The 106,813-nt window shown below is 69.8% G+C and carries 121 protein-coding genes (2 of these 121 cut by a window edge); 53 read left to right on the forward strand and 68 right to left on the reverse strand.

What is annotated here, in order from left to right; all coding sequences use genetic code 11:
* A protein-coding gene (gene purT, locus Q8Q71_RS03910; protein ID WP_305758327.1) for a formate-dependent phosphoribosylglycinamide formyltransferase crosses the window boundary here: on the forward strand, positions 1–595 show its 3' portion. It extends 602 nt beyond the left edge of the window; 595 of the gene's 1,197 nt are visible here — the last part of the coding sequence; its start codon lies off the left edge, out of view; it ends in the stop codon at positions 593–595.
* Here purT and Q8Q71_RS03915 read toward each other — a convergent pair.
* Together Q8Q71_RS03915 and Q8Q71_RS03920 are read right to left on the reverse strand one after the other, a co-directional pair.
* Positions 592–1,875 carry a S41 family peptidase gene (locus tag Q8Q71_RS03915; RefSeq protein ID WP_305758328.1) on the reverse strand — a complete coding sequence of 428 codons (1,284 nt, stop codon included), beginning with the start codon at positions 1,873–1,875 and terminating at the stop codon, positions 592–594. The two genes, purT and Q8Q71_RS03915, sit on opposite strands and share 4 nt — an antisense overlap.
* 55 nt (positions 1,876–1,930) lie before the next feature.
* On the reverse strand, positions 1,931–2,527 hold the full coding sequence (locus Q8Q71_RS03920; RefSeq protein WP_305758329.1) for an EF-hand domain-containing protein: 597 nt from the start codon (positions 2,525–2,527) through the stop codon (positions 1,931–1,933).
* 125 nt (positions 2,528–2,652) lie between these two features.
* Between Q8Q71_RS03920 and Q8Q71_RS03925 the strand changes: the two genes are divergently transcribed.
* Together Q8Q71_RS03925 and Q8Q71_RS03930 are read left to right on the forward strand one after the other, a co-directional pair.
* Positions 2,653–3,378 (forward strand): response regulator, encoded by a 726-nt coding sequence (locus tag Q8Q71_RS03925; protein ID WP_305758330.1) that lies wholly within the window; start codon positions 2,653–2,655, stop codon positions 3,376–3,378.
* Positions 3,375–4,943: an ATP-binding protein gene (locus Q8Q71_RS03930; RefSeq protein ID WP_305758331.1), complete on the forward strand. Its 1,569-nt coding sequence runs from the start codon at positions 3,375–3,377 to the stop codon at positions 4,941–4,943. The genes Q8Q71_RS03925 and Q8Q71_RS03930 overlap by 4 nt, the downstream gene beginning before the upstream one ends.
* Here Q8Q71_RS03930 and Q8Q71_RS03935 read toward each other — a convergent pair.
* Positions 4,918–5,817: a hypothetical protein gene (locus tag Q8Q71_RS03935; protein ID WP_305758332.1), complete on the reverse strand. Its 900-nt coding sequence runs from the start codon at positions 5,815–5,817 to the stop codon at positions 4,918–4,920. The two genes, Q8Q71_RS03930 and Q8Q71_RS03935, sit on opposite strands and share 26 nt — an antisense overlap.
* Before the next feature lie 142 nt (positions 5,818–5,959).
* Here Q8Q71_RS03935 and Q8Q71_RS03940 point away from each other — a divergent pair, with 142 nt between their 5' ends.
* The 5 genes from Q8Q71_RS03940 to pgk all read left to right on the forward strand — a co-directional run bounded on the left by Q8Q71_RS03940 (position 5,960) and on the right by pgk (position 9,870).
* Positions 5,960–6,523: an outer membrane protein gene (locus Q8Q71_RS03940; protein WP_305758333.1), complete on the forward strand. Its 564-nt coding sequence runs from the start codon at positions 5,960–5,962 to the stop codon at positions 6,521–6,523.
* 10 nt (positions 6,524–6,533) lie between these two features.
* Entirely contained in the window at positions 6,534–7,061 is a 528-nt protein-coding gene (locus Q8Q71_RS03945) for a hypothetical protein (protein WP_305758334.1), read from the forward strand.
* Between the two features lie 163 nt (positions 7,062–7,224).
* Positions 7,225–8,232 (forward strand): type I glyceraldehyde-3-phosphate dehydrogenase, encoded by a 1,008-nt coding sequence (gene gap / locus Q8Q71_RS03950; RefSeq protein ID WP_305758335.1) that lies wholly within the window; start codon positions 7,225–7,227, stop codon positions 8,230–8,232.
* Between the two features lie 8 nt (positions 8,233–8,240).
* Positions 8,241–8,645 carry a hypothetical protein gene (locus tag Q8Q71_RS03955; RefSeq protein ID WP_305758336.1) on the forward strand — a complete coding sequence of 135 codons (405 nt, stop codon included), beginning with the start codon at positions 8,241–8,243 and terminating at the stop codon, positions 8,643–8,645.
* A 28-nt stretch (positions 8,646–8,673) separates the two neighbouring features.
* Positions 8,674–9,870, forward strand: a complete 1,197-nt coding sequence (pgk, locus tag Q8Q71_RS03960) for a phosphoglycerate kinase (RefSeq protein WP_305758337.1) — start codon at positions 8,674–8,676, stop codon at positions 9,868–9,870.
* Between the two features lie 4 nt (positions 9,871–9,874).
* Here pgk and Q8Q71_RS03965 read toward each other — a convergent pair whose 3' ends face one another.
* A complete protein-coding gene (locus Q8Q71_RS03965) occupies positions 9,875–10,057 on the reverse strand; it encodes a hypothetical protein (RefSeq protein WP_305758338.1) in 183 nt (60 codons plus the stop codon).
* Positions 10,058–10,217: 160 nt separating this feature from the next.
* On the opposite strand from Q8Q71_RS03965, the gene Q8Q71_RS03970 reads away from it, so the two are divergent.
* The gene (locus Q8Q71_RS03970) at positions 10,218–11,243 is read left to right on the forward strand and encodes a class I fructose-bisphosphate aldolase (protein WP_305758339.1); all 1,026 of its coding nucleotides are present in this window, start codon (positions 10,218–10,220) and stop codon (positions 11,241–11,243) included.
* 15 nt (positions 11,244–11,258) lie between these two features.
* Here Q8Q71_RS03970 and Q8Q71_RS03975 read toward each other — a convergent pair whose 3' ends face one another.
* On the reverse strand, positions 11,259–11,897 hold the full coding sequence (locus Q8Q71_RS03975; protein ID WP_305758340.1) for a DUF2799 domain-containing protein: 639 nt from the start codon (positions 11,895–11,897) through the stop codon (positions 11,259–11,261).
* A gap of 182 nt (positions 11,898–12,079) precedes the next feature.
* Between Q8Q71_RS03975 and Q8Q71_RS03980 the strand changes: the two genes are divergently transcribed.
* The 4 genes from Q8Q71_RS03980 to rpoH all read left to right on the forward strand — a co-directional run bounded on the left by Q8Q71_RS03980 (position 12,080) and on the right by rpoH (position 15,895).
* On the forward strand, positions 12,080–13,039 hold the full coding sequence (locus tag Q8Q71_RS03980) for an RluA family pseudouridine synthase (RefSeq protein WP_305758480.1): 960 nt from the start codon (positions 12,080–12,082) through the stop codon (positions 13,037–13,039).
* Complete coding sequence (locus Q8Q71_RS03985) at positions 13,036–13,740, forward strand: hypothetical protein (RefSeq protein WP_305758341.1); 705 nt, start codon at positions 13,036–13,038, stop codon at positions 13,738–13,740. Before Q8Q71_RS03980 ends, Q8Q71_RS03985 begins: the two co-directional genes overlap by 4 nt.
* Before the next feature lie 69 nt (positions 13,741–13,809).
* Positions 13,810–14,802: a ThuA domain-containing protein gene (locus Q8Q71_RS03990; protein WP_305758342.1), complete on the forward strand. Its 993-nt coding sequence runs from the start codon at positions 13,810–13,812 to the stop codon at positions 14,800–14,802.
* Positions 14,803–15,007: 205 nt separating this feature from the next.
* Positions 15,008–15,895 (forward strand): RNA polymerase sigma factor RpoH, encoded by an 888-nt coding sequence (gene rpoH / locus Q8Q71_RS03995; protein ID WP_305758343.1) that lies wholly within the window; start codon positions 15,008–15,010, stop codon positions 15,893–15,895.
* A gap of 17 nt (positions 15,896–15,912) precedes the next feature.
* Here the strand turns inward: rpoH and Q8Q71_RS04000 are convergent, their stop codons facing one another.
* From Q8Q71_RS04000 to Q8Q71_RS04035, 8 genes are all read right to left on the reverse strand, one after another.
* Positions 15,913–16,719, reverse strand: a complete 807-nt coding sequence (locus Q8Q71_RS04000) for a two-component system response regulator (RefSeq protein WP_305758344.1) — start codon at positions 16,717–16,719, stop codon at positions 15,913–15,915.
* A gap of 67 nt (positions 16,720–16,786) precedes the next feature.
* Positions 16,787–18,082 carry an adenylosuccinate synthase gene (locus Q8Q71_RS04005; protein WP_305758345.1) on the reverse strand — a complete coding sequence of 432 codons (1,296 nt, stop codon included), beginning with the start codon at positions 18,080–18,082 and terminating at the stop codon, positions 16,787–16,789.
* An 84-nt stretch (positions 18,083–18,166) separates the two neighbouring features.
* Positions 18,167–19,318: a phosphoserine transaminase gene (locus tag Q8Q71_RS04010; protein WP_305758346.1), complete on the reverse strand. Its 1,152-nt coding sequence runs from the start codon at positions 19,316–19,318 to the stop codon at positions 18,167–18,169.
* Complete coding sequence (locus tag Q8Q71_RS04015; RefSeq protein WP_305758347.1) at positions 19,318–20,235, reverse strand: J domain-containing protein; 918 nt, start codon at positions 20,233–20,235, stop codon at positions 19,318–19,320. Before Q8Q71_RS04015 ends, Q8Q71_RS04010 begins: the two co-directional genes overlap by 1 nt.
* A gap of 77 nt (positions 20,236–20,312) precedes the next feature.
* Positions 20,313–24,032, reverse strand: coding sequence for a glycoside hydrolase/phage tail family protein (locus Q8Q71_RS04020; RefSeq protein WP_305758348.1), 3,720 nt, complete (start codon positions 24,030–24,032; stop codon positions 20,313–20,315).
* 2 nt (positions 24,033–24,034) lie between these two features.
* On the reverse strand, positions 24,035–24,472 hold the full coding sequence (locus Q8Q71_RS04025; RefSeq protein ID WP_305758349.1) for an NlpC/P60 family protein: 438 nt from the start codon (positions 24,470–24,472) through the stop codon (positions 24,035–24,037).
* A gap of 8 nt (positions 24,473–24,480) precedes the next feature.
* Positions 24,481–25,134 (reverse strand): DUF2163 domain-containing protein, encoded by a 654-nt coding sequence (locus tag Q8Q71_RS04030; protein ID WP_305758350.1) that lies wholly within the window; start codon positions 25,132–25,134, stop codon positions 24,481–24,483.
* A gap of 3 nt (positions 25,135–25,137) precedes the next feature.
* Positions 25,138–25,767 carry a DUF2460 domain-containing protein gene (locus tag Q8Q71_RS04035; protein WP_305758351.1) on the reverse strand — a complete coding sequence of 210 codons (630 nt, stop codon included), beginning with the start codon at positions 25,765–25,767 and terminating at the stop codon, positions 25,138–25,140.
* Between the two features lie 112 nt (positions 25,768–25,879).
* Between Q8Q71_RS04035 and Q8Q71_RS04040 the strand changes: the two genes are divergently transcribed.
* The 3 genes from Q8Q71_RS04040 (at position 25,880) to Q8Q71_RS04050 (ending at position 27,878) form a co-directional block, all read left to right on the forward strand.
* Positions 25,880–26,365: a DUF805 domain-containing protein gene (locus tag Q8Q71_RS04040; RefSeq protein WP_305758352.1), complete on the forward strand. Its 486-nt coding sequence runs from the start codon at positions 25,880–25,882 to the stop codon at positions 26,363–26,365.
* A gap of 84 nt (positions 26,366–26,449) precedes the next feature.
* The gene (locus tag Q8Q71_RS04045; protein WP_305758353.1) at positions 26,450–27,106 is read left to right on the forward strand and encodes a DUF805 domain-containing protein; all 657 of its coding nucleotides are present in this window, start codon (positions 26,450–26,452) and stop codon (positions 27,104–27,106) included.
* 61 nt (positions 27,107–27,167) lie between these two features.
* Complete coding sequence (locus tag Q8Q71_RS04050; RefSeq protein ID WP_305758354.1) at positions 27,168–27,878, forward strand: DUF805 domain-containing protein; 711 nt, start codon at positions 27,168–27,170, stop codon at positions 27,876–27,878.
* A 3-nt stretch (positions 27,879–27,881) separates the two neighbouring features.
* Here the strand turns inward: Q8Q71_RS04050 and Q8Q71_RS04055 are convergent, their stop codons facing one another.
* The 8 genes from Q8Q71_RS04055 to Q8Q71_RS04090 form a co-directional block, all read right to left on the reverse strand.
* The gene (locus Q8Q71_RS04055) at positions 27,882–28,409 is read right to left on the reverse strand and encodes a phage tail tape measure protein (RefSeq protein ID WP_305758355.1); all 528 of its coding nucleotides are present in this window, start codon (positions 28,407–28,409) and stop codon (positions 27,882–27,884) included.
* Positions 28,402–28,575 (reverse strand): phage tail assembly chaperone, encoded by a 174-nt coding sequence (locus Q8Q71_RS04060; protein WP_305758356.1) that lies wholly within the window; start codon positions 28,573–28,575, stop codon positions 28,402–28,404. The genes Q8Q71_RS04055 and Q8Q71_RS04060 overlap by 8 nt, the downstream gene beginning before the upstream one ends.
* Positions 28,572–28,868, reverse strand: coding sequence for a GTA-gp10 family protein (locus tag Q8Q71_RS04065; protein ID WP_305758357.1), 297 nt, complete (start codon positions 28,866–28,868; stop codon positions 28,572–28,574). The genes Q8Q71_RS04060 and Q8Q71_RS04065 overlap by 4 nt, the downstream gene beginning before the upstream one ends.
* Positions 28,868–29,278, reverse strand: coding sequence for a phage major tail protein, TP901-1 family (locus Q8Q71_RS04070; protein ID WP_305758358.1), 411 nt, complete (start codon positions 29,276–29,278; stop codon positions 28,868–28,870). The genes Q8Q71_RS04065 and Q8Q71_RS04070 overlap by 1 nt, the downstream gene beginning before the upstream one ends.
* The gene (locus Q8Q71_RS04075) at positions 29,275–29,688 is read right to left on the reverse strand and encodes a DUF3168 domain-containing protein (protein ID WP_305758359.1); all 414 of its coding nucleotides are present in this window, start codon (positions 29,686–29,688) and stop codon (positions 29,275–29,277) included. The genes Q8Q71_RS04070 and Q8Q71_RS04075 overlap by 4 nt, the downstream gene beginning before the upstream one ends.
* Positions 29,685–29,978 carry a head-tail adaptor protein gene (locus Q8Q71_RS04080; protein ID WP_305758360.1) on the reverse strand — a complete coding sequence of 98 codons (294 nt, stop codon included), beginning with the start codon at positions 29,976–29,978 and terminating at the stop codon, positions 29,685–29,687. Before Q8Q71_RS04080 ends, Q8Q71_RS04075 begins: the two co-directional genes overlap by 4 nt.
* Positions 29,975–30,241 carry a head-tail connector protein gene (locus tag Q8Q71_RS04085; RefSeq protein ID WP_305758361.1) on the reverse strand — a complete coding sequence of 89 codons (267 nt, stop codon included), beginning with the start codon at positions 30,239–30,241 and terminating at the stop codon, positions 29,975–29,977. The genes Q8Q71_RS04080 and Q8Q71_RS04085 overlap by 4 nt, the downstream gene beginning before the upstream one ends.
* A gap of 106 nt (positions 30,242–30,347) precedes the next feature.
* Positions 30,348–31,583 carry a phage major capsid protein gene (locus Q8Q71_RS04090; RefSeq protein WP_305758362.1) on the reverse strand — a complete coding sequence of 412 codons (1,236 nt, stop codon included), beginning with the start codon at positions 31,581–31,583 and terminating at the stop codon, positions 30,348–30,350.
* An 86-nt stretch (positions 31,584–31,669) separates the two neighbouring features.
* Here Q8Q71_RS04090 and Q8Q71_RS04095 point away from each other — a divergent pair, with 86 nt between their 5' ends.
* On the forward strand, positions 31,670–32,479 hold the full coding sequence (locus Q8Q71_RS04095) for a hypothetical protein (RefSeq protein WP_305758363.1): 810 nt from the start codon (positions 31,670–31,672) through the stop codon (positions 32,477–32,479).
* A 10-nt stretch (positions 32,480–32,489) separates the two neighbouring features.
* On the opposite strand, the gene Q8Q71_RS04100 is transcribed toward Q8Q71_RS04095, so the two are convergent.
* From Q8Q71_RS04100 to Q8Q71_RS04120, 5 genes are all read right to left on the reverse strand, one after another.
* Entirely contained in the window at positions 32,490–32,927 is a 438-nt protein-coding gene (locus Q8Q71_RS04100) for an HK97 family phage prohead protease (protein WP_305758364.1), read from the reverse strand.
* Positions 32,924–33,151, reverse strand: coding sequence for a hypothetical protein (locus Q8Q71_RS04105; RefSeq protein ID WP_305758365.1), 228 nt, complete (start codon positions 33,149–33,151; stop codon positions 32,924–32,926). Before Q8Q71_RS04105 ends, Q8Q71_RS04100 begins: the two co-directional genes overlap by 4 nt.
* A complete protein-coding gene (locus tag Q8Q71_RS04110) occupies positions 33,151–34,311 on the reverse strand; it encodes a phage portal protein (RefSeq protein ID WP_305758366.1) in 1,161 nt (386 codons plus the stop codon). The genes Q8Q71_RS04105 and Q8Q71_RS04110 overlap by 1 nt, the downstream gene beginning before the upstream one ends.
* 249 nt (positions 34,312–34,560) lie before the next feature.
* Positions 34,561–36,981, reverse strand: coding sequence for a PAS domain-containing protein (locus tag Q8Q71_RS04115; RefSeq protein WP_305758367.1), 2,421 nt, complete (start codon positions 36,979–36,981; stop codon positions 34,561–34,563).
* A gap of 88 nt (positions 36,982–37,069) precedes the next feature.
* Positions 37,070–37,552 (reverse strand): YcgN family cysteine cluster protein, encoded by a 483-nt coding sequence (locus Q8Q71_RS04120; RefSeq protein ID WP_305758368.1) that lies wholly within the window; start codon positions 37,550–37,552, stop codon positions 37,070–37,072.
* A 36-nt stretch (positions 37,553–37,588) separates the two neighbouring features.
* Between Q8Q71_RS04120 and Q8Q71_RS04125 the strand changes: the two genes are divergently transcribed.
* The 6 genes from Q8Q71_RS04125 to Q8Q71_RS04150 all read left to right on the forward strand — a co-directional run bounded on the left by Q8Q71_RS04125 (position 37,589) and on the right by Q8Q71_RS04150 (position 44,710).
* Entirely contained in the window at positions 37,589–39,418 is a 1,830-nt protein-coding gene (locus Q8Q71_RS04125; protein WP_305758369.1) for an ABC-F family ATP-binding cassette domain-containing protein, read from the forward strand.
* A 645-nt stretch (positions 39,419–40,063) separates the two neighbouring features.
* Entirely contained in the window at positions 40,064–41,104 is a 1,041-nt protein-coding gene (locus tag Q8Q71_RS04130; RefSeq protein ID WP_305758370.1) for an ABC transporter substrate-binding protein, read from the forward strand.
* Positions 41,097–41,867: an ABC transporter ATP-binding protein gene (locus Q8Q71_RS04135; protein WP_305758371.1), complete on the forward strand. Its 771-nt coding sequence runs from the start codon at positions 41,097–41,099 to the stop codon at positions 41,865–41,867. Before Q8Q71_RS04130 ends, Q8Q71_RS04135 begins: the two co-directional genes overlap by 8 nt.
* The gene (locus tag Q8Q71_RS04140; RefSeq protein WP_305758372.1) at positions 41,864–42,616 is read left to right on the forward strand and encodes an ABC transporter permease; all 753 of its coding nucleotides are present in this window, start codon (positions 41,864–41,866) and stop codon (positions 42,614–42,616) included. Before Q8Q71_RS04135 ends, Q8Q71_RS04140 begins: the two co-directional genes overlap by 4 nt.
* A gap of 106 nt (positions 42,617–42,722) precedes the next feature.
* On the forward strand, positions 42,723–43,619 hold the full coding sequence (locus Q8Q71_RS04145; RefSeq protein WP_305758373.1) for a hypothetical protein: 897 nt from the start codon (positions 42,723–42,725) through the stop codon (positions 43,617–43,619).
* Positions 43,616–44,710: a DUF2336 domain-containing protein gene (locus tag Q8Q71_RS04150; protein WP_305758374.1), complete on the forward strand. Its 1,095-nt coding sequence runs from the start codon at positions 43,616–43,618 to the stop codon at positions 44,708–44,710. The genes Q8Q71_RS04145 and Q8Q71_RS04150 overlap by 4 nt, the downstream gene beginning before the upstream one ends.
* 66 nt (positions 44,711–44,776) lie before the next feature.
* Here Q8Q71_RS04150 and Q8Q71_RS04155 read toward each other — a convergent pair whose 3' ends face one another.
* From Q8Q71_RS04155 to cysK, 3 genes are all read right to left on the reverse strand, one after another.
* Positions 44,777–45,208 carry a MucR family transcriptional regulator gene (locus tag Q8Q71_RS04155; protein ID WP_305758375.1) on the reverse strand — a complete coding sequence of 144 codons (432 nt, stop codon included), beginning with the start codon at positions 45,206–45,208 and terminating at the stop codon, positions 44,777–44,779.
* Positions 45,209–45,374: 166 nt separating this feature from the next.
* Positions 45,375–46,592 (reverse strand): DUF2336 domain-containing protein, encoded by a 1,218-nt coding sequence (locus Q8Q71_RS04160; protein ID WP_305758376.1) that lies wholly within the window; start codon positions 46,590–46,592, stop codon positions 45,375–45,377.
* A 44-nt stretch (positions 46,593–46,636) separates the two neighbouring features.
* Positions 46,637–47,617, reverse strand: a complete 981-nt coding sequence (gene cysK / locus Q8Q71_RS04165) for a cysteine synthase A (RefSeq protein WP_305758377.1) — start codon at positions 47,615–47,617, stop codon at positions 46,637–46,639.
* A 164-nt stretch (positions 47,618–47,781) separates the two neighbouring features.
* Between cysK and fliI the strand changes: the two genes are divergently transcribed.
* Genes fliI through Q8Q71_RS04180 form a run of 3 tightly spaced genes read left to right on the forward strand, consistent with a single transcriptional unit; the run spans position 47,782 to position 50,639 of the window.
* Entirely contained in the window at positions 47,782–49,122 is a 1,341-nt protein-coding gene (gene fliI, locus Q8Q71_RS04170; RefSeq protein WP_305758378.1) for a flagellar protein export ATPase FliI, read from the forward strand.
* A 25-nt stretch (positions 49,123–49,147) separates the two neighbouring features.
* The gene (locus Q8Q71_RS04175) at positions 49,148–49,558 is read left to right on the forward strand and encodes a flagellar export protein FliJ (RefSeq protein WP_305758379.1); all 411 of its coding nucleotides are present in this window, start codon (positions 49,148–49,150) and stop codon (positions 49,556–49,558) included.
* On the forward strand, positions 49,548–50,639 hold the full coding sequence (locus Q8Q71_RS04180; protein ID WP_305758380.1) for an endo-1,4-beta-xylanase: 1,092 nt from the start codon (positions 49,548–49,550) through the stop codon (positions 50,637–50,639). The genes Q8Q71_RS04175 and Q8Q71_RS04180 overlap by 11 nt, the downstream gene beginning before the upstream one ends.
* On the opposite strand, the gene Q8Q71_RS04185 is transcribed toward Q8Q71_RS04180, so the two are convergent.
* On the reverse strand, positions 50,636–51,388 hold the full coding sequence (locus Q8Q71_RS04185) for a competence/damage-inducible protein A (RefSeq protein ID WP_305758381.1): 753 nt from the start codon (positions 51,386–51,388) through the stop codon (positions 50,636–50,638). The two genes, Q8Q71_RS04180 and Q8Q71_RS04185, sit on opposite strands and share 4 nt — an antisense overlap.
* Before the next feature lie 128 nt (positions 51,389–51,516).
* Between Q8Q71_RS04185 and map the strand changes: the two genes are divergently transcribed.
* From map to Q8Q71_RS04220, 7 genes are all read left to right on the forward strand, one after another.
* The gene (gene map, locus Q8Q71_RS04190; protein ID WP_305758382.1) at positions 51,517–52,341 is read left to right on the forward strand and encodes a type I methionyl aminopeptidase; all 825 of its coding nucleotides are present in this window, start codon (positions 51,517–51,519) and stop codon (positions 52,339–52,341) included.
* Between the two features lie 70 nt (positions 52,342–52,411).
* Positions 52,412–53,185: a DNA repair protein RadC gene (gene radC, locus Q8Q71_RS04195; protein ID WP_305758383.1), complete on the forward strand. Its 774-nt coding sequence runs from the start codon at positions 52,412–52,414 to the stop codon at positions 53,183–53,185.
* Positions 53,182–53,697 (forward strand): GNAT family N-acetyltransferase, encoded by a 516-nt coding sequence (locus Q8Q71_RS04200; RefSeq protein WP_305758384.1) that lies wholly within the window; start codon positions 53,182–53,184, stop codon positions 53,695–53,697. Before radC ends, Q8Q71_RS04200 begins: the two co-directional genes overlap by 4 nt.
* Positions 53,698–53,768: 71 nt before the next feature.
* Positions 53,769–54,023: a BolA family transcriptional regulator gene (locus Q8Q71_RS04205; RefSeq protein WP_305758385.1), complete on the forward strand. Its 255-nt coding sequence runs from the start codon at positions 53,769–53,771 to the stop codon at positions 54,021–54,023.
* 4 nt (positions 54,024–54,027) lie between these two features.
* On the forward strand, positions 54,028–54,951 hold the full coding sequence (locus tag Q8Q71_RS04210; protein ID WP_305758386.1) for an aldo/keto reductase: 924 nt from the start codon (positions 54,028–54,030) through the stop codon (positions 54,949–54,951).
* Between the two features lie 83 nt (positions 54,952–55,034).
* Positions 55,035–55,403, forward strand: a complete 369-nt coding sequence (gene grxD / locus Q8Q71_RS04215) for a Grx4 family monothiol glutaredoxin (protein WP_305758481.1) — start codon at positions 55,035–55,037, stop codon at positions 55,401–55,403.
* Complete coding sequence (locus Q8Q71_RS04220; protein ID WP_305758387.1) at positions 55,403–55,831, forward strand: thioesterase family protein; 429 nt, start codon at positions 55,403–55,405, stop codon at positions 55,829–55,831. Before grxD ends, Q8Q71_RS04220 begins: the two co-directional genes overlap by 1 nt.
* Positions 55,832–55,835: 4 nt before the next feature.
* Here Q8Q71_RS04220 and Q8Q71_RS04225 read toward each other — a convergent pair whose 3' ends face one another.
* Positions 55,836–56,222, reverse strand: a complete 387-nt coding sequence (locus Q8Q71_RS04225; RefSeq protein ID WP_305758388.1) for a hypothetical protein — start codon at positions 56,220–56,222, stop codon at positions 55,836–55,838.
* Positions 56,223–56,373: 151 nt separating this feature from the next.
* Here Q8Q71_RS04225 and Q8Q71_RS04230 point away from each other — a divergent pair, with 151 nt between their 5' ends.
* Positions 56,374–57,543, forward strand: a complete 1,170-nt coding sequence (locus Q8Q71_RS04230; RefSeq protein WP_305758389.1) for a serine hydrolase — start codon at positions 56,374–56,376, stop codon at positions 57,541–57,543.
* 89 nt (positions 57,544–57,632) lie between these two features.
* Here Q8Q71_RS04230 and rpsD read toward each other — a convergent pair whose 3' ends face one another.
* The 5 genes from rpsD to Q8Q71_RS04255 form a co-directional block, all read right to left on the reverse strand.
* Complete coding sequence (gene rpsD / locus Q8Q71_RS04235; protein WP_055828175.1) at positions 57,633–58,250, reverse strand: 30S ribosomal protein S4; 618 nt, start codon at positions 58,248–58,250, stop codon at positions 57,633–57,635.
* Between the two features lie 149 nt (positions 58,251–58,399).
* Positions 58,400–58,867, reverse strand: a complete 468-nt coding sequence (locus Q8Q71_RS04240; protein ID WP_305758390.1) for a hypothetical protein — start codon at positions 58,865–58,867, stop codon at positions 58,400–58,402.
* A gap of 53 nt (positions 58,868–58,920) precedes the next feature.
* Positions 58,921–59,853: an MBL fold metallo-hydrolase gene (locus Q8Q71_RS04245; RefSeq protein ID WP_305758391.1), complete on the reverse strand. Its 933-nt coding sequence runs from the start codon at positions 59,851–59,853 to the stop codon at positions 58,921–58,923.
* A gap of 76 nt (positions 59,854–59,929) precedes the next feature.
* Positions 59,930–60,478: a hypothetical protein gene (locus Q8Q71_RS04250; protein ID WP_305758392.1), complete on the reverse strand. Its 549-nt coding sequence runs from the start codon at positions 60,476–60,478 to the stop codon at positions 59,930–59,932.
* A 58-nt stretch (positions 60,479–60,536) separates the two neighbouring features.
* Positions 60,537–61,151, reverse strand: coding sequence for a superoxide dismutase (locus Q8Q71_RS04255; protein WP_305758393.1), 615 nt, complete (start codon positions 61,149–61,151; stop codon positions 60,537–60,539).
* Positions 61,152–61,304: 153 nt separating this feature from the next.
* Between Q8Q71_RS04255 and Q8Q71_RS04260 the strand changes: the two genes are divergently transcribed.
* Complete coding sequence (locus Q8Q71_RS04260) at positions 61,305–61,667, forward strand: hypothetical protein (RefSeq protein ID WP_305758394.1); 363 nt, start codon at positions 61,305–61,307, stop codon at positions 61,665–61,667.
* Positions 61,668–61,671: 4 nt separating this feature from the next.
* Here the strand turns inward: Q8Q71_RS04260 and Q8Q71_RS04265 are convergent, their stop codons facing one another.
* From Q8Q71_RS04265 to Q8Q71_RS04290, 6 genes are all read right to left on the reverse strand, one after another.
* The gene (locus Q8Q71_RS04265) at positions 61,672–61,905 is read right to left on the reverse strand and encodes a hypothetical protein (RefSeq protein ID WP_305758395.1); all 234 of its coding nucleotides are present in this window, start codon (positions 61,903–61,905) and stop codon (positions 61,672–61,674) included.
* A 20-nt stretch (positions 61,906–61,925) separates the two neighbouring features.
* Complete coding sequence (locus tag Q8Q71_RS04270) at positions 61,926–62,864, reverse strand: DUF4350 domain-containing protein (protein WP_305758396.1); 939 nt, start codon at positions 62,862–62,864, stop codon at positions 61,926–61,928.
* A 42-nt stretch (positions 62,865–62,906) separates the two neighbouring features.
* A complete protein-coding gene (gene fghA / locus Q8Q71_RS04275) occupies positions 62,907–63,740 on the reverse strand; it encodes an S-formylglutathione hydrolase (protein ID WP_305758397.1) in 834 nt (277 codons plus the stop codon).
* Between the two features lie 48 nt (positions 63,741–63,788).
* Positions 63,789–64,172: a VOC family protein gene (locus tag Q8Q71_RS04280; RefSeq protein WP_305758398.1), complete on the reverse strand. Its 384-nt coding sequence runs from the start codon at positions 64,170–64,172 to the stop codon at positions 63,789–63,791.
* Positions 64,173–64,237: 65 nt separating this feature from the next.
* Positions 64,238–64,606 (reverse strand): glyoxalase/bleomycin resistance/extradiol dioxygenase family protein, encoded by a 369-nt coding sequence (locus Q8Q71_RS04285; RefSeq protein WP_305758399.1) that lies wholly within the window; start codon positions 64,604–64,606, stop codon positions 64,238–64,240.
* Between the two features lie 16 nt (positions 64,607–64,622).
* Entirely contained in the window at positions 64,623–65,729 is a 1,107-nt protein-coding gene (locus tag Q8Q71_RS04290) for an S-(hydroxymethyl)glutathione dehydrogenase/class III alcohol dehydrogenase (protein WP_305758400.1), read from the reverse strand.
* 104 nt (positions 65,730–65,833) lie between these two features.
* Between Q8Q71_RS04290 and Q8Q71_RS04295 the strand changes: the two genes are divergently transcribed.
* Both Q8Q71_RS04295 and Q8Q71_RS04300 read left to right on the forward strand, forming a co-directional pair.
* Positions 65,834–66,205 (forward strand): hypothetical protein, encoded by a 372-nt coding sequence (locus Q8Q71_RS04295; protein WP_305758401.1) that lies wholly within the window; start codon positions 65,834–65,836, stop codon positions 66,203–66,205.
* Positions 66,205–66,918, forward strand: a complete 714-nt coding sequence (locus Q8Q71_RS04300) for an NAD-dependent deacylase (protein ID WP_305758402.1) — start codon at positions 66,205–66,207, stop codon at positions 66,916–66,918. The genes Q8Q71_RS04295 and Q8Q71_RS04300 overlap by 1 nt, the downstream gene beginning before the upstream one ends.
* Before the next feature lie 56 nt (positions 66,919–66,974).
* Here Q8Q71_RS04300 and Q8Q71_RS04305 read toward each other — a convergent pair whose 3' ends face one another.
* Genes Q8Q71_RS04305 through Q8Q71_RS04320 form a run of 4 tightly spaced genes read right to left on the reverse strand, consistent with a single transcriptional unit; the run spans position 66,975 to position 70,839 of the window.
* A complete protein-coding gene (locus Q8Q71_RS04305; RefSeq protein WP_305758403.1) occupies positions 66,975–67,748 on the reverse strand; it encodes an RNA methyltransferase in 774 nt (257 codons plus the stop codon).
* Positions 67,748–69,202 carry a sulfotransferase gene (locus Q8Q71_RS04310; RefSeq protein ID WP_305758404.1) on the reverse strand — a complete coding sequence of 485 codons (1,455 nt, stop codon included), beginning with the start codon at positions 69,200–69,202 and terminating at the stop codon, positions 67,748–67,750. The genes Q8Q71_RS04305 and Q8Q71_RS04310 overlap by 1 nt, the downstream gene beginning before the upstream one ends.
* Positions 69,203–70,225, reverse strand: a complete 1,023-nt coding sequence (locus tag Q8Q71_RS04315; protein WP_305758405.1) for a S1/P1 Nuclease — start codon at positions 70,223–70,225, stop codon at positions 69,203–69,205.
* A 29-nt stretch (positions 70,226–70,254) separates the two neighbouring features.
* Positions 70,255–70,839 (reverse strand): glutathione S-transferase family protein, encoded by a 585-nt coding sequence (locus Q8Q71_RS04320; protein ID WP_305758406.1) that lies wholly within the window; start codon positions 70,837–70,839, stop codon positions 70,255–70,257.
* 219 nt (positions 70,840–71,058) lie between these two features.
* Here Q8Q71_RS04320 and Q8Q71_RS04325 point away from each other — a divergent pair, with 219 nt between their 5' ends.
* Positions 71,059–71,682 carry a 3D domain-containing protein gene (locus Q8Q71_RS04325; protein WP_305758407.1) on the forward strand — a complete coding sequence of 208 codons (624 nt, stop codon included), beginning with the start codon at positions 71,059–71,061 and terminating at the stop codon, positions 71,680–71,682.
* 98 nt (positions 71,683–71,780) lie between these two features.
* Complete coding sequence (locus Q8Q71_RS04330) at positions 71,781–72,476, forward strand: hypothetical protein (protein ID WP_305758408.1); 696 nt, start codon at positions 71,781–71,783, stop codon at positions 72,474–72,476.
* Between the two features lie 6 nt (positions 72,477–72,482).
* Here the strand turns inward: Q8Q71_RS04330 and Q8Q71_RS04335 are convergent, their stop codons facing one another.
* Entirely contained in the window at positions 72,483–72,806 is a 324-nt protein-coding gene (locus Q8Q71_RS04335) for an Mpo1-like protein (protein WP_305758409.1), read from the reverse strand.
* Between the two features lie 88 nt (positions 72,807–72,894).
* Between Q8Q71_RS04335 and Q8Q71_RS04340 the strand changes: the two genes are divergently transcribed.
* Positions 72,895–73,596 carry a YbhB/YbcL family Raf kinase inhibitor-like protein gene (locus tag Q8Q71_RS04340; protein ID WP_305758410.1) on the forward strand — a complete coding sequence of 234 codons (702 nt, stop codon included), beginning with the start codon at positions 72,895–72,897 and terminating at the stop codon, positions 73,594–73,596.
* A 15-nt stretch (positions 73,597–73,611) separates the two neighbouring features.
* On the opposite strand, the gene Q8Q71_RS04345 is transcribed toward Q8Q71_RS04340, so the two are convergent.
* A complete protein-coding gene (locus Q8Q71_RS04345; RefSeq protein WP_305758411.1) occupies positions 73,612–74,274 on the reverse strand; it encodes a winged helix-turn-helix transcriptional regulator in 663 nt (220 codons plus the stop codon).
* A 169-nt stretch (positions 74,275–74,443) separates the two neighbouring features.
* Between Q8Q71_RS04345 and Q8Q71_RS04350 the strand changes: the two genes are divergently transcribed.
* Entirely contained in the window at positions 74,444–74,794 is a 351-nt protein-coding gene (locus Q8Q71_RS04350) for a DUF1428 domain-containing protein (protein WP_305758412.1), read from the forward strand.
* A gap of 63 nt (positions 74,795–74,857) precedes the next feature.
* Here the strand turns inward: Q8Q71_RS04350 and Q8Q71_RS04355 are convergent, their stop codons facing one another.
* The 3 genes from Q8Q71_RS04355 to Q8Q71_RS04365 form a co-directional block, all read right to left on the reverse strand.
* Positions 74,858–75,388 carry a hypothetical protein gene (locus Q8Q71_RS04355; protein ID WP_305758413.1) on the reverse strand — a complete coding sequence of 177 codons (531 nt, stop codon included), beginning with the start codon at positions 75,386–75,388 and terminating at the stop codon, positions 74,858–74,860.
* Positions 75,389–75,537: 149 nt separating this feature from the next.
* Positions 75,538–76,173 carry a hypothetical protein gene (locus Q8Q71_RS04360; RefSeq protein WP_305758414.1) on the reverse strand — a complete coding sequence of 212 codons (636 nt, stop codon included), beginning with the start codon at positions 76,171–76,173 and terminating at the stop codon, positions 75,538–75,540.
* A 92-nt stretch (positions 76,174–76,265) separates the two neighbouring features.
* Positions 76,266–77,627, reverse strand: coding sequence for a S8 family serine peptidase (locus tag Q8Q71_RS04365; protein ID WP_305758415.1), 1,362 nt, complete (start codon positions 77,625–77,627; stop codon positions 76,266–76,268).
* A gap of 123 nt (positions 77,628–77,750) precedes the next feature.
* On the opposite strand from Q8Q71_RS04365, the gene Q8Q71_RS04370 reads away from it, so the two are divergent.
* From Q8Q71_RS04370 to Q8Q71_RS04385, 4 genes are all read left to right on the forward strand, one after another.
* Positions 77,751–78,230 carry an RNA polymerase sigma factor gene (locus Q8Q71_RS04370; RefSeq protein ID WP_305758416.1) on the forward strand — a complete coding sequence of 160 codons (480 nt, stop codon included), beginning with the start codon at positions 77,751–77,753 and terminating at the stop codon, positions 78,228–78,230.
* Positions 78,227–78,955 carry a hypothetical protein gene (locus Q8Q71_RS04375; protein ID WP_305758417.1) on the forward strand — a complete coding sequence of 243 codons (729 nt, stop codon included), beginning with the start codon at positions 78,227–78,229 and terminating at the stop codon, positions 78,953–78,955. Before Q8Q71_RS04370 ends, Q8Q71_RS04375 begins: the two co-directional genes overlap by 4 nt.
* Before the next feature lie 49 nt (positions 78,956–79,004).
* On the forward strand, positions 79,005–79,178 hold the full coding sequence (locus Q8Q71_RS04380) for a hypothetical protein (RefSeq protein WP_305758418.1): 174 nt from the start codon (positions 79,005–79,007) through the stop codon (positions 79,176–79,178).
* Between the two features lie 61 nt (positions 79,179–79,239).
* Positions 79,240–80,082 (forward strand): glycoside hydrolase family 16 protein, encoded by an 843-nt coding sequence (locus Q8Q71_RS04385; RefSeq protein ID WP_305758419.1) that lies wholly within the window; start codon positions 79,240–79,242, stop codon positions 80,080–80,082.
* Positions 80,083–80,106: 24 nt separating this feature from the next.
* Here Q8Q71_RS04385 and Q8Q71_RS04390 read toward each other — a convergent pair whose 3' ends face one another.
* The 3 genes from Q8Q71_RS04390 to Q8Q71_RS04400 form a co-directional block, all read right to left on the reverse strand.
* Positions 80,107–80,520: a response regulator transcription factor gene (locus Q8Q71_RS04390; protein WP_305758420.1), complete on the reverse strand. Its 414-nt coding sequence runs from the start codon at positions 80,518–80,520 to the stop codon at positions 80,107–80,109.
* Positions 80,510–83,215, reverse strand: coding sequence for an ATP-binding protein (locus tag Q8Q71_RS04395; RefSeq protein ID WP_305758421.1), 2,706 nt, complete (start codon positions 83,213–83,215; stop codon positions 80,510–80,512). Before Q8Q71_RS04395 ends, Q8Q71_RS04390 begins: the two co-directional genes overlap by 11 nt.
* Positions 83,216–83,408: 193 nt before the next feature.
* Positions 83,409–84,278 carry a helix-turn-helix domain-containing protein gene (locus tag Q8Q71_RS04400; RefSeq protein WP_305758422.1) on the reverse strand — a complete coding sequence of 290 codons (870 nt, stop codon included), beginning with the start codon at positions 84,276–84,278 and terminating at the stop codon, positions 83,409–83,411.
* Positions 84,279–84,341: 63 nt separating this feature from the next.
* Between Q8Q71_RS04400 and Q8Q71_RS04405 the strand changes: the two genes are divergently transcribed.
* The gene (locus tag Q8Q71_RS04405; protein WP_305758423.1) at positions 84,342–85,463 is read left to right on the forward strand and encodes a S41 family peptidase; all 1,122 of its coding nucleotides are present in this window, start codon (positions 84,342–84,344) and stop codon (positions 85,461–85,463) included.
* Between the two features lie 332 nt (positions 85,464–85,795).
* On the opposite strand, the gene Q8Q71_RS04410 is transcribed toward Q8Q71_RS04405, so the two are convergent.
* The 9 genes from Q8Q71_RS04410 to dnaG all read right to left on the reverse strand — a co-directional run bounded on the left by Q8Q71_RS04410 (position 85,796) and on the right by dnaG (position 93,997).
* Entirely contained in the window at positions 85,796–86,071 is a 276-nt protein-coding gene (locus Q8Q71_RS04410; RefSeq protein WP_305758424.1) for a hypothetical protein, read from the reverse strand.
* A gap of 27 nt (positions 86,072–86,098) precedes the next feature.
* A complete protein-coding gene (locus Q8Q71_RS04415; RefSeq protein WP_305758425.1) occupies positions 86,099–86,416 on the reverse strand; it encodes a hypothetical protein in 318 nt (105 codons plus the stop codon).
* 87 nt (positions 86,417–86,503) lie between these two features.
* A complete protein-coding gene (locus Q8Q71_RS04420; protein ID WP_305758426.1) occupies positions 86,504–87,010 on the reverse strand; it encodes an Hsp20/alpha crystallin family protein in 507 nt (168 codons plus the stop codon).
* Positions 87,011–87,093: 83 nt separating this feature from the next.
* A complete protein-coding gene (locus tag Q8Q71_RS04425) occupies positions 87,094–87,582 on the reverse strand; it encodes an Hsp20 family protein (protein ID WP_305758427.1) in 489 nt (162 codons plus the stop codon).
* Between the two features lie 271 nt (positions 87,583–87,853).
* Positions 87,854–88,621, reverse strand: a complete 768-nt coding sequence (locus tag Q8Q71_RS04430) for a hypothetical protein (RefSeq protein ID WP_305758428.1) — start codon at positions 88,619–88,621, stop codon at positions 87,854–87,856.
* 141 nt (positions 88,622–88,762) lie between these two features.
* Positions 88,763–88,918, reverse strand: a complete 156-nt coding sequence (locus Q8Q71_RS04435; RefSeq protein ID WP_305758429.1) for a hypothetical protein — start codon at positions 88,916–88,918, stop codon at positions 88,763–88,765.
* 116 nt (positions 88,919–89,034) lie between these two features.
* A complete protein-coding gene (locus tag Q8Q71_RS04440; protein ID WP_305758430.1) occupies positions 89,035–89,670 on the reverse strand; it encodes a hypothetical protein in 636 nt (211 codons plus the stop codon).
* A gap of 433 nt (positions 89,671–90,103) precedes the next feature.
* Complete coding sequence (gene rpoD / locus Q8Q71_RS04445) at positions 90,104–92,062, reverse strand: RNA polymerase sigma factor RpoD (protein ID WP_305758431.1); 1,959 nt, start codon at positions 92,060–92,062, stop codon at positions 90,104–90,106.
* 69 nt (positions 92,063–92,131) lie between these two features.
* On the reverse strand, positions 92,132–93,997 hold the full coding sequence (gene dnaG, locus Q8Q71_RS04450) for a DNA primase (RefSeq protein WP_305758432.1): 1,866 nt from the start codon (positions 93,995–93,997) through the stop codon (positions 92,132–92,134).
* A 223-nt stretch (positions 93,998–94,220) separates the two neighbouring features.
* Between dnaG and Q8Q71_RS04455 the strand changes: the two genes are divergently transcribed.
* Positions 94,221–94,487 carry a hypothetical protein gene (locus Q8Q71_RS04455; protein ID WP_305758433.1) on the forward strand — a complete coding sequence of 89 codons (267 nt, stop codon included), beginning with the start codon at positions 94,221–94,223 and terminating at the stop codon, positions 94,485–94,487.
* Here the strand turns inward: Q8Q71_RS04455 and Q8Q71_RS04460 are convergent.
* Positions 94,484–95,722 carry a DUF1624 domain-containing protein gene (locus tag Q8Q71_RS04460; RefSeq protein ID WP_305758434.1) on the reverse strand — a complete coding sequence of 413 codons (1,239 nt, stop codon included), beginning with the start codon at positions 95,720–95,722 and terminating at the stop codon, positions 94,484–94,486. The two genes, Q8Q71_RS04455 and Q8Q71_RS04460, sit on opposite strands and share 4 nt — an antisense overlap.
* A 128-nt stretch (positions 95,723–95,850) precedes the next feature.
* Here Q8Q71_RS04460 and Q8Q71_RS04465 point away from each other — a divergent pair, with 128 nt between their 5' ends.
* Complete coding sequence (locus tag Q8Q71_RS04465; protein WP_305758435.1) at positions 95,851–96,675, forward strand: SIMPL domain-containing protein; 825 nt, start codon at positions 95,851–95,853, stop codon at positions 96,673–96,675.
* 4 nt (positions 96,676–96,679) lie between these two features.
* On the opposite strand, the gene carA is transcribed toward Q8Q71_RS04465, so the two are convergent.
* From carA to Q8Q71_RS04485, 4 genes are read right to left on the reverse strand one after another with little or no spacing between them, the layout of a single operon-like run.
* Positions 96,680–97,840 carry a glutamine-hydrolyzing carbamoyl-phosphate synthase small subunit gene (gene carA, locus Q8Q71_RS04470; RefSeq protein WP_305758436.1) on the reverse strand — a complete coding sequence of 387 codons (1,161 nt, stop codon included), beginning with the start codon at positions 97,838–97,840 and terminating at the stop codon, positions 96,680–96,682.
* 46 nt (positions 97,841–97,886) lie between these two features.
* Entirely contained in the window at positions 97,887–99,197 is a 1,311-nt protein-coding gene (locus Q8Q71_RS04475; RefSeq protein WP_305758437.1) for an amino acid permease, read from the reverse strand.
* Positions 99,194–100,192, reverse strand: coding sequence for an aromatic ring-hydroxylating dioxygenase subunit alpha (locus Q8Q71_RS04480; RefSeq protein WP_305758438.1), 999 nt, complete (start codon positions 100,190–100,192; stop codon positions 99,194–99,196). Before Q8Q71_RS04480 ends, Q8Q71_RS04475 begins: the two co-directional genes overlap by 4 nt.
* 54 nt (positions 100,193–100,246) lie before the next feature.
* Positions 100,247–101,056 (reverse strand): hypothetical protein, encoded by an 810-nt coding sequence (locus Q8Q71_RS04485; protein ID WP_305758439.1) that lies wholly within the window; start codon positions 101,054–101,056, stop codon positions 100,247–100,249.
* A gap of 174 nt (positions 101,057–101,230) precedes the next feature.
* Between Q8Q71_RS04485 and Q8Q71_RS04490 the strand changes: the two genes are divergently transcribed.
* The 5 genes from Q8Q71_RS04490 to Q8Q71_RS04510 form a co-directional block, all read left to right on the forward strand.
* Positions 101,231–101,929, forward strand: a complete 699-nt coding sequence (locus tag Q8Q71_RS04490; protein WP_305758440.1) for an HAD family hydrolase — start codon at positions 101,231–101,233, stop codon at positions 101,927–101,929.
* A 112-nt stretch (positions 101,930–102,041) separates the two neighbouring features.
* On the forward strand, positions 102,042–102,356 hold the full coding sequence (locus Q8Q71_RS04495) for a ribonuclease E inhibitor RraB (protein ID WP_305758441.1): 315 nt from the start codon (positions 102,042–102,044) through the stop codon (positions 102,354–102,356).
* Between the two features lie 16 nt (positions 102,357–102,372).
* Entirely contained in the window at positions 102,373–105,678 is a 3,306-nt protein-coding gene (carB, locus tag Q8Q71_RS04500; RefSeq protein WP_305758442.1) for a carbamoyl-phosphate synthase large subunit, read from the forward strand.
* A gap of 286 nt (positions 105,679–105,964) precedes the next feature.
* Positions 105,965–106,369, forward strand: coding sequence for a hypothetical protein (locus Q8Q71_RS04505; RefSeq protein WP_305758443.1), 405 nt, complete (start codon positions 105,965–105,967; stop codon positions 106,367–106,369).
* A 92-nt stretch (positions 106,370–106,461) separates the two neighbouring features.
* Positions 106,462–106,813, forward strand: partial view of a hypothetical protein gene (locus Q8Q71_RS04510; RefSeq protein WP_305758444.1) — the 5' portion only. 77 nt of this gene lie beyond the right edge of the window; only the first 352 of its 429 coding nucleotides appear in the window; its start codon is at positions 106,462–106,464; its stop codon lies off the right edge, out of view.

The raw sequence follows: 106,813 nt of genomic DNA on the forward strand, positions 1-106,813 counted from the left end.
CGACTTCGAGATCACCCTGCTGACGGTGCGCTCGATGCGCGACGGAGCGGTGCGGACGGACTTCTGCGCCCCCATCGGCCACCGCCAGGTCAAGGGCGACTATGTCGAGAGCTGGCAGCCGCAGGCGATGACGCCGGCCGCCCTGGCCGCCGCCCGTGACATCGCCGGCAAGGTCACGGATGCGCTGGGCGGCCTCGGGGTGTTCGGGGTCGAGCTGTTCGTCAAGGGCGACCAGATCTGGTTCTCGGAGGTGTCGCCGCGTCCGCACGACACCGGCCTGGTGACCCTGGCCACCCAGACGATGAGCGAATTCGCCCTGCACGCCCGCGCCATCCTGGGCCTGCCTGTCGACGTCAGCCAGCGCGACATCGGGGCCAGCGCGGTCATCTACGGCGGCATGGATGCGATCGGGGTCGCTTTCGAAGGGATGGCCGAGGCCCTGTCCGTCCCGACGGCCGACCTGCGGCTGTTCGGCAAGCCCGAGAGCTATGTCAGCCGCCGCATGGGCGTGGCGACGGCGCGCGGCGCGACCGTGGAACAGGCCCGCGAGCGGGCCCGCGAGGCGGCATCGAGGGTGCGGGTGGTCGCGGGCTAGAGCGCCGGGGCGGTCTGGAGCGCCAGCGCCCGCTCCGCGTCCGGTCCGGCCAGCGCCGCCACGGCCGCGTCCAGCCCGGGATCGCGGCCCGCCTGCCGGTCGTCCAGGGTCAGGGGCGCCAGGACGTCAGGCGTCACGCCGCGCTTCTCCAGCCGCACCCCGCCGGACGTGACGAAGTCGGCGCGGCTGAGACTCAGGCGGCCTCCGTCCGGCAGGCGGGTTTCCTGCGAGATCAGCACCGCGCCGGCCGTGGGGACGCCCACCACCACGGCGCGCCGCGCCTCCTGCAGGGCGGCGGGAGTCAGTTCGGCGGCGCTGCGGCTGTTGGCGTCGACCAGCACGGCCACGTCGTTTCCGACCGGCTTGTCCAGGTCGCCGCAGCCGCCGGCGGTCCGGAGCTCCACCCCCCGGCCCGAACGGCCGGTCCGCGTCGCCCAGACCCGATCCCGCGGCAGGAAACAGCTCAGCACCGCATCGGCCTCCATCAGCCGACCGCCGGCATTGCCCCTGAGGTCGATGACGACGTCGGTTTCCGGCGGCAGGCCGGCCAGCTGTTCGCCCATCCATCGGCCGAGGCCGGCCTCGAATCCGTCGAGCGCCAGCACCAGCACGCCCGGTCGTGAACGGTCGGCGACGAAGGCCGGCTGGGGCTCCATGAGCCGCGGATTCAGGGTCAGCAACCGGAGAACGCCGGCTCCGTCGATCAGGGACAGGGTCACCGGTCGGCCTTCGACGATGTCCTGTTCCGGCGTCCAGCCCGTTTCGTCGATCCGCAACCGCCAGCCCACGGCCACGCCGGCCTCGGCGGCCGGAGAGCCTGCCCGGACCTGTTCGACCACATAGTCGCCCCCGGTCTCGCCGTCGGGCCGGAGCGAGACGCCGATCGCGGCGCGGCGCTCGCGCAGCCGCTCCTGACGGCGGGCCACGGCCGGCGGAGCGGCGCCGGCGTGATCGTCATCCAGCAGATCGAGCATGTCGCCGAGCGCGCGATACAGGGCCCGGTCGTCCGGCGCGGCCAGGGCGGCCGGCCGGAACGTCCGCCGCGCGGCGTTCCAGTCCACGCCATGCAGGCGCGGGTCGTAATACTGTGTCCGGACCTCGTTCCAGACCCGGTCGAAGACGCGCTGGTTCATGCGCACCCGCTCGCGATCCGGGGGAACGGACGCGGCGGCCGGCGGGGCGGCCGCCGCCCCGGGATCGCCCGCGACGGCCTGGCCGGCGACGAGCGCGAGGCTCATCGCCGCGGCGGCCAGGGTCGAGAGAAGGCGACGCAGGATCATCGCGCCATTAGAGGCCGCCCCGGCCGCCGTTCAAGTCACGAAGTCGCTGGCGCGGTCAGTCCTCGTCGCCCGACCGGGTCTCCATGCGGTGAACGAACACCTCGGCGTGGCCGGAACCACGCTCGCCCGCCTCGATGAAGCCCGAGCGGTCGGCGTCCAAGCGCATGAAGGCCTCGCGCAGGGGCGCGCTGAATTCGGCTTCGCTGATCCGGCCGTCGTCGTCGGCGTCCAGATCGTGCTCGCCGCCGGGACCGCCCATGCGGCGGATCTCGATCCGCTCGCCGGAGCCGCCCTCCCCGTGCGGGGGCATCATGTGTGCGCCGGGACCGCCATGATGGCCGGGACCGCCCGGACCGCGCCGGATCATGACGTCATGCCCGCCGTGCGCTCCGGCCATCGCGGCGTGGCCGGCCGTCAGTTCATCGGTCGACAGGCGGCCGTCGCCGTCCTTGTCCATGCGCGCGAAATGATCGTTCATCGGCGCGGCGAACTCCTCGCGCGTGATCTGGCCGTCGCCGTCCCGGTCGAGTCCGCCTGGACCGTCCCCGCCCATGACCATGACGCGGGTGCGGACCTCCGGCGGCGCGGGTGGCGCGGTGTGCGCCGGCGGATGCTGCATCAGCACGGCGGAAAGGGCGATCAGGGTCAGCATGGCTTCGGCTCCCGTTGTTGTGACCCCTGTTCGACCACGGCGCGCTTGCCGTCGTATTTCATCCTCGCCGGCGATTGTTTCAATGCTGAAATGACGGCGAGCGCCGGCTTCGCCACAATGGCCTCATGCAAGCCGACGCCGCCCCCCGCATTCTCGTCGTCGACGACGACCCCGGCATCCGCGAGGTGCTGTGCGACTATCTGGTCCAGCATGGCTACGACGCCGTGGGCGCCGCCTCGGCCGCCGAAATGGACCGGGCCATGACGCGCCAGGCGCCCGACCTGATCGTGCTGGATCTCATGATGCCGGGCGAGGACGGACTCTCGGTGTGCCGCCGCCTGACCGGCAAGGGACCGCCCATCGTGATGCTGTCGGCCATGGGCGAGGACACCGACCGGATCATCGGGCTGGAGCTGGGGGCGGACGACTATCTGGCCAAGCCCTGCAATCCGCGCGAACTGCTGGCCCGCGTCCGCGCCGTATTGCGTCGCCCGAGGGAGGCGACGGCGGAGGGCCCGGCCCTGACCTTCGCGGGGTGGCGGCTGGACCTGTTGCGTCGCGAGCTGACCCGGCCCGACGGCCAGGCGGTGGCGCTGTCAGCCGGCGAATTCGCCCTGCTGCGCGCCTTCGTCGAGCGGCCGGGACGGGTGCTGACGCGCGACCAATTGCTGGAGCGGGCGCGCGGCGCCGACGCGGACGTCTTCGACCGGGCGATGGACGTGCAGATCAGCCGCCTTCGAAAAAAACTGAACGACGGCTCCGGCCTGGAGATGATCCAGACCCTGCGCGGCGAGGGCTATATGTTCGACGTCAAGGTCGAGCGGCGCAATGCGCCCCGGGGCGCCGCATGAGACGACCGTCGTCCTTCCCGGTCCTGGTCCAGGTGGCGGCGCTCGCGGCCCTGGCGGTCATCATGTCCCAGGCTGTGGCCTTCGGGGTCGTGGTGCTGGCGCCCGAGCCCCGACCCGCGGGCTTCAGCATCGAGGCGGCGGCCGACGCCCTCAAGGGCGAACCCGCCGAAACCGCCGACGGGCGCGCCCTGCGCCGACGCATCGTCGACAGGCCGCCCGGCCCGGAGGCCGACGTCCCCGGCGACCCCATGGCGCTGGCGATCCGGGCCGGCCTGGCCCAACGGCTGGGCGTCACGCCCGATGTCGTGCGCGTGACCGTGGACCACGGGCCCATCCGGCCGCGGATCGGTCGCGGCGAGGATGCGGCGCATCGCGACCTGATGAGGTTCGTGTTCGTAAATCCCGACGCCATCCCGGACCCGCGCGATCCGCGCGCGTCGCCTCCGCCGCCGCCTCCGGAGGCGGTGATCCTGCGTCACGGAGCCGAGGTCCGGGCCCAGCTGCGCCTGCGCCACGCCGCGCCCCGCGGGTCCGGTGAAGCCTTCGTCATCGATCGGGAGACGCGCCAGTTCACCGTCCTCGCCGACCGGCTGACCTTCGCGCCGTTCTCGGCCTCGGTGCGCCAGCCGGACGGAAGATGGGCCACGGTCGAGCCGCCTCGCGGCCTGCTGTCGCCGTGGCACCAGCGTGTGCTGCTGGCCCTGGCCATCTCGATGCTGCTGCTGGCCCCGCTGGTGTGGTGGATGGCGCGGCGGCTGACCCGGCCGATCCGCGTCTTCGCCGACGCGGCCGAGCGCCTGGGCGCCGACCCCGAGGCCGAGCCGCTGACGCCGTCCGGCCCCAGCGAAGTTCGCACCGCCATCCACGCCTTCAACGACATGCAGGCCTCCCTGCGCGATCACATGCGCCGCCGCACCCAGACGGTCGCCGCCATCGCCCACGACCTGCGCACGCCCCTGACCCGGTTGCGCTTCCGGGCCGAACAGGCGCCCGCGGCTGTGCGCGATCGCATGGCCGCCGACATCGACGAGATGGACGCCCTGATCGGCCAGGCCATGGCCTATGTGCGCGGTGAGGCGACGCCCGACCGGCGCGAGCGGTTCGATCTGGCCGCCCTGGCCAGGGACTCAGCCGCCGGCTTTTCCGAGACCGGCGCCGCCGTGACCTTCGCCCACGGCGAGGCCCTGCCGGTCGAGGCCGACCCGGCCGCCCTGCGTCGCGCCCTCGCCAACCTGATCGCCAACGCTGTCAAATACGGGGGCGGAGCCCGGGTGAAGGCCCTGTCGCTGGACGGGCGCGCGGTGATCCTGATCCAGGACGATGGCCCCGGCCTGGCCGAGGGCGAACTGGAGGCGGTGTTCGAACCGTTTCACCGCGCCGAGCGCTCGCGCAGCCGCGAGACGGGCGGGGCCGGTCTGGGCCTGACGGTCGCGCGGCAGGCGGCGCGGGCGTTCGGCGGCGACGTGAGCCTGACCAACCGGCCGGGCGGCGGTCTGACCGCCCGACTGAGCCTGCCGTTGGCTGTCGCAGGCTCAGCTACTACGCCCCGGACTCGCCCGGATTGAAATAGGCGAACAGACGCATCAGGCTGGGCGTCATCGAGGCCGTCAGCAACAGTTCGCCGCCGTCGGCGACAGCTTTCGGGCCGATATCGCGCAGAAGATGCTCTCGGACCGGGTCGGGCACCGCTCCATCCTCAATGAACTGGGGGATCTTCATCAACTCCGCCATATGGGCGTCGTCCGCCTCGGGGTTCCCGCTCAGGTCGCCTATGCGTTGCAGCAGGATGGGATAGGCGGCGGGTTTCCGAAGCGCGTTCAGGGCGGTGAGGATGATCCCGTCCATCAACTTGGTCTTCGGCATCGGGACGCCGTTGAAGATCAGGAAGCTGGGCAAACCGCCGATCGTGTCCGTCGCGATGACGAAGAGCTGCCCCTCAATCGGGAGCGCCCAGCCGGTGAACCTGAGATCGGGATTGCCCAGCTCGAATTCCAGCAGCCCGCTCGGCCCCGGCCGGAACATGCCGTGGTCGTTGCAGAACCGGCCGGGAGCGACGACGGCGGGGCGGGTCACGCGCCAGAATCCCTCATAGGAAACCGAACGCGACGCGGTCGCCGCCCGGGCGGCCGCCAGGATGTTTGGCGAGATGCCGAAGAGCTGCTGGTCGCCCTTGGGCGCAAACGCCGAAGGGTCGACACCGAACATGGCGGCCAGCTGCTCAGGTTCGCGCTCCCAGTCGACGAGGGTGAAGCCCTCACACCGGGCCGCGATCAACCGGGTGATGCGCTCCATGTTGTAGGAAGACGGGTGCACCGATCCGGAGCACCAGCGGCCAACGAGGGACTTGCTGACCCCCAGTTCAGAAGCGAAACGCCCGCGACTGGTCGACAGCGCCTTGAGTACGAATGTCAGCTTGTCGGAAAACGCGACTGAACCCACGACGGACCCTCTCCGGAACGGAGACTGTGCAACCGTTGCATTTCCGATGCAACCGGGTGTGCGCCGGCGCGCGGCGAAGCAACTGCGCAGCCGGCTGATCGGCGCCTAGTGTCCCGGCTCCTCATTCACAGGGACCGAACAGATGATCCGAACCGGACTTATTGGCGGGGCCATGGCGCTGGCCGCCGCGGCCGCGCTGACCGCCAACGCCCCGGCCCAGGCCCAGACCTATGTCGAGGTCACCGGGGGCTGGACCGACCAGCCCGACCTGATGTGGAACAATACCGACTGGGAGATGGATCGGGGCGAGCATTGGGGCGCCGCCGTCGGACATCATATCCGTCCCAACATCGCCATAGAGGTCGAGGCGCTTCGCACGCGGACCAATTACACCGGCTGGCCGAACAACGATCTGACGGCCACGAGCCTGATGGTCAACGGCGTCTACAGCTTCAGGCGCGAGGGCCCGGTGCGTCCCTATGTCGGACTCGGCGTCGGCGGCGTCCGGGTCGGCTACTCGCCCTTCGACTCCGAGGACGACGTGTTCGGTTGGCAGGCCATGGCGGGGGTCGAAATCCCCATCGCGGGGCAGGTCTCCGGCTTCGTCGAATACCGCTACCAGGACGCCGCGACGGCGGAGGACAGCGGGCTGGAGTGGGAATATCTCAGCCACAACCTCGGCCTCGGCCTGCGCTACACCTTCTGAGGGAACGACGATGCGCAGACCAGCCTTACTCGCCGTCGCCGCGCTCGCGCTGACGGCGGCCACCCCGGCCGGGGCCGCTCAGTCCGACCCGGTCACCCGCGCCGCCTCGGACCTGATCCGGGGGATGATCGCGCCGCGCGACCGCCCGCCGGAAAGCCCGGCCGACTGGCGGCCGCCCCAGGTGCCGGGCTCGACGGACGGCCTTTGCAGCCGTTGGGACTCCTCGACCCGCAGTCGCTTCCACCACACGATCGAGGCCCCGCCCGGCCGGGTGAGACTCCGGCTCGAGGCCCGCACCACCGCCTCCGGAGGTGAGACCGTCGCGGTCTATCCGTCGGATCACGGCGACCGCGGCCGGGTCCGCATCATGTTCGTCATCGCGACGACCCGGGGCCATACGGCCAACGGCTACGCCACCGTGCCTCGCCTTGGGCCCGGGGAGCAACTGGGTCGCCTGCCGATCGTGGTCGATGTCGAAAACGCGGGCGGTCGCCGTCATCAGGGCGACTATTGCATTACAGTGCATCCCGCCGACTGAGCATCGGCGCCGGACGGGAGGATTCCGATGCCCTCGCTCCGCCTCCCGCGCCGCGAAGCGTTACAGTTCATCACGCCTTGTTACGGGCGCGGGGTTGATCCTCGCGCCCGCCGGTCCCATTGAAGCGCCAATCCCGAACACCGCGCCTCAAGGAGACCGCCCCATGACCGTCCGCGTCGCCATCAATGGTTTCGGCCGCATCGGCCGCCTCGTCCTGCGCTCGATCGTCGAGCACGGCCGTCGCGACATCGAGGTGGTGGCGATCAACGATCTGGGCCCGGTCGAGACCAACGCCCACCTGTTGCGCTACGATTCGGTGCACGGCCGGTTCCCCGGCACGGTCGAGACCGGCGCGGACTGGATCGACGTCGGCCTCGGCAAGATCAAGGTCACGGCCGAACGCGATCCCTCCAAGCTCCCGCACAAGGAGCTGAACGTCGACATCGCCTTCGAATGCACCGGCCTGTTCACGACGAAGGAAAAGGCCTCGGCCCACCTGACCGCCGGCGCGAAGCGGGTGCTGGTCTCGGCCCCCTGCGACGGGGCCGACAAGACCATCGTCTACAAGGTCAACCATGACGTCCTGACCGCCGACGACATCGTCGTCTCCAACGGCTCGTGCACGACCAACGCCCTGGCCCCGGTGGCCAAGGTGCTGCATGACCTGTTCGGCATCGAGCGCGGCTATATGACCACCATCCACAGCTACACCGGCGACCAGCCGACGCTGGATACGATGCACAAGGACCTGTACCGCGGCCGCGCCGCCGCCCTGTCGATGATCCCGACCTCGACCGGCGCCGCCAAGGCCCTCGGCCTGGTTCTGCCGGCCCTGAAGGGCAAGCTGGACGGCTCGTCGATCCGCGTTCCGACCCCGAACGTCTCGGTCGTGGACCTGAAGGTCGTGGCCGGCCGCGAGGTCACGGTGGAAGAGATCAACGCCGCCCTCCAGGCCGCCGCCGACGGCCCGATGAAGGGCGTGCTGGCGACCACGACCGAGCCGCTGGTTTCCACCGACCTGAACCACATCGCCGCCTCCTCCACCGCCGCCCTGCCCCAGACCCAGGTCGTGGACGGGAAACTGGCCCGGGTGCTGACCTGGTACGACAATGAATGGGGCTTCGCGACGCGGATGGCGGATACAGCGCTGGTGATGTCGAAATTGATATAGGAGGTCGAATGCGGCGAGCGTTCCATTGGATCGGATGGATCGGGTGGGCCTTTGCTTCAATCGCCCTCCCGCTCTTCGCCGGCCGCGCCGTCGCGACGGTTTGGGCCGCGCTAAGCTGGCCGCTCACGGTCGGGCCCCGATCTCTTTACCCGGTGGGTTCCGTAAGCAACGGCGAAGCGCTCGCCGCCCACTGGATGACGTGGACAGGGATCGGCTGGACCATCGCCTTGGTCGTTGTGTTCGCCGCCGGCTTCGCTTTCGGTGTTGTCCGTCTTCTCTCGACGCCTAGCCTGCCACAGAGATCGCTCGCTGTTATCGCGCTCGCTTTCGTGGTCGGACTGACAGCCTACTGGGCACACCAGATGATCCGCACCGATCCCTATTGGGACGTGTTTATCGTCGTCCCTGCCTGACCTTCCTCGCTTCCTACTTGAGGCCTCAATGACCTTCCGCACCCTCGACGACGCTCCCTCCCTCGCCGGCAAGACCGCCCTCGTCCGCGTGGATTTCAATGTCCCGATGGGGGACGGCAAGGTCACCGAGGACACCCGGCTGCGCGTCGCCCTGCCGACGATCAACCGGCTCCGCGACGCCGGAGCGAAGGTCGCCCTGCTCGCCCACTTCGACCGGCCCAAGGGCAAGGTCGTGCCGTCTATGAGCCTGCAGCCCGTGGTCGACGATCTGGAGCATCTGCTCGGCGCCCCCGTCCGGTTCGCGACCGACTGCGTGGGCGAGGAGGCGAAGGCCATGATCGCCGACCTGCCCCTCGGCGGCGTGGTCCTGCTCGAGAACGTCCGCTTCCACGCCGGTGAGGAGGCCAACGCCCCCGCCTTCGCCAAACAACTGGCCGAGCTCGGCGACGTCTATGTCAATGACGCCTTCTCCGCCGCCCACCGCGCCCACGCCTCCACCGAAGGTCTGGCCCGCCTGCTGCCCGCCTATGCCGGCGAGTCGATGCGCCGCGAACTCGACGCGCTGGACGCCGCCCTTGGCAATCCACGGAAGCCCGTCCTGGGGATCGTCGGGGGAGCCAAGGTCTCGACCAAGCTGGACCTGCTGAAGAACCTCGTCGGCAAGCTGGATCGGCTCGCCATCGGCGGCGGCATGGCCAACACCTTCCTGTTCGCCCAGGGGATCGATATCGGCGGCTCGCTGGCCGAGCGGGACATGGCCGACACCGCCCGCGAAATTCTGGCCGAGGCAAAGGCGCAGGGCTGCGAGATCCTGCTGCCCGTCGACTTCGTCGTGGCCACAGAGGTCAAGCCTGGCGCAGCCGCCCGGCCCGTCGTCGCCGGCCAGCCGCTGTCGGCGGACGACAAGATTCTCGACGCCGGCCCGGCCAGCGTCGCGCGCCTGGTCGACGCCCTCACCGCCTCGAAAACCCTGATCTGGAACGGCCCCCTGGGCGTGTTCGAGGTCCCGCCGTTCGATGCGGCCACCGTCGCGGTCGCCCACCATGCGGCGGCTCTGGCCAAGGCGGGCGTGCTCGTCGCGGTCGGCGGCGGCGGCGACACGGTCGCGGCCCTGCATCACGCGGGCGTGGCCGACGACATGACCTTCGTCTCCACCGCCGGCGGCGCCTTCCTGGAATGGATGGAGGGCAAGCCCCTGCCCGGCGTGGAGGCGTTGCGAACCTGAGCCGTCAGCCGCGCGTGTGACCCTCGCGCTGATAGGGATCGCACTCCGGCGATCCGCCCCGGGCCACCGAGCCGCAATCCGGCGTGCAGCGCGAGGAGTCGCGGCACAGCTCGTCCGTGGTCGGCAGGCTGGCGCAGCCCGCCGACAGCAGGACGGGGGACAGGATGATGATCAGGACTCTTCGCATCGGAGGTCTCCGCCGGGCTCCGCCCGCGCCGGCACCGTGGCCGCGGGGCGACGCCTGCGCACCTGTCGGCTCCTGACGACTTCCGCCGTTGTTACAATGCGTGACTTCGCGGCGCGGCGGAGCTAGACAGCCGCGAAACAACACGGCTCAGGAGGCACTCATGGATCTGGCGGCGCTCAACGCGGTGGCCGAGGCGATGGTCACGCCCGGCAAGGGCATTCTGGCGGCCGACGAATCCACGGGCACCATCAAGAAGCGCTTCGATGCGATCGGGGTCGAGAACACCGAGGAAAACCGCCGCGACTACCGCGAGTGCCTGTTCCGCTCCGAACAGACCATGCGAGAGCACATCTCCGGGGTGATCCTGTTCGAGGAGACCCTGTACCAGGACGCCGCCGACGGCACGCCGCTGGTCGATGTGATCAAGGCCGCGGGCTCGATCCCCGGCATCAAGGTCGACAAGGGCGCCACCCGGATGGCGGGCTTCCCCGGCGAAACCGTCACCAAGGGGCTGGACGGCCTGTCCAAGCGGCTGCGCGCCCACTACGAGCGCGGCGCCCGTTTCGCCAAGTGGCGGGGGGTCATCGACATCGCGGACGGCGTGCCGACCTGGGGATGCGTCAAGTCCAACGCCCACGCCCTGGCCCGCTACGCCCGCATCTGCCAGCAGGAGCAGATCGTGCCGATCGTCGAGCCCGAGGTGCTGATGGATGGCAGCCACGACATCGCCCGCTGCGACGAGGTCACCCGCTGGGTGCTGCAGACCGTGTTCAGCGAGCTCTACGAACAGCGCGTGGCGCTGGAGGGCATGATCCTCAAGCCCAACATGGTCATCTCCGGCAAGGGCAGCGTGCGGCAGGCCAGGGTGCATGAAGTGGCCGAGCGCACCATCGCGGCCCTCAAGGCCACGGTGCCGTCGGCGGTGCCGGGCATCGCCTATCTGTCGGGCGGCCAGACCGACGAACAGGCCACCGCCCACCTCGACGCCATGAACCGCATCGGCGGCTTCCCGTGGAAGATGACCTTCTCATACGGCCGCGCGCTGCAGGCGTCGCCGCAGCGCGCCTGGTCGGGCAAGTCCGAGAACGCCGTGGCCTGCCAGGCGGCCTTCCACCATCGCGCCCGCATGAACGGCCTCGCCTCGCTGGGCCAGTGGGAGAAGAAGCTGGAGAAGAAGGCGGCCTGAAGCCCGGCGGTTCGCTCACCAGTCGCCGTACGCCTCCCGGAAGCGCCAGCGCACGTCGCGCACCTCGCGTTCGGCGTCGTCGATGGCGTCCTGGGCCCGACGCCAGTCGCGTTCGGTGTCGGCGCGCTCGCGGCGGATTTCCTGGATGCGATTGCGGATCTCGTCGCGCTGCGCGTCCGTGAGGCCCTCGGCCCGGGCCTCCGCCTGCTTCGCCGTGATCTTGTCGTCCAATTCCTCGAGTCGGTAGCCGAGGCTGTCGACGCTGCTACGGGCGTTGGCCAGCGCCTGTTCGGCCGCGTACACCATCTGCCCGTCGCGATAGGCCGGCATGAAGTCGGCCTCCAGATACGACGGGCACACCCCGCCATAGCCGGATCCCGTGCGCCCGCTCCGGAACCCGTTCGCCGGCGTGCAATAGCGAACCAGCCCCTGGTCGCGCCCGGCGACATAGGCCGTCCGGTCCGGCGTGACGCCATGCTTGGCGCAGGCCTCGGCGTGCTCGTCCAGCCGGCTCATCGTCAGGCCGGACGCCCCGTCCGAATAGCCCTGGCCGGACCAGTCCCCGGCCAGGCACTGTTCCGCGCTCATCGTCGCGCAACTGCCCAGACCCAGCGCCGCGGCCGCCGCCGCGGCGGCGATGATCAAAGTTCTCATGACCGGCTCCTCCCGACAGCCCGGCCTGATCATGACTCAAACGAGGTAAACGGCCAAGCTTGCTAATCGGGCTCGCCGGCTTGCGCGGCGGCGGCGGCGGCGTGCTAGATCGTTCGCCGCTCTCCGCGGCGGAGCGCCCGGTGTCCGACGAACCCCTGCTGACCGAAGACGACGAGCCGACGATGCTTGAGGCCCGCCTCGACGTCGGCGGCGTCCGCCTCGACAAGGCGCTGGCGAACATATTCCCCGCGCTCTCGCGCGCACGTCTCCAGGCCCTGCTGGCCGGAGGCGCCGTGACACGCGACGGACAGCCCGTCTCCAGCGGTTCGGCCAGGGCGCTGGCCGGCGTCTATGCCGTGCTCATTCCCCCCGTCGTCTCCGCCACGCCCCTCCCCGAGGCCATTGCGCTGACCGTCCTGTTCGAGGACGCCGACCTGATCGTGGTGGACAAGCCGGCCGGCATGGCCGCCCATCCGGCGCCCGGATCGGAGACGGGGACCCTGGTCAACGCCCTGCTGGCCCACTGCGGGACCTCCCTGTCCGGCATTGGCGGCGTGGCGCGGCCCGGCATCGTCCACCGGCTGGACAAGGACACCTCCGGCGTCATGGTGGCCGCCAAGTCCGACCGCGCCCATGCCGGCCTGTCGGCCCTGTTCGCGACGCACGACATCGAGCGCACCTATATCGCCCTGACCCGGGGCGCGCCTTCGCCCCCGGCCGGCCGGATCGAGACCCGCCTCGGCCGCTCTTCGTCCGACCGGAAGAAGATGGCCGTGCTCCGGACCGGAGGCCGGGAGGCGATCACCGACTACGTCGTGCAGCGGGTCTTCGGCGTTCCGGCCAGGGCCGGGGCCGCGCCGTTGGCCGCCCGCGTCGCCTGCACCCTGCACACCGGACGGACCCACCAGATCCGGGTTCACCTCGCCTCGAAGGGGGCCCCCATCCTCGGCGATGCGGCCTATGGCTCGGGCAGTCCCGCCGCCCCGGTCCGCGCCGCCATCAGCGAGGTCGGCCTGACCCGACAGGCCCTCCACGCCGCCGTGCTGGGCTTCGTTCACCCGGTGACCGGCGAGGTCCTGCGCTTCGAGACCGCGCCGCCCATGGACATGCGGGCGCTCGAACACGCCCTTGCCGCCCTGTGAGACGCGCCGCACCGATCGCCGTGGCGCTGGCGCTCGCCGCCTGCCAGCCGGGCGCCGAGGCGGTCGCCTGGCGGGGCGGCCCCGGTTCGATCGCGCCGAACGATGCGGGCCTCGTCTCCCTGCCCTGTGACGGTTCGGCCCCGTTGAAGCCGGTCGTGGACCGGTATTGTCGCGCCGGCCGCCATTTCGTCACGCCCGTCGCGCGGGATGTCCTGACGTCCGCCGCCCTTCGCATGGCGGATCGCTATCCGGACGCGGTGGTCTGGTTCATGGATGCGTCGGGACCCGAAGGGGTGAAACCCTTCCCGCCCCATCTCAGCCACGGCGACGGCCGCCAGATCGACCTCGGTCTCTACTATACCGACCGACAGGGCGCGCCCCTGAAGGGTTTTCCCGACACGTCGCGATACGGCGGTTACTGGCCCGCGGAGCCTGCGCGGCTGGGGGAGGCGCTCGCCTGTCCGGGCGGTCGCCAAGGCCGCGCCGAAAAGCCTGACCCGCCCGCCGACAGACCCTGGCGGCTCGACGAGGCCCGCACCCGGGCCCTGATCCAGATCCTGATCGCCGACGCGCGCGTCCGCCGCATCCTGATCGAACCGCACCTCGAACGCCGCCTCGGCCTCTGGGGCCATCCCAAGCTGCGTTTCGCGGGTTGCCGGGCGGCCCGACATGACGACCATATCCATGTCGACTTCCATTGAACCAGCCGGAGCATGCCGATGTGGTCCAACCAAGCTGCGGCGGCGTCACCAATCTCCAGCGGCCGGCGGATGATTCTGTTTCTGGGGAGCCTGGCGGTCGCCCTGTCCCTGGCCGGCTGCGCCCACGCGGCCGCGCCGGATGTCCGTCCCCTCCGGGTCCTCTACCTGTCGCAGTCGATGGGCTGGGTTCACGACACCGTTCGACGCCCGCCCGGCGGCCTGGCGTCGTCCGAACTGGCGCTCCAGGCCATGGCCCGCGATAGCGGCGCCTTCACCGTTGAACTCACCCGGGAGGCGCGGACGATCACCGCCGACCGGCTCGCCGATATCGATGTCCTGGTCTTCAGCACCACGGGCGCCCTGCCCATAGACCGCGAGACCTGGGGCGCGATCACCTCCTGGGTGGAAAGCGGCCGGGGCGGGTTCGTCGGCATCCATAGCGCGGCCGACACCGCCCTGGATTTCGAGGGCGGGGAGCAGGCATACACTGCCTTCCTCGGCGGTCGTTTCGACGGCCATCCCTGGACCCAGGGCACGGCCATCGGCCTGTCGAATCTTGAACCTTCCCATCCGCTCGCCGCCATGTGGCCGGATGGGACGGCGTATGCGGAAGAAATCTACCAGTACATCGGCTTCGATCCGGGCAGGGTCCGGGTTCTTCAGTCTCTCGACATGTCCGCCGGCCCGCTGCGCCGCCCCTATCCCGTGCCCGTCACCTGGGTCCGTGAGATCGGTCGAGGCCGGTTGTTCTACACAAACCTCGGCCACACCCCGTCCACATGGGACGATCCACGGTTCCGCGATCAGATCATCCACGCGATCCGCTGGACCGGCGGTCGGATCGATGCCCCGGCGGCGCCGAACCCCGAGGCCCAGGACGCCGCCGCCGTCATGGCCTTCGCCGCGGCGGAAGGCCTGGAGGCGCCGTCCGGCGAGGCCGGATCATCGACCGCGGCCGACGACATCAGAGCCCTCCAGACCCTTCATCCGGACAAGCACGGTGGCGACGCATCGGCCTGGGATGCAGCCCGGGCGCGGATTCGATCACGCCTCGGCGAGTAAGTCTTGATTGAAGACTGACTATCGGCTATACGTCTCCTCGTTCGGTGCCGTGGCGCCGGGGCAACGGTCACGCCTTGGTGTGACCATCCGCCTCTGACAAAGGCGGAAACCCGACCCTATTTCATCGGTTGAGGGGTGAGGCGACGGCGCACATCGGGTGGCCGCTTCCGAAGAACCCGCTCGTTTTGACGGTCGGAGGGACCATATGGCTGTAGCTAGATCACTCGCGGTGATGTCGCCTGAACAGGGGCTGTCGCGATACCTGACTGAAATCCGCAAATTTCCGATGCTGGCGAAGGACGAGGAGTTCATGCTCGCCAAGCGCTGGACCGAGCACCAGGACCCCGAGGCCGCCCATCGTCTCGTGACCTCTCACCTGCGCCTCGTGGCCAAGATCGCCATGGGCTATCGCGGCTACGGCCTGCCGATCGGCGAGGTGATTTCCGAGGGCAACGTCGGCCTGATGCAGGCGGTCAAGAAATTCGATCCGGACAAGGGCTTCCGCCTGGCGACCTACGCCATGTGGTGGATCCGCGCCTCGATCCAGGAATACATTCTGCGCAGCTGGTCGCTCGTGAAGATGGGCACCACGGCCGCGCAGAAGAAGCTGTTCTTCAACCTGCGCAAGGCCAAGAGCCAGATCTCGGCCTTCGAGGAAGGTGATCTGCGTCCGGAACACCTCTCCGCCATCGCCACCAAGCTGGGCGTGTCGGAAGAGGAGGTCACCAACATGAACCGCCGCCTCGGCGGCGACGCCTCCCTGAACGCGCCGCTGCGCGCCGACGGGGAGAGCGAGTGGCAGGACTGGCTGGCCGACGACACGGCGGTCTCGCAGGAGACCCAACTCGCCGACAGCGAGGAGAAGTCGATCCGCATGGGTCTGCTTCAGGAGGCGATGGAAGAACTGACCGACCGCGAGAAGCACATCCTCACGGAACGCCGCCTCAAGGACGATCCGGTCACGCTCGAAGAGCTCGCCGGCCAGTATGGCGTGTCGCGCGAACGCGTGCGTCAGATCGAGGTCCGCGCCTTCGAGAAGCTGCAGAAGGCCATGCGCGCCGCCGCCGAAGAGCGGAATCTGGTCGACGCCTGATCCGGCGGCCCGGAGTTTCAGCCGGCCTTCTTGATCGGCTCGGGCGGCGCCATGGCGAGCAGGGTCCCGATCGGAGCGGCCAGGGTCGCCTTGGTCGGCGGCCCGCCGGCCATCGACACTTCCAGCGCGCCCACGGCGATGGCGAGGCGCGAGTCCGATGCCTTCATGGCCAGGGTTTTCAAGGTCGCCGCCTGCTCGCGGATGGCCCGGACGGCCTGCATCGGATCGTTGTCGAACTGGTCCAGTGCGGCGGCCAGGATGCGCATGGCCTGATCCCGGGTCTCGGCTTGCGCGGCCGCGCCCGTGGCCGGCCGATCGGCCCGGCGTTTGCCCGGGCCGGAGAATTCACCGGAGTTGAAGCGCCGCCGGTCCGGGCCGATGTAGCCCACCGCCTCGACCCAGTCGCGGGGCTTCAGGGCGACGTTTTCGACCCGTTTGAACAGATCGGCGCTGGTGAAGGGCTTGCGCAGGAATTCATGGACGCCCGCGTCACGCGCTCCCTTGATCGTACTGGCGGTCGCCTCGGCGGTCACCATGATGATCGGGGCCCGCCGGCAGTTCAGGTTCGAACGGCGCAGGGCCTTCGCCAGCGCTTCGCCGTCCAGCTCCTCCCCCGTCCGTTCGATGAAGACGATCCCGGGCTCCAGCGCGGTCGCCGCCTGCAAGGCGCGCTTTCCGGTCGATTCGACGATGATGTCGCGCCCGCCTAGGCCCTTCATGATGTCGGTCAACAGTCGGGCGGCATGCGGGTTCGGATCGACGATCAGCACCCGCTTGACCACGGGCTCGAGCTTCGCCAGCACGCGACGATCGACTGCAAACAAGACGCGAACCCTCCGCTTGGAGGATCGTGCTTAACCGAGCCGGGTTAAGGGCCGTTGAACGCGAGGCTCAGCCCTGAAAAGGGTCTTGCATCATGATGGTGTCGTCCCGCTCCGGACTGGTCGACAGCAAGGCCACCGGAGCCCCGATCAGTTCCTCGATGCGCCGCACATACTTGACCGCGTTGGCGTTCAGATCGCGGAAACTGCGCGCGCCGGCCGTACTCTCGCTCCAGCCATCCATCTCCTCGAACACCGGCTCGGCTGCGGCCTGGGCTTTCAGGCTGGACGGCAGATAATCCAGCACCTCCCCGTCGACGCGATAGCCGGTGCAGATCTTCAGCGTCTTCAACCCGTCCAGCACGTCCAACTTGGTCAGGGCGATGCCGTCGATGCCGTTGATCGCCACCGACTGCCGCACCAGCACGGCGTCGAACCAGCCGCAGCGCCGGGCGCGGCCGGTGTTGACCCCGACCTCGCGCCCGACCGTCGCCAGATGCCGGCCGACCTCGTCGTCCAGCTCGCAGGCGAAAGGCCCCTCGCCCACGCGCGTCGTATAGGCCTTCACGATCCCCAGCACATAGCCGACGCCCCGCGGCCCGATGCCCGACCCGGCCGCCGCCTGACCCGCCACCGTGTTCGAACTGGTGACATACGGATAGGTGCCGTGGTCCACGTCCAGGAAGGCGCCTTGCGCCCCCTCGAACAGCACCCTTTTGCCGTCCCGTCGCGCCTGGTCCAGCACCCGCCAGGCGGGCTGCACATAGGGCAGAATTTTCGGAGCGATCTCCAGCAACTGGTTCAGCAGCGCCTCCGGGTCGATCGGCTCGAGGCCCAGACCGGCTCGCAGCGGATCGTGGTGCGAGCGCAACCGGTCGATCTTGACCTTGAGGTCGTCTTCATTGGCCAGGTCGCAGACCCGGATCGCACGACGTCCGACCTTGTCCTCATAGGCCGGACCGATGCCGCGGCCCGTCGTGCCTATCCGCGCGCCCGGCGCGCTGGCCGCGGCCTCGCGCGCTACGTCGAGCGCAGGATGAATCGGCAGGATCAGGCAGGCGTTGTCCGCCACGATCAGCACCTCGGGGCTGATGCGGATACCCTGCGCCTCGATCTTCTCGATCTCGCCGACCAGATGCCAGGGATCGACGACCACGCCGTTGCCGATGATCGACGGCTTGCCCTGCACCACGCCCGACGGCAGCAGCGCCAGCTTGTAGACCTTGCCGTCGACGACCAGCGTGTGACCCGCGTTATGGCCGCCCTGAAACCGTACGACCATGTCGGCCCGGTTCGACAGCCAGTCGACGATCTTGCCCTTGCCCTCGTCGCCCCACTGGGCGCCGACTACCGCGACGTTCGCCAAGACTCTTCTCCGCTGTCCGGGATTTCGGAACGCGGGCGCAGCCTATAGCCGGGGAATCATCGGGTGTCGTCCCGGCGTCGAGGATTATTCCGCCAGCGCCGTCTCGAACGCCCAGTCAAGCCAGGGCGTCAGCGCCTCTATATCCGCGACATCCACGGTGCAGCCGCACCAGATGCGCAGACCGGCCGGAGCATTGCGGTGGCTCTCGATATCGAAGGCCGCGCCCTCGCCCTCGACCAGGGCCTTCATCCGCCTGACGAGCGCCTGTCGGTCATCCTCGGCCATTCCGGCCACGCGCGGATCGACGATCTTCAGACACACCGAGGTCGTCGACCGCGTCGCCGGGTTTCCGGCCAGATACTCGATCCAGTCCGTTCGCCGGACCCATTGATCCAGCGCGGCGGCATTGGCCTGCGTCCGGGCGATCAGGGCCTCCAGCCCGCCGACCGACAGCCCCCATTCCACGCCGTCGATCCAGTCCTCCAGGGTCCAGACCGAAAACGTGTTCAGCATCGAACCGCTGGCCAGCAGCCGGTCGAACCCCTTGCCGTCGCGCAGGCGCAACACCTTCGGCACGGGCCGGGGCGGCTCATAGCGGTCCAGTCGTTCGACCGCCCGGGGCGACAAGGCGGCGACGCCCAATCCCGCCTCCCCGCCCAGCGCCTTCTGGAAGCTGAAGGTTACGACATCCAGCTTCGCCCAGGGCAGGGGCATGGCGAAGGCCGCCGAAGTGGCGTCGCAGATCACCAGGCCCTCGCGGTCCCCGGAGATGAAGTCGGCGTTCGGCGCACAGACGCCCGACGTCGTGCCGTTCCAGGGGAACACCAGGTCCCTGGCCGGATCCACCTTCGAGGTATCGGGCCACTCGCCCCACGGCGCCGTCAGAACCTCGGGGTCCAGCTTCAGGTGCTCGACCGCGTCGGTGGCCCAGACCTTGCCGAAATTCTCGAACGCCAGCACCTGGACCGGACGCTCGCCCAGCATCGACCACATGGCGGCCTCGACCGCTCCCGTGTCGGATCCGGGGACATAGACCATGACCCAGTCGGCCGGAACCTGCAGCAGATCGCGCGTCAGCCCCAGGCCATGGGCGAACCGCTCCACCACCTCCGGCGCGCGGATGCCGCGACCGAGCAGCTCATGCGGAATCGCCTGCGACGACCACCCGGGCCGCTTGGCCGTCGGGCCCGACGAGAACCACGGTCTTTCGGGCTTGATGTTCGGTCGGTTCGCCATCAGTCACGGAACGGCCGCATGGGCCCCTTGTCGCGCGCGTCGTGCGCCAGTTTCGTCAGTTCGGAAGTGTCCTCGGGCAGGACGATCATCAGCCTGGCCAACAAATCGCCGCGCCGCCCGTTCTCGAACGCCCCGCGCCCCTTGAGCCTCAGCACCCTGCCTGAACTGGAACCCGCGGGAATCGTCATGCTGACCGTGCCCTCCGGCGTCCGCACCGGGACCTTGCCCCCCAGCACCGCGTCGTACAGCGTCACGGGCTGATCCATCGTCAGGTCAGCCCCGTCGCGGGTGAAGATCGGGTGTTTCGCCACTTTCAGCTCGATCAGGGCGTCGCCCGCCGGGCCACCGCGCCCCGACGCGCCCTGGCCCTTCAGCCGGATGGTCTGCCCGTCGCCTGCGCCCTTGGGGATCGCTACGTCCAGCATCCTTCCGTCCGAAAACTGGATGCGCCGCGTCGCACCCGAAATCGAATCCTCAAGGCTGATCTCCAGCGTCGCCTTGACGTCCTGCCCGCGTGGAGCGAACCCGCCGGTCCGCGCGCCGCCCGGCCGCGCCGCGCCGCCGAACATGCCGCCGAACAATTCGTCCAGATCGATGTTCTCGAAGCCTTGCTGTCTCGCCCCGCCCTGGCCGAAGGGATTGGCGCCCGGGCCGCCGCGCGCCTGACTGCCGCCGAAACCGCGGAATTGCTCGCGCCCGTCGGCGTCGATCTCCCCGCGGTCGAATTTGGCGCGCTTGTCCTTGTCGCCGAGCAGGTCGAAGGCCGCGGTGATGCGCTTGAACCGCTCATCGGCCGCAGTGTTGCCCGGATTCTTGTCGGGATGGAGTTCCTTGGCGAGCTTGCGGAACGCCTTCTTGATTTCGTCCGCGCTTGCGCCCCTTGAAACGCCCAGTTCCTTGTAGGGATCGCCCGCCACGTCGAATGCCGCTCCACCGAAAGCCGAGTGCGTCAGTTAGGGCATCGCGGCCGCCACGCAAAGAGAGACCGGACAAATCACTGACTCAGGGCGAGGCGGGCCTCGGCGCCCCAGCCATATCCCGACCCCCACTGCGAAACCGCGATCGTGACGCCGGCGCCGAATCCACCCGGAAAGTCGGCCGCCGCATCCGCCGCCGCATAGACGGCCCCGGCCATCTCGACCTCCAACACACGCGCCTCGCTGCCTCCGTCCATCACGCGCACCCGGAAGCGCGGCGGGTCCCCGGCGATCGCCTCGCCGTCCCAGCGATCGCCGTCGATCCGGGACCGCGCAATCCAGCCCAGGTCGAACCCGCCGTCCGCGCGCGCCGTCGCTCGCAGATGGGCCGGCGCCCAGGGCCGGTCGTGCACGCCCGTGGCGGTGAAACCGATCTCGCTCACGCGCGCGCCCCCGGCCGGGCCGCCCGCCGGACCGGCGCGCCAGATCAACGGCAGGCCCCGCTCGGCGCGCGGCGATGCCGCCCGAGCCGGAGTCCGGTCCAGAAACACCACCAGCCCGCCGCTCGCGGCGCCCTCGGCTTCAGTCCCCTGTTGCCCTCGCAGCAGACCCGTGAGGCGCCAGACTCCCTCGCCCACCAGCATCGCCGACCGGAACTGCACCAGTTCCCAACCCGTGGCGGTTTCAATCGCCGCCGCATTGCCGCCCGCGAACACCGCCGTCGCCGCCAGACTCTCGGGCGTCCGTCCCTCGACCCGCACCAACAGGGTGTTGGTCTCGTCCCACCGATGCCGCACACCCCGGGGTAGCGCCTGCATCAGCACGCCCACTGTGGCCGGGTCGGCGATGTCGCCCCGCGCAGTCAGCGCTTCTGCGGAAGCGCCCGCGAACACCCGCATCGGCCGCCATGGGTCCGCCGCCGTGACCGCTATCGGCCGCCCGTCATTCTCGCTTCCGATCAGCGGCGGCAGTTCGATCATCCGGAAGAAGGGAGCTCCCGGGACGGCGGAAGCTTCGCCCGCCGTCGGCCGCCCGTCGTCCTCCCCGACCAAGACGGTAGACAGGGGCTCCAGCACCACCGACGGAGTCTCGTCGAGGTCCAGCCGCATCACCCGCCAGGCGCCGCCGCGCCCCTCGACCATCACCGTGTCTCCGGGTTCCAGCGCCATCGCCTCGACCGGCCCGGGCAAGACCATCAGCCGATCCGCCCCTCCGGCCTCCAACGCCCGTTCCGCCGCCGACCTCGCCAGGGCGCCGGAACACACCGCGGGCAGATCCAGATCGACCCCGCCGCCCTGGCCGTCCGACCGAATGACCACCGATCCGGTCTGGTACCCGGCGTCGCCGTCGATGTACCGCACACGCGCCGCGCTGGCTCCGGGCTCCAGCACCCGCTCGACCCGCAGGCTCGCGCCCTCGTCCGGCAACGCCAGCTCGCCGAGGGTCAGCGAGGCGACTGCCGCCTCCCCCCCGATCACCGCCACCCGACCACCCCGCTCGGCCGCGACCAGACCCAGGCCGGCCAGCAATGGCTCCAGCGCGTCCCGGCTCCGCATCGGCCGATCGATCACATAGCCCTGCACCTCGCCGGCGAAGCCGCCGATCTCGAAATCCCCGTCCGCCAGTCCGCCGCGCCTCAACACCGCGGCGATCAGGTCGCGCGTCTCTCCCGCCAGCCGCCCGTTCAGCCAGTGCCCGGTGCGCCAGCCTCCCGCGTCGGCCCAGACCTCCTCGCGCCCCGGGAAGGCCGGCCAGGGTCGCGCATCCCAGCACCAGACGTCCTCCGCCGCCAGCATGGGTCCGCCATAGACCGACGACACGGGATTGTTTCCCGGCTCCTGGAAATGCTCGATCACGGCCTCCAGCACCCTCCTTTGCATCCGGTCGTCCCGCCCGCCGGTCGAGAAGGGCGGCAGGGCGCTTTCGGCGCTCTTGGGGTCCAGAAACAGGTTCGGCGCATTGCCGCCCCGATCCACCGCCGCGCAGCCGAACTCCGTCAACCGGATCGGTTTCATGCCCGGCGTCCACGCCGTCGGCGAGGCGTTCCTCGCTCCGCCGGGACGGTCGTGATGCGCATTCGACCACCACCCCTTCAGGTCCTTGACCCGGAACACCCAGTCCTCGCCATGCGCCGTATCCGTGATCGGCGTCCGCACCTGAGCCGCCCGGTCAGTATCCGAGGCGTAGAACCAGTCGAACCCCTCGCCGCCGACGACCTGCGCGGCCAGATAGGCCGCATCGTCCGGCCCGGCGAAGGCCTCGCCGTCCAGGCCTCCGTCGCCGGAGCGCCAGTCGCCCAATGGCGGATACCAGTCGACGCCGACGTAATCGATATTGGCGTCCGCCCAGAGCGCATCGAGATGAAACGCCACCTCGCCGCCGTCGCGCAGCCCCGCATATTCGGACCAGTCGGCGGCATAGCTGATCGCCACCTCCGGCCCGACCACGGCCCGGCATTCCGCCGCCAGCGTCCGCAGCTGCGCCACCGCCGGAAATCCGCCGTCCGCGTCCCTCGTCGTCGTCAGCCCGCGCATCTCCGAGCCGATCAACAGGCCGTCGGCCCCGGTTTCTTCAGCCAGGGCTGCATAATGGAGCGCCAGCCGCCGCAGACCCCATCCGTCCGCCGGGCCAAACATCGCCTCGACGTCGGCCGTCGCGCCCGCGCCGTCCACGCCCCGGACGCGGCCCCGCCAGGGATAGGCCGCCTGTTCGGCCCCGCCGTACGGATCGGGCAGTCCGTTCCCCGCCGCTACGTCCATGAAGACGAACGGATACAGGGTCACCTCCAGCCCCCGCGCCTTCAGCTCCGAAACCGCCTGCCGCACGCTGTCATCCGACGGCGTTCCGCCATAGGCCGGGCCGCTGTCTCTCTGCGAGATCAGGTGCGCCTCCGCCCGGTTCAGCCCCGCGACCGACCACGTCAGGGGCTCCGTCGGCTTGTCCGCCCGCTCGACGCCCGGCCGGATCGTACAGTGCCCGGCTCTCAGGTCGTCGCCGAACCAGCCGACCACCAGGCTGACCCGCTTCAGATTCGGGCATTGCGACAGCAGCTGGTCCAGCGAAACCGCGAGATCTGTTCGCCCCACCGCCGCGTGCAGGTTCTCGGGCGTCGTCCGGGTCAATCCTTCGCGCCGCATCACCGGCTCGGTCGCCAGCACGAACTCTCCGGCGCCGGGGATCAGACACACGCCTTCCAGCCGGTCCTCCAGCCGCGGCGCATCTCCCCGCGCTCGCCGGAACACCTCGAAGGCCAGCTGCGGCGGACGGTTGCCGTACGGCCCCAGCGGCAGATCCTCGAACACCACATAGGCTGTGCCCCGATAGGCCGGCGCCGCCCCCTCGATCGCCTCGATCAGCGGGTCGGGCGTCTGCCCCTCTCCGCCCCGATGCACCCGCATCGTCAGGCCCGACAGGTCCATCGGACGCCCGTCGGCCCACACCCGCCCGATCCCGTCGATCTCGCCTTCGCACAGGGCCACGGCGAAGCTCAGCGAATAGGCGTATTCAATCGTCCTCGGCCCGCCCTTGCCCGCCGATTCCGTGTGGCGCGCCTCCCGGAATCGCGCCGCCCAGATCACCTGTCCGGTCACGCGCGCCCGCCCGAACACGCAGGCCATCGGCGCGCCCTCCGCCGTCCCCTGCACCTTCAGCGTCTCCAGTCGCGGGCCCTTCTGTCGCGCCGGCTCAAGGCTCGAGATCACCCGCTGATCGATGGCGCGCCCGAGGGTCGAACCGATCACGGCGCCGATCGGCCCGCCGACGGCCTGCCCCACGCTGCTCAGGATCACCTGCGCCATTCTCAATCCTCCCTGAAGGGTTCGGCGCCGGGCCAGCTGAAGGCCGCGACCAGCCGCCGGCGCCACCAGGCCCCCATCCAGCTTTCCACGACCGCCCGCCCCCAGTAGGCGTGGATCATCCTCGGCTCCGGTCCCCCCGTGTCGCTCAGGATCGCGCAGTGTTTGGCCGGACAGCCGGGCGCCATGCGAAACAGCACCACATCCCCCACAGCAGCCCGGGCGACCGGGATCTCGGTCAGCCACCGTCGCGCCTCCATGAGCAAGGTCTCCTCGCCCCCAACCTCCGCCCAGTCAGGCCGGTAGGGCGGCGGACTCTCGGGCTCGGCGCCGACCAGCTCTCGCCACACGCCGCGGATCAGACCCAGGCAGTCCGCTCCCTCGCCCTTCACGCTGGCCTGATGCCGGTACGGCGTTCCCAGCCAGCCGCGCGCGGCAGTCACCGCCGCCCTCATCGCCGGCTCCCGCCGTCGTTGCGTCCGCCCTCGACCGGCGCCGCCATCAGGAAGTCATCGCCCGGAATGTCCGGAAACCCCTGGAAGTTGAGCCCGTTCGCGAACGTCCCGACGCAGGTCGCCCATCGCTTGTCGCAAACGGCGCCGGGAAACGCGTCCAGATCGACGCCGCACCGCCCGTCACCCAGCATCGCGTCGCACTCGCGCCCATAGGTCCGGCCGACCACCCGTTCCAGCTTCGCCAGCGGCCCTTCCAGGTCCGCCGTGAACCCCGCTCCGTCGCGCCGGATGCGCGCCAGCGTCGCAGACCACAGCGGGAGCCGCAGGTCCGGCCGCGCCCAGTCCACCCGCCACAGCGCGACCGACGCGCCGTCGTACAGTCCGCTCTCGACCTCAGCGTCGGTGATCGCCGTATCGTCCAGCCCGCCCGCGACCGCCGCCGACCCCGCGCTGAACCCCACGGCGCTATCCGCCGCCCCGGCGGTCCAGCCGCTCGCGGCCCGGCACGGAATTCCCTCGATCGTCAGGTCGCGATCATGATCGGTGAACCCCAGTTCGAAGCCGTCCGGGCGTCGCAGCAGCCAGACATGGCAAAGCGTCGCCGCCCCGCTCTCGATGCGGGCGGCCATCTCCTCCGGTATCGTTCGCATGTCTCAGACCCGCACCTCGATCAGCGGCACGGCCGCCATCCGCCCGGCCTCGAAGGTTTCCAGCGTCACCTCGATCCGGTCGGTGTCGAAGCGCACGGGCGTGTCGAACTCGAACCCGGCCGAGACCGCCGCGCCTGCGCCGGGCGCCGCGTCGAGCGTCACCAGCCCGGTCGCCGCGTCGACCACGAACGCCTCCAGGTCCAGTTCGACTCCGCCGATGGCGATCCGCACTGTGCCCTCGACCGGCTTGGCGATCCGCCGCTCAAGCGCGTCCTCGCCCACGCCATACCGCTTCCCCAGCTGGAACGTCGTTCGCATCCCGTCCCCCTCGCCCAGCGCCTGATCCAGCGGCCCGACCGCCTCCCCCGGCGCGCAGGACTTGAAGTCGGCGAAGTCCCGAAACCGGAAACCGTACAGCCGTCCCCTCCGCGCCTCGAAGAAGCCGGTCAGCGCCGCCATGTCGTCCAACGACCTCAGATTGGTCCCGATCAGATATCGCCGCCGCCCTTGCGCCCAGGGCGTCGACCGCCGCTCGAACCCGGAGCCCAGGGTTACGATCTCCGTTCTCCGCTCCACCCCGCCGGTCGATCCGAACGCCAGCCGCGCGGGCAGCCTCACCTCGTGAAACGCCATCAGAATCCCCTTCCTGTTCCGTGCCCGCCAGGTTCCACTTTCGCTTGTCGGGCGAGCGGCGTTCGGTCATCCTCAGGCTCGCGGACACGGGTCCGACGCACGGGAGGGCGTTATGACGCTTGAGGGTTCAAACCAGATTCAGAGCTTCGATTGGCAGAAGCTCCTGTTTTCATTCGAAGGACGCACGCGCCGCTCGCACTTCTGGATCGGTTGGCTGATCTGCCTGGGCGTCGGCGTGGTCGCCGGCTGGATTCCCCTGATCGGCGGCGTGATCTCGATCGCCCTGATCTGGCCGAACCTGGCCATTTCGGTGAAGCGGCTTCACGACATGGGCAAGAGCGGCTGGCTGGTCGCCATTCCCTGGGCGATCAGCATCGTCGGCGTATTCGTCGGCGTCGCCCTCATGGGGGTGTCGGCCTTCGCCAACGCCGCCGCCCTTGAACGCGAGGATCCGGCCGCTGTCCTGGCCCTTCTCGGCCCGGCCCTGGGCCTGTTCGCCCTGCTCGCCCTGGTCAACCTCGGCTTCCTGCTCTGGATCGGCCTGACCGACGGCCAGCCCGGCGACAATCGCTTCGGGCCGAATCCGAAGGGCCTCTGACGACTATACTTGCAGTTGTCGACCACCGCGCCATGAGCCAGGGTGCGCGGCGGTCGCTTCGACTGTCGATTCCGGGGCGGGGGCGTGCGCGGCGAGATACTGGACTTCAATGACGCCTCCGGCGAGGGCCTGATCAGCGGCGACGACGGCCTGCGCTATCCGTTCGACCGGACCGGTTTGATGCAACGCGACCTGCTCCGGCCTGGCCAGCGGGTCGATTTCGTGATCTCCGACAGCGTCGCGACCGGCGTCTGTCTGCTGAGGACCGAACCGCCCCCATCCTCGGCCCGCGTCGACGGCGACACGCTCAGCCCCTGGCGGTACTTCACCCGTTGCCTCGCCAAATACGCCGATGGCCACGGTCGCGCGCGCCGGAGGGAGTACTGGTATTTCCTGCTGTTTCAGGCTCTGATCCTGGCTGTTCCGCTGATCGTCTGCATCGGCCTCGCCGCCACGGCGAGCAGCGGGACGCCCAGCGACGCCGCGTCCCTGACGATCGGACTGTTCGCTCTCCTGGCAGGGGTCGTCTACCTGTTCTTCGTCATCCCCGGCATTTGCGTTTCGATCCGCCGCTTTCACGACGTCGGTCTGACCGGTTGGCTGATTCTGCTCGGACTCATTCCGTACGTCGGCGGTCTGATCACCTTCGTCATCACCCTGCTGCCGTCCGAAGCCCGCACCAACAAGCACGGCCCCGTTCCCGGCCAGTCGAGCCGCACGACGGCGGACGTTTTCAGCTGAGGCGACGGCTTGTGGGCCGCGTGGCCCTCCGCCAGGGTGTGGTCTGGACCCAGGGGGAATCATGCGCGGCGAAGTCATCAACCTTGACGGCATTTCGGGCGACGGCCTGATCTCGGGCGACGACGGCGCCCGCTACACCTTCACCGCAGGCTCCAGCCGCTCGAGCCTGCGGGTCGGCGAGAAGGTCGACTTCGTCGGAACCGACGGGGTCGCCACAGACATCATGAGCCTGGGCGGCGCGCCTGCGTCCTTCGCCGGTCAGGGTTACGCCACCGCCCCTTCCACCGCCGGCTACGACTTCGGCTGGGCCCTGTTCTCCTTCGAAGGCCGTCTGCGCCGGTCCCATTTCTGGATCAGCTGGGTGATCTTGTTCTTCGGGGGATTCGTCGTCGGTCTGATCCCCTTCATCGGCCAGCTCATCGGCCTCATCCTGATCTGGCCCAATATCGCCATCCAGGTGAAACGCCTGCATGACATGGGCAAGACCGGCTGGTGGGTGTTGGCTCCGTTCGCCGCGAACATCGTGGGCATCGTCCTGATCGTCGTCACAATGGGGATGTCGGCCGTCATGAACGCCGAAGCCCTTGAGCGGGAGGATCCCGCCGCCGTCCTCGCCATGATGGGCCCGATGCTTGGCATCGTCGGCCTGCTGATCCTGATCAATCTCGGCTTCCTGCTGTGGATCGGCATCGTCGACACCCAGCCGGGCCGGAACCAGTACGGCCGCAATCCGAAATTCCCCGTCGACGACACCGCCGACACCTTCGCCTGACCTTCAAAGCCGGCGCGCGCCCAGCGATACGGCGCGCGCCAGCATCTGGGCGATCTGCGCTTCGGACCGCAGCAACCCCGGGGCGCCGCCGTCGACTCTCACGTTCACGGTGACGCCCCCGCCCACCGGCTCCACCACTCCGGCGGCTGCGGGCCGGAACACCTCAGGTCCCCGCTCGCCGACCAGATAGGCCCCGCCGCCGAGGACTGGTCCGCCCTCTGCGCGGGACCCGGCGAAGATCGTCTGGACCGCCCGGGCGATGGCGTCGGAAAGCCCGTTCCCGCCCCCCGATCCCGACGCCGCGTTGACCGCCGCCAGCACCGCCCGCGCCAGTTCGGCCAGGCTGACTTCCCCGTCCGCCGCCGCTCGCGCCAGCGACCGGACCAGCCCGTCCCCGGCCTTGCCGAAGGCGTCCTCGATCGACGCCGCGGCTCGCTCCGCCGGCTCCCGTAGCGCTTCCAGCGCCGCCGCCGCCTCGGCCGCCTTGCGCGGCACCCCGTCGAGCCCGGCCGGTTCAAGTGTGTCAGTCATCCGGCCACGCCTCCGTCATCCGCCTCAGGTCCTCGCGCCCAATCGGCGCCGTCCGGCCCGGCCGTTCCGTCAGCATCCGCCACTCCCGCAGCGACAGTCGCCAGAACGCCTCCGGTCCCACGCCCAGCCTCGCCGCGACCCGCAACATCTCGCTCCAGGGAGTCATCCGGCCGCCGCCGAGAACGCCTTCGCCACCGCCTCGGCGGCCTCGCGCGGATCGACGCTCGCCAACGCCGGCTTGTCGGCCAGGTCCCACTCCCCTCCGGCCTTCAGCAGGGCCCACAGCACCGCCTGGAGATCCCGCGCCGACAACACCCGCATCCGCTCCGCCAGGCCCGACAGCCCCTCCAGCCCCAGCGCCGTCTCGATCTCCGCCAGCGCGCCCAGGGTCAGGCACAGCCGCCGCTCGGCCCCGGCCAGCATCGCCGTGACCTCCCCCCGCGCCCCGTTGGCTTCCATCACAGCGCCGCGAACGTTACTTGGCCCGCGCTCGCCAGGCTGATGGCGAAGGTCGCCTCGCCCTCATGCTCGCCAGCGTATTCCAGGGCCGCCACCAGGAATGGGCCTTCCAGCACGCCGAAGTCCGGCACGATCAGCCGCCAGACCCGCGCCGCCTGGTCGAAGAAGGTCTCCCGGATCAGGGCGTCCGACGCGGCGTCGCGGAAAATTCCCTGACCCGCCACCGCCGCCGACCTGACCCCCGCCCCGCCCAGCAGCTCGCGCCAGCGTCCTGCGCTGTCGCCATCAGTCGCGTCGACAGTCCGCGCGTTCAGCGAGATGGTCCGCGTCCTCAGGCCCGCGACCGTCGTGAACACGCCCGGCGCGCCCTCGATCTTCAGCAGGATGTCCTTGCCGCGTTGTGCGCTCATGTCTCCATCTCCTCCGTGACGGCCCGCACCCGCAGCACCGCAAATGTCCGCGCCCCGTCGGCGCTGGGGAACACCTCCGCGAACGAGACCCCTAGGCTCGCCGTCCGCACGCCGTCGGCCTCCAGAATCGCATCGTCCAGGGCCAGCCGCACCGCCGCCATCACGGCCTTGGCCTCCTCGGTCCCGCGGAATCGCGACGCCACGGTCAGCGTCAGGGCGTGCTCGACGCCGCCCCCGTCCGCGGCCACGGGCCGGCTCTCGCTCCGCCCGATCAGCAGGTGCGGGAACGCGGTGTCCGTTGGCGCCCCGTCCCAAATCCGCGCCGCCTCGCCCAACAGCGCCCGCACCGCCGGATTCGCCCGCAGATGGACGATCAGCGCCTTCTGCAGCGCCAGTTCATGCGCGCTCATCGCATCCGCTCCAGGGTCAGGATCGCCCGGCCGCCGACCACCTCTCCCGAGACGATCCGCCAGTCGGCGCCGCCGAAGCGCAGCATCCGCCGAGGGATCAGCCGCACGTCCGACCGCGTCTCCGCCGTCACCGACTCGATCGCCCTCGCGCCGCCGGCCTCGCTCTTCTCGCGCCGCCGCCGCGCGCCCAGCTTCAGCCAGGCCGACCCGAGCGGCTCCCAGCTGACCGCCCGGCCGCCGTACGGCGTCTCCGTCTCGACGCCCTCGAACAGCTCCGCCAGCGCCTTCACAACCGCACCACGCGATATGGCGCGATCCAGCCTTCGACGGGCGCGACCGGCATCTCCCGATCGCCCCGCTCAAAGGCGCGCAGCGCCAGCATCAGGATCGCCAGCCGCAACGGCGCGGGCGAGGTCGAGGCCAGGCTCAGCCCGACATCCCCTTCGACCCGCGCCCGGGCAGCATCGATCAGCGTCTGGATCAACCCGTCCTCGGCGTCGTGCCCGACGCGCAGGAACAGCTTCGCTTCCGCCAGTGAGACGGGTGCGGTCATGGGAACCTCGTTGTGTTGAAAACGAGGGCTCAGGTCTTGGGTCGAAGGGCTTGGTCCGCCCTCTTCCCAATCCCTAAGCCCTACCCCCCCCAAGCCCACGCGAGCATCAGCTCGCGCTGAACTTCATCACCTTGATGGCGTCGAAATTCTGCACCCCGCCGCCGACCCGCTTGGTCGTGTAGAACAGCACATAGGGCTTGGCCGAATACGGATCCCTGAGCACCCGCACCCCCGCGCGATCCACGATCAGATAGCCGCGCTGGAAATCCCCGAAAGCGATGGCCGCGCTGTTGGCGCCGATGTCCGGCATGGTTTCGATCTCGGTCACCCGATAGCCCAGCAGGCTGGCCGTCTCGCCTGCCCGCTGCGCCGGCTGCCAGATGTAGGCGCCGTCGGCGTCCTTGAATTTGCGCACGGTGGAAACCGTCTTGCGGTTCATCACGAACCGCCCGTTCGGCCGGTACTGGGCCTTGGGCGCGTAGACCAGATCGATCAGCCGGTCGGTCGGATCCTCGGCCGCGAAGGCGCCCGCCGCGCCGGACGCGACATAGCCGATCTCGCCCCATTCATGGTCGGCCTCGGCGACGATGTCGTAGCCCAGGAAACCCCTCGGCTTGTTGACCCCGTCGCCGGTGACAAAGGCCTGGGTCTCCTGCGCCGCGAAGGCGTCCTCGACCTCGGCCGCCAGCCATTCGTCCAGGTCGATCAGGGCGTCGTCCAGCAGCGACTGGGTCGCCGCCGGATTGGCGTAGAGATCGGCCGAGGGGAACTCCAGCAGCGCCAGCGTCGCCGGGTCCGTCTCCGGCCGAGCCGCCGTCTCGGCCACCCAGCCCGAGGCCACGCCCGCCGTCGACACCGGCTTCCCGAACACCCCGGCCCCGACCGTCCGCACCGTGGCGATCTCGCGCATCGGCGACCCCGCCATCAGCCGCCGCTCGATGGCCCGCTCGGTCTGCTCCGGCACGACATAGCCGGCCGAATTCGACGCCGTCGACAGCCCCGCCTTCAGCTCCAGTCCGAACGACTGGCCCGTCTTGAGATAGCCGTCAAACGCGCTCTTTTCCTCCCCCTTCATGGGGGAGGTGGCGGCGAAGCCGCCGGAGGGGGCAAGCCCCGGCCGCCTTCCCTCGCTCACCACCCGGTCCAGCCGCGCCTGCGCAGAGGCCACCGCCTGGTCGATCCGCGCCACCTTCTCCTCCAGCAGCGTATCCGCCGAGCTCTTCCGCTCGATCTCGTCCAGCCGGGCGTCATTGGCCCCTTTGAACGCCTCGAACGCCGCCATCATCTCGTGCATGGCGGCGCGCGCCTCCGGCGTGGCCGGGGCCTGTTTGGTCTCTTTCATGATCTCTCCGATTGAAGAACCGCGGGTTGCGGTTAGGGTCGGGGCGTGAACCGCCCTCTTGAAAAATTGTCGCCGCGGGATGACGAGTGAGCGCGCATTTCACCCCCCTCGAATCCGATATCCTCGACGCCCTCGCCTGGGACCTGCGCGACCTCGCGCCGGACCTCGCCGGTCAGTTCGCCGAAGCCCTGCCCGGCGTCCGCCGCAACACCGGCTCGGGCCTGTTCACCGAGATCATCGTCCATCGGGCCCGCCCGGCGCCGCTGACGACGCCGACCGGCCGGTTCGGCACGGTCCACGCCATGGTCGGCGACCTGCCGGACCCCGTCGCCTTCCAGGCCGAACTGGTCGCCGGCCGGCTCATCGCGCTGCACGGCGACGCCTATGGCCAGGACACCCGCGCTCTCGACTTCGCCCGCGTCCCTTACGACCAGGTCTTCACCGTCGACGACCAAGGCGACTCCATGGCCTTCGACCCCGCCGCCCTGATGCAGCCCGGCCCCCTGCTGAACCTGCATCATCATCCCGACCGCGAGCCGCCGCCCCCGGTCGCCGCCCAACTGTTCGATATCGGCAGTGTGCGCGGCCCCGGCGACGCGGCTCCGAAACCCCTGATCGACGTCCTGTTCGGTTCGCCGGGCGCGACCGCGAGCGAGACGCCGCCGACCGACATCCCCCCGGACAAGGCGGATCAGACCTCGGTCAAGGTGGCCCTGTGGGTGGTCCTCGGCGTCGGCGCCCTGTTCGCCGTCGCCTTCTTCGACGTCCCCGTCGTCCTGGCCGCCGTCATCGCCGTCATCGTGGGACGGTTCCTGAACCGTCCTCCTGTCCTGTCGGTCCTCGCCCGCGCCGCGCGACGTTTCGGCCAGTACGAATATCGCCCGCCCCAGCGCTGAACGCGGCCCGCTATCCGCGGTCCTGGAGCACCGTGAACCTCGCCTGTGGCAGCATCGGAAAGGTGACCAGCGACACCTCCCACAACTCCACCTCCACCAGCACCCGAAGCCGCCCGTCCCGACGGGCGCGGCTGCTGCGAAAGCCGATCGACAGGCCATCCAGCGCACCGGCCTTCGACAGGGCCCGCGCGAACCGCGCCTCGGCCGACCAGTCCATGATCCTTCCCCGGACGAACAACCCGCGCTCGTCCTCGACCATCTCGTCCCAGATGCCGACGACCGCCCGACCCTCGTGCTGGTGCAGCATCCGCACGCCCTTGACGCCCGTCCTCGCCAGACTGGCCGCGAAGGCCCCGCGGCCGACCACGTCCCCGTTCAGATCGGCCACGCCCCAGAGGGAGGCGTAGCCGTGGATAGCCAAACCCGCTTCCACGAACGCTGTCGTCACCGGTCGCTCTCCAGCTGCCATTCGATCCGGTCCAGCGTCGCCCGGTTGGCGAGACTCTGCTCCTCCAGTCGCGCCAGTCGCTCCGCCACCTGTCGCTGCTCGCCGACGCGTTCCTCCAGCGCGTCGATACGCGCCGCGGCGCCGCCGGCCCACAACAGCGCCCCGATCGTCTGCACCAGCAGCGCGGCGATCACCGCGACGGGAATCTTCCTTATCGTTTCCATCAGTCTCCCACCCCCGCCATCCGCCGCCGCTCCTCGTCCGTCAGGAAGGTCGCCGCGTTCAATCGCGCCCACAGCGCGTCCCGTTCAGGCTGTAGTGCGGGCAGGCCGTCCAGATCAGCCTCGATCCTCGCCCCCGCGAACCGTCCGCCCAGCCACCCCGTCAGCGCCGCCGCCGTCTTTCTCACGAGCGGAACCACCGTCCCGCGCCAGAAAGCCGCATTGGCCTCGCGATAGTTGGCGTAGGTCGCGTCTCCCGGAATCCCCAGCAGTTGCGGCGGCACTCCGAAGGCCAGGGCGATCTCGCGCGCCGCGGCATGCTTGCCGGCGATGAAGTCCATGTCGGCTGGCGTCCAGCTCATCGGCTTCCAGTCCAGCCCGCCCTCCAGGATCATCGGCCGGCCGGCGTTCATCGTGCCCGCGTGACTCTCCTCGACCTGGGCCCGCAGTCCCTCGAACTGCTCGGCCGTCAGCCGCTCGCCGTCCCGGGATGCATAGACCAGCGCCCCCGAGGGCCGCGCCGCATTGTCCAGCAGGGCCTTGTTCCAGGCCCCCGAGGCGTTGTGCACGTCGATCGCGAACGCCGCCGCCTCCAGCGGCGAAAATCCGTAGTGATCGTCCGTCGGGTGAAACAGCTTCAGCTGCATCACCGGCGACCAGCCGTCGGCTGCCCGGCCGATCCGGATCGACCGGCCGTCCACAGAATATTCCCAGGCCTCGGGCCAGCCCGCGCGTCCCGGGACCACCTTCACCCGGTCCGGCCGCAGCGTCCAAAGCTCTTCGATCCCTCTGTCGCCGACCGCTTCCGCATAGGCGTTTCCCGCCGTCTGCAGGGCGCCGTACAGCGCCTCCAGCCACTCCGCGCCCGATTGCTCCGGGTTCGGCCGAGCCAGCAGCGCCGCCAGCGGATGATCGTCGCGCCGGACGCCGGAGGCGAACACGGTCAGCGGCGTCGACGCCGCGGCCTCCGCGATCATCCGCACGCAACGATAGGCGATGGCGTTCCTGGCGAACCCTTCCTCGGCCAGGTGGGCAAAGTCCCGCGGCGTCCACCGCGCCCGCCCTCCGGACGTCAGGGCGATCAGCGGCCCGGCCCGGCTGTCCTTGATCTCGGGCGCGTCCGCGCGCCCGCGGCGGCCCATTGGCCAGCGCAGCTTCGCCATCCTCTTCCTTCCCGAAAGCTCGTGTCAGATCAGCCGCACGCCCGGCCTGCCTCTGGCGGCGGCGGCGAGGGGGGAGCGGTCCGCGTCAGCGCGGCGCCGGTCCTGATTTCCCGCCATGCCCATACAGTAACCGACCAGCGCACTTGTGCTGGCAGATTGTTGTCTTAAAAGTACAAATGATTGATTTGACGAAATTTAATTTCGTCAACGCGACTATATTCCCGGCGACAGCGTCACGCGGCGGAACGGTCAGGCGGCGTCGGCCTCGCCCAGGCTCGCCCGCTGCTCCAGTCGCGCGGCGATGACCCGCAGCAGTTCCGCCACCTGGATTGGCTTGCCCACATGGTCGTCCATGCCCGCCTGCCGGCACCGCTCGACCTGTTCCGGCTGCACATTGGCCGTCAGGGCGATGATCGGTATGCGTCCCGCCGCGCCCTTGAGCGCCCGGATCGCCCGCGTCGCGTCCAGCCCGTCCATCACCGGCATATGGACGTCCATCAGGATCAGGTCGTAGCCGCCCTCGCGCGCCGCTTCGACCGCCTGGGCGCCGTCCTCGACGGTTTCCAGCGCCACGCCCATGCCGCCCAGGATGGCGGTCACCAGCTCGCGGTTCGCGGCTGCGTCGTCCGCCATCAGGATGCGCAGACCCTCGGGGGTGGGCGCCTCGGCGGCGGTCGTTCCGCCTCCCGCCACCGCCTTGGCCGGCGTCAACGGAACCTCGAACCAGAAGGTCGAACCCTCTCCCGCCCGGCTCTCGGCGCCGATCTCGCCGCCCATCATCTCGATCAGGCGACGCGAGATCGACAGGCCCAGGCCGGTGCCGCCATAGACCCGGGTGGTGGAATTGTCCGCCTGGCTGAAGCGTTCGAACAGGGCGTCGATCTTCTCCGGGGCGATGCCGATGCCCGTGTCGCTCACGGCCACTCTCAGCCGTTCTCCCGTCCACGATACGGCCAGCGCGACCTGCCCCTCGCTGGTGAATTTCGCGGCGTTCGACAGGAAGTTCAGCGTCACCTGTCTCAGACGGCCGTCATCGCCGATCAGGGCGGGCGGCAAGTCCGGATCCAGCGACACCGCCAGCGTCAGTCCCCTGACCTCGCACTGGCCCTCGATCATCGCCGCGGCGGCCTGCGCCATCGCGCGCGGGTCGAACGCGCGGGTCTCCATCTGCACGGCCCCGGCCTCGAGCTTGGAATAGTCCAGAATGTCGTTGATGACCCCCAGCAGGGCCTCGCTGGCCGTCGCGATCCGGTCGGCGTAGCGCCGCTCCGTTTCCTCCAGCGTCGCGCTCTGCTGCAGCAGTCCGGAAAAGCCGATCACACTGGTCAGCGGCGTTCTCAGCTCGTGGCTCATATTGGCCAGGAATTCCGACTTGGCCCGCGCCCCTGCCTCGGCGCGGTCGCGGGCTTCGATCAGGGCCTCCTCCAGCCGCTTGGTCTCCGTGATGTCGCGCACCACGTCCTGGAACTGCACCACCCGTCCCTCGGCGTCGCGGATGATCGACGTCCGGGCCTCGAACCATCGCACCTCGCCGTCGCGCGGCAGGCCGCGGTAGGTCACGCCGCGATGCGACCACTCCGGGGGCGCCTTGACGAACTCCCGGAAGCTTGCGGTCAGGGCAGGGACGTCGTCGGGATGGATCAGGGAGGTGGCGGGCCGACCGATCAGCGCCTCGGGCGGATAGCCGGTCGCGGCCTCGAGCGACGGGGACACATAGGTCACCAGCCCGTCCACCCCATAGGTGACGATGATGTCCGTCACCCGCGACGCCAGCAGCCGGAAGCGCCGCTCGCTCTCGGTGAGGCGCTCGATCGCCAGATCGCGATCGGTGACGTCCTGAAACACGCCGAACATCGACGCGACCCGCCCATCGGGACCTCGTTCGGTGTCGGCGCTGGCCTCGACCGCCCGTTCCTCGCCGTCCGGACGGATCAGGCGGGCGCGGGTCCGGAACCCCTCGCCGGTCGCCAGCCCGTGCATCACCGCCTGTCGGATGCCCTCCCGGTCGTCGGGATGAAAAAAGGCCAGCGAGTCCGCCAGGTTCGGATCGAACGTCTCGGGGGTAACGCCGTAGATCCGGTAAACCTGGTCGGACCAGGTCGACATCATGGTTTCAGCGTCCATTCGCCACTGACCCACGCCGGCCATTTCCTCGGCCAGCCTCAGCAGCTTCAGCTGCTCCGACTGACGCCGGCCGACCTCGGCCTGGTCGATCATTTCGCCGGCCATCTGCGCCAGCAACTTCAGATTGGCGATCTCCGCGTCCGAAGGGGTAGGGCGCGGCCGGGTGTCCATCACCGCGATCGCGCCGACAGCTTCTCCCGCGGCGTTGGCGACCGTGGCGGCGGCGCAGAAGCGCAGGCCGGGCTTGCCGATCACCATCGGGTGGTTGCGCACCCGGTCGTCCTTCCGCGCGTCCTCGATGACCATGACGGCGCCGGGGCCCATGGCGACCATCAGGTGAGTCGCCGTCAGTTCGCGGGGCAGTTCGGTCTGGTCCAGCCCGATGTTGGCCCGGAACAGGGTTCGCTCGCCGTCGATTACTCCGACCATGGCGTGGGGCGTCCCGAACATGGCGCAGGCGAGCGCCGTCAGCCGCTCGAAGGGGCTGTCCAGTTTCAGAGACTCCGTCGTCGCTTTTCGCGACGTTTGCGGACGTTTCGCTCCCATCCGGCCAGACTGGGGCCGGAACAACGAAATTTCGGTTAGCGCCCGACCCAGGCGGCGACCGGCCATGCCGCGAGTCTCGGCGCCGGCGTCATACCCCGCGCTCGTCCCGCCATTCCGAAGCCTCGAAGTCCAGCGCGTCCTCCGGCTCCTTCAGCGCCAGTTCCGACACCGTCTGCCCGCGGACCGACACCCCGGCCTTGTGCACGCTTTCGGGATCGCCCGAAACGAGCGGATGCCAGTCCGCCAGGCCCCGTCCCTCATGCACCCGGCGATACCCGCAGGACAGCGGCATCCACGCCAGCCGTTCGATGTTCCACGGCGTCAGCTTGATGCAGTCCGGCACATGCGCCTTGCGGTTCGCATAGTCCGTACAGGTGCAGCGCGTCGGGTCGAACAGCTTGCAATGCACCCGCGTCGGGATCACCTCGCCGCTGTCCTCGTCCTCGAACCGCACCAGGCAGCACAGGCCGCAGCCGTCGCACAGGCTCTCCCACTCCTCGCGCGTCATCTGCTCGAGGCGTTTGGTTTGCCAGAAGGGCTTGGTCGGGGGGTCGGTACGCTCTACATCCACCGCCTCCCCATACGCTCCTCCCCGTCCGAAAGCACCATGGCCGCCCGCCCTCCCCTCGTCGCACTCAAGGACGTCCGCTTGCAGGACGGCCCGCGCCCCCTGTTCGACGGCGTCGACATCGCCATCGAGCCGCGCACCCGCGCGGCCCTCGTCGGCCGCAACGGGGCCGGCAAGTCGACGCTGATGAAGCTGGTGATGGGGCTGATCGAACCCGACGCAGGCGACCGTTCGGTCCAGGCCGGCGTCCGTTTCGCCTTTGTGCCGCAGGAGCCGGAAATCACGGGCGAGACCCTGCTCGACTACGCCGTGTCGGGCGGCGCCGAGCGCTGGACCGCCGAGGCCTGGCTGACCACTTTCGGCCTCGACGGCGACGCGCCCGCGGTCAACCTGTCGGGCGGCGAGACCCGTCGCGCCGCCCTGGCCAGGGCGTTCGCGGAGGAGCCCGACCTGCTCCTTCTCGACGAGCCGACCAACCACCTGGACATCCTGGCCATCGAACGGCTCGAGAACGAGCTTCTCCAGGCCCGCTTCTCGGTCCTGGTGGTCAGCCACGACCGGGCCTTCCTCAACCGCGTAACCCAGACCTGCCACTGGCTTGAGGGTCGCCGCGTCCGCACCCTCAACAAGGGCTTCAAGGCCTTCGACGAATGGGCCGGCAAGGTGCTGGAGGAAGAGGCCGAGTCCCTGCGCCGCCTGAACAAGGCCATCGAGCGCGAGACCTATACCTTCTACCGTTCGATCACCGCCCAGCGCACCCGCAACGAGGGCCGCGCCCGCGCCCTGGACGCCATGCGCGAGGACCGCGCCGAACGCGTCAGGGACATTCCCCGCGAACTGAACCTCGGCGTCGATTCCGGGGCCCTCTCGGGCAAGCTGGTGGCCGAGCTCAAGGGCGTGACCAAGGCCTTCGGCGACCGCACGGTCATCAAGCCCTTCACCACCCGCGTCATCCGCGGCGACCGGCTGGCCATCGTCGGTCCCAACGGCGCGGGCAAAACCACCCTGGTCAAGATCCTGCTCGGTCAGCTCAAGCCCGACTCCGGCACGGTCCGCCTCGGCGCCAACCTCGACCCGGTCTATCTCGACCAGTCGCGCGAGGGCCTGAAGTCCGACATGACCCTGTGGGACGCCCTGACCCCCGGCGGCGGCGACAGCGTGCTGGTGCGCGGCGTCTCCAAACACGTCGCGGCATACGCGAAAGACTTCCTGTTCCAGGAGGGTCAGCTGCGCCAGCCGATCTCGACCCTGTCGGGCGGCGAGCGCAACCGCCTGCTGCTGGCCCGGGCCCTGGCCAAGCCGGCCAACATGCTGGTCCTCGACGAGCCGACCAACGACCTCGACATGGACACGCTCGACAAGCTGGAAGAGCTGCTCGAGTCCTATGACGGCACCCTGATCCTGGTCAGCCACGACCGGGACTTCGTCGACCGCCTGGCCACCTCGACCATCGCCATGAACGGCCGCGGCGACATCGTCGAGACGCCCGGCGGCTGGACCGACTTCATCCGCCAGAACCCCGGCTTCCTCCAGCCCGGCGCCAACCCCCGCCCGCAGGACAAGGACGCCGCCGCGCGCGCGGCGGCGGCGCCCGCGCCCGCCTCGGTCGCAGCCGCGCCGAAGAAGCCGGGCAAGCTGACCTTCAAGGACACCCACCGCCTGAAGGAGCTGGAAGGCCTCCTCGCCAGCCTCCCGGACGACATCGCCCGCCATGATGCGACCCTGTCGGACCCCGGCCTCTACGCCCGCGATCGCAAGGCCTTCGACCGCGCCACCGCCAACGCCGACCGCGCCCGCGCCCTGCTGGCCGCGGCGGAGGAAGAGTGGCTGGAGCTTGAGGCGAAGCGCGAGGCCTTGGCGGGAGCCTGAATTCGACCCGGGATCGACGCCGGAGACACGAATTTTGGGCCCTTCGCGCGGACCTGTGCAGAAGTCACAAGACCTTCACATAGAAGGGAAAATTGCAGAGGCTGCACAACGGCGCCTTCGCCGCGCAAACTTTATCCCCAACACCGTCCACAGACGGTCATTCCGGACCGCTTGCTACATCGGGCGATCGGAGCGAGCTTGATCAGGCCGAGGGACACGGCGGCGCGGAAAACCGGGGAGACCCGGGGCTCAAAGCGGACCGGCCCGGCTCTCTGATCGAACGCACCGGGGGGTTTCGACCCTAACGGACGGGAGACAGGATCAAGGCCCAAAGGACCCTTCGAAGGCTTCGGCCGGAGAAGACCGGAGGGAACCGGATCGGGATCGATGGACGGCGCGGGGCTCGACCTCGTGGAACGCCGGAGACCAGGAGCGCGACAGGATACAGCTGACCATCGTCGGGGTTCGCCTCGCTGATGCTGAAGCCAGGGTTCTGAACCTCAATGGCCAAGTCCAACCCGGACTTGGCGAGGGGACGAGGGAAGCCGGTTCGCCGGGGACCTTCGTCCCCTCGCTCAATTCCGGCGTCCGGTTCACGGACCCAACCCCCTTCCCCTTGGCCCGCCTGAGCCGTACATCTCGGCCATGACCTTGCGCGGGAATCGCCCCTCATCCCCGGACCGCCGCGCCCTGATCGCCGGCGCCGGCGCTCTCGCCGCCGCCTCGGCCCTGGGAGCCTGCACCCGCTCCGAAGCGCCGGTGGACGAGGAAGGCCGCGTCCGCCTCCGCTTCGCCACCGACTGGCGGGCCCAGGCCGAGCATGGCGGCTTCTACCAGGCGCAGGCCTCGGGGGCCTATGCGAAGCGCGGCCTGAACGTCCAGATCATCCAGGGCGGTCCCGGCGTCAACGTGCCCCAGCTTCTGGCCTCGGGCGCTGTCGAACTGGGCATGGGCTCCAACAGCTTCATCCCGATGAACCTGGTCGCCGAGGGGGCGCCGGTGAAGGCCGTCGCCGCCTATTTCCAGAAGGACCCCCAGGTCCTGATCGCCCACCCCGATCCGGCGCTGGAGAGCATCGCCGATCTGGCCGGCCGCCCCTTCCTGCTGGCCGACGCCTCGATCACCGCCTTCTGGGTCTGGCTCAAGGCCAAATACGGCTTCACCGACGACCAGGTGCGCAAATACACCTTCAACCTGGCTCCCTTCCTCGCCGACGAGCGGGCGGTGCAGCAGGGCTATCTGACCTCCGAGCCCTATACGATAGTGAAGGAAGCCGGCTTCACGCCCAAGGTCTTCCTGCTGGCCGACGAGGGCTACCCCTCCTACGCCGCCATGGTCCTGGCCCCCAACGCCTTCGCCCGCGACAACGCCGTCGCCCTGCGCAGCTTCATCGCCGCCTCGGCCGAAGGCTGGCGCGACTACATCCAGGGCGACGGCAAGGCGGCCGACGCCCTGATCCGCAAGGACAATCCTGAGATGACCCAGGACGTCCTCGACCAGGCCCGGGCCAGGCTGAAGGCCAACGGCATCGTCGATGGCGGCGACGCCGCCCTCTATGGCCTCGGCACCATGACCATCGAACGCTGGCAGGCCTTCTTCGAGGTCACTTCGCAGGCCGGCGTCTATCCCCCGAACCTCGACTGGCGCCAGGCCTTCACCACCCAGTACCTGCCCGGTCGTGGCTAGGACGCCCCCGGCCGCGGCCCTGCGCGGGGCCGTCGTCCGTTATCCGGGCCGTCCGCCCATCGGCCCGGTCGACCTGGACATCGCTGCGGGCGAGATCGTCGCCGTCGTCGGCGCCTCGGGCGCGGGCAAGTCGACCCTGTTGCGGTTGCTGGCGGGGCTGGAGCAGCCGTCCGACGGGGCCGTGATCCGCACGTCCGGACCGGGCCGCACCGGCTTTGTCTTCCAGGCTCCGACCCTGCTGGGCTGGGCCGACGCCCAGGCCAATGTCGCCCTGCCGCTCGAACTGGCCGGCGCGCCCCGCGCCGGGGCCCGCGCCCGGGCCGCCGGGGCCCTGACCGCTGTCGGCCTCGGCGACCGCCTGACCGCCCGTCCGCGCCAGCTGTCCGGCGGCATGGCCATGCGCGCCTCGCTGGCCCGGGCCCTGGTCACCGACCCCGACCTGCTGCTGCTCGACGAGCCCTTCGCCGCCCTCGACAGCGTCACCCGCCGCCGACTGATCGAGGACCTGCATCGCCTGTGGGTCGCCCGCGCGCTCCGGCCCGCCGTCGTCTTCGTCACCCACGATGTCGAGGAGGCGGTCTATCTGGCCGGCCGGGCCCTCGTGCTGGACGCGGCGACCGGACGCGTGACGGCGGATCTGGCCTCCCCCGGTTCCCTGCCGAGACCGGAAGGCTGGCGCGCCGACATCGGCTATCGGGCCGCCGTCGAGACCCTTGCCCAGGCGCTGGCGGCCGCGATGCCCGCCGCCGGGGCCATCGCATGACCCGGATCCTGCCGCCCCTGCTGCTCACCGCCCTGCTCCTCGCCGCATGGGAGATCGCCTGTCGCGCCCTGGACGTCCCGCCCTGGTTCCTGCCGCCGCCCAGCGCCGTCGCCATCGCCCTCGTCGACCGCGCGCCCGTTCTCGCCGCCTCCGCCGGCGCGACCTTCTGGATGGCGCTGCAGGCCCTGATCCTCGCCGGCCTGCTGGGCGGAGGCCTGGCCCTGGCGGTCTCGCTGAGCCCGCCCGCCGAACAGGCGGTCCGCCCCCTCGCCGTCGCCCTGCAGGTCACGCCGGTGGTGGCCATCGCGCCGCTGGTGTTGATCTGGACGGGTCTCGATCACGCCGACCGAGCGGTCGTGACCCTGGCCGCGACCGTCGCCTTCTTCCCGCTATTCTCGGGGGTCCTGACCGGACTGAAATCGGCCGACCCCGATCTGGAACGGCTGTTCGACCTGTACGGCGCCACGCCGGTCCAGCGCCTGCTTCGGCTACGCCTGCCCGCCGCCCTGCCTTTCGTGCTCGAGGGGCTGCGCGTCGCCTCGGGTCTGGCGGTCATCGGGGCGGTGGTGGCCGAGTTCGTCTCCGGCTCCGGCGCGACGCAGGGGCTGGCCTGGCGGCTGCTGGAGGCCGGCAACCGCCTGCGGACCGCCGATATGCTGGCGGCCCTGGTCTGTCTGATGGTCATGGGCCTGGGGCTGAACCTCGGGGTCGCGGCTCTGGAGCGCCGTGTCGGGGCGCGGTCGGGCTGAACCGGGAACTCCCACCGGGAGTTGCGGAGGGGCGTCGCCCGTTAGCGGCGGGTTAAGCCCGGCATGACTAGCGTACGGCTCCAGTCCTCGCGTCCGGAGCCGCCCCTTGCGCCGCGTCACGATCCTTTCGACCGCCCTGCTCGTCGGCCTCGGCGCGACGGCCTTCGCCGGCGTCGCGGCGGCGCAGAATGCGGACGCGCCCTCCGGCGAGGCCCGCGGCCTGCGCTATCTGTCGTGGTCGGGCAGGGGTCCGGTCGCCGCCCCGCCCGTCGCGGCCGCCTCGAACCAGCCCCCTCCGGCGCGGCGCGACCTTCGGCGACCCAACGCCGTCATTCCGCACGGCGGCCCCGCCGCGGCCGGGGCCGCTCCGCCGCCGCGCCCGGGCCTGACGCCGGCCCCCGGCGCCGGGCGCACCCTGACCCCCGCCAACGCGTGGATGCAGCCCCGAACCCTGCCGCCGGAACCCGCCCCGCCAGCCGCTCCCGCGGCGCCGGCGCCGCGTATGACTCCCGACTATCTGCCCGACCAGGGCGGCCGCGGTCAGCCCGTGCCGGCCGACATCGCCGCCGCTCCGCCGTCGTCCGCCATCGCGGCCGGACCGGCCGATCCCATGGCCCCGCGGCGGGACGCCCCGATCTTCCGCATGCAGCAGGACGCCCCGGTCCAGCCCGCGCCCGTCCGGGCCGAACCGGCCGCCGGCGAACCCGCGCAGGCCGCCGCCGCCAGCGCGCCCCGGCCGCGTCGCACGGCCGAGGTCGCCAGCACCGGGGAACGACCGCCGCAGCAGAGCGCCCGCTACTATTCGGTCCATCGCCAGAACGGCCGCCAGCCCGACGCCCTGGACATGCCCGAGCCGACCTATGTCGACGCGCTGGCCGTCACCATGATCGAGACCCCGGCCTCGCAGGACCTGGCCGAGCCCGCCCAGGGCCCGACCCTGATCCGCGACGGACAGGGCCGGCTGCGCGCCGCGCCGGCCGCTTCAGACGGGGACCATCAGTGACCGAAACGGCGACCCTCTCGCGCCTGCCAGACCTGATCGCTCTCGCCGAGGAGGGATCGAGCGAGAAGCGCCGCGCCCTGTTGCGCGAGCTGACCGAGCATTTCTTCGGATCCTCGGCGCGCACGGCGACGGAAGACACCCTGTACGGCGCGGTCCTCGCCAGCCTCGCCGCCGACATGGAAACCGCGGTGCGGGCCGAACTGTCGGCCCGCTTCGCCCACGCCCCGGACGCGCCCCACGCCCTGATCCGCCGCCTGGCCCACGACGAGGCCGCCGTCGCCGGCGCCGTCCTGGCGACCTCCCCGGTGCTGACCGACGAGGATCTCCTGGGCGTGGTGCGCAAGCACGGCCAGGATCATCTCCGCGCCGTTTCGGCCCGGGCGTCGGTGTCCGAGGCCGTGTCCGAGGTCATTGTCGAGCGCGGCGACGATGAGACCCTGGGAACCCTGCTCCGCAACGACGGCGCCCGGTTGTCGCGCAAGTCTTCGGAAGCGGCGGTCGAGCGCGCGCGCTCCAACCCGGCCCTGCACGAGGCCACGGTGTCCCGCGCCACCCTCCCCGCAGACCTGCTGAACGAGATGTATTTCGTAGTCGAGGCGCGGCTGCGGACACGCATTCTGGAACAGAACGCCCGCATGGATCCGGCCCTGCTGGAAAGCGCCCTGGCCGCCGGACGCGCCCGCGTCGCCACCGACGACGGCGCCCTCCCCGCCGACTACGCCGAATGCCTGGCCTATGTGGAAGAGCTGAAGGCCGCCGGCCAGCTCACGCCCCAGATGCTGGCGCGTTTCCTGCGCTCGGGCGGGACCACGTCCTTCCTGATCGCCCTGGCCCAGTTGTCGGACATCGACTTCCACACCGCCCGCCAGATCGTGGAGCGGCGCGAACTGGACGCCCTCGCCGTGGTCTGCAAGTCCGCCGACCTCGACCGCGCCCTGTTCCTGACCTACGCCGTGGTGCTGCTGAACGACGACGGCGACGCCATGGCCAAGGCCCACTCCTACGCCCGGATGTATGCCGAACTGACCCGCGAGGCCGCGCTCAGGACCCTGCGCTTCTGGCGCATGCGGCGCGGCGCGGCGGCCGCCTGATCCACGCAGCGAAACGCCCGCCTCCGCTGCCGGAGACGGGCGTCGGGATGTCGGAGGTCCGCGGTCCTACTTCTTGGCGCGACCGGCGGCGCGGGCGGGTTTGCGGCCGCCCTGGCCCAGGCCCATCTGCTTGGCCAGGTCCGAACGCGCCTTGGCGTAGTTCGGCGCGACCATCGGATAGTCCTTCGCCAGACCCCATTTGGCCCGGTATTCCTCGGGGCTCATGTTGTATTTGGTGCGCAGGTGGCGCTTCAGCGACTTGAATTTGCGGCCGTCCTCCAGGCAGATCAGGAAGTCGGGCGTGATCGACTTGCGCACCGGCACGGCCGGTTCCTTGACCTCGGGCTCCGGTTCGACGGCGCCGGTGGAGACCTGGGTGAGGGCGGCGTGAATGCTGGAGATCAGGCCAGGCACTTCCGCCGCCTGGACATTGTTGTTGCCGACATAGGCCGACACGATGTCCGCCGTCATCTCGAGCAGTTGAGCGTTGTCTTCCATGAGCGCGTCCTCACCTTGCTGGCGTGTTTTTCGACTGAATCAGCCGTTGGCGAGGTCAATAGATTTGTTCTCTACGGAAAGCAACATCGTCCTTGTTGAACGCAACGGGGGCGGCGAACTGTTCTTGAGTTCACTATAGATTGCCGCGGCGCCGGATGTGCGGCGGTTAACGCCCGAAGTTTTCGGCAAGCGCGAGCATGGCCGCGCGTTCGGGAGTCGAATAATCGCCCAGCCCCTCGTCCTCGCCGTCGCGGATGGCCCGCAACAGCGCCGGCGTCAGCGCCGACGACAGCGACCAGTTCCAGTAGCGCAACACCGTCTGGGCCCGGTCGACCGCCAGCATGTCATAGGTGATCTGCACCCGTTCCCAGGCCGGATGGGGCGAGCCGTCTTCCTCCGTCTCGGGCCGCCGCATCGAGCGCCACAGATTGGTCAGGTCGCTTTTGCCAAGCCCCGTGGCCTTGCACAGGATGGCCAGCGGCTCGCCGCCCGGGTCGCCCATGATCTTGGCCCCGGTAATCGGCTTGACGCCTGACAGATAGGCGATCTCGGTCGCGACCTCGCGGTTCAGGCCGCGCTCGGCCGCCGCCGCCACGGCCTGTTCCAGCCCGCCGTAGGGGCTCTTCTCGATGGCCGCGCGGTTCCTCTGGCGTCGCTCGATGAACTGCAGGGCCTTGCGCGACACCGGATCCTGCCAGTTCTCGGCGGCCGCCATGGCGAAGACGTCCTCGGCCACCTCCTGCATCACCTCGCGCGAAACCGCGAACCGCTGCAGGATGGTGCGGCGTTCCTCGGGGCCGCACCACCAGAACATCACATAGGCCCCGGACGGTCGCAGTTCCGGTCGCTTCAGCACGGGCCCGCACAGTCGCGGCTCGGACCGGCTCAGGCTGACCACGCCCTCGATCGCCGTCTGGCACAGGCGGGCCGTGGCGTTGCGCAGCACCGCCTCGATGACGTGGCTCTCCCCGAAGCTCAGCAGCGTCTCGGTGACCACCTCTGACAAGCCGCGCCGGCTGGCCATCAGGAAGCGGTGCGCCGGGGTGGTGTCCCGCGCGCACGCCACCAGGTCGGCGTCCGACAGCGAGGCGCATTGCTCGATCAGCAGAGCCGCGATCTCCGGCTCGTCGCGCAGCAGCATCCGCGCCAGGGCGTTCGGCAGTTCGGCCAGGGGCGCCAGCCGCGAGGCCACCCGACGGCGGTCCTCGGGCGAGGCCAGCCGCAGCATCTCGACCAGCAGGTCGCCGGTCACCGCCCGCTCGAACGCGTTGATCCGGCTGGCAGGCAGGGAGACGACGTCGGCCAGGCGCTTCAACAGCGCATGACGCGCGCGGAAGCCGCCTTCCGGGACGGCCTCCTCAGGGCTGGGCGCGGGCTCGGACATGTCGCGCGAATCGTAAGGCCGCGCGGGTTAACCGGCTGTGACGGTTACAACCCCTCGAACAGGGCCGTCGACAGGTAACGCTCAGCGAAGCTGGGGATGATGGCGACGATGGTCTTGCCGGCGTTCTCGTCGAGCGCCGCCTGGCGGAAGGCCGCGACCAGGGCGGCCCCCGACGAGATCCCGACTGGAATCCCCTCCACCCGCGCGGCCTTGCGGGCCATGTCGAAGGCGTCCTCGTTGGACACCTGTTCGACCCCGTCGATGACCGAACGGTCGACGATCGAGGGGATGAAGCCCGCGCCGATGCCCTGGATCTTGTGCGGTCCGGGCTCGCCGCCGGACAGCACCGGCGACGCCGTCGGCTCCACCGCGATCATGCGCAGCGAAGGCTTCCTCGCCTTCAGCACCTGTCCCACCCCGGTGATGGTCCCGCCCGTGCCGACGCCCGAGACGACGATGTCGACCGCCCCCGCCGTGTCGTTCCAGATCTCCTCGGCGGTCGAGACCCGGTGAATGGCCGGGTTGGCGGGATTGTCGAACTGGGCCGGAATGACCGCGCCGGGGGTCTGCTCCTTCAGCTCCATGGCCTTGGCGATGGCCCCCTTCATCCCCTTCTCGGCCGGGGTCAGCACCAGTTCGGCCCCCAGCAGGGCCAGCATCTTGCGCCGCTCCAGCGACATGCTCTCTGGCATGACCAGGATCAGCCGATAGCCCTTGGCCGCCGCCACGAAGGCCAGGGCGATGCCGGTGTTGCCGCTGGTCGGCTCGATCAGCACGGTCTCGGGCCCGATATGCCCCGCCTGCTCCAGCGCCTCGATCATGGCCACCCCGATGCGGTCCTTGACCGAGGCCATCGGGTTGAAGAACTCCAGCTTGGCCAGGACGGTCGCCTTCGGCTTCATCCCGGCCGACAGCCGCGGCAGGCCGACGACCGGCGTGTCCCCGATGGTGTCGAGGATGGACGGATAGACCTTCCCGCGACCGGCCTTAAGATGGCGGGACGCGTCGTAGGGGGCGTCGGACATGGGAGTCTCCGTCGGTTGGGCGCGAAAGAGATAGTCGCTGCGGAGCCATCCGCAAACTGCGGATTCCCGACCCTGAGCGTCGTTCACATGATCGCCCGCCCTTGCCCTTCACCCCCCATTAACCACGATGCCGCATCCCTGATCCCCTGTTCCGGGGCCTTCACTTGCGCAATCTCGCCGCCGCCGTCGAAGCGATCGACCCCCTGGTCGTGACCGGCAAGGTCGCGGGCGTGAACGGCCTGCTGATCGAGTCCCGGGGCGGCCTGTCGCGCCTCGCCGTCGGGGCCCGGGCCGAGATCGAGCGCCGTCACCTGTCCCCCCTGCCCGCCGAGGTCGTCGGCTTTCGCGACGCCAAGGCCCTGCTGATGCCGTTCGGCCCGGTCGAGGGCGTCGCCCCCGGGGCCGACATCCGCATCGTCTCCTCCGCCGCCAGCGTGCGTCCGACCACCGCCTGGCTGGGCCGGATCATCGACGCCTTCGGCCAGCCGATCGACGGCAAGGGGCCGTTGCCCGTCGGCCCCGCCGCCTATCCCCTGCGCGCCCCCCCGCCCCCGGCCCATTCGCGCGGGCGCGTCGGCGAGCGGCTCGACCTGGGCGTCCGCGCCATGGACGTCTTCACCACCACCTGCCGCGGCCAGCGCCTCGGCATCTTCGCCGGCTCGGGCGTCGGCAAGTCGGTGCTGCTGTCCATGCTGGCGCGTCAAGCCACCTGCGACGTGGTCGTGGTCGGCTTGATCGGCGAACGGGGCCGGGAGGTGCGCGAGTTCATCGAGGAGACGCTGGGCGAAGAGGGCCTGCGCCGCGCCATCGTGGTCGTGGCCACTTCGGACGAACCGGCCCTGAAGCGCCGGCAGGCCGCCTATATGACCATGGCGATCAGCGAATACCTGCGCGATCAGGACCTCGAGGTCCTGTGCCTGATGGACTCGGTGACCCGCTTCGCCATGGCCCAGCGCGAGATCGGCCTGGCCGCGGGCGAGCCGCCGACGACCAAGGGCTACACCCCCACCGTCTTCACCGAACTGCCCAAGCTGCTGGAGCGCGCCGGGCCTGGCCCCGTCCGGCCCGACGGCACCACGGCCGGCCCGATCACCGCCATGTTCACCGTCCTGGTCGACGGCGGCGACCATGACGAGCCCATCGCCGACGCCGTGCGAGGCATCCTCGACGGCCACATCGTCATGGATCGCAAGATCGCCGAGCGCGGCCGCTTCCCCGCCATCGACGTGCTAAAGTCCGTCAGTCGCACCCTGCCCGCCTGCCAGACCCCGCCCGAGCGCGAACTGAATCGCCGCGCCCGCCAGTGCCTGTCGGCCTACGGCAATATGGAAGAGCTGATCCGCATCGGCGCCTATCGCGCCGGGGCCGACCCCATCGTCGACCGCGCCATCGCCCTGAACCCGGCGCTGGAGGCCTTTCTGGGCCAGGACAAGGACGATCACACCGGTCTTTCCGATTCCTTTACCCGGCTGGAAGCAATTCTGAACCAGGGGATGGTTCAGTGACCCCGACTGTCTGGAGCGCGTACCGATGAGCAACTGGGCCCAATCGCTGATCCGGATCTCCAGCTACGAGGTCGAGACGCTGCAGAAGCGTCTGGCCGAGATCACCGCCCGTCGGGCCTCCGCCGAAATGCGCATCGCCGTGCTCGAGGCCGAGGCCGAGATCGAACAGGCGCGCGCCCGCGATGACGCCGAAGCCGCCATGCTGCTGCAGGCCTATCTGAACGGCTGGAAGCTGCGCAAGGGCGCGGCCGAGGCCGACGTCGTCGTCATCGACGCCGAGGAGGAAGGCGCCCGCGACGCCCTGTCCGGCGCCTTCGAGGAACTGAAGAAGTTCGAACACGTCGCCGAAATGACCCGCCTCAACGCCATGATCGCCGCCGGCAAGCGCGAGACGGCGGCCTTCGACGAACTGGGGCTGAGGCGCCGTGCGGGCTGATCCGCCCGGACTGAACCGCCGCGCCCTTCTCGCCGCCCCCATCGCGCTGGCCGCCTGCGAGCGCTTCGCCTCCGCCCGGACACCGGCAGGTCCGCTGGCGCCTCCGCTGAAATCCCTCGCACCCTTCCCCATCGGCGCCACCGGCATGACCTGGCAGCTGGATCAGCCCGCCTGGGTGGAACAGATCCTGCGCCATTGCTCGCAGCTGACTCCCGAGTGGGAGCAGAAGATGGAGCGGACCCTCGGCCCCGGCTTCAGCTACGATTTCGAACCCGCCGACCGGATCGTCGCCTTCGCCCGCGACAATGGCCTGCGCGTCCACGGCCATACACTGATCTGGTATTCCCAGGGGGCGGAGGTCTTCGACGACGCCACCGTACCCCGCGCCCGCTTCGCCGCCGAATACGACCGGTACATCTCCACCTTCGTCGGCCGCTATCGTGGACGGATGGCCGGCTGGGACGTCGTCAACGAGCCGGTGGCCGAGGACGGCGACGGCCTGCGCGAATGCCACTGGAGCCGGGCGCTCGGCATGGACGGCTACATGGTCCGCGCCTTCGAACAGGCGAAGGCCGCCGATCCCGACGCAGTCCTGTTCCTCAACGAATACAATCTCGAGAACATCCCCCGAAAGGGCGCGACCTTCCTGCGTCTGGTCGAGCGCCTGCTGAAGCTCGGCGCCCCCATCGGCGGCATCGGGACCCAGTCCCACCTCGACATCGAGATTCCGGCCGGCCAGATCACGGCCTTCATGCGCGACGCGGCCTCGCTCGGCCTGCCCATCCACGTGTCCGAGCTCGACTTCCCGATGCAGCGCGACGGCGGCAGGATGCCCGACCTCCGTTCCATGGCCGAAAAGCGCGCCCAGCAGGTCGCTCGCGTCGGCGAATTGGCCGAGGCCTTCATGGCCCTGCCCGAGACCCAGCGCTACGCCTTCACCACCTGGGGCCTGCGCGACCCCGACAGCTGGCTGGTCCGGGCCGAGGGCAAGAACCATCCCGACGAGAGCGCCCTGCTGCTCGACGCCGCCGGCCGCCCCAATCCGGCGTATCAGGCCGTGGCGGCGGCGTTCGCCCGCTAGATCAGGACCGCCGCGACCCCCGCCTTCGCCAGTTCGGCCAGCAATTCCTCGACCGCCGCCTCCACCCTGGCCGCGTCCCGCCCCCGCATGACCAGATTCGTCCCCATCTCGTCGACCGAGCCGTGGCCGAACGGATAGCTGCCGAAACTGATCTCGCGATCGGCCCGCGCCGCCGCCGTCAGAATGTCCGCGATCGCCCCCTCGCCCACGCCGGTGACCCGGATCGTCCGGGCCTGCACCACCGCCCCGGTGCGCAGCCGCGGCGCCACATCCTCCAGCATGGCCGTCATTATCTTCGGCACGCCGGCCATGACGAAGACATTGCCGATCTGGAAGCCCGGCGCGTCGGTCACCGGATTGGCGATCAGCGTCCCGCCCTCCGGAATCCTCGCCATCCGCCGCCGCGCCGCGTTGAAGTCGTCGCCATAGCGCCGCGCCAGGATCGCCAGCGCCTCGGGATGCTCGGGCAGGGCCACGCCGAAGGCCGTCGCCACCGCATCGGCGGTGATGTCGTCATGCGTCGGTCCGATGCCGCCGGTGGTGAAGACATAGTCATGCGCCGCGCGCAGGGCGTTCAGACTGTCGACGATCTGCGCCTTGCGATCGCCGATCGTCCGCGCCTCCAGCAGGTCGATCCCCAGCGCCGCCAGGAACCGGGCGATGGTGTTCAGGTTCGTATCCTGTGTCCGGCCGGACAGGACCTCGTCGCCGATGATCAGGACGGCGGCGGTGGGCGGAGCTTCGTTCATGCCCGATCTTTAGCCCATCCCACCCACGGCCCGAAGTCGGCGCGTCGGCGCCGCGGGCGCCTCAACCCGGCCTTGAGGTTTGTGCTATACTCTCCCACCTGAGACGCGTCCCCCGAAAGCCCCGCCTGATGTACGAGACCCCCGAACTGGACGACGACGCCTTCGTCCGCACCCACGAGATTCGTGTCCACGAAGGCGAGGAAGCCTGGGAGGGCATGCGCGCCGCCGGCCGACTGGTGGGTCAGGCCCTGGACATGATCACCCCCTTCGTGGTTCCCGGCGTGACCACGGGCGAGATCGACGACCGCGTCCGCGAATTCACCCTCGACCACGGCGCCCTGCCCGCCTGCCTCGGCTACAAGGGCTATGAGAAGACGGTCTGCACCTCGATCAACCACGTCGTCTGCCACGGCATTCCCGGCGACCGGGTGCTCAAGGACGGCGACATCGTCAACATCGACCACACCGTCATCGTCGACGGCTGGCACGGCGACTCCAGCCGCATGTATCCAGTGGGCGAGATCAACGCCCGCGCCCGCAAGCTGATCGACGTCACCTATGACTCGCTCGAGGCCGGGCTCGCCGTCATCAGGCCGGGCGCCACCTTCGGCGACATCGGCTACGCCATCCAGCAGGTGGTCGAGGCCAACCGCATGTCGGTGGTGCGCGACTTCTGCGGCCACGGCATCGGCCGGCTGTTTCACGACAGCCCCAACGTCCTGCACTACGGCCGCCGCGGCGAAGGCGCGACGCTCAAACAGGGCATGTTCTTCACCGTCGAGCCGATGGTGAACCTGGGCAAGCCGCACGTGAAGGTCCTGTCCGACGGCTGGACCGCCGTGACCCGCGACAAGTCCCTTTCGGCCCAGTGCGAGCACACCTGCGGCGTCACAGAGACGGGCGTCGAGCTGTTCAGCGCCAGCCCGGCGGGCATTTTCCGGCCGAGATTCTAGGCTCTCCGCCCGCCACTGGACGTTCGCCTTCTGTTCTGACATCAATCGTCCGATTGAGCCGGAGGCCGCGATGTCCAGCGTGCTGCCCTTTCCGATCCCGCCCTCCCGGACGCCCGGCGCGGCCCCCGAGCCGCCGCGCGCGCCCAGACCCCACCACGCCGGGCACCGCGAACGACTCCGCGAGCGCGCGCGGGGCGCGGGCCTTCCCAACCTGCCGGACTACGAACTGCTGGAGCTGTTCCTGTTCCGCAGCCAGCCCCAGGGCGACGTCAAGCCGGTCGCCAAGGCCCTGCTGGCCCGGTTCGGCTCCCTGGCGGCGGTGCTGGCGGCCCCGGTTGAGGACCTGGTCACCGTCAGGGCCGAAGACGTGCGAGGCCGGGTGAAGGGCGTCGGGGCGGAGACGGCGCTGGACCTCGCCGCCCTGCACGAGGTGGCCCGTCGCGTCGTGAAGGAAGAGGCCGGCAAGCGCACCGTCATCTCGTCGTGGACCGCCCTGGTCGCCTATGTCCGCATGAGCCTGCAGCACGAAGGCCGCGAGCAGTTCCGGGTCCTGTATCTCGACAACCGCAACCAGCTGATCCTCGACGAAATCCAGAATCGCGGCACCGTCGACCATGCCCCGGTCTATCCGCGCGAGGTGGTGCGTCGGGCGCTGGAGCTGTCGGCCAAATCGATGATCATCGTCCACAACCACCCGTCCGGCGATCCGACCCCGTCCCGGCCCGACATCGAGATGACCCGACAGGTGATCGAGGCCGCCCGCGCGTTGGGCGTCGACGTCCACGACCACCTGATCGTCGGCCGCGAGGGCGTAGCCAGCTTCAAGCAATTGGGATTGATGTGACCGTCCTGATCACCGACCGCCTGACCCTGACCCCGGTCCAGGTCTCCGACTTTCCCGACCTGTGCGCCCTGTTCGGCGATCCGGCCTTCACCCGGCACATCTTCGGACGGGGCCTGAGCGCGGAAGAAGTCTGGTTCCGGACCCTGCGCGACATCGGCCACTGGGAAGCCCTGGGCCACGGCAACTGGGCCGCGCGGCTGAAGGACGGCGGCGATCTGGTCGGGACCTTCGGCGTGCTGGATTACAGGCGGGAAATCACCCCCGCCTTCGACGCGCCCGAGCTGGGCTGGGGCGTCGCGCCCCGCTTCCAGGGCCAGGGACTGGCGTTCGAGGGCCTGTCGGCGGCCCTGGCCTGGTGCGACGATGCGCTGAACGCCGCGCGCACGGTCTGCATGATCTCGCCGGACAACGCCCCGTCGCACGCCCTGGCCGCGCGGGCCGGCTACACGCCCTATGCCGAGACGACCTACAAGGACGCGCCGGTGGTGTTGCTCGAGCGGACGGCCCGATAGCCCCGGAACCGTAGCCAGCCATTAAGGTTTACGCGCCATCATCCCCGGCGAATCCGGAGACCGCGCCGTCCATGCCCATGCCCGTCGAAACGCTTCGCGGCCATCTGACCGAAGCCTTTCCCGACGCCGAGATCGTCATCGACGATCTGGCCGGCGACGGCGACCACTATCGCGCGCGCATCGTCGCCCCGGCCTTCGCCGGCCTGCCGCGCGTGCGTCAGCATCAGCTCGTCTATGCCGCGCTGAAGGGCAAGATGGGCGGCGAACTTCACGCGCTGGCGCTCGAGACCTCGGCGCCGCCCCCCTCGTCGTTGGCGGGAGACTGACACCATGCGCTACCGTCCCTTTGGCCTCGCCGGACAGGCCGTTTCGGCCCTGACGCTGAGCCTCGGCGCCCGCGACATCGCCGGCGGCCCCGAGGCCGGGCGCGAACTGATCTATTCGGCCCTGGAAGCCGGCATCAACTCCTACCGCCTCGAGACCGCCGACCCGGTGCTGGCCGAGGTGCTGGGCCAGGCCCTCGAACACGTCGACCGCAAGCTGGTGCAGGTGTCGCTGACCCTCGGCGCCGGCGACGGCCGCCGCGGCTCCGATCGCGACTTCTCGGCCGAGGGCATCACCTCGGCGATCGATCGCGCGCTGCACGCCTCCGGCCTCCGGTATTTCGACCTCGCCATCCTCGACGAACCCGGCGACCACGAGCTGCCGCAGACGACCCTCAACGCCCTGAAGGCCCTGCGCGCCACCGAGCGGGTGCGGCTGCTGGGCATCTCAGGCGACGCCGAGGTCGTCGACACCTATGTCTCGACCGGCGCCTTCGACGTCCTGGCCACGCCCTTCCACGTCAACGCCTCCTGGCAGGTGCGCTCGCGGATGCGCGCCGCCCGCGACGGCGACATGGCCATCTTCGTCTACGGCTATTTCCCGGACAGCCTGAACACCGCGAAAAAGGCGGCCACGGCCCATGTCGAGAAGAAGCGCGGCCTGTTCGGCTTCGGCGGCGCCCCCAAGGTCAAGGAAGGGCCGCTGGCCCACGCCGGCACCTTCGCCTTCCTGCACCGCACCAACAATTGGTCGGCCGAGGCCATCTGCCTCGCCTATGCCCTGACCGACCCCTCGGTCTCCAGCGTCATGATCGAGGCCAGCGACATCGAGCGGCTGAACACCCTCGCCCAGGTGCCGGACCGCGACATGCCGCCCGGCCTGGCGGCCCAGATCGAGATGGCCCGGGTGGCCAGCGCCCAGGCGGCCTGACGCCGCACCGCTCTTGACCGTGCGTCGCCCGGTCCCTAGCTGACGGCCTTCACCGAAGGGCCAGTATCGTGACCGATCAGACCGTGACCGCTTCCACCGCCGCAGACCCCGTCCACGCCTTCATCGGCGATACGGTGAAGCAGCATGACGTGGTGCTGTTCATGAAGGGCACGCCGGACGCGCCGCGCTGCGGCTTCTCCTCGCTGGCGGTGCAGATCCTCGACCATATCGGAGCAAGCTTCGTCGGCGTCGACGTGCTGCAGGACGAGGCCCTGCGCGACGGGATCAAGAGCTTCAGCGACTGGCCCACCATTCCCCAACTGTATGTGAAGGGCGAGTTCGTGGGCGGCTCGGACATCGTGCGCGAAATGTTCAACGCCGGCGAGCTGCAATCCCTGATGACCGACAAGGGCATTCCCCTCGGCGAGGGCTCCGACGACTCCGGGACCTGATGGCGCGCGCGGTTCTCGAGCCCCGCGAGGACCGCGAGGTCTTCGTCGTTCCGCTGACGGTGCGGCCCGAACACATCGACGACAACGGCCACGTCAACAACGTCGTCTATGTCGGCTGGCTTCAGGACGCCGGCACCGCCCACTGGAACGCCCGCTTCGACGACGCGACCCGCGCCCGCTGGTCCTGGGTCGCGGTCCGGCACGAGATCGACTATTTCCGCCCCCTGCCGCCCGGGGCGCAAGGCGTCGCGGCCCGCACCTGGGTCGGCGATCCGCAGGGGCCGCGCTTCAACCGCTATGTCCGTATCGAGGACGGCGAGGGTCGGCTGTGCGCCCAGGGGGTTTCGGAGTGGGTCCTGGTGGACGCGGCGACCATGCGGCCGCATCGCATCCCGCCGACCATGCTGCCGGCGTTCGAGGCCCGCTGAGCCGTCAGCCCGGCGGCATCTGGTAGGGATTGTCGACCGACAGGCGCGACCCGGACGGCAGACCCAATTCCTCGAACGACCAGCTCAGGGACGCGCCTTCCGGCCGCGACTCCCGGCAGCGGTCTTCCTTGATGCGGCGCAGGGTGATGATCGGCCCGTCGTTCGACGGGCGCACCACCGGCATGATGTCTTCCTTGGTCGTGCAGCCGTTCGAGGTGACCCGGAACACCGCCTGGTCGTGGGCGATGACCGCCGCATGGACGGGTTCGATCTGTCCGGGCAGGTCGGCCGTCTGCGCCGCGGGCGGGTCCCTGAACCGCTCCATGACGGCGCAGGCCGGCAGTGCGGCGCACAGGCCCAGGGCGGCGGCGAGCGTCGTGATGCGTTTCATCCTCCGGCCTCCCGCGCCGAACCCTGAGCGAACGGGAAAATGCGCCTGTTCGTCCGGCAAGGGAACCCCGCTGGCGACCATGGCCGCTTCTTAATGCGGCCGGGCGGGCGTTTCATGGCAAGCTGCGCCTCCCGGTCGCGGAGGAAACGCCATGTTTCGCGCCTGCCTGCTTGCAACAGCCCTGTTCGCCGCCTCGTTTCAGCCGGCCGCCGCCCGGACCGGGCCCCTGCCATCGGCTTCCGCCATGGACGCCGAGGTCGGGCGGCTGATGGGCGCGACGGGCGCGCGCGGCCTGGCGCTGGCGGTGATCGAGGACGGGCGCCCAGTCCATGTGCGCGCCTATGGCGAGCGCAACGCCCGGGGCCAGCCGCTGACGGAGGCCACCGTCATGTACGGGGCCTCGCTGACCAAGGCGGTGTTCGCCTGGACCGTGATGCAGCTGGTCGAGGAAGGCGTGATCGAGCTGGACCGCCCCATCGGGGACTATCTCTCCCGCCCCCTGCCCGACTATTACGACGCGATCATCGAGGACCGCTACGCCGACTATCGCGGCCTGGCCGACGACCCGCGCTGGCGCGCCATCACCCCGCGCATCCTGCTGACGCACAGCGCCGGCTTTTCCAACTTCGGCTTCCTGGAGCCCGACGGCCGCCTGAAGATCCATTTCGAGCCGGGCTCGCGCTACGCCTATTCGGGCGACGGGCTGATTCTGTTGCAGTTCGTGCTGGAGCAGGGGCTGGGGCTGGACCTCGGCGCCGAGATGCAACGGCGGGTGTTCGACCGCTTCGGCATGACCGACACCGGCATGATGTGGCGCGCCGACTTCGCCGACGACCTGGCCGACGGTTGGAAGATCGACGGATCCGTGGAGCCGCACGACGAGCGCAGCAAGCCCCGGGCCGCCGGCTCGATGGATACCTCCATCGCCGACTTCGCCCGCTTCGCCGCCGCCTATGTGCGCGGAGAGAGCCTGTCTCCCGCCTCCCGCGCGGAACTGGTGAGGCCGCAGTTGCCCATCACCACGGCGACCCAGTTCCCCTCCCTCCAGCCCGAGCTGCCGCCCGACCGGCGGCGCGCCGACCTGGCCGCCGGCCTCGGGGTGATCGTGTTCGACGGACCGCAGGGGCGGGGCTTCTTCAAGGGCGGGCACAACGGCTCCACCGCCAACACCTGGGTCTGCGTCGAGACGGGCCGGCGGTGCGTCGTCATCCTGTCCAACGACGTGCGGGCCGAGACGGCGTTTCCGACCCTGGTCGCCTTCATCCTCGGCGACACCGGCGTGCCCTACGACTGGGAGTACGGCCCGCTGCCGGCGCTCTGAAAGCAGAAAGGCCCCGGATTTCTCCGGGGCCTTTCCAATTTCGCATCCGCGCTCAGGCAGCGAGCGACGGCGTCGCGAGCGTAGCGCCCTTACGAGGAATAGTATTCCACGACCAGGTTCGGCTCCATCTTCACCGGGAACGGCACGTCGGCCAGTTCCGGCACGCGGACGAAGCGGACCGAGAAGCCGCGGTCGCCGATTTCGATGTAGTCCGGGATGTCGCGCTCCGACGACTGCTGGGCTTCGAGCACCAGCGCCATGTTGCGGGACTTTTCCTTGACCTCGACGACGTCGCCGACCTTCAGACGGTACGACGCGATGTCGACCTTCTTGCCGTTGACGGTCACGTGGCCGTGGCTGACGAACTGACGCGCGGACCAGACGGTCGGCGTGAATTTGGCGCGATAGACCAGGGCGTCCAGACGGGACTCCAGCAGGCCGATCAGGTTTTCCGAGCTGTTGCCCTTGCGGCGCGAAGCCTCTTCGTAGGTCGCGGCGAACTGCTTCTCGGTGATGTTGCCGTAGTAGCCCTTCAGCTTCTGCTTGGCCTTCAGCTGCAGGCCGAAGTCAGAGACTTTCGACTTGCGGCGCTGGCCATGCTGGCCGGGGCCGTACGAGCGCTTGTTGACGGGGGACTTGGCGCGACCCCACAGGTTTTCACCCATGACCCGGTCGAGTTTGTACTTGGCGCTATGGCGCTTGGACATGTGCTGCTCTTCTTCGTGATGCGGCCCGGTCCCTCCCCAACTGGAGAGACGATCTCAACGGCGGTCCACGCATCGTCCGTAGTGGTTCGCGCAGACGGGCGGACCCGACGGCGTGAAGGGCGCGCTTATGACGACTGAAGCCCTCCGGGTCAAGGCTTCCGGGCGAGGAGATCGTTCAGGAACGCGTCTTCCGGGTGCAGGAAGATGCTGCTTATCCGCCAGCGCCCGTTCTCGCACCTCAGGTGCAGGCGGCGATACACCTGTCGGCCCTCCGCGTTGATGAAGCCCAGGCGCATGACGGTGTCGTCCACCCCGCTGCGGTTCAGGATGTACAGACTGACGCCCGTGATGTCCTCCATCCGGCCGCCACCGGTCAGCCAGTCCCGGGCAAGGCGGAGCGCCTCGCCGCGATCCCGACGCCCGTATTCGGCCTCCAGCGCGGACGCCAGCGGTTCGGCGAAGAAGGCGGTCGACACCCGGCCGTCGGCCCCCGCGCTCGCCGTCATCCCGTTCACGACGGCATAGGAGGCGCGGTCGATATGCGGCAGATCGACCACGCCGCACTGGGCTTCCCAAGCGGCAAACAGGGCGGCGGCGATGGGGACGACCAGCGACATGCCGACATCGTCTTCGGCCGGCTCGCATCAAGCCAGCGTCGGAATCTGACGAACTACCGTTCCGGAACCCAGACGAAGCCGTCGTCGCGGCGCTGGAACCAGCCCAGGCCCGGGAAGGGGAAATGGACGCCGTAGATGCGGGCGCCCGGCGCGGCGCCGCGTTCCAGCAGGGCCTGACGCGTGGCCACGCCGGCGGCGGCGTCCGTATCCCAGGCGTTGATCCACTCCGGCCGCTGGACCGAGATGATGGCGCTGTGCAGGGCGTCGCCGATGTAGAGCAGACGGTCCGTGCCGGACGTGATCTCATATCCGGTATGGCCGGGCGTATGGCCGTCCAGCGCCACGGCCTTGATCGACGGCGTGACCTGGGCTCCGGGCGCGAACGGCCGGACCCGGGGGGTCGCGGCGGTCAGCAGGGCGGTTTCGCCGGCCCGCGCCGCGCCCGCCTTCATATATTCCCATTCCGGAGCGCTGATGTGGATCACGGCCCCGGGGAAGGTCAGCGAGCCGTCCGAACCGGCCAGCCCGCCGACATGGTCGCCGTGGGCGTGCGAGATCAGGACGTCCGTGACCATGGTCGGATCGACCCCGGCCGCGCGCAAGGAGGCGACAAGCTTGTTCTGCGTGCCCATCCGGCCGCCGGCGCCGGTGTCGATCAGAACCACCCGCTCGCCGTCCCGCACCAGCAGCGGCTGGACCGGCAGGGTGATCGGGTCGGCGGGCAGCCCGGCCGCGGTCAGCACCGCCCCCGCCGCCGCCGTATCGGCCCACGGGCTGTCCCCGGCCTTGTTGGCCAGGACGATCTCGCCATCCTTCAGCGCCACCGCCTCCAGCGCGCCGATGCGGAAGGCGTGGATGTCGGCCGCGGCGGCGGCGGGCGCGGCGGGAACGGGCGCCTCCCTGGCCGGCTCGGGATCGGGCGAACAGGCGGCGCCGAACAGGGTCAGGATCAGGCTGGCGGCGGCGAGGCGGACGTGCGCGTTCATCGGGCGGCTCCTGGGGTCGTGTCTGGTCCGAACGGTAGCGCTGGAGATAGGGCCGACCGGTCGCCGCGCCAAGCGTTCAGCAGTCGCCGGGCCGGACTCTCCGCCCTTCGGGGTCCGCCTCGGACGGCCCGGGCGTATCCAGGATCGCGTCCAGGCTCCGCCCCTCGGGAAACAGGCAGACCGAATCGATGACCCAGTAGTCGTTCTGGTCGATGAGATGGATCCGCCGTCCCCAGCCCGGCCTGTGGTCGAACCCCATGCTGACCACGGCGCTTGCCGGCCGGGTCGTCGAGGCGCCCGTGGTGTTCAGCACCCAGGCATGGAAATCGTCAGAGGGCCAGGCGGCGTCGCCGCGGCGCAGCCAGTCGGCCGGAACGCGCGGCGCGGCGCGCGACCGGTCGAGGGCGATCCGCGCCTGCAGCCGGGGCGAGAAATATCGCATCGGCGGCCAACCCCCCTCGGCCGGCGTCGCCCCGTATATCTCGGCGACGAGGGCGGAGACGCCCTTGCTGTGGGTCATGCCCTGGCCGAGGACGCGCTGGCTTTCGCCCGGCCGCTCCTGGGCCGCGGCGGGCCCCATCGCCGTCAGCGTCGCGGTCAGCAGGATCAGCAGCAGGCGGGTCATGGTCCGAGGCTGAACCCGCCCCGGCCCGCCTTCCACCGACGAAAGCTGACGCCCCGGATCAGGCCGTGGCGGCGGCGAACAGTTCGTTCGCCTTGTTCCAGTTCACCACCGTCCAGAAGGCCTTCAGATAGTCGGCCCGGCGGTTCTGGTATTTCAGATAATAGGCGTGCTCCCAGACGTCGGCGGCCAGGACCACGGCGCCCTTTTCCTCGGCCACATCCATCAGCGGATTGTCCTGGTTCGGCGTCGAGGTGACCTTGAGCTTGCCGTCCTGCACGATCAGCCAGGCCCAGCCCGAGCCGAACTGGCCCGCGCCCGCGGCGTTGAACGCCTCCTTGAATTTGTCCATCCCGCCGAGGTCGCGGTCGATGGCCGCGGCCAGCTCCGCCGAAGGTTCGCCGGTCTGGCCCTGCGGCGCCAGCAGCTCCCAGAACAGGCTGTGGTTCCAGTGGCCGCCGCCGTTGTTGCGCACGGCCTTGGGGGCCCTGGAGATGTTGGCGAACAGCTCTTCCAGCGACTGGCCCTGCAAGGCCGGATCGGCGTCGACCGCCTTGTTCAGATTGTCGACATAGGCCTGGTGGTGCTTGTCGTGGTGGAATTCCATCGTCGCCTTGTCGATGGCCGGCTCCAGGGCGTCATAGGGGTACGGGAGGGGCGGAAGCGTAAAGGCCATGGGGAGGCTCCTTCGACTGTGGGAACGGGTCGGGATGTAGGCAGCCCCGGGTTCCGGCCCAAGGCGCGGGAAGGGAATTCGTCAGGTTCCGAACGGTTGCCGACCGCCCCCGCCCGGCGGACGGTGCGGCACGACCGGAACGGAGAAACGGGCATGGCCGCGAGGAAGAAGATCATCGCCATCCTGATGGCGAGCGCCGGCCTGGCCGGCTGCACCAGCGATCCGGCCTTCTGGGACGCGGTCGCCCAGGGACTCGACCAGGCGGCCTATGAGATCGCCTCCCAGCCGGTTTGCAGCTGGTACACGGACCGCTACGGCGTCGTGCGGCAGAGCTGCGCGCCGGCCTATGTCGCGAACGCCCCGACATACTACCCACCCGCGCCCCGCTATCGGGATCGCGACCGACATCGGGACCAGGATCGGGGCCGCCGGCGGGACCACGACGGGCGCCGCGACCACCATCGGGACGATAACGACCGCCGCGACGGGCGACGCGGTCCGAAGGGCGGCGGCTAACGCCTCAACCCTGCGGCAGATGCGCTTTCAGGCAGTCGCGCACGGCCCGGCGCAGGTCGCCCGTGGACGAGGCGAAATCCACCCCTTCGGCGTCGAACACCGCCCGCACCGCCGCGTCCAGACCGTTGGGCAACGCCTCCCGCACCCGCTTCTCGCCCTTGGGATGCAGGCAGAAGCCGACCTCCCGGCACAGGGCGGCGAACATGTCGGCGTGGGCGGCTTCGGAAGCGTCAGTCATGGCCATCCCTTAGCACGGCTTCAGGGCAGAAGACCCGTCAGCCAGTGCACGATATTCAGCCCGAACCGGGCGTTGCCCGGGGCGACGTTCATGCCGAACCGCAGGTCGGCGCGGCCGTCCGGAAACCGGACCCACTGGGCCGACAGCATGCCGGCCTCGCCCAGCACCACGACGCGGCCTTCGCCGTGGGTGAACGCCAGACCCTGCGCCCGGCCCGCCGCTGAATGGACAGCCGGGTTGTCTGACGTTCCGGTGCGGATGGCCTCGGCCACGGCGGTTGCGTCCTGCGGCGTTGCGGCCTCCCACGCCTTCGGGCCGAGGCGCATCAGCACCGCCGCCCCCTCCGGCGCGATCAGCGACTGGCCCGTGAAGGCCGTGACCGAGGCGACGGCTTCGTCGGCGCCGCGCCCGCGCGTGATGGCGTGATCGCCCAGCCGTTCGCCGGCGTAGACGAGCTGGCTAGTCACCCCGTTGGCGTTGTCCGCCGGCTCGAAAGTCCAGCCCTGGCCCATGCCGACGCCGAACCGCATCGCCAGATCGGCCGCGGCGACCCCGAAGGGCGCGTGGTCGGCAATGAGCAGCAGATTTCCCCCGCCCCGCACCCAGGCCTCGACCGCCTCGATCTCGCTCGCGCTGAAGGGCGAGCCGCCGTCGATCGGACCCGCATTGGCGATGACCAGCACGTCGACTCCGTCCAGCCCGCCGGCGTCGAAGGCCGCGGTCCCGCCGCGCACCTCCAGGCCGTCGGCCCTGAGCAAGGCGGCGAAAGGCGCGTAGCGCCCGTCGACGGTGTGGAAATTATTGTGCGCCCCGTCGATCATGACCACCGGGGCGTCGCCGACGTACGCCGGGCGGGCGACCTCCGGCCGGAAGTCCGGATCGGTCATCTGCTGCTGCGCCGTCGCCGGCGCGGCGAGGGCCAGGGCGATCAGGCCGAAGCCCAGGGCGGTCAGTCTCATCGGAACCCCTCCGGTTGCAGCGCCGATCCTGCCACGCCCGCCTCAGGCCTTCAGCCGTTTCGCGTGGAAGGCGAGGTGGTCGGCGATGAAACTGGCCATGAAGAAGTAGGAGTGGTCGTAGCCGGGCTGCATCCGCAGGGTGATCGTCTGCCCCGCCGCCTGTCCCGCCGCGACCAGCAGCCCGGGCTTCAGCTGCTCCGCGAGGAACGGATCAGCGTCGCCCTGGTCGATCAGAATGTCGTCGTAGCAGCCGCCGCCCACACCCTCCTCGATCAGCCGCGCCGCATCATGCGCGTCCCACGCCGCCCGGTCGTCGCCCAGATAGGCCGTGAACGCCCTCTCGCCCCATGGGCACCGCGTCGGCGAGGCGATCGGCGCGAAGGCCGACACCGACCGGAACAGGTGCGGATGCCTGAGCGCCAGGGTCAGCGCCCCGTGCCCGCCCATGGAATGGCCGCTGATCGACCGCGCCTTCGTCGTCGGGAATTCGGCGTCGATCAGCCCGATCAGCTCCTCGACGACATAACTCTCCATGCGGAAATGCGGCGTCCAGGGGGCCTCGGTCGCGTCGACATAGAAGCTCGCCCCCTGCCCCAGGTCCCAGGCCGGATCGTCCGCGACGCCCTCCCCGCGCGGCGAGGTGTCGGGCGCGACGACGATCACGCCATGCCCGGCGGCGGACGCATAGGCCCCCGCCTTGGTGGTGAAATTGTCCTCGGTGCAGGTCAGGCCCGACAGCCAGATCAGCACCGGAAACGGCCCCTCGCCCGGCGGAACGAAGACCGACAGGGTCATGGGCGCGCCGGTCACGGCGCTGTCGTGCTTCAGGTAGCGGAGCGTTCCGCCGTGGACGGCATGGGATTTGAGGGTTTCCATGCCCGACCCTCTAACCCCCTCCTTGTCATCCCGGAAGCCGCGCAGCGGCTATCCGGGACGATGCAGGGCGCAGACCTTGTTGCCGTCCGGGTCGCGCAGATAGGCCAGGTACAGTTTCCCGAACGGGCCGTTCCGCTCGCCGGGCGGATCCTCGATCGAGCGGCCGCCGGCCGCGGCGCCGGCGTCGTGGAAGGCGTGGACCATTTCCGGCGTCCTGGCCGCGAAGCCGATCGTGCCGCCATTGGCGTGGCAGGCCGCCTCGCCGTCGATAGGCTTGCCGACCGCGAAGGCGCCCATGCGCGTCCGCCACCAGTAGCGGCCCTTGGCGTCAGGCCCGCTGCCCGGCTCGTGTCCGAGCGCGCCCAGCGCGGCGTCATAGAATTTGCGCGACGCCTCGACGTCGTTCGCGCCGACGGTGATGTGAGTGAACATGGCGACCTCCCTGACCTGATCTAGTCCGTTTTTATAACGAACGGACAGGACAGCGCAAGCGGCGGTCAACCCTCGCCCGGATCATCCGGATCGGGGAAGAACAGCTGGTTGCCGTCGGGATCGTCCACGACCCAGGTGCGATAGCCCCACCACCCCTCGGTGCAGACGACGCCCCCGGCCGCCAGCGCGCGGGGCATCGCCTTCCAATCCACCGCCGTCAGCGAGATGAACAGCATTCCCATTCCGACCTTGTCCGGCCACTGGCTGGACAGGATGATCTCGCAGCCGGCCCGTTGCACCTGGGCGACGAACGCCTGTCCGTCCGCCTCGGCGAAACGCCACGCTTCCGAGAAGCCGAGTTTCCCGACGTAGAATTTCGAGGCGGCGTCGACATCCGCCACCAACAGCATCGGACGTGAGTACCAGTCGGCCATGTCGGCCTCCTTCCGATCAGAACACCACCACGCTGCGGATGCTCTCCCCCGCATGCATCAGGTCGAAGGCCTCATTGATCCGCTCCAGCGGCAGCGTATGCGTGATCATCGGATCGATCTCGATCTTGCCGTCCATGTACCAGTCGACGATCTTCGGCGTATCCGTCCGCCCCCGCGCCCCGCCGAAGGCCGAGCCGCGCCACACCCGGCCGGTGACCAGCTGGAACGGCCGCGTCGCGATCTCCTTGCCCGCCTCGGCCACGCCGATGACGATGCTCTCGCCCCAGCCGCGATGGCAGGCCTCCAGCGCCTGACGCATCACCGTGGTGTTGCCGGTGCAGTCAAAGGTGTAGTCGGCCCCGCCGCCGGTCAGCTCGACCAGATGGGCCACCACGTCCGGCACGCTCTTCGGATTGACGAAATGCGTCATCCCGAACCGCCGGCCCCACTCGTCCTTCGTATCGTTGATGTCCACGCCGACGATCATGTCGGCCCCCACCATCTTCAGCCCCTGGATGACGTTCAGCCCGATGCCGCCGAGCCCGAACACCACGCAGTTGGCCCCCGGCTCCACCTTCGCCGTATTGACCACCGCCCCGACCCCCGTGGTCACGCCGCAGCCGACATAGCAGGCGCTCGCGAACGGCGCGTCCCGGCGGATCTTCGCCACCGCGATCTCCGGCAGCACGGTGAAATTCGAGAAGGTCGAACAGCCCATATAATGGGCGATCGCCTGCCCCTTGTAGCTGAAGCGCGAGGTGCCGTCGGGCATGAGGCCCTTGCCCTGGGTCGCCCGGATGGCGGTGCACAGATTGGTCTTGCGGCTCAGGCAGCTTTTACATTGCCGGCACTCGGGCGTGTACAGCGGGATCACATGGTCCCCGACCGCGACCGAGGTCACCCCCGGCCCCACCTCGACCACCACCCCCGCGCCCTCATGGCCCAGGATCGAGGGGAAGATGCCCTCCGAGTCCAGCCCGTCCAGCGTATAGGCGTCGGTGTGACAGATGCCCGTCGCCTTGATCTCGATCAGCACCTCGCCCGCGCGCGGCCCCTCCAGATCGACCTCGACGATCTCCAGCGGACGTTTGGCCTCGAAGGCGACGGCGGCGCGGGTTTTCATAGGCAGGTCCTTTCGCGAGTCAGCCACGGTTCTAGCGATCCGCCCGTCGGGCCGAAACCGCCTTGACCATTGCCAGTCTGATCTGGATCGCTATCCGTTCTGCTATGGCGAAGGCGGCGAAGGCAAACTTCTATCTCCGTGTCCGACGTTGGGTCGATCACGACATCGCGCATCGATACAAGTCGCCGGTCCTGGGGCTCAGTTTCATTGCGGCGATGTTCGTCGGGTTCCTGTCCCGCAATCTTGAGCGACCGTCGTCCTGGATCGCCTGGTCGCTGGCCATGGCCGTCGTCCTTGCGTGGAACGCGTTCGTCCTCTGGCGCGCAATCCGGATTGTCCGGGCCGTCTCGATCAAGGGCGACCGGGACTACGATCAAAGGGTCAAATTCACCCTCGATATCGAACATCAGCGAAGCGAAAGCGTCAGCGCGGCGTCGCAACGCGAGCGCTCGCGGCGGCGGCGGTCGCGAGGCTGATGCGCGACCGCCGAAACCTCGTCATCCTCACCGGCGCCGGCGTCTCGGCCGAATCCGGCGTTCCCACCTTCCGCGCCGACGACGGCCTGTGGATGGGCCATCGGCTCGAGGACGTGGCCACGCCCGAGGCCTTCGCCCGCGACCCGGCCCTGGTGCAGGACTTCTACAACCGCCGCCGCCGCCAGCTGCCGACCGTGCATCCCAACGCCGCCCACCATGCCCTGGCCGACCTCGCCGCCCGCTGGGACGGCGACTTCCTGCTGGTCACCCAGAACGTCGACGACCTGCACGACCGCGTCCACGTCGCGACCCCGCCCGCCGCCGGTTTCGAGTTGATCCACATGCACGGCGAACTGCTGAAGGCCCATTGCACCCGCACGGGCCGGGTCTGCGACTGGCCCGGCGATCTGGCGACGCACGAGCCGTCGCCGCACCACCCTCAAGGCCGGCTGCGTCCGCACATCGTCTGGTTCGGCGAGATGCCGCTGCACATGGACCGCATCGAGGCGGCGCTGGCGGCCTGCGACCTGTTCGTCGCCATCGGCACCTCGGGCGCGGTCTGGCCGGCGGCGGGGTTCGTGGAACTGGCCCGGTCCGCCGGCGCCCGCACGGTCGAGATCAATCTGGAGCCGACCCCGGGTGGTCGCCGGTTCGACGAAGGCCTGTACGGCCCGGCGACGGAAACCGTGCCGGCCTTCTGCGCCACGCTCTGATTCCCACCCTTCAACCGTCACCCTCGGGCTTGATCCGAGGATGACGGCGAGAACACTCAGCCCTCCCCCGCCGCCTTCTTCGCCAGCCGCGCCAGCACCCGTCCCCGCCCTTTGGACAGGGCCGTGATCACCCCGCGGAAGGTGGCGACCTCCTGCGCCGTGAACCCCGCCCGCCCCAGCATCACCCGCAGGTTCTGACTCATGGAGCGGAATTTCTCCGGCGGATGGAAGAAGCCGGCGGCGTCCAGCTCCTTCTCCAGATGCTCGTACATGCCCAGCATCAGCGCCCCCGACGCCGGCGGCTCGCCCTCGCGGAAATTCGGCGGCGGCGCGTCCAGCAGCAGGGTGCGCCACTCATAGGCGTTGATCGCCACCGCCTGGGCCAGGTTCAGGCTCTGGTGGCGCGGGTCGATGGGAATGGTGACGATGCCCTGGCACAGGGCGATATCCGAAGTCTCCAGCCCGGCCCGCTCGCCCCCGAACAACAGGCCGACCCCGAGCCCCGACGCCCGGTCGTCGTACAGCACCCGCGCCGCCTCACGCGGCGTTCGCACCGGCTGGCGCGTTTCGCGCGGCCGGGCCGTCGTCGCGAAGACGGTGTTCAGGTCGGCGACCGCCTCGGCCACGCTGTCGAACACCCGGATCCCCTCCAGCACCCAGTCGGCGCCCGAGGCCGTGGCCCAGGCCCGCTCCTGCGGCCAGCCGTCGCGCGGCGCGACCAGCCGCAGTTCCGCCAGCCCGAAATTGGCCATCACCCGCGCCACCGCGCCGATGTTCTCGGCCATCTGGGACTTGTCGAGGATGATGACGGGTGAAACGGGCTCGGACATCAGCCCTGACTATCCGTTCCCAGCGCGGCCCGCACCCCGTCCAGATGCGTCTCGTAGTTCCGCCACCGCCCCGACGAGCGCTGGTACAGCGGCTCGCGCACCTGCCAGACGCTGGCCGTCCGCACCGGCGCCGCGGTCTTGTGGAAGTCCAGCACCCCCTCCTCCCAGTCCAGCCCGCAATAGGCCAGCAGCCGCTCCACCGCCGGCCGTGGCTCGACCACCAGGGCGTCGTAGTCCAGGTCCAGGATGTCCGGATACAGCGCCTTCCAGTGACGCATCAGCCGCTCGTACTGGCCGTGCCAGTGCGCCAGGTCCTCGAGGTCCAGCGCATGGGCCATCGACCGGTCCAGGTGCAGGAACCAGTTGGACAGGATCACGTCCAGCGGCTCGCGCACCGTGTGGACGATGCGGGCGGCCGGGAACATCGCCTTGATCAGGCCGATGTGCAGGAAGTTGTCCGGCCGTTTGTCGGTGACGGCGTCGGCGCCGGGCCGGGCGACCTTAAGCCCGTCGAGATACAGCCCCCTCAACCGCGCCAGCGCCTCCGGTCCGGCGTCCCTCAGCGCCTGCGGATAGCCGGCGATCGCCCGCGCCAGTCCGGGGACCAGCCCCAGCTCCCCGCCGCCCGTGACCCGGCTGTGCCCCGTCAGGATCTGCTCGACCAGGGTCGAGCCGGACCGGAACAGGCCGCAGATGAAGATCGGCCCCCCGTCCGCCCCCGCGACCGGCGTCGCCGGCTCGGGAAAGGCCGCGATCAGGCTGTCGACGAACCGCTCATGCCCCGCCCGGTCGTACGGCGGGCCCTCCGGGTCGGCTGCGCGGCTGGCGGCGTTCGCGGCGGCGTAGGCGGCGAAGGCCTCGTCATACGCCCCGACCTGGTCCAGCGCCCGGCCGAGGGCGAAAGCGAGCTCCGCCCGGTCCTCGGGATGCAGGCCGGCCTGGTCCAGCGCCGTCCGCAAGCCCAGGATCACCGGATCGTCCGGTCCCGTGGGCCGGGCCAGTCCCGCCGCCCGCGCCAGCGCCACCGGATGCCCCGGCGCCACGGCCAGCGCCCGGGCGTAGGCTTCCGCCGCCGCCTCGCGCCGCCCCATGTCCTCATGCAGATTGCCCAGGTTCAGCAGCGCCGGCAGCCAGTCGGGCGCCGCCGCCAGCGCCGCCTCCAGATCGGCCAGCGCCAGGTCGGGCCGTCCCAGGTCGTCGGCGTGGATAACGCCCCGATTCAGCCAGGCCTCCTCCGGCCCCGAAACCCCGCGCCGCAGGGCCTCGGCATAGGCCGCCAGCGCCGCCTCGAACCGTCCGGACTGGCGCTCCATCAGGGCCAGGTTGAACCAGCTGTCGGGCAGGTCGGGCCGCAGGGCCAGCAGCTGCCGATAGGCCGTCGCCGCCTCGGTCGCCCGCCCCGCCGCGCGCAGGCGCGAGGCGACCGCCATCAGGGCTTCGGCGGGGTCGGCCAATCAGTCCTCGCCGTACATGGCCAGCCACGGGTCGGCGGTCCCGGCCTCGACCTCGGCTACCTTGACCGCCGGCCATCCGATCGAGTCGTCCGCCGCGTCGCGCCAGGCCAGCACGAACAGGTCGCGCAGCTCCGACGCCCCCGCCGCCAGCCGCGCCGTCACGAAGGCCCCGCCGCGCGCGTCGCCCTCGCCGAACCCGCCGGCCTTCTCCAGGGCATAGAAGGGCGTCACCTGGGCCAGGGTGGTCTTCAGATAGGCCGGCACGCGGGCGCGCAGATCGAAGCCGTCCAGCGCCGGCGCGGCCATCGCCGCCTCCACCGCGTCCAGCCGCGCGACCCGTGCCGTGAACGCCCCCTCGAAGGCGCCGTGGGTCTGGCGCGAGGTGGTGTAGCCCTCGGGGTTGGGGACGTCCCGCGACCAGCCGTTGTAGTGGATGGTGGTGTGGTGCGGCTGCGACCCGTCGCCGACATAGTGGCCCAGATAGCCCATGTCGCGCAGGATCAGGGCCTCGCGGCGCAGCCGGTCCTCGCGGTACCACGCCCGCCTGCCCGGATCGGTCTCGCGCGCCTCGGCGGCGTTCAGCACCCGCCAGGTGGCGAAGTCGCGCACCAGCTGCTGATAGCCGTCCATGATGGCGTAGGGCAGGTAGCCGGCGTCGTCGACCTCGATCCCCGCCGCCGCCAGCGCCGCGTCATATTCGGACTTCAGCCGCGGCAGGGCGTCGATCGAAAGGCCCTGTTCGTTCATGACCCGGCCGTCCTCGATCAGGTCGACGAAATGGGCCGTGTCGCGTTCGCGGTCGTGCGGCTGGCCGCCGCCCTTGGTGCGGTCCGGCTCGCGCGCCAGCTCCCCGACCTCGGCCGCCGCGCCCGGCGTGCGCAGGAAGGCCGGCAGCTCGTCCGGCAGGCCGCGCACCGCCGCCACCCCGATCAGCCGGTGGCCGGTATTGCCCCAGGCGTCGGCCTGCAGCGCCACGCCGCCGGCGGCGACGAGGACGAGGGCGGCGAGGACGAGACGCTTCATGGCGGGCTCCGGCGAATGACCGGATCGCTCTAGCGTATCCCGAACGCGTCCTCCACCCGCCCGATCCAGGCGACGACAGCGGGATAGGCGCCGAGGTCGAAATCCCCCTCGGGCGCGACACGCGTATAGGCGACCAGGGCCAGGTCGGCCAGGGTGGGACCGTCTCCCACCAGCCAGTCCGTGTCCGCCAGCGCCGCCTCCATCCGGGCCAGGGCGGCATGGCCGCGCTCCATCAGCCGCGGCTCGATCTCGTCCGCGCGCTTGCCGCCCAGCAGCCTCTGGAACCGGACCACGGCGATATAGGGTTCGTGGCTGTACTGTTCCCAGAACAGCCATTCGTACATCCGGGCGCGGTCGTAGGGATCGGCGGGGATGAACGGCGTGCCTTCGCCGAAATAGCCGATGATGGCGTTGGACTGGGCCAGCACCCGGCCATCCTCCAGCACCACCGTCGGCGTCTGTCCCGCGGGATTCAGGGCCAGGAATTCCGGACTGCGCGTCACGCCCGACACGACGTCGGTTTCGATCCACCGATAATCACGCCCCAGCCTGTCGAGCAACCACTTGACCTTCAAACAGTTTCCCGAACGAATATATCCGTAGACAGTAAGCATCGCGCCCCAGCAAAGTGATGTTGATCTGCGAATACTGCTTACAGGTTTCGCGCCGTTGGCCAAACGAGATTCGGCGTGACCGTGACAAGGTCCACTTATCCACCGAAGAGCCGGACGCGATGTCGCAGCGCAGCACGAATGTCGGGTTTCCGCCACATTTGGCGGCGACAAGCCCGCCGTCGGACGCGTACGGGGCCGGCGTTTCCGTGAGTCCGCCTCATGCTCGGCAAAGCCGCTGCGTTCGCCATTGTTATGGCGATGGCCCTTCCCGCCCAGGTCCAGGCGACCGGCGATCCGATGTCCTACCAGGCCGCGACGAGCGCGGGCTGGGGCGTCGAATCAACCGTCCCCCCCGCGGAAGGTTCCACAGACAGCGGCGTCGCCGAGCCCGTGCTCAACACCGACCAGCAGACCCTGATGCAGCGCGACGCCGACTGGAGCGCACGGGCCAACCTCTACCATGCGGGCGGCGGCGGAGCGACGGGTAACGACAGCCTCGGCTGCCGGCCGATCGCCATGCGCACGGTCGCGACCGATCCCCGCTACATCCCCCGCCGCACCCGCCTGTTCATCCGCGAGACGGTCGGCATGCGGATGCCCGACGGCACGGTCCACGACGGCTACTGGTACGCCTCCGACACCGGCGGCGCGATCAAGGGCCAGAAGATCGACCTCTACACCGGCCACGGCCGCGGCTCGATGTCCCCGGCCATGCGCTTTAACCAGCGCCGTCTGACCATCGTCGACGCCGGCCGCTTCGAGGGCTGCCCCCCGTCCTGGGACAACCTGCCCAGCCAGACCACGCTGATGGCCTCGGCCGGAACCAACGCCGGTTCGAACTAGGTCTCCGCACGGGCCTCCGTGCGTCCGCCGCGCGCCCGCGAATTGCCGTTCTGTGAAATGATATTATGGTCGCGGCCTTCACCTTGGGGGAGGCGATCATGAGGACGCTCGCGACGACGTCACTGGCCCTGTGCTGCCTGGTTCTGACCGCCGGCGAAACGACGGCCCGGTCCCCGCAGACGGCCCCCATGACCGAACGGACCGAGCGGTTGGGCCTTGAGGGCAGGCGTGGCCCCAGCCTGTTCCGGCCCGGTTTCGGCATCGGCGAATACAGCGGGTCGGCGACCTCGCGCGGGTCCAGCACCCGCCTGCCGTGGCAGTCGCGCGACATGGCCCGAACGGAGTTCAGCGTCAGTTCCCCCGCCATGGGCGAGGTGACCGGCGACTGCGGCGGCGGTCAGAGCCACACCCGGATCCTGTGGATCACCTTCGACCGCGAAACCCTCAGCTATGACTGCGTCTATGGCGGCGCGGCTCCGGCCAACGCCCGCCTCAGCCTCGCCCTCTCGCGCGGCAGCCTTCTCGCCCGGCTGCAACAGCCGCAGCGCGCCGGCGAACTGACCTGGGGCGACATCACCCTCAAAGCCGAGACGAAGCGGATCGGCGGCCTGCCCTTCGGCGGCGGCGCGGTGCTGGGTTATGTCTTCACCCGCGACGGAGTCGAGATCGGAGGCGTTCAGCTGAACGGCCTGCGGCCGACCTTCTTCCTGCCGCCGCAAGGCTCCCCGGACCGCGACGCCGCGGCCGTCCTGGCGGTCAGCCTGTTCACCTTCCAGGACCCGGCGAACCGCTGACGCCGTTCAGAATTTCCGCCGGCCGGTGACGGTCTCGAAGAACATCCGCCAGTCGCCCATCAGGCTCCACAGCGGATATTTGAACGTCGCCGGCCGGTTCTTCTCGAAGAAGAAATGCCCGACCCAGGCGAAGCCGTAGCCGACCAGCGGCATGGCCAGCAGCCACCATGGGTTCAGCGTCACGACCGCCGTCGCGAGCACGACCAGCACCAGCGCCGATCCCACCACATGGATCCGCCGGCACGTCCGGTTGGAGTGCTCGTGGATATAGTAGGGATAGAACTGGCTGAACGAGGCGTAGCGTTCGCCGGGCACGGGCGGGCTGGTCATGGGTTCAGCATGCGCCGGGACGCAGCCGTCGGGCAAGGCGCCGAACCATCCGCGTGCGAGGCCGTTCTCCTGTCACAGGAGATCCTTCATGACCCGGCGCCAGCACCCCGACCATTCCGGACAGGCTATCACCTTCCAGAAAATCGAGCCGTATCAGGGTGGGGCCCTGACCCTCACGTCCGACGCCGTCGACAGCGACGGCTGGCTGTCGGCCGAACACAGCCAGGCCGGAGACGAAACCTCCCCGCCCCTGTCGTGGAGCGGCCCGCCCGGCATCGTCAGCTATGCGCTCGTGGTCGAGGATCCTGACGCGCCGCGCGAGACGCCGACGGTCCACTGGCTGATGTGGAACATCCCCGGGGCCCTCCACGCCCTGCCCGCCGGGATCGAGCCCGTCGCGGAGCCCGAAGGCGTCGGCGGGGCGGTCCAGGGCCTCAACAGCGGCGGACGGCCGGGCTGGCTGGGCATGGCGCCGCCGCCCGGCCACGGACCGCATCGCTATCATTTCCAGATCTTCGGCCTCGACCGTCGGCTGGACCTGTCGGCGGACACGCCCTTGGTCGAACTGGTCAATGTGCTGAAAGGCACGACGGTGGCCAAGGGCGAGCTCGTCGGCGCCTATGAGGTCCGCGATCCGGTCATGGATGCGCCCTCTCCCGCCCGGACCGGCAGCTATGGACGCCAGCCGCCGGAGGGTCAGGCTCCCCGGCCCGGCCGGGGCGGCCTGGATCGCGACGACGTCGACCGGCACGCGCCGCACGACCCCTCGGGAACCGTACGCCCGGGCTGAGACGGCGTTCGGCCTCTATCCCGCCTTGGCCGGCAGTTCGAAGAAGTCGGCGAAGCGCTCGAACACCGCGCGCCGGCCCTCGATCGCCAGCCCGTCGACCGGCCCGCCGCCATAGACCACGGCGGCGACCGCTTCCGGCGGCGAGGCGACGACGACGTCGGCGCCGTTCGTGTCCCCCCGTCGGGCCGTCAGCGCGCCGTCGGCCACCTCGACCACAAAGGTCTCCTCGCCGAACCGGAAGCCCAGCGTCATCCGCGCGTCCCCGGCCTTGCCCGCGTCGAACATGGTGCGGAACGACAGCATCATCGACACCGGACTCAACGGCAGGGTCGGGTCATGCCCGGGCGACCGCGCCGCCCAGCGGCCCAGTTCGCTGATGACCGGTTCGGCCTCGCGGCCCCAGTCGGTCAGGTCATAGACCTGCACCGACGCCGGCGGCGGCAGCCTGCGGCGCACGACGACTCCGGCGGCCTCCAGTCCCTCCAGCCGCTGCGTCAGCACATTGGCGCTCAGCCCCGGCAGACTGGCCCGCAGGTCCCCGAACCGTCGCGGCCCCAGCATCAGCTCGCGCACGATCAGTAGGGCCCACCGCTCGCCGATGAGCTCCAGTCCATGCGCGGTTCCACAGGCGTCGTCGTAACGCCGTCGGGACTCACTGGTTACTTTTTCTAACTTCATGCTTGCCATATCTAACCGAAAGCGGCATGAGTCTCAAGCCGACTGACGAAACCCCACCCCGGGCTCAAGCAGCGAGGGACCGCGTCCCGAGCGTTGGCCCACTCACAATGGGCTCAAGCAGCGAGCGACCGCGTCGCGAGCGATAGCCCCCAAGCGGAGTGTAAAAAACATGTCCTGGATCACCGGCTTCCTGCTTCCCGTTCCGGCCGCCAAGAAGGAGGCCTACCTCGAGTCCGCCCGCAAATCCTGGCCGCTGTTCCAGAAATACGGCGCCCTCGAACAGGTCGAGACCTGGGGCGAGGATGTCCCGCCCGGAAAGGTCACCGGCTTCGACCTGGCGGTGAAGCTCGAGCCCGAAGAGGTCGTGGTCTTCTCGTGGCTGCGCTGGCCCGACCGCGCCTCGGCCGACAAATGCTTTGCCGAGATGCAGTCCGACCCCGACTTCGCCGGCATGGACATGCCCTTCGACGGCAAGCGTATGATGTGGGGCGGCTTCGCCCCGATCTTCGAGGGCAGATAGGTTCCGTCAGATCGGCAAGGGCGGTTCTCCCCGACCGCCTTTTCCGCGCCGGCCCCGGCGGTCTCACGCCTCGACCGGCGGCTCCGGTCCCAGCAGCCGCCGGATCGCCGGCCAGATTTTGGCCACGGCCGACAGGAAGCCGACAACGGTCGACACCCACTGGAAGGCGGTCCACATCCAGCCGAACAGTTCGCCGTCTCCCAGCGCCTCGCCGATCGGGAACAGCACGCGCGATATGCCGATCTGGAAGGCGGCGTAGGCCTCCGAATATTCGATCGACCGGTCGGCGAAAAAGGCGATGGCCACCGCCGCCGACACCGGCGCCCACAACAGGGGCAGGGCCAGCAGGACCGCCAGCAGCAGCAGCGCCAGCTTGGTGCCGACCGTCTCATCCGACAGCAGGCTGGTCACCAGGCCGGCGGCCAGCCCCAGCGCCATGGCGCCCAGCAGCACCGGCAACACCAGGTCCGTCGCCGTCATCAGATCCATGAACCCGAGGCCGATCAGTATGGCCGCGCCGCCCAGCACGAAACCGCCGACCCACAGGGCGGCGTACTGGCCGAGGCGACGTTTGAGATGGGCGAGACGGATCATGGCGAAGTCCCCGCGGCTGGCGGGCGAAAGGATGCCGCGCCCCGGGAGGGAAGTCCATTGGCGGAACGACGGTCGGTCTGCCTCGCGGACAAAAAAGCCCCGCCGGCGCGAACCGGCGGGGCAGGTCTGACCTGGGTCCGGGGATGGACTCAGTCGTCGCGACGGGTTCCGGCCCCGGCGCTGGCGTTGGCGCCGGCCTGGACCGAGGCGCCGTTGCGGTTGGCCGAGGCGGAGCCGTTTGCGTCCGCGTTGGCGTTGGCGTTGGCCCGGCGCGAGCGGCGCGGACGGTCGGCGGTCTGGTCGCCCGAGCCCGATCCGGACGCCGAACCGGATCCGGCGACGCCGCCGCCGAGATCACCCGACAGGGCGCCCTGGCCGGCGCCGGCGGCGCCGTTGAGCGTTCCGTTCAGGGCTCCGGAAGCCGAGGCTTCCGCTCCCTGGGCGGCGCCATAGGCGGAGCGGGCCGTGCCGACGGCCCGGGCCTGGGCGCGCTCTTCCGCCTCGATCGCCCGCTGGCGGGCCTGTTCGGCGCGTCGCTCGGCGCGGGCGCGCAGACGTTCGGTCCGGGCGGTGGTTTCGGCCACCCGGTCGCGGACCATGGAGCCGTCGACCGAGCCGGTCAGGCTGCCCGTGGCCGAGCCGCCGATCTGGCCGCCCAGACCGCCGACCTGTCCGCCGAGGCCGCCGCCGAGGCCGCCGGCGCCGCCCAGCACCTGGGCGTTGGCGGCGCCCGCCAGGGCGAGGCCGAAGGTAGCGGTGGTGATCAGCATCAGGGTCTTGCGCATGAGGATGTCTCCTGGAGTTTCGCAGGGCGTCCGGCGCCCTCGATCCTTCCAACGATCCCCCGCCGCGGATTCATCCCGCCGGCGTCCGGTTTTTATCGGGTCAGCTGTCCCCGGGCCCCGACGGACCGCGGCTCGACGCGCCGGTCCGCCGCCACCAGGCCGCGGCCGTAGACCGGATCCGGGCCGCGCGCGCCGGCGTCGTCCGCCGCCCGCGCCACCGCCGCGATCGCCGCTTCGGCGTCGCCCCGGTCCGGGCGGTGCAGGCGGCGGGCCAGGAGGCCGGCCACCAGCGGCGAGGCGAAGGAGGACCCGCGCACGCTGACATAGCCCTGGCCCGGGCCCGCCGCGGCCATGTCGGCGCCCGGCGCGGCGAAATCGACCTGCGGGCCGCGTCCGGCCTCGGGCAGGACGCGGCCCCGGCCGTTGACGGCGGTCACCCCGACGACGTCGGGATAGGCGGCCGGATACAGGGGCGGCGCCGCGGGTCCGTCGTTGCCCACGGCGGCGACGATCAGCATGCCCCGCGCCGTGGCGCGCCGCACCGCCGCCTCGACCACGGCGTTGCGCGGCCCGACCAGGCTGACATTGACCACCGGCACCCGGTTCTCGGCCATCCAGGCCAGGGCCTGGACCAGGCCCGTGGACGATCCCCCGGCGCGCGCGCCGCCATAGACGTCGGCGGCGTAGAGCTCACCCCCGGGGGCCGCGCCCGAGAAGGCCCCCGAGCGGCCGATCATCAGCGAGGCCACGGCCGTGCCGTGCGGGGCCGCCCGGGCCTCTCCGGAAAATCCGCGCTGGATGATGCGCGCCCCGGCCACGGCGGGATGGCGGGCGTCGACCCCGGTGTCGATCAGCCCCATCCGCCCGCCCTCGCCCTGGGGCGCGACCGGGGGCGGGGATGAAGCGGGGGGCGGCGGCCCCGCGTCGTCCAGCGCCCCGGCCGGCGCGTGCACATGGTTGAATTCGTAGCCGCCGCCGGGATCGAGCTCGCGCAGCCGCTCGAGGGCCCGGGACAACGACAGGCCGCGCGGCGGAACCAGCACCGTCGCGCTCATGTCCAGCGCCGCCAGCCGCTCCTCGCGCGCCACCGTGAAGCCGGCCGCCAGGGCCAGGCGCCGCGCCTCGGGGGTCAGGTCGATGGCCACCACCTCGTTCCGCACCACGGGCCAGCCCCGGGGGTCGGCCTCCAGCGCCCCGCCCGAGCGCCGGATCAGGCCGCTGAGGCGGGAAGGCGCCTCGAGGCCCTGGGCCAGACCCTGGCGCGCCAGTCCTTCCACCGTCCCGGCGTCGGGCAGGCGCGAGGGCAGGTCTGGCAGGCCCGGCGTCTGCGGCAGGCGGCCGGGCAGCCCCCCGCCCGGCAGCCCGATCTGGGCCGCCGCCGGCCCGCTCGCCACGAACAGGGTCAGGGCCGCGACAAGCATCGACAGCAGCAGGCGCATCGGCGCGGACGGCATTTCCGTAAGGTCCTTCTTTTCAAAAACTTTCGCGTTGACGCTACAATGGATGAAACGCCGGGGCCGGGTCGTTCCATCCCTCATGACGAGGTTTTGTGCTTGGACGAGTTTCAGACGGGGCTGGTGGACCTTCTTCCGCGGCTGCGCCGCTTCGCGCGCGTCCTGGTCCGGTCCGACGCCGACGCCCATGACCTGGTGCAGGAAACCGTCGAACGCGCCCTCGTCAAGCGATCGAGCTTTCGCCCCGGCACGCGGCTGGACAGCTGGGCCTTCACCATCATGAGGCGGATCTTCATCGACCAGACCCGATCCAACGCCCGCTGGGCCCGGGTGGTTGCGCCCGCCGACGAGCGCACGCCCGACGTCGCCGACGCCGCCATGGCCGGCGAGGCCCTGCGCGCCGACGCCCTGGCCGTGCGCGACGCCATCCAGGCCCTGCCCGACGACCAGCGCCTCGCCGTGGCCCTGGTGCTGATCGACGGCCTGTCCTACGCCGAGGCCGCCCGGGTCCTGGGCGTCCCCGCCGGCACCCTGACCAGCCGGCTGGTGCGCGGCCGCCAGACCCTGGTCCAGACCCTGGCCGAACAGGGAGTGAGCGCATGACCGCCTACGACGACGAGACCCTGATGCGCCGCGTCGACGGCGAACTGTCCCCCGAGGCCGGCGCCGCCCTCGACGCCGCCGCCGCCGCCGACCCCGTCCTGGCCGGCCGGCTCGCGGCCCTGCGCAGCCTGCGCACCCTCGCCCGCGAGGCCGTCCCCGTCGCCCCCGATCCGCGCGACCAGGCCCTGGCCCGGCTGATCGCCGCAGCTCCGGCGAAACAGCCCCTCGGCCCCCGCCTCGCCGACGCCCTGCGTGACGCCTTCCAGCCCCGCCGCGCGCCCCTGTGGGCCGGCCTGGCCGCGGCCTGTTTCGTCGCCGGCCTGTCGCTCGGCTGGCTGGGCGGCGGACAGGCGGACGGCGGCTTCACGGTCGGCGATCACGGCGCCCTCGCCGAGCCCGGCCTGGTCCGCGTTCTCGACGCCCGCCTGACCGCCGACGGCCCCGACGCCGAGGGCCGCGCCGTCGGCCTGACCTTCCGCGACGCCGACGGCCGCTGGTGCCGCACCTTCCACGCCGGCCAGGCCCGCCTCGCCGGCCTGGCCTGCCGCGAGGGCGAGGGCTGGATCCTCCAGGCCCTGGCCCCCGCCGCCCCGCCCGCCGCCGGCCTGCGCGCCGCCGCCGCCGACATCCCCGCCCCCGTCCTGGCCGCCGTCGACGCCGTCATCGCCGGCCAGACCCTCGACGCCCCGGCCGAGGCCCGGGTCCGAGACGCCGGCTGGCGCTGAAAATCATCCGGCCGGGGATGAAACGGCGCAGCTCAATCGTTGACCGTGCATGGACGAAGACACCCTGCGCGCCCGCGCCGAACTCTGGCGCCGCCGCGCCGCCGAAACCCATGACCCGCGCGAACGGGCCTCGAACCAGGAGATCGCCGACCACTACGCGGCCGTCGCCGACCTCCTGGCCGCCCGCGCCCTGCGCCGCCCGCCCGGGGCCGAAGAGGCCTGACCCGCCCCCGCCCATCCGCTACAAGGGACGCCCGCGCCCGCCCGGCGCCCAGGAGCGTCCGATGCGTCCCGCCCCCCTCCTCGCCCCCCTCCTCGCCCTCCTGCTGACCTTCGCCGCCCCCGCCGCCCAGGCGCAAACGCCCTCGCCCCCCGCGCCCGAAACCCTCCGCCTCGTCTGGGCCGACGAGTTCGAGGCCGACGGCCCGCCCGACCCGGCCCGCTGGACCTTCGACACCCACGCCAATCCCACCGGCTGGTACAACAACGAGGCCCAGTACTATTCGGCCGCCCGCCCCGAGAACGCCCGCATCGAGAACGGCCTTCTGATCCTCGAGGCCCGGCGCGAAACCCTCGACCCCGCCCGCTTCCCCGACCACGGCGGCCAGAACTACACCTCGGCCCGCATGGTCAGCCGCGGCGCGGGCTGGACCTACGGCGTCTTCGAGGTCCGCGCCCGCATCCCCTGCGGCCGCGGGACCTGGCCGGCCATCTGGATGCTGCCGGTCGCGCTCGAATCCTGGCCCGGGGACGGCGAGATCGACATCATGGAGCACGTCGGCCACCGCCCCGGCGTGGTCCACGGCACGGTCCACACCGGCGCCTACAACCACGTGGCCAAGACCCAGCGCGGCGCCGAGATCGCCGTCCCCGACGCCTGCGACGCCTTCCACCGCTACCAGGTCCGCTGGACCCCCGAGGCCGTGGTCTTCGCCCTCGACGACGTCGACTACCACCGCTTCGACAACGAACACACGGGCAAGCCCGCCTGGCCCTTCGACCAGCCCTTCCAACTGATCCTCAACATCGCCGTCGGCGGCGACTGGGGCGGGGCGGAAGGCATCGACGACGCTGTGTTCCCGCAGCGGATGGAGGTGGACTGGGTGCGGGTGTGGCAGGTCGAGTGACGACCGGCGCGCCCCTGACGGCGGCTAGACGAGGACCGAATCGGCCTGACCGGGCCCGGGCAGGGGTCGACGAAGCAATCGGGCCACCCGCGCCAGAAGCTGGCCCTCGTTGAACGGCTTGGTCAGATAGTCCTTGGCGCCCAGGCCCACCGCCCGCCGCACATCGTCGCTGGCGTGCCGCGCCGTCAGGACAAGCACGGGGATCGGCTTGATCCCTTCGGTCGTCCGCAGCGCCTCCAGAACGCCGAAGCCGTCCATCTCGGGCATGTTGATGTCCAGCACCATGGCGTCCGGGCGCAGTTCGGAGACCCGTTTCATGGCCTCGACCCCGTTCTTCGCCGTGTGCACGTCATAGCCCGCCATTTCCAGCCGGGTGCGGATCAGGTCCCGAACGCCGAGGTCGTCCTCGGCCACGAGAATTCGGGTTTTAGGCGACATTCGCATGCTCGCTGGCTGGCTCTTCCTCGAACGCCGTGGCGCGGGCCACGGCGGCGATCAGCGCGCCGGGCTCGACCGGCTTTGCGACGACCTCCTGGAAACCCACGGCCCTCAGCCGTTCGTGAGCGTCCGTGTCGGCGTCCGCCGTGAAGGCGAGGATGGGGGTGGCGTCATTCGGCCCCGGGACGGCCCGGATCCGGCGCAACGCTTCCTCCCCGTCGAGGCGGGGCATGCGCAGATCCATGAGGATGACGTCGAACGGCCATTCCGACGCCAGCTGGACCGCCTCCTCGCCGTCGCCCGCCTCGGTGACCTCGGCGCCGACGCCCGCCAGGTACAGCCGCGCCAGCTCCCGGTTGGTCGGGTGGTCGTCGGCGACCAGGACGCGGACGCCCGTGACCATGGCCGGCTCGGCCATCCCGCCCTCCGGGCCGGCCTCGGCGAGGGTGGCGCGGGCCGCCGGGATGCTGAACCAGAACCGGCTCCCTTGCCCGACCCGGCTCTCGACGCCGATCTCGCCGCCCATCGCCTCGACCAGCCCCTTGCAGATCGCCAGGCCCAGGCCCGTGCCGCCCTGAACCCGGGTCAGGGTGCCGTCCACCTGCGAGAACCGCTTGAACAGCCGGTCCAGCTTGTCGGGCGGTATGCCGTCCCCGGTGTCGATGACCGCCACGGTCAGGACCGCGGCGGCCGGATCGTATCGCATCTGCAGGGTCACCCCGCCGGTCGTCGTGAACTTCACCGCATTGCTGACGAGGTTGAGAAGCACCTGGCGAACCCGGTCCGGGTCGACGGCGATGACCAGGTCTTCGCCCAGATCGTCGCCGTCCAGGGTGAGACCCAGATCCTTGGCCCCGGCCTGCGGCGTGAACAGGTCCAGCGTGGACCGTCCCAGCCTGGCGAGAGACACGGGTTCGACCTGGATACTCACCTGGCCGGCTTCCAGTTTCGAGAAATCCAGGATGTCGTTGACGGTGCAAAGCAGGGCGCGGCTGGCGTCGCCGACCCGCTCGACATAGGCGCGGGTCAGGTCGGTCAGATCGGCCTGCTCGGCCGCCAGCCGGGTGAAGCCGATGATGCTGGTCAGCGGCGTGCGCAGCTCGTGGCTCATATTGGCCAGGAACTCCCCCTTGACCGCCGCCGCAGCCTCGGCCTCCTCCTGCGCCAGCCTGAGCCGGGCTTCGAGGGTCTTCTGATCCGTCACGTCCACGATGGTGCCGATCACCGCGGTGATCTCGCCGGCCGGACCGCGCTCGACGCGGCTGTTGCCCTCCAGATACCGGACGTCGCCGTCGGAGCGCACGATCCGCGTGATCGAGTTTTCGTCGCTCTGCCCCGACAGCATCCCCTTCAGCCGCGCCGCGGCCTCCCCGGCGTCGTCGGGATGGGTCATCCCCATAAGCGCCTCCAGATCCAGCGGCATGTCGGGATCGACGCCGTAGATCCGGTACATCTGCGCCGACCATGTGACCTCGCGCGTCAGCGGGTCCAGCCGCCAGTTGCCCAGGCCGGCCACCGTCTCGGCGACCTCGGCCCGCCGGGCCAGTTCCTCGGCCCGGTCGCGCGCCTGGGCCATCTCCGCTTCGGCGCGCTTCAGGTCGGTGATGTCGACGCTGACCGAGACCGTCCCCCCGTCCCCGGTGCGGCGTTCCGTGATCCGCAGCCAGCGCCCGGCGGCGGTCTGCTGGGTCAGGCTCGGCGTATCGCCCCAGCGCGCGGCCTTGCGCTCGTCCAGCCACTCCGCCTCGCGCCCGATGGCGTCGGGATAGACCCCATGGACGACGCTGGTCTCCAACAGGTGCGAGAACGGCATGCCGGCATACGGATCGACCCCGCCCAGCCCGCAAAGGTCGGCGTACTGGGTGTTCCAGGCCACCAGCCGGTCCGAGGCGTCGTAGAAGGCCAGGCCTTCCGGCATGACGTCCAGCGCCTCGCGCAGGCGGCGCAGATTGCCGTTGCGGCTGGCGGTGTCGAACGCCACCCCGCCGATCGCCGTGATCAGGATCAGCCCCGTCACCGCCACCGAGATGGCGACCATCATCGGGTCCGACATCATCGAGGCGGGCACCGGTATGTCGAAGTCCGGCACGATCGTCACGGCTGTCATCCCGGTGAAATGCATGCCGACGATGCCGAGCGTCAGCAGCCCGGCCGCCGACGCCTGGCGCCGCCACCCCGAGCCGGGGTGGGAGACGTACAGGGCCGCGCCGGCGAACGCGGCGCCGATCAGCACCGAGGCCCAGACATAGGCCATGTCCCACTGCAGGACGCCGGTGGTCCGGTACCCGCTCATGCCCACATAGTGCATGAAGGTGATGCCCAGTCCGACCAGCACGCCGCCGCCGATCGCGGCGGCCGGGCGCCGCCCCTCCGCCACCGCCGCCGACCCCACGGCGAAGCCCAGGGTCGTGCTGAGCACGGCGACGCCCAGCGACCCCATGGTGGGCAGGGCCGCATAGCCGGTCGGCAGGCCGGTCTTGAACGCCAGCATGGCGACGAAATGGGTCGTCCAGATGCCCGAGCCGGCCACCAGGCCGGTCATGGCCAGCCACGCCCAGCGCCGCCACATCGGAAAGCCGGGCACCCTGGAATAGAGGAAGAAGGTCGCCACAGTGGCCACGGCGCACACCAGGGCGGCGACCAGCACCATCCGCCAGTCGTGCTCCGTGGCGATGCACAGAAATACATTGATCATCGCGGCCGCTCCGAGCGCATCCCGGCCCAGCATCGCCGCTTATCGTTAACGTATCGGTTCCTTGACCGGGATCCGCTGTCCCGGAGGCACACCGGACGTGGCGTCCGTCAGGCAGACGTCCGCTTCTGACTCATAGCGGCGGTTCGAAGAGGCCGCTTTCAGGCCGAAAGCTGCGTTGGGCCAAGGCGGGCCGTCATTTGATCCGCAAGTCTGAGTCATATTGTTCAGCTTTGAGGCGCCGCCGGGGGCGGGGGCTGAGTGGTGCCAGGACGAAGGCCAGGCTCACTAGTCGCTCCCGGCCCGTCGCTTTCCGTTGGCTCGTGAGCTCGCTGAGGCGCTCAAGAAGGCGCGATATCTCGCGCAAGTCTTCCTTGCTCACCCAGCCCTTGTTACGGGAGGCCCACAGATCCCGGTCCGGGCCTGCCGCTACTGTCTCCGTGGCCTTGAGCGCGGCACCAAAGTCGTCGACGGCGACTTGGACGAGCGCCTTGGCGAACGCGCCCAGCTCGCGCCCGTTTCCCTGCGCACCCAGATCGTAAGCCAGGCGTATTGGTCCGGGCCCCTCGCCGCCCAACCGATACAGACGCTCGTCATCTGCTGTTGAGGCCTCTTCCACCAGCCCGCTCTCCGCCAAGGCGCGCACGTGATAGTAGAGTCCGTCTGCGGGGCGTCCCAGATGCTCCGCCATGGCCGCAATGCTGGCTTCGCCGCCCAAAGCCGCCAAGGTGTCCACGACCTCCTGCCGAACAGGCGAACTCAGCAACCGGACATGTTCCGGGTCGCGAACGGCGCTTCGAACGAACGGCTTGACCATATCAAAAACCTCTGTTGAAATATGCGCATTATATTTCAACAAACGGAGCGACCGGCAACCCCGGCGCCCCGAATTGGGGCGACCGTGATGGCGGACCTTTTCAAGCGACTTGGCATGGCCTTCATGGTTGCGGCTCTGGCAGGCGGCGCGGCCAAGGCCGAAGAGACACCGGTCTCGGTCACCGACCTCCGGGCGGACCTGCGGATGGCGGTCGAGACGATCGAGCAGAACCATCCAGATCTCGCCCATTCTGCGAGCAGGGATGACCTTGAGCGCGCCTACCGGTCTATAGAGCGGGGTCTGGACCGACCAATGACCCGGACCCAAGCTTGGTCCGCACTTGCGCAGCTGAACCCCGTGCTGGCCGACGGGCACCTCTTTATCGGTCTGCCCGACTGGCGCCAGGAGAGCGCGCGGGCCCTGACCGACGGCGGAGCCTTTTTCCCGTTTGAAGTCAGCATCGACGCGCAAGGCGACTTGCAGATCGTTTCCGCCCTAGGTGGGGCACCAACGCCTTATGCCGGCCAGCGCATCCGAAGGATCAATGGACGGGATGCGGATCAGGTCGTGCGCGAATTATTGACGCGCGTGCACGGCGACACACCGGCGTTCCGATCAGCCCTGCTGGCTCAGCGCTGGTGGCTCTTCTATGACAAGGTCTACGATACGCCCGCTACGTTCGATCTCGAGCTGGCGCACTCCGGCCTCAAGACCATCGCCGCCAGTCATGAGACGCCCGCCCTGTTGCAAGACGAAGCGAGCTTCGAGCGGATGTTTCGATGCGAGGTCGGCGAACAGGTTGCCATTCTCACGGCCAGTACGTTTGCATGGGGTGACCAAGCGCAGTTCTTCGCATTCACACATGACTGTTTCGCGAGGATCGCCGCGGCGGGCTTGAGCGAGCTCATCATCGACATTCGCCACAACGGGGGCGGGGACGACGATATGTGGCGCGAGGGCCTGCTCCGATACATTGCCGACCGGCCATACAGGCACGGCTCACGATACATTAAACGGGTGCTTGAGCCGGGAGCACCTGGCGAAGTCGTGGGCCAACTGATCTCGGGCGTGATCGAATCCGAGACGGTGCCGCCTCCCTCCGAGCCGCTGAAGTTCAGAGGCGAGGTAGTCGTACTGGTGGGCCCGCAAACCTACTCCTCCGCCGTGCTCTTCAGCAACGTGGTTCAAGACTATGGTTTCGCTAGGGTGGCAGGGACGGGCGGTGCGGTCCGAACGCGCCAGTCCGGCAGCGTCCAGACACTTCGTCTGCCCAACACCGGTCTACTGCTGTTCTATCCCAGGTTTGTCCTCGACCGCCCCTCGGGTGCGGAGACCTCCACCTATGTCGAACCCGATATGCCACTTCCCGAAGATCGGCTTCAAGAACAGTCGGCGGTGACCGCGCTGGGATACCGCATTGTCTGCGGGCATTGATCAGGGACGTCGACCCTGAGCGCATTGGCTTAAACAGTTCAGCCGCCGACGGCTTTTGCAACGGCCTCACAGCCTTCCGCTATCGCGCTCGGCGTCAGGTTGTTCGCGTAAGTCACCACCAATGACGAGCAGGCGTCGAATGGGTCTAGATACAAGTTCGGTGAGGACGGGCTGGTCCGCGTCGTGACTGCGGTCGTTCAATACAGATAACGTATCAAAGCGAAAGCGTTGGCGACGTACTTCGAAGGTCTGTTTTGCCTGCCGGGCGGAAAGTCCGCTATTGGCGCTTCACCGACTTGTTCCTGGCCCGTCACCGCCCTTGGCTCCCGGGGCTACGCCGCCTCTAGTACAATAGCAGGATCGCGAAGTCGCGGCTCAGCTCCCTTCTCGGGAGAGATGAGCGCTGGGCTCAAGAAGCGGCCGCCCAGCGAGCCGTCTCGCAGGTGGATATGAATCTCGCAGGGCGTTCCCGCCTTGGCGAGCCGGTTGGCGAGTTCCATGGCGGCGCATTCGGCCGCCCGCCCGCTGAGAAAGACGAGATCGTTTTCGATCTGATCGCTCCGGACCGTCCAGCCGTCGGCAAGCGGCCGGACATCGATGATGCGCATGGTCGAGTTCCGAGTGTTGTGGATAGGTCAGTGGGTCGGGGCGTCCTTGGCGGGCGCCATTGCGTCCAGGCGTTTCAGCGCCGCACACACCTCGTCCAGCGGGACGGGCCCGGCCGTGCCGAGCAGCCATCGCAGGCGTGGATCGTCCCGCAGCGCCGAGGCGTCCGATGCCCAGGACGAGAGAATCTCGCGCTTCTCATCATACGTCAGATCCCGGTCCTTCAGCACCTCGGTCGGGTGCTGGAATCCCACGGCCGGCCGGACGCCGCGTTCAAGGGCGGTCCTGAGGCTGTACGGCATATCGCCGTAGGGTTCGAAGATTTGTTCCGAGGTCGCAAGCCGCATCATCGTCTCTCCTGTCTTCTCCTTTCTCCCAAGGGCGTTCATGCGGGGAGGGAAGGCGCCGGCCCCGGATGGGGCCGGCGCCGGCGATCAGTGGCTGGTCATCCCGGTATTGATCGGGATCCGTCTCGCCCGTTCCCGGCTTTGCTCGGACTTGGGCGCGATCACCGTCAGCACCCCGTTGCGGAAGGTCGCCTGGATCGCGTCCTCATCGATGTCGCCGAGCGAGAGCCGCCGCTCGAACCGGCCGTAGACGCGCTCGCTGAAGGCGCGGCTGCGGTCCTCGGTCTCCTGGCGCTTCTCGCCGCGCAGGGTCAGCACGCCGTCCTCGAACAGGATCTCGACGTCCTTTTCCTCCAGCCCGGGCAGCTCGGCCGTCACCCGGTACTCGCGATCGTGGTCCTGGACCTCGATCTGGGGCCAGGTAGGGCGGCCGCCCCACAGGCCGGGGGCGTCGAACCCGCGGAAGACGTCGTCGAACAGCCGGTTCACCTCGCGGTGAAGGGTGAACAGCGGGCTCTCAGCGGAGCCCTCGACCGGCAAATTGCGGTCCCGGTCGCCGGGCCGGCTCCAGGGAACAAGATCACGTACGTTCATCATGCTTCTCCTCTTCTGGCTTGCGGGAGGAGTCGAGACGGAGCCTCGCCGCCTCGACTCCGAGGCTGGAGGACGCCGGCCGGTCAGGCAGCCTGGCGCTCCGGCTGAGGGTTGTCGATACGGCGCATCGCGGGCGGTTCGCCGGACGCGGCGATCTCGATGCGCCGCGGCTTGAGCGCCTCCGGCACCTCACGGACCAGGTCGATCGCCAGCACGCCATTGTCATAGGCGGCCGAGGTCACGACCACGTGGTCGGCGAGTTCGAAGCGGCGCTCGAAGTCGCGCCCGGCGATCCCGCGGTGCAGGTAGGCGCGCTCGCCGTCCTTTTCGTCGTGGATCTTGCGGCCAGAGACGACCAACAGGTTGGGCTGGGCCGTGATCTCCAGTTCGTCGGCCGCGAAGCCGGCGGCGGCCAGGGTGATCCGGTAGCCGTCCTCGCCGGTCTTTTCCACGTCGTAGGGCGGATAGCTTCGGTCGCCGTCGCTACGCATCGCGTTGTCGATGAGGTCCGCCAAGCGGTCGACGCCGATTATCGACCGGTACAGGGGCGAAAAGTCATATGCCGTTCTCATTTCCATCTCCTCGAACGAGCAAGTTGGACATGGAGAGGCGCCCGGAAGCGGAGCGCCTCCCGACCGCCAGGCCCTTGCGGCGCCTGGCGGTGGAGGAGTTAGGAAGGTTCAAAACGGCGTCAAGGCCCGGCTAGCCGGTCTCGCGGCGAAAAAATGGAGAATCGCAGACGCTCGCCTTCACGATCACCGGGCGGCTCCGTCTTCCGCGATCCAAGAAAGAGAAGGTCGGCTGTGTGCGAATTTGTCGATGTCCGCTCCTGGCGCAAAACGGCTACCGCCTCGAGGCTCCCCAAGGATAGAGCCGCCGCAGTTCCTTCTCCAGGAGTTCGGGCAGGTTCACTCCCAGCCGGCGAAACTCACTGTCGAACCGGGCGTGAGCGGCTCGCCGGGCTTCAATCAGTTGGCGGATTCCCGGCTGATCGACGGCGGCTGGTCCCCCGCGAAATTCATCGGCCCGCGCGATGCTGATCGGTCGAAACTCCCCGTACTCACGCTTGATGATCGCGTGGGTCAGCGCCCCAACCTCCCGGACGGAAAGCATTTCGACGAAGCCGGCCAAAGCCCCGTCGATGGCCGGTGTGCCGACTTCATCGAAATAGTCTGTGATGCCGTTGTTCTGCATATAGTGGGCGAAATCGCCGACGTGGAGCGCCATCCTCTCCGTCAGTATGAGCGCGCGGTCTCCCAGCACCCGGACGGTGAGCGCCACCCGCTCGCGGATGATCGCGGTGCATTTGCTGGTCCATGGCCTGGATGCCGGAAAGTAGGGCGTCCGGTTATCGACGGGGAGTACGGGCGCGACGTCGCCCCGCTCCATGGCGTCGATCAGCGACCGCCCGTCTGCCGGATTGATCCGGCTCCGCACGAAGCTCTCCATCAGCGCCCGGCGGGCAAGGGGAGACCAGAACGTCTCCCCGGGATACCTCGCCAGATAGTCCTCGACCTGGCGCGTCTGGTCGACCGTCAGCGGCGGAAGATCGGCCGCGAAACGCGCGCTCGCATAGGCGTGCGGTTTCAGGAAGGGTTCGATACCGCTCATCCCCCGACCATGCCGGAGTTGGCTTAGCTTCTCGTTACGCTTCGCCTAATTCACGGAGCGTCATGCCCTGGTCCCTTCCCGCGAGTGTCCGCTTCTCGTCCCAGCGCCAAGGTCCGCTTCTGGCGCAAAGCTGACGCCCCCTCACACCTCCTCCTCCCAATCCCGCCCGATCTCCCGGCGCCCCGCGCAGAACCGCTGGTGCTGGGCCTGCATCCGCGCCGGGGGGCTGTTCGGCGGGTGCTGCGGCCACAGGTCGTCGGCCTCGTTCCAGTAGCGCTCGGCCCATCCGCCCTCCACGCCGCGGGCGACGTCCGGCGCCGCCTTTTCCGGGCCCGGCGCGCGGGCGCGCCAGCGCAGGGCCGGGGCGGCTCCGCCCCGCTTCTCGCGGGCCCCCGAACGCCTGACCCCTCCCCTTACATCTCCCCCGGCTCCCGCTCCCGCAGCCGCCCGTCCGCGTCCCAATACCGGTCCGCCCAGCCCTCGGCCTCGGCCGCCCGGCGGTCCGCCTCCGCCGCCCCGGCGCCATAGGTCTGCGCCCGCCAGCGCAGGGCGAAGCCGCCCCAGCGGACGCCGGGGCGGACGCCCTCGGCCAGCATTTCATGGGCCAGTTCGACGGCGCGGTCCTCGACGATCTGGCCGACCTTGAGGCGCACCGCTTCCTCTTCCTCTTCCGTGGGCTCCGGCGTCCCGTCGACCGCGTCCAGCCGGGCCAGGGCCTCGGCCGCCTTCAGCTGGACCAGGGCCTCCGCGGCCCGGCCTTCGGCCAGCAGGGCGGCGGCGCGGTCGACGGCGCGGCGGCGGACCTCGTCCGGCGCGGGCGGGGCCTCCGCGCCGGCGGCGGCGATCCGCTCGCCCGGCAGGTCGCGGTCGGACCGCTCGGCCTGGTGGCGCCGCGACCAGCCCTCGCGCCGGCATTTCTTCCTTAGATTGGCCAGGCCGACGTCGAACCGCCGGGCCACCGACGGCCCGCTCTCGCCGGCCTCATAGGCCAGCCGCACCCGCGCCCAGACCTCGGGGCCGCGATATTTTCTCAGACGGAAATGGTCCATGGCCGCAGCGGACCACGCCCCTGCGTCAAAACCGGACGCAGGCGTATCCCGTGTCGCCCAATTCCCTCCCGCCGTCGTCGATGTCGTGCTTTCCGCGTCGTCCAATTCTCTCCCGGTCGAAGCCGCCGACGCGAAGCGTCATCCCGTCCCAAACTCGCGCTGGGGCCGCCAGTCGAGGTTCATCACAAAGGCCACGAAGAAGGCACGAAGGACACGAAGGGAGCGGGGATGCGGCTTGGTCGACGCGACCTGCCCGTCCTCGAATTGCGGCTTCGCCGCCTTCAAGGATCGACGCGGGCCCGGCTGTCTCAGCCGCGCCGAACTCTTTGTGTTCTTTGTGTATTCTTCGTGCCCTTTGTGATGAACCTTGGCTCGCGGTCCTCGCACGGGGCCGGAAAAAAGGGCGGCCCCTGCGAGCCGCCCCCTGTCCGTATCAGCTGTCCAGGAACGACCGCAGCTTCCGCGACCGGCTCGGATGCTTCAGCTTGCGCAGCGCCTTGGCCTCGATCTGGCGGATGCGTTCGCGGGTGACCGAGAACTGCTGGCCGACCTCTTCCAGGGTGTGGTCGGTGTTCATGCCGATGCCGAAACGCATGCGCAGCACCCGCTCCTCGCGCGGCGTCAGGGAGGCCAGCACGCGGGTCGTGGTCTCGCGCAGGTTCGACTGGATGGCCGCGTCGATGGGCAGGATGGCGTTCTTGTCCTCGATGAAGTCGCCCAGGTGCGAATCCTCCTCGTCCCCGATCGGGGTCTCGAGGCTGATCGGCTCCTTGGCGATCTTCAGGACCTTGCGGACCTTCTCCAGCGGCATGGCCAGCTTCTCGGCCAGTTCTTCCGGGGTCGGTTCGCGGCCGATCTCGTGCAGCATCTGGCGGCTGGTGCGGACGATCTTGTTGATCGTCTCGATCATGTGCACCGGGATGCGGATGGTGCGGGCCTGGTCGGCGATCGAGCGGGTGATCGCCTGACGGATCCACCAGGTGGCGTAGGTGCTGAATTTGTAGCCGCGGCGGTACTCGAACTTGTCGACCGCCTTCATCAGGCCGATGTTGCCTTCCTGAATGAGATCAAGGAACTGAAGGCCGCGGTTGGTGTATTTCTTGGCGATGGAGATGACCAGGCGCAGGTTGGCCTCGACCATTTCCTTCTTGGCCTGACGGGCCTCGCGCTCGCCTTTCTGCACCGTCTGGACGATGCGGCGGTAGTCGTCGATCGGCAGGCCGGCCTCGGTGGCCACGGCGGCGACGTCGCCGCGGATCTGGGCGATCTGGGCCTGTTCGTTGTCGCTGAACTTGGTCCAGCGCACGCCCATCTCCTTGACCCGCTCGGCCCAGGTCGGGTCCAGCTCGGCGCCGAAATAGGATTTGAGGAATTCGGGACGCGAGATGCCGTAGCTGTCGGCGAGGCGCAGCAGCCGGCCTTCCAGCCCCATCAGCCGCTTGTTGATGGCGTAGAGCTGCTCGACCAGGGCCTCGATGCGGTTGTTGTTCAGCTTCATCGTCTTGAGCCGGCCCGAGATGGTCGACGTCAGGGCGTCATAGGCCTTCTGGTCCTTGGGATTGAGCTGTTCGCCCTTCAGCCGGCTCTCGACCAGCTTGTCCTGCAGCTTGCGGAAGGCGCCGAAGTCGGCGGCCACGGCGTCCAGCACCTCCATGACGCCGTCGCGCAGCTCCGCCTCCAGCGCCGAGATCGACATGCCGCCGCCGTCGTCGAAATCCTCGTCCTCCTCGTCGTCCGTCTCCGGCTTGGGCTCGGCGCCCTCTTCCGGCTCGGCGGCGGGCGGCGGGACCGCCCCGGCGGGGGGCTGGTTGTGCGGCAGGGACGAGGGGTTGAGCACGCCGTAGGTGGCGTCCAGGTCGATGACCTCGCGCAGCAGGATGCGGTTGTTGGCCAGCTCGTCGCGCCAGACCATGATGGCCTCGAACGTCAGGGCGCTCTCGCACAGCCCCGAGATCATGGCGTCCCGCCCCGCCTCGATCCGCTTCGCGATCGCGATCTCGCCCTCGCGGCTCAGCAGCTCGACGCTCCCCATCTCCCTCAAATACATCCGCACCGGGTCGTCGGTGCGGTCATAGGCGGCCTTGGCCGGCGTCTCGGCGACCGAGGTGTCGGCGCGTTCGACGACCTCGCCGCCCTCCTTCTCGGTGGTCTCGGCGGCGTCTTCCTCGGCCTCGACGACGTTGACGCCCATCTCGGACAGCATCGCCAGCGTGTCCTCGATCGCGTCGGGCGTGACCTCCTCACTGGGCAGGACCTTGTTCAGGTCCTCCATCGTCACATACCCCCGCGCCTTCGCCTGCTTGATAAATTTCTTTACCCCGGCATCGGTAAGGTCGAGCAGCGGACCGTCGCTCTGGGCTTCGGTTTCCTGCGTCTCGGTCTGGGCGCTCATACAGTCTCTTCTCCGGGTGGAGGGCTGATCAGGCCGTCCGCCAAATACAACGTGTGGCGGGTTCGTTGGTTACGAGCCCGCGCTGTCTTCCCAAATCTCTCCGGTTTTGATCGCGCGACGCAAAGCATCCCGCTCGGCTTTCAGCCTGCGGAACGCCTCGTCCTGGCCCGGCATGCCTGCCGCCGAGCTCAGTGCATCCTCCAGCGCCGCCACGCGAGTGAGCGCGTCGAACGCCTGCGACCATCGGACCCTTGCTTCGGCGAGGGGCGCATTTGCGGCCAGGAAAGGCGCGCCGGACTTTGCCGCCGCCTTCTCGACCTCGCGCACTAAAGCATCGTGACCCGATTGCGCCAGATGGCGACGCAGCGCCGCCGAGTCAAGGTCCTGACCCGAGAAGCGCAGGCGGACCATCTCCTGCGCCAGCCCGTCCAGGGCCGGATCACCGAAGCCATGCGACGAGATCGCCTCCAGATGATCGTCCATCCGTTCCGGATCGTCGATGGCGCCGTGGGCGAGGGCCGCGGCCACCGGCTCGATGGAACGGCTCAACGACTGCATCGCCTGGGCGCCCTCGGCGGTCTGGCCCAGTTTGGGCGGCGGGCCCGGCCGCCAGCGTCCGCCAGAGCTTGTCGCCGGCTGGCCCTGCGGCGCGCGGCGCGCCGGGAACAGGGCGTCGAAACGGTCGAACAGTTCCCGTCGATACTGTTCCGCCAGATCCTTGTCCTGGATGGCCGAGGCGGCCTGACGCAGCCGGCCCTTCAGCCCGGCGCGGCGCTCCGGCGAATCCAGCGGCTCGACCTCCGCCTCCTTCTGGAACAGCACCTCGGCGAACGGCCGTGTCGTGGTCATGGCCTGCCGCAGGGCCGGCGCGCCCTTGTCGCGCAGGATGTCGTCGGGGTCCTGACCACCCTCCAGCAAGGCGAAGCGGAATGATCGCCCCGACTTCAGCTGCGGTAGGGCCCGGTCGATGGCGCGATAGGCCGCCCTGCGTCCCGCCGCGTCGCCGTCGAAACACAGGACCGGCTCGTGCGAGACGCGCCACAGCCGCTCCATCTGCTCCTCGGTCAGGGCGGTGCCCATCGGCGCGACAGCGGGAATGCCCGCGCGATGGCAGGCGATGACGTCCATATAGCCCTCGACCACCACGATGGCCTGATCGCTTTTGCTCTCGGCCCCGAGGATGCGGCGCGCCTCGGGCAGGCCGTACAGGGTCGCGCCCTTGTGGAAGAGCGGGCTCTCCGGGCCATTCAGATATTTGGCGCGGTCGTCGGGGTTCATGGCCCGGCCGCCGAAGCTGACGATCCGACCGCGCGCGTCGAGGATGGGGAACATGAGCCGGTCGCGGAACCGGTCATAGGGCTGCCCGCCGCTCTCGGGCGCGATCAGCATCCCCGCCTCGACCAGATCGCCCGGCCTGGCCCCGCGCTGGACCAGGGCGTTCTTCAGCCCCTCGCGGTCGTTCGGCGCATAGCCGAGGCCGAACCGCTCCCACTGGTCCTCGGGCAGGCCGCGCTTTTCCAGATATTCTCGCGCCGCCTTGCCGGGCGAGCGGCGCAGATTGGCGGCGAACCATTTCTGGGCCAGATCCATCCAGTCGGTCAGGCCCTGCTTCTTCGCCTCGCGCTCGGCCGCCTGCGGATCCTCGGCCGGCAGGGCCATGCCCGCCTCGCCGGCCAACCGCTGCACCGCCTCGACGAAGGACAGCCGCTCGGTCTCCTGCAGGAAGCTGATGACGTCGCCGTGCTTGCCCGACGAGAAGTCGTGGAAGAACCCCTTGTCGTCATTGACGAAGAAGGACGGCGACTTCTCCTTGGTGAAGGGCGACAGGCCGACGTACTCGCGTCCCTGCCGCTTGAGCTTCACCGTCCGTCCGATGATGTCGGACGGGCGAAGGCGGGCCTTCAGTTCTTCAAGGAAGCGGTCGTCGAAGCGCACGAGCGTCTTATAGCGCGCGACTCAGCCTGCGGGGCCTTTTACCTTTCGTTAACCACAAAGGCCAAAGAGCGGCGATAACTGCCTGAAAATACGCATAGTTTTCTTCCAATAACGGAACTATCCACATGCCTGTGGATTAACCATGTGCCCGTCACAGAAGGCGACGGAGACAGGCGGCCCCGCGGCGAAGATCGCGGATCCGCTCGAGAGTGAAGGCCCGCCCATGTTCATGACCATCGCCCGTCCGGCGGTGGAGCCCCACGGTCCCGACGCCGTCGCCGTCCCCGGTTCCCCAGCCATTCAGTCCCTGCCGCCTCGCGCCCTGCACGCCCGCCTGCTTGAGAATGCGGCCCTGAGGCGCAGACGCGGCGCCGAACGGCTACGAAGCCGCCGGTACGACGACGCCGACTACTGGCTGCACGCCGCGCCCGTGGCCGTCCGCAAGGCCAGCGCCCTGCGGGAAGAGAAGAGCTTCGCCCCCCTTCCCTAGAGATACCCCAGCCACCAGTCGCGCCGGCGGCGTTTGACGCCTTCGAACCAGCGCGACAGCGGATAGAGGAGCGCCAGGACCGCCAGCCAGGCGACATAGACCCCCGCCAGACCGAAGCCCCACTCCGCCTGGATCACCCGGCCGGGATCACCCAGCATGTTGAAGAAGGCCGACGGCGGCACGCCCATCGCCGTCCCGACCGCCAGCGCCAGCCCGTGGGCCAGAAAAACGTGCAGCACATAGGTGAACAGCGGTGTGCGGCCGAAGGTCTCCAATCTGCTCGCCAACGGTCCGCCCAGTCGGGCCAGACCCGGGAGCAGGGCCAGCGACACGCCGAGTGTGACCAGCACATAGTCCAGCGATGGCGGATATTTGCTGACGTTGATGAAGGACAGGGCGGTCCACAGCGGCTCGGGCTGCGCCGCCCATGGTCGTGGGTCGCCGTAGAGGTTTATCCCGCGCACCACCGCGAACAGGGCCAGAAGCCCGCCCGCCAGCATCAGGATCGTTCGGGCCCGCGGGCCTTCCTGTTGCTGGAACAGGCCGCCAAGCCCGTAGCCGAGCAGCATCACCCCCAGCCAGGGCACAAAGGGATAGGCGACGAATCCTCCCAGCCCCGGTCCAAACTCCAGCGTCGCATTCCAGGCCGGCCCGAAGGCGCCCAGATCGGAAGGATCGATCGGGGCCACCAGCTGATGCCCGGCGACGATCACCGCCCCAAGCGCCAGCAGCGTTTGGCGTGGAAGCCAGATCAGCGCCGCCATCGCCAGCATCGAGGCGCCGATGGCCCAGATCACCTGCAGGAACAGGCCCCCGCCGAAGTTGAAGCCCCACTGGACTATGGTCAGCTCCAGCAGGATCAGCCACGCGCCGCGCGTCGCCAGAAAGCGACTCAGGTCGATCCGGTTCTTGCCGTTCGCGCGCTGCAAGAACACCGACACCCCCGCCAGAAAGACGAAGGTCGGGGCGCACAGGTGCGTCGCCCAGCGGGTCATGAACAGCGCCGGATCGCCGGACTCCAGCCCGAGGGGATCGGCGGTGAAGGCCGCCCGATGAAAGAAGTCGCGCACATGGTCCAGCACCATCAGCACGATCACCAGACCGCGCAGCCGATCGATCGCGTCGATCCGGGCCGCACCGGACCGGGTCATGCCGCCGGCCGTGACCGTCGGCGAGGCCAGGGGCGCGTCGTGTGGCACCCCCTCCTCCGGAGCTTCGACGGATTGTGCGGTCAAGTGGCGTGCTCCCCCGACATGGCGCCCCATCCTGGCCCGACCGGCGAACCGGCGCCAGACGCCCTCGCATCTGGTCAGGCGGTCAGGGCCGTGGTTGTGTACAGGCGCATCTCCGGGGGGAACCACTCATGAAAGCCATTCTCTGCATCGCGACGGCGGCCGCTATCTCGACCACGCCCGCCGCCGCCCAGGACATCGCCGGGCCGGTCGCCGCCGCGGTTGATCAGTTCGGTCAGAGCGTGGCGGAATCTATGGCGGGAGCTCCAGGGGTGTTTGTCACCGCGCAGGGCCGCGCGCCCCTGCCTGCCGCCGCCGCTGCGCCCATGACCCTGACAGTCAAGGGAACCGGCAAGACGGCCGTCGAGGCCGTGGCCGACCGCAACGCCCGGCTGGAGCGCATCCGCTCGGTCGCCAACCGGTTCGACGTGGCGATGGAGGTCGGCGAGACCACCTACGCCATCGTCGAAACGCCGAGCTGGCTGACGTCCACGGCGGAGTCTCCGGTGGTCGACTACAGCGACATGGATGAAACCGAGGTCGTCGATGCCGCGGCGGCGGCGGTGATGGCCGACGATGAGGCGATCGCGCCCACTGTGACGGCGTCGACGACGGTCACGCTGCAGCGGCCCAATGAGACCCGGCTCCCGGGTTTCGTCGACGCCCTGGTGGAGGCCGGGGTCACCGATCTGAATGACAGTCTGACTGGTCTCAATCTGGGCCCGATGCAGCCCTTCCTGTCGCTTCTGGGCCTTGATACGGCCGGCGATCCCGGCGAGGCGGTCTGGAACGCCGCGACGGCCGACGGCATCGCCCGCGCCCGCGCCCAGGCCGAGGCCGTCGCCGCCGCCTCGGGCCGCCGGCTGGGGCCTGTGCGCTACGTCTCGATGCTGATGCGATCGCACGACGGCGAGGACGCCCTCGTCAGCGTCGCTGTTCGCTTCGGCTTCGAATAGGCGGTCAGGCCTTCATCAAGTCCGCGAACCGCTGGAACAGATACAGGCTGTCGGTCGGGCCCGGCGAGGCCTCCGGGTGATGCTGGACGCTGAACACCGGCCGATCCTTCAGGGCGATACCGCAGTTGGTGCCGTCGAACAGGCTGACGTGGGTCTCGGTGACCGCGTCCGGCAGACTGTCGCGGTCGACGGTGAAGCCGTGGTTCATCGACACGATCTCGACCTTGCCGGTCGTCAGGTCCTTGACCGGATGGTTCGCTCCATGGTGACCCTGATCCATCTTGACGGTCTTCGCCCCGAGGGCCAGGGCCAGCATCTGGTGGCCCAGGCAGATGCCGAACAGGGGCGTGCCGCTGTCGACCAGCTTCTTGATCTCGGGCACGGCGTACTTCCCGGTCGCCGCGGGATCGCCCGGCCCATTGGACAGCACCACGCCATCGGGGCTGCGCGCCAGAATTTCCTCGGCTGAGGCAGTCGCGGGGACCACGGTGATCCTCGCCCCGGTCGAGGCCAGGGCCCGCAGGATGTTGCGCTTCACGCCATAGTCGACCACCACCACCGACCTGCCGGCGGCGTCCACCCGCGGGTAGCCTTCCGGCCAGTCCCACAGCCCTTCGTCCCAGTCGAACGCCTGCAGCGTCGAGGCGGGCTTTGCGAGGTCCAGGCCGACCAGACCGGTCCACGCCTTCGCCTGCGCCACCAGGGCGTCGAGATCGAACTTTCCGTCCGGATCATGGGCGATCACCGCATGCGGGGCGCCGCCGTCGCGGATCAGGGCGGTCAGGGCGCGGGTGTCCACGCCGGCCAGACCGACCACGCCGCGCCGCTTCATCCAGTCGTCGAATGAGCTGTCGGCGCGCCAGTTGGCCGGATCGGTCGGCGCGTCGCGGAAGATGGCGCCGCGCGCCGAGGTCTCGGACCCGCCGCCGATCTGCTCCAGATCCTCGACGTTGGTCCCGGTGTTGCCGACGTGGGGGAAGGTGAAGGCCAGGATCTGGCTCATGTAGGAGGGATCGGTCAGGATCTCCTGATAACCCGTCATGGCGGTGTTGAAGACCACCTCGCCGAGGGCCGACCCGGTCGCGCCGCAGCCGAGGCCCTGCAGGATGGTGCCGTCCGCGAGCGCGAGCACGCCGGTGACGCCGGGAAGAAGCTGGGTGGTCATGGCAGGCTCCCTAGCACCGAATCCCGGCGAGCAAACGGCGGCGTTGCTAAAGAGGCGCCGCCTCGGGGTCAACGGGCACCGCCGGCTTGCGCATGAAGGCGAACCATATCCCCGTGGTCACGACGAAGAAGATCGCTGTCGGCAGGATATAGCCGGGAGCCGCCGCGATCACCGCTGCCGAGGTGAACAGCAGGCCCAGCGCCGCCACACCCCGCGCCCGCGTCCATCGCGCCAGCCGGAACAGCGACGCCGAGCAGAGGCCATAGACAACCAGGCTGAGCACCGAGGTCACCCCGACCAGCATGCCGAACTGACCGCCCAGCGTGGGCTGGCCCGAGATGACCGCCACCACGCTCATGATCGCCCCGCCCAGCAGCGGATTGGCGATCGGCGTGTGGTCGCCCGCGCCGAAGCCCGAGGGCAGATAGCCGTGGCGCGCGGCGGCCCGCGCCGTCTCGCCGCCCAGCATGACCCACCCGCTGAGCGTGCCGACAGCCTTGACCACGGCCGCGGCCGCGACCGCCGCCCCGATCGAGGCTCCGAACACCCGCGCCGTCAGGTCGGCGTAGGGGCTGGAGGACTGGGCCAGGACGCCGGCGGGGATCACCCCGAACACCGCCACGCTGGCTGCGACATAGACGAGCGACGCCAGCAACACTCCGGCGATCGAGGCCCGGCCGACATCCCGCGCCGGATGCCGGACGCGCGCCGACAGCACCGCGGCGCTCTCTACCCCCAGAAAGGCCCAGAAGATCACGGCCAGTGAGGCCGGAACGCTTTCGGCCAGGCTGTTTCCCGACGGACTCCATGAGGCGGCGAAGGTCTCGCCGCTGAACGCCATGACCCCGGCGGCCACGGCGACCACGATGGGAACGAGGCCGATGGCCAGGGCCAGGGCCGCGAACCGCGAAGCCGTCCGCGCTCCCAGGATGTAGGCGCCGGTGGTCAGCCAGATGAGGCCCAGATTGCAGAACGTGGCCGCCACCGGCTCCTTCAGCACGGGAAAGAAAAAGCCGAGATAGCCGGTGGCCGCCACGGCGATGGCCACATTGCCCACGAGGCATGCGGTCCAGAAGGCCAGCGCCGTCTGGAAGCCGAAGAAGCGGCCCAGCCCCCGCTCGGCGAAGCCCGACAGGCCGTCGGCGTCCGGTTGCAGGCGGCCCAGAGCAGCGAACACGAGCGCCAGAGTGACCGCGCCGAGGCCGGCGACGCCCCAGCCCACCACGCTCGAGGACCCGACCGGAGCGAGGGTGGCGGGCAGCAGATAGACGCCCGAGCCGATCATGTTTCCCGCGACCACCAGGGCTGCGAGGCCCCAGCCCAGCTTGTTCCGGTCCTCGATCGGGGCGTGGGTCACGGGTGAACCTCGGCGATCCGCGACTGGAACCAGGCCACGGCGACCTCGTGCCGGGGGCTGAGGACGCCACGATCGTAGGCGCCCGCGGACAGATTGGTCTGCACGGCCTCGCAGATGGCGGCGTCCTCGGCGGTCAGGCGGTCCGAGGCGGCCAGCGCCTCGCCCAGCGCGCCCTCCCCGTCGTCGCTGAGAAACAGGTAGTCGAGCCGCGTGCGCCCCGGACCGACCGGGGTCATCCGCTCGATCATGGCTCCGTCCCGATAGACGTTGATCCCCAGATTGGGCCACAGCCAGCCCCACACGCCGGCTTGGGGCCCGTCATTGACGCCCAGGGCCTGTTGCACGACCAGATCGCCTTCCACCCGGACCTGATAATCGGCCGAGCCCAATTCATCGGCCAGCACCGGGTGGACCGAGCCGATGTGATAGCCCTCAAGATAGTTCTCGGCGTAGATCTTCCAGTCGCAGGCCAGGTCGTGGCTACGGCGCAGGGCGGGCGCCGCGATGGACAGGCCGCGCCCGGCCAGCAGGGCCTCCAGCGGCGCGATATGATCGGCGAGCGGGGCCGCCCCGGAGTCCAGGGTGGCGAAGGCCAGACCGCGCCAGGTTTCGAGCCGCAGGGTCAGCAGGCCGAAATCGCGGGGATCGAAGCCCTCGACCGCGCCGAATCCGGCCGCCGACCGCAGCCGCCCGTCCAGCGCGTAGCGCCAGCCGTGGTAGCCGCAGACCAGTTCGCCCTCGCAGTGTCCCCGCGCGCCGGAAACCAGGGGCCCCGCGCGGTGGCGGCAGACATTGTGAAAGGCCCGCAGGAGCCCGTCCTTGCCGCGCAGGGCGAGCAGGCGGTGACCGGCGACATCCGTTGCGATCCAGTCGCCGGGCTCAGCCGCCTCGGCCTCATGGCCGAGAAACAGCCAGGCGCGGCCGAACACGGCGGTTCGCTCCCGCGCCCAGGCATCGGGGCAGCCGTAGAGTCGGGCCGGGAGGGTGGTTTGCATGGCCCCGAACAAGGCCCGTGCGCGGAGCCATCGTCAACATGCGCCGCCAAAAGATCAGGCCGTGATCGGCGCCATGCCCGCGAACACCGCATGGGTGGCGCCGGCCGCCTGCGCCGCCAGGCCGCGATCGGGACGAAGGTTCAGCAGCATCACCTGGGGGCAGGCCAGACGCGCCGCGCCGATCAGTTCGGAGGCCGGACGCCAGTCGCGGGCGGTCTCGTGTTCCACTCCGGCGAAGTCGATGGCCAGGCATTGCGCGCGGGCGCCGGACAGGCGGCGGGCCGCCGACGCATCGGGGGCGATGTGCAGGATGACGCCCAGCGACGCCGTCTCGAAATGGGCGATGGCCTCGGCGATGGTTTCGGGCGGAGCCTGTTCGAGCCCGCCCATGACCTCGACCAGCAGCGTGCCGGGCGCGGCCTCGTGCTGAAGCTCGGCGCACAGCAGGGCGAAACGGCCACCGCTGGACGCGACCGTGCGCCAGAAGGCCGGCACGACGCCGCTGTCGCTGGCTCCCAGCTGCAGCAGGTCGAGCCCGTTGTTCAGGGTCTGCAGGTCGATGCGTCTGAGATCGGCCGACTCCAGCGTCCGGCGTCCCAGACCCAGGAGCGCCTGCTCCCCGCCCTGATGCCGGACCCGGCGGCGGATCCGGCGGCTGACCGGAACGGAACGGTTCAGGTCGAACACCGGCTGCGCCGCCAGCGTCACCGTCAATTCGCGCCCGCCCCGGGTGATCAGGGTGAAGGTCAGGCTTTCATAGGGCGCGGCGTAGGACCGGCGTTCGCCGAGCGGCGCGCGGAGGTTCGGATAGGCGGCTTTATCCCACCCGTCGTCGGCCTGGCCCTCGTTGCGGACTTCCGCCAATGATCCGACTCCTCAGCCGATCTCGCAAAGCCCCCCAACGGTTCAGGATATGCCCCGATCTCGAAATGCATCGCTTACAAACAGGGTCAATGACCGTTCACCATGCCGGCCGGCGGCGAAGATCGGCTGCGGGGCGGACTTGCATGGCCCGGGCTCCTGGGCCAGGGAGCCGGGATGACCATCACCACGGTCGGCCTCGATGCCGACGACACCCTCTGGCACAACGAGACCGTCTTCCGGCTGACGCAGGCTCGCTTTCTCGATCTGCTGACGGATCACGACAACGCCGCCATCGAGGCGCGACTGGCCGAGATTGAGCGGCGCAATCTCCGGCTCTATGGCTACGGCGTGAAGGGTTTCACCCTGTCGATGATCGAGACGGCGATGGAGATGTGCGACGGCGAGCCGCCGGCCGGCGCCATTCGCGAAATTCTCGCCGCCGGCCGCGAGATGCTGGCGCATCCGGTCGAGACCCTGCCCGGCGTCGACGAGGCCCTGGCCCGGCTGTCCGAGCGCTATCGGCTGGTGCTGATCACCAAGGGCGATCTGCTGGACCAGGAGCGCAAGCTGGCGGCCTCGGGCCTGGGCGACCTGTTCGCGGCCGTGGAAATCGTGTCGGAGAAGGATCGGGCGACCTACGAACGCGTCTTCGCCCGCCATGGAACGAGCGCCGACGAGGCCGTAATGGCCGGAAATTCGATGAGGTCGGATGTGCTGCCGGCCCTGGAGGCCGGCGCCTTCGCCGTCCACATCCCCTACGCCATCACCTGGGCCCACGAACTGGCGGACGCGCCCGAAGCCCACCCGCGCTATGGCGCGCTCGACCGCATCGCGGACCTGCCCGCCTGGATCGATGCGCGGTCGGACGGATAAGCGCTTGCTCCCTCGCCGCCCCGTCTTTAGACGGGCCGCTTAACCGACAACCCGAACCGCCCCGCGCCGGCATCGCCCGCGTCGGGTCCGCGCGCGCAAGGAGCCCCGCCCCGTGTCCGACGCCGACGTCCCTCACGAAGAGCGCGACGCCATGGTCCGGGCGTCGCTGGCGGCGCATGGCGACAGCGGCGTCACGCCGCGGCACACCCTGTTCTACTTCTACGGGGACGGAGCCCACGACGACCTGAACGAGGTGGCGCGGCGGGCGGGGTTCCTGACGCGGGGACAGGACGACTGCACCATCCTCGAAACCACGATGGCGGTCGACGAGGCCTCGTTCTCGCCGGTCTCCTCCATGATGCAATCCTGGGCCGCGGCCTTCCAGCTGGACTACGACGGCTGGGAGTGCGCGGTCGTGACGAACTGAAAGTATTGTAAAAACAATGCCTAAGCGCACAGATATCAAATCTGTACTGATCATCGGGGCGGGGCCGATCGTGATCGGGCAGGCGTGCGAGTTCGACTATTCCGGCGTTCAGGCGTGCAAGGCGCTGAAGGCCGAGGGATACAGGGTCGTCCTGGTCAATTCCAATCCCGCCACCATCATGACCGACCCGGAGGTGGCCGACGCCACCTATATCGAGCCGATCACGCCGGAGTTCGTCGAGCGCATCATCGCGAAGGAGCGGCCCGACGCCCTGCTGCCGACCATGGGCGGTCAGACGGCGCTGAACACAGCCCTGGCGCTGGACGCCTCGGGCGCGCTGAAGAAATGGGGCGTGGAGATGATCGGGGCGAAGGCCGACGTCATCGACAAGGCCGAGGATCGCCAGAAATTCCGCGACGCCATGGACAAGCTGGGTCTGGAAAGCCCCCGCTCCAAGGCCATCCACCACATCGACGAGGCCGAGGACGCCCTGGCCTTCGTCGGCCTGCCCGCCATCGTCCGCCCCAGCTTCACCCTGGCCGGCACCGGCGGCGGCATCGCCTACAATGTCGAGGAATACCGCGAGATCGTCGAACGCGGCCTGGACCTGTCGCCGACCACCGAGGTGCTGGTCGAGGAAAGCGTGCTGGGCTGGAAGGAGTATGAGATGGAGGTCGTCCGCGACAAGGCGGACAACTGCATCATCATCTGCTCCATCGAGAACATCGATCCGATGGGGGTGCATACCGGCGACTCCATCACCGTCGCCCCGGCCCTGACGCTGACCGATAAAGAGTACCAGCGGATGCGGACGGGCTCGATCAACGTCCTGCGCGAGATCGGGGTCGAAACCGGCGGATCGAACGTGCAGTGGGCGATCAATCCCGCCGACGGCCGCATGGTCGTGATCGAGATGAACCCGCGCGTGTCGCGGTCCTCCGCCCTCGCCTCCAAGGCCACCGGCTTCCCGATCGCCAAGGTCGCGGCGCGTCTGGCCGTCGGCTACACGCTGGACGAACTGACCAACGACATCACCCAGGTCACGCCCGCCTCGTTCGAGCCGAGCATCGACTATGTCGTCACCAAGATCCCGCGCTTCGCCTTCGAGAAATACCCCGGCGCCGAGGCGACCCTGTCGACCTCGATGAAGTCGGTGGGCGAGGTCATGGCCATCGGCCGGACCTTCCAGGAATCGATGCAGAAGGCCCTGCGCGGCCTCGAAACCGGCCTGACCGGATTCAACGAGATCGAGATCGAGGGCGTCGTCGACGTCGAGGACGAGGCCGGCGCCCGGGCCGCCGTGGTGCGCGCCCTGGGCCAGCCGACGCCGGACCGCATCCTGGTCATCGCCCAGGCCTTCCGGCATGGCCTGTCGGTCGAAGAGGTCAACGCCGCCTGTTCGTACGAACCGTGGTTCCTGCGCCAGATCGCCGACATCGTGCGGACCGAGGGCCATATCCGGGTGCAGGGCCTGCCGACCGACGCTGCGGACTTCCGCAGGCTGAAGGCCAAGGGCTTCTCGGACGCCCGCCTCGCCCAGCTGACCGGCATGACCGAAAAGGCCGTCCGCACCGCTCGCCGCGGCCTGGACGTCCGCCCGGTGTTCAAGCGCATCGACACCTGCGCCGCCGAATTCGCCTCGGCCACCGCCTATATGTACTCGACCTATGAGACCGGCGCCCTGGGCCAGGCTCCGCAGTGCGAGTCCAGGCCAACCGACAGAAAGAAGGCGATAATTCTGGGCGGCGGGCCGAACCGGATCGGGCAAGGGATCGAGTTCGATTACTGCTGCTGTCACGCGGCCTTCGCCTTCGCCGACATCGGCGTCGAGTCGATCATGGTCAACTGCAACCCCGAGACCGTCTCGACCGACTACGACACCTCCGACCGGCTGTATTTCGAGCCGCTGACGGCCGAGGACGTGCTGGAGCTGATCGAGGTCGAGCGCTCGACCGGAAACCTGATCGGGGTGGTCGTCCAGTTCGGCGGCCAGACGCCGCTGAAGCTGGCCCACGCCCTGCACGAGGACGGCGTGCCCATCCTCGGCACCTCACTCGACTCCATCGACCTGGCCGAGGACCGCGAGCGGTTCCAGGTCATGCTGCACGACATCGGCCTGATGCAGCCGCCCAACGGCCTGGCCCGCTCGGCCCAGGAGGCCGCCGACAAGGCGGACGAGGTCGGCTACCCCGTCGTCCTGCGCCCCTCATACGTGCTGGGCGGACGCGGCATGGTCATCGTCCACGACCGCGAGCAGCTGGACCGCTACGTCGGCGAGGCCATGCGGGTGTCGGGCGACGATCCGGTGCTGATCGACCACTATCTGAACCGCGCCACCGAGGTGGACGTCGACGCCCTGTGCGACGACGAAACCGTCTTCGTGGCCGGCGTGCTGGAGCACATCGAGGAAGCCGGCGTCCACTCGGGCGACAGCGCCTGCTCCATGCCGCCCTACTCCCTGTCCGACGCCACCATCGCCGAGCTGAAGCGCCAGACCGAGGCCATGGCCCGGGCCCTGAAGGTGCGCGGGCTGATGAACGTCCAGTTCGCCATCGAGGAGCCGCACTCGGCCGAGCCGCGCATCTTCGTGCTGGAGGTCAATCCGCGCGCCAGTCGCACGGCGCCCTTCGTGGCCAAGACCATCGGCCAGCCGATCGCCGCCATCGCCGCCAAGGTCATGGCCGGCGTGCCGCTGAAGTCCTTCGGCCTGAAGGACATCCCGTACGACCATATCGCGGTCAAGGAAGCCGTCTTCCCCTTCGCCCGCTTCGCCGGCGTCGACACCATCCTGGGGCCCGAGATGCGCTCGACCGGCGAGGTCATGGGGCTGGACTGGAAGCGCGACGGCGAGGCCGACATGGCCCCCGCCTTCGCCCGCGCCTTCGCCAAGAGCCAGATCGGCGGCGGCACTACCCTGCCCGTCGCCGGCTGCGCCTTCGTCAGCGTCAAGGACGGCGACAAGCCCTTCATCGTCGAGGCGGTGAAGACCCTGCTGGCCGAGGGCTTCACGGTCATGGCCACCGGCGGGACGCACAGCTTCCTGAACGAGCAGGGGCTGGAGGTGGCCTTCGTCAAGAAGGTGCTGGAGGGCCGCCCGCACATCGTCGACGCGATGAAGAACGGCGAGGTCCAGCTGGTCATCAACACCACCGAGGGCAAGCAGTCGCTGCAGGACAGCTTCAGCCTGCGCCGCACCGCCCTGATGATGAAGATCCCCTATTACACCACCACCGCCGGGGCGCTGGCGGCCTCGCAGGCGATCGGGGCGATCAAGGCCGGGGAGCTGGATGTGCGGCCGATCCAGGACTATGCGCACGACTGACCAGCTGGCGACGATTTCGACCATGCGATGAGCGCAGATACGGGCGCAGTCCGGTCAGGTTGGTCATGCGGAATTGCGCGGAGACCGCAATCACCGCCTTCTGCTCCGTCATCCTCGGGCTTGACCCGGGGATCGGATCGTCCGGTGCACGGTCACACGTCGGGGGCCGTCCCGGACGCACAGCCTGCCTCCCGCCTCTGATCCTCGGGTCAAGCCCGAGGATGACGGCCGTGGGGTTGGCGGCCATGCGTCCGATTCTGACGCAGCGGCGTGCGACCATCTACGCATGGAGCACTATCGCCTGCGCAAATATCGGGGGCCGGAAACCTGGGCGCAGGTGCGCAAGGCCTATGTCGCCGGAGAGTCCGCCCCCTCCGTCGCCCGCCGGTTCGACGTCGGCCTGTCCAACCTGCGCCGCCGGGCCATGGCCGAGGGCTGGACCCGCGTCCGCATCGCCGAACGGCTGGACCTGAAGCCGCTGCGGGGCGGGGCCGACGATCCGCACCCGGCGCTGCTGGCCCTCGCCGAGCTGGAGGCCCTGCCGGAGACGCCGCGGATCGCGCCGCGTGAGGCTGTCGCAAAGGCCGTCAGGCGGGCGGCGTGGCTGGTCAGCCAGGGTCAGACGGCCGAGGCGACGGCCCTGCTGCGCGCCGCCCAGGCGCTCAACAAGCTGGGGTGGGCGGCGGGGTAGAAGGCCGGAATATCCGGCTGACACGAGGGCACGTGGGGGTTATTGACATACCCCGTAGTACCCCATACAACCCCCTCAACAAGGAGAGGGCCATGACCGCGCATACCGAAGTCCGCGACTACGTCATCTGGAGCAAGCATCTGCATGGCGATCTGCGCCTGCCCGCGCGCATCGAAGCGCTGGAGGCCGGAGAGACCATCGAGCTCGAGGTCGACGGCGTGGCCGGCACCTGGCGCAAGATGGACCAGGGCAAGGACGGCCGGCCCACGCCGGGCATCCGGCCGCTGGGCTCGGCGCAGGCGTTCTGGCGCGATCTGTACCGGTCGAGGCGAGGCGCGGTGGTGACCGTGTCGCTGACGGCCGAACGGGAGGGCGCCCGCCGGGCGGCGGTTCTCTTCCCCGCCCTGGGACGGACGGCGGAGGAGCGGCAGGCGGCGCTGGAGG

Source organism: Brevundimonas sp. (genome assembly GCF_030704825.1).
In the GTDB taxonomy this organism is placed as follows: Bacteria; Pseudomonadota; Alphaproteobacteria; order Caulobacterales; family Caulobacteraceae; genus Brevundimonas.

What these genes read in the sequence shown, in the direction of transcription:
- Q8Q71_RS04430 (WP_305758428.1), bottom strand. Translation starts at nt 88,621, where the DNA reads ATGAGCGGTATCGAACCCTTCCTGAAACCGCACGCCTATGCGAGCGCG.
- Q8Q71_RS03945 (WP_305758334.1), top strand. Translation starts at nt 6,534, where the DNA reads ATGCGCAGACCAGCCTTACTCGCCGTCGCCGCGCTCGCGCTGACGGCG.
- rpoD (WP_305758431.1), bottom strand. Translation starts at nt 92,062, where the DNA reads ATGAGCGCCCAGACCGAGACGCAGGAAACCGAAGCCCAGAGCGACGGT.
- Q8Q71_RS03920 (WP_305758329.1), bottom strand. Translation starts at nt 2,527, where the DNA reads ATGCTGACCCTGATCGCCCTTTCCGCCGTGCTGATGCAGCATCCGCCG.
- Q8Q71_RS04110 (WP_305758366.1), bottom strand. Translation starts at nt 34,311, where the DNA reads ATGGCGAAGCTGCGCTGGCCAATGGGCCGCCGCGGGCGCGCGGACGCG.
- carB (WP_305758442.1), top strand. Translation starts at nt 102,373, where the DNA reads ATGCCTAAGCGCACAGATATCAAATCTGTACTGATCATCGGGGCGGGG.
- Q8Q71_RS04285 (WP_305758399.1), bottom strand. Translation starts at nt 64,606, where the DNA reads ATGGCCGACTGGTACTCACGTCCGATGCTGTTGGTGGCGGATGTCGAC.
- Q8Q71_RS04295 (WP_305758401.1), top strand. Translation starts at nt 65,834, where the DNA reads ATGGCGAAGGCGGCGAAGGCAAACTTCTATCTCCGTGTCCGACGTTGG.
- Q8Q71_RS03930 (WP_305758331.1), top strand. Translation starts at nt 3,375, where the DNA reads ATGAGACGACCGTCGTCCTTCCCGGTCCTGGTCCAGGTGGCGGCGCTC.
- Q8Q71_RS04115 (WP_305758367.1), bottom strand. Translation starts at nt 36,981, where the DNA reads ATGGGAGCGAAACGTCCGCAAACGTCGCGAAAAGCGACGACGGAGTCT.
- Q8Q71_RS04090 (WP_305758362.1), bottom strand. Translation starts at nt 31,583, where the DNA reads ATGAAAGAGACCAAACAGGCCCCGGCCACGCCGGAGGCGCGCGCCGCC.
- Q8Q71_RS04340 (WP_305758410.1), top strand. Translation starts at nt 72,895, where the DNA reads ATGACCCGGCGCCAGCACCCCGACCATTCCGGACAGGCTATCACCTTC.
- Q8Q71_RS04220 (WP_305758387.1), top strand. Translation starts at nt 55,403, where the DNA reads ATGGCGCGCGCGGTTCTCGAGCCCCGCGAGGACCGCGAGGTCTTCGTC.
- Q8Q71_RS04375 (WP_305758417.1), top strand. Translation starts at nt 78,227, where the DNA reads ATGACCGCCTACGACGACGAGACCCTGATGCGCCGCGTCGACGGCGAA.
- Q8Q71_RS04185 (WP_305758381.1), bottom strand. Translation starts at nt 51,388, where the DNA reads ATGAACGAAGCTCCGCCCACCGCCGCCGTCCTGATCATCGGCGACGAG.
- Q8Q71_RS04265 (WP_305758395.1), bottom strand. Translation starts at nt 61,905, where the DNA reads ATGACTGACGCTTCCGAAGCCGCCCACGCCGACATGTTCGCCGCCCTG.
- Q8Q71_RS04395 (WP_305758421.1), bottom strand. Translation starts at nt 83,215, where the DNA reads ATGATCAATGTATTTCTGTGCATCGCCACGGAGCACGACTGGCGGATG.
- Q8Q71_RS04400 (WP_305758422.1), bottom strand. Translation starts at nt 84,278, where the DNA reads ATGGGCGAGATCTGGATGGTTCTGCTCGATCGTCTCGACCGCCATCCG.
- Q8Q71_RS04315 (WP_305758405.1), bottom strand. Translation starts at nt 70,225, where the DNA reads ATGAAGCGTCTCGTCCTCGCCGCCCTCGTCCTCGTCGCCGCCGGCGGC.
- Q8Q71_RS04410 (WP_305758424.1), bottom strand. Translation starts at nt 86,071, where the DNA reads ATGCGCATCATCGATGTCCGGCCGCTTGCCGACGGCTGGACGGTCCGG.
- Q8Q71_RS04280 (WP_305758398.1), bottom strand. Translation starts at nt 64,172, where the DNA reads ATGTTCACTCACATCACCGTCGGCGCGAACGACGTCGAGGCGTCGCGC.
- Q8Q71_RS04270 (WP_305758396.1), bottom strand. Translation starts at nt 62,864, where the DNA reads ATGAGACTGACCGCCCTGGGCTTCGGCCTGATCGCCCTGGCCCTCGCC.
- Q8Q71_RS04405 (WP_305758423.1), top strand. Translation starts at nt 84,342, where the DNA reads ATGACCCGGACCCAAGCTTGGTCCGCACTTGCGCAGCTGAACCCCGTG.
- Q8Q71_RS04415 (WP_305758425.1), bottom strand. Translation starts at nt 86,416, where the DNA reads ATGCGGCTTGCGACCTCGGAACAAATCTTCGAACCCTACGGCGATATG.
- radC (WP_305758383.1), top strand. Translation starts at nt 52,412, where the DNA reads ATGTCCAGCGTGCTGCCCTTTCCGATCCCGCCCTCCCGGACGCCCGGC.
- Q8Q71_RS04385 (WP_305758419.1), top strand. Translation starts at nt 79,240, where the DNA reads ATGCGTCCCGCCCCCCTCCTCGCCCCCCTCCTCGCCCTCCTGCTGACC.
- Q8Q71_RS03915 (WP_305758328.1), bottom strand. Translation starts at nt 1,875, where the DNA reads ATGATCCTGCGTCGCCTTCTCTCGACCCTGGCCGCCGCGGCGATGAGC.
- Q8Q71_RS03970 (WP_305758339.1), top strand. Translation starts at nt 10,218, where the DNA reads ATGGATCTGGCGGCGCTCAACGCGGTGGCCGAGGCGATGGTCACGCCC.
- Q8Q71_RS03990 (WP_305758342.1), top strand. Translation starts at nt 13,810, where the DNA reads ATGATTCTGTTTCTGGGGAGCCTGGCGGTCGCCCTGTCCCTGGCCGGC.
- Q8Q71_RS04065 (WP_305758357.1), bottom strand. Translation starts at nt 28,868, where the DNA reads ATGGAAGCCAACGGGGCGCGGGGGGAGGTCACGGCGATGCTGGCCGGG.
- Q8Q71_RS04480 (WP_305758438.1), bottom strand. Translation starts at nt 100,192, where the DNA reads ATGCAAACCACCCTCCCGGCCCGACTCTACGGCTGCCCCGATGCCTGG.
- Q8Q71_RS04330 (WP_305758408.1), top strand. Translation starts at nt 71,781, where the DNA reads ATGAGGACGCTCGCGACGACGTCACTGGCCCTGTGCTGCCTGGTTCTG.
- Q8Q71_RS04050 (WP_305758354.1), top strand. Translation starts at nt 27,168, where the DNA reads ATGCGCGGCGAAGTCATCAACCTTGACGGCATTTCGGGCGACGGCCTG.
- Q8Q71_RS04505 (WP_305758443.1), top strand. Translation starts at nt 105,965, where the DNA reads ATGGAGCACTATCGCCTGCGCAAATATCGGGGGCCGGAAACCTGGGCG.
- Q8Q71_RS04245 (WP_305758391.1), bottom strand. Translation starts at nt 59,853, where the DNA reads ATGAACGCGCACGTCCGCCTCGCCGCCGCCAGCCTGATCCTGACCCTG.
- carA (WP_305758436.1), bottom strand. Translation starts at nt 97,840, where the DNA reads ATGACCACCCAGCTTCTTCCCGGCGTCACCGGCGTGCTCGCGCTCGCG.
- Q8Q71_RS04390 (WP_305758420.1), bottom strand. Translation starts at nt 80,520, where the DNA reads ATGTCGCCTAAAACCCGAATTCTCGTGGCCGAGGACGACCTCGGCGTT.
- Q8Q71_RS04490 (WP_305758440.1), top strand. Translation starts at nt 101,231, where the DNA reads ATGACCATCACCACGGTCGGCCTCGATGCCGACGACACCCTCTGGCAC.
- Q8Q71_RS04425 (WP_305758427.1), bottom strand. Translation starts at nt 87,582, where the DNA reads ATGAGAACGGCATATGACTTTTCGCCCCTGTACCGGTCGATAATCGGC.
- gap (WP_305758335.1), top strand. Translation starts at nt 7,225, where the DNA reads ATGACCGTCCGCGTCGCCATCAATGGTTTCGGCCGCATCGGCCGCCTC.
- Q8Q71_RS04360 (WP_305758414.1), bottom strand. Translation starts at nt 76,173, where the DNA reads ATGCGCAAGACCCTGATGCTGATCACCACCGCTACCTTCGGCCTCGCC.
- Q8Q71_RS04155 (WP_305758375.1), bottom strand. Translation starts at nt 45,208, where the DNA reads ATGGAAGACAACGCTCAACTGCTCGAGATGACGGCGGACATCGTGTCG.
- Q8Q71_RS04380 (WP_305758418.1), top strand. Translation starts at nt 79,005, where the DNA reads ATGGACGAAGACACCCTGCGCGCCCGCGCCGAACTCTGGCGCCGCCGC.
- Q8Q71_RS04290 (WP_305758400.1), bottom strand. Translation starts at nt 65,729, where the DNA reads ATGAAAACCCGCGCCGCCGTCGCCTTCGAGGCCAAACGTCCGCTGGAG.
- Q8Q71_RS03955 (WP_305758336.1), top strand. Translation starts at nt 8,241, where the DNA reads ATGCGGCGAGCGTTCCATTGGATCGGATGGATCGGGTGGGCCTTTGCT.
- Q8Q71_RS04130 (WP_305758370.1), top strand. Translation starts at nt 40,064, where the DNA reads ATGACCTTGCGCGGGAATCGCCCCTCATCCCCGGACCGCCGCGCCCTG.
- Q8Q71_RS03975 (WP_305758340.1), bottom strand. Translation starts at nt 11,897, where the DNA reads ATGAGAACTTTGATCATCGCCGCCGCGGCGGCGGCCGCGGCGCTGGGT.
- Q8Q71_RS04140 (WP_305758372.1), top strand. Translation starts at nt 41,864, where the DNA reads ATGACCCGGATCCTGCCGCCCCTGCTGCTCACCGCCCTGCTCCTCGCC.
- Q8Q71_RS04355 (WP_305758413.1), bottom strand. Translation starts at nt 75,388, where the DNA reads ATGATCCGTCTCGCCCATCTCAAACGTCGCCTCGGCCAGTACGCCGCC.
- rpoH (WP_305758343.1), top strand. Translation starts at nt 15,008, where the DNA reads ATGGCTGTAGCTAGATCACTCGCGGTGATGTCGCCTGAACAGGGGCTG.
- Q8Q71_RS04105 (WP_305758365.1), bottom strand. Translation starts at nt 33,151, where the DNA reads ATGGAAACGATAAGGAAGATTCCCGTCGCGGTGATCGCCGCGCTGCTG.
- Q8Q71_RS04320 (WP_305758406.1), bottom strand. Translation starts at nt 70,839, where the DNA reads ATGCTTACTGTCTACGGATATATTCGTTCGGGAAACTGTTTGAAGGTC.
- Q8Q71_RS04255 (WP_305758393.1), bottom strand. Translation starts at nt 61,151, where the DNA reads ATGGCCTTTACGCTTCCGCCCCTCCCGTACCCCTATGACGCCCTGGAG.
- Q8Q71_RS03980 (WP_305758480.1), top strand. Translation starts at nt 12,080, where the DNA reads ATGCTTGAGGCCCGCCTCGACGTCGGCGGCGTCCGCCTCGACAAGGCG.
- Q8Q71_RS04325 (WP_305758407.1), top strand. Translation starts at nt 71,059, where the DNA reads ATGCTCGGCAAAGCCGCTGCGTTCGCCATTGTTATGGCGATGGCCCTT.
- Q8Q71_RS04040 (WP_305758352.1), top strand. Translation starts at nt 25,880, where the DNA reads ATGACGCTTGAGGGTTCAAACCAGATTCAGAGCTTCGATTGGCAGAAG.
- Q8Q71_RS04465 (WP_305758435.1), top strand. Translation starts at nt 95,851, where the DNA reads ATGAAAGCCATTCTCTGCATCGCGACGGCGGCCGCTATCTCGACCACG.
- Q8Q71_RS04345 (WP_305758411.1), bottom strand. Translation starts at nt 74,274, where the DNA reads ATGAAGTTAGAAAAAGTAACCAGTGAGTCCCGACGGCGTTACGACGAC.
- Q8Q71_RS04085 (WP_305758361.1), bottom strand. Translation starts at nt 30,241, where the DNA reads ATGACCGCACCCGTCTCACTGGCGGAAGCGAAGCTGTTCCTGCGCGTC.
- Q8Q71_RS04075 (WP_305758359.1), bottom strand. Translation starts at nt 29,688, where the DNA reads ATGAGCGCGCATGAACTGGCGCTGCAGAAGGCGCTGATCGTCCATCTG.
- Q8Q71_RS04060 (WP_305758356.1), bottom strand. Translation starts at nt 28,575, where the DNA reads ATGACTCCCTGGAGCGAGATGTTGCGGGTCGCGGCGAGGCTGGGCGTG.
- Q8Q71_RS03925 (WP_305758330.1), top strand. Translation starts at nt 2,653, where the DNA reads ATGCAAGCCGACGCCGCCCCCCGCATTCTCGTCGTCGACGACGACCCC.
- Q8Q71_RS04225 (WP_305758388.1), bottom strand. Translation starts at nt 56,222, where the DNA reads ATGAAACGCATCACGACGCTCGCCGCCGCCCTGGGCCTGTGCGCCGCA.
- Q8Q71_RS04240 (WP_305758390.1), bottom strand. Translation starts at nt 58,867, where the DNA reads ATGTCGCTGGTCGTCCCCATCGCCGCCGCCCTGTTTGCCGCTTGGGAA.
- cysK (WP_305758377.1), bottom strand. Translation starts at nt 47,617, where the DNA reads ATGTCCGACGCCCCCTACGACGCGTCCCGCCATCTTAAGGCCGGTCGC.
- Q8Q71_RS04030 (WP_305758350.1), bottom strand. Translation starts at nt 25,134, where the DNA reads ATGCGAACGATACCGGAGGAGATGGCCGCCCGCATCGAGAGCGGGGCG.
- pgk (WP_305758337.1), top strand. Translation starts at nt 8,674, where the DNA reads ATGACCTTCCGCACCCTCGACGACGCTCCCTCCCTCGCCGGCAAGACC.
- Q8Q71_RS04420 (WP_305758426.1), bottom strand. Translation starts at nt 87,010, where the DNA reads ATGAACGTACGTGATCTTGTTCCCTGGAGCCGGCCCGGCGACCGGGAC.
- Q8Q71_RS04055 (WP_305758355.1), bottom strand. Translation starts at nt 28,409, where the DNA reads ATGACTGACACACTTGAACCGGCCGGGCTCGACGGGGTGCCGCGCAAG.
- Q8Q71_RS04210 (WP_305758386.1), top strand. Translation starts at nt 54,028, where the DNA reads ATGCGCTACCGTCCCTTTGGCCTCGCCGGACAGGCCGTTTCGGCCCTG.
- map (WP_305758382.1), top strand. Translation starts at nt 51,517, where the DNA reads ATGTACGAGACCCCCGAACTGGACGACGACGCCTTCGTCCGCACCCAC.
- Q8Q71_RS04230 (WP_305758389.1), top strand. Translation starts at nt 56,374, where the DNA reads ATGTTTCGCGCCTGCCTGCTTGCAACAGCCCTGTTCGCCGCCTCGTTT.
- Q8Q71_RS04250 (WP_305758392.1), bottom strand. Translation starts at nt 60,478, where the DNA reads ATGACCCGCCTGCTGCTGATCCTGCTGACCGCGACGCTGACGGCGATG.
- Q8Q71_RS04175 (WP_305758379.1), top strand. Translation starts at nt 49,148, where the DNA reads ATGAGCAACTGGGCCCAATCGCTGATCCGGATCTCCAGCTACGAGGTC.
- Q8Q71_RS04020 (WP_305758348.1), bottom strand. Translation starts at nt 24,032, where the DNA reads ATGGCGCAGGTGATCCTGAGCAGCGTGGGGCAGGCCGTCGGCGGGCCG.
- Q8Q71_RS04160 (WP_305758376.1), bottom strand. Translation starts at nt 46,592, where the DNA reads ATGTCCGAGCCCGCGCCCAGCCCTGAGGAGGCCGTCCCGGAAGGCGGC.
- Q8Q71_RS04300 (WP_305758402.1), top strand. Translation starts at nt 66,205, where the DNA reads ATGCGCGACCGCCGAAACCTCGTCATCCTCACCGGCGCCGGCGTCTCG.
- Q8Q71_RS04010 (WP_305758346.1), bottom strand. Translation starts at nt 19,318, where the DNA reads ATGGCGAACCGACCGAACATCAAGCCCGAAAGACCGTGGTTCTCGTCG.
- Q8Q71_RS04205 (WP_305758385.1), top strand. Translation starts at nt 53,769, where the DNA reads ATGCCCATGCCCGTCGAAACGCTTCGCGGCCATCTGACCGAAGCCTTT.
- Q8Q71_RS04440 (WP_305758430.1), bottom strand. Translation starts at nt 89,670, where the DNA reads ATGGACCATTTCCGTCTGAGAAAATATCGCGGCCCCGAGGTCTGGGCG.
- Q8Q71_RS03940 (WP_305758333.1), top strand. Translation starts at nt 5,960, where the DNA reads ATGATCCGAACCGGACTTATTGGCGGGGCCATGGCGCTGGCCGCCGCG.
- Q8Q71_RS04365 (WP_305758415.1), bottom strand. Translation starts at nt 77,627, where the DNA reads ATGCCGTCCGCGCCGATGCGCCTGCTGCTGTCGATGCTTGTCGCGGCC.
- Q8Q71_RS04455 (WP_305758433.1), top strand. Translation starts at nt 94,221, where the DNA reads ATGTTCATGACCATCGCCCGTCCGGCGGTGGAGCCCCACGGTCCCGAC.
- Q8Q71_RS04070 (WP_305758358.1), bottom strand. Translation starts at nt 29,278, where the DNA reads ATGAGCGCACAACGCGGCAAGGACATCCTGCTGAAGATCGAGGGCGCG.
- Q8Q71_RS04260 (WP_305758394.1), top strand. Translation starts at nt 61,305, where the DNA reads ATGGCCGCGAGGAAGAAGATCATCGCCATCCTGATGGCGAGCGCCGGC.
- Q8Q71_RS04305 (WP_305758403.1), bottom strand. Translation starts at nt 67,748, where the DNA reads ATGTCCGAGCCCGTTTCACCCGTCATCATCCTCGACAAGTCCCAGATG.
- Q8Q71_RS03965 (WP_305758338.1), bottom strand. Translation starts at nt 10,057, where the DNA reads ATGCGAAGAGTCCTGATCATCATCCTGTCCCCCGTCCTGCTGTCGGCG.
- Q8Q71_RS04035 (WP_305758351.1), bottom strand. Translation starts at nt 25,767, where the DNA reads ATGGCGTTTCACGAGGTGAGGCTGCCCGCGCGGCTGGCGTTCGGATCG.
- Q8Q71_RS04335 (WP_305758409.1), bottom strand. Translation starts at nt 72,806, where the DNA reads ATGACCAGCCCGCCCGTGCCCGGCGAACGCTACGCCTCGTTCAGCCAG.
- rpsD (WP_055828175.1), bottom strand. Translation starts at nt 58,250, where the DNA reads ATGTCCAAGCGCCATAGCGCCAAGTACAAACTCGACCGGGTCATGGGT.
- fghA (WP_305758397.1), bottom strand. Translation starts at nt 63,740, where the DNA reads ATGGAAACCCTCAAATCCCATGCCGTCCACGGCGGAACGCTCCGCTAC.
- Q8Q71_RS04125 (WP_305758369.1), top strand. Translation starts at nt 37,589, where the DNA reads ATGGCCGCCCGCCCTCCCCTCGTCGCACTCAAGGACGTCCGCTTGCAG.
- Q8Q71_RS04350 (WP_305758412.1), top strand. Translation starts at nt 74,444, where the DNA reads ATGTCCTGGATCACCGGCTTCCTGCTTCCCGTTCCGGCCGCCAAGAAG.